The 115343-nt window shown below is 72.1% G+C and carries 98 protein-coding genes, 1 tRNA gene and 1 pseudogene (2 of these 100 cut by a window edge); 59 read left to right on the top strand and 41 right to left on the bottom strand.

The window, feature by feature from the left end; all coding sequences use genetic code 11:
* The 5 genes in view from ACXR8F_RS05055 to ACXR8F_RS05035 are tightly spaced (at most 4 nt apart) and all read right to left on the bottom strand, a layout consistent with a single transcriptional unit that may run on beyond the window.
* A protein-coding gene (locus ACXR8F_RS05055) for a peptidoglycan D,D-transpeptidase FtsI family protein (protein WP_045188945.1) crosses the window boundary here: on the bottom strand, positions 1–1239 show its 5' portion. 222 nt of this gene lie to the left of the window's left edge; 1239 of the gene's 1461 nt are visible here — the first part of the coding sequence; its start codon is at positions 1237–1239; its stop codon lies off the left edge, out of view.
* Complete coding sequence (locus ACXR8F_RS05050; RefSeq protein WP_045188943.1) at positions 1236–2633, bottom strand: FtsW/RodA/SpoVE family cell cycle protein; 1398 nt, start codon at positions 2631–2633, stop codon at positions 1236–1238. The genes ACXR8F_RS05055 and ACXR8F_RS05050 overlap by 4 nt, the downstream gene beginning before the upstream one ends.
* Entirely contained in the window at positions 2630–4045 is a 1416-nt protein-coding gene (locus ACXR8F_RS05045; RefSeq protein ID WP_045188940.1) for a PP2C family protein-serine/threonine phosphatase, read from the bottom strand. The genes ACXR8F_RS05050 and ACXR8F_RS05045 overlap by 4 nt, the downstream gene beginning before the upstream one ends.
* 4 nt (positions 4046–4049) lie before the next feature.
* Positions 4050–4631: an FHA domain-containing protein FhaB/FipA gene (locus ACXR8F_RS05040; RefSeq protein WP_458799013.1), complete on the bottom strand. Its 582-nt coding sequence runs from the start codon at positions 4629–4631 to the stop codon at positions 4050–4052.
* Between the two features lie 3 nt (positions 4632–4634).
* The gene (locus tag ACXR8F_RS05035; RefSeq protein WP_458799012.1) at positions 4635–5414 is read right to left on the bottom strand and encodes an FhaA domain-containing protein; all 780 of its coding nucleotides are present in this window, start codon (positions 5412–5414) and stop codon (positions 4635–4637) included.
* Positions 5415–5667: 253 nt separating this feature from the next.
* Between ACXR8F_RS05035 and ACXR8F_RS05030 the strand changes: the two genes are divergently transcribed.
* The 6 genes from ACXR8F_RS05030 to ACXR8F_RS05005 all read left to right on the top strand — a co-directional run bounded on the left by ACXR8F_RS05030 (position 5668) and on the right by ACXR8F_RS05005 (position 11366).
* Complete coding sequence (locus ACXR8F_RS05030) at positions 5668–7266, top strand: MinD/ParA family ATP-binding protein (RefSeq protein ID WP_458799011.1); 1599 nt, start codon at positions 5668–5670, stop codon at positions 7264–7266.
* Between the two features lie 43 nt (positions 7267–7309).
* Positions 7310–8128: an NAD-dependent epimerase/dehydratase family protein gene (locus tag ACXR8F_RS05025; protein WP_458799010.1), complete on the top strand. Its 819-nt coding sequence runs from the start codon at positions 7310–7312 to the stop codon at positions 8126–8128.
* Positions 8129–8214: 86 nt separating this feature from the next.
* Positions 8215–8297: transfer RNA gene (locus tag ACXR8F_RS05020), tRNA-Leu, on the top strand.
* A 446-nt stretch (positions 8298–8743) separates the two neighbouring features.
* Positions 8744–9166 (top strand): hypothetical protein, encoded by a 423-nt coding sequence (locus ACXR8F_RS05015; protein WP_458799009.1) that lies wholly within the window; start codon positions 8744–8746, stop codon positions 9164–9166.
* Positions 9167–9591: 425 nt separating this feature from the next.
* Positions 9592–10677, top strand: a complete 1086-nt coding sequence (locus ACXR8F_RS05010; protein WP_458799008.1) for a serine/threonine-protein kinase — start codon at positions 9592–9594, stop codon at positions 10675–10677.
* A gap of 26 nt (positions 10678–10703) precedes the next feature.
* Positions 10704–11366: an LON peptidase substrate-binding domain-containing protein gene (locus ACXR8F_RS05005; protein WP_045188931.1), complete on the top strand. Its 663-nt coding sequence runs from the start codon at positions 10704–10706 to the stop codon at positions 11364–11366.
* A 68-nt stretch (positions 11367–11434) separates the two neighbouring features.
* Here ACXR8F_RS05005 and ACXR8F_RS05000 read toward each other — a convergent pair whose 3' ends face one another.
* Positions 11435–12142 (bottom strand): M50 family metallopeptidase, encoded by a 708-nt coding sequence (locus tag ACXR8F_RS05000; protein ID WP_458799007.1) that lies wholly within the window; start codon positions 12140–12142, stop codon positions 11435–11437.
* A gap of 285 nt (positions 12143–12427) precedes the next feature.
* Here ACXR8F_RS05000 and ACXR8F_RS04995 point away from each other — a divergent pair, with 285 nt between their 5' ends.
* On the top strand, positions 12428–13174 hold the full coding sequence (locus ACXR8F_RS04995) for a matrixin family metalloprotease (RefSeq protein WP_458799006.1): 747 nt from the start codon (positions 12428–12430) through the stop codon (positions 13172–13174).
* 14 nt (positions 13175–13188) lie between these two features.
* Here the strand turns inward: ACXR8F_RS04995 and ACXR8F_RS04990 are convergent, their stop codons facing one another.
* The gene (locus ACXR8F_RS04990; protein ID WP_458799005.1) at positions 13189–14133 is read right to left on the bottom strand and encodes a 2-dehydropantoate 2-reductase; all 945 of its coding nucleotides are present in this window, start codon (positions 14131–14133) and stop codon (positions 13189–13191) included.
* Between the two features lie 134 nt (positions 14134–14267).
* On the opposite strand from ACXR8F_RS04990, the gene ACXR8F_RS04985 reads away from it, so the two are divergent.
* Genes ACXR8F_RS04985 through ACXR8F_RS04975 form a run of 3 tightly spaced genes read left to right on the top strand, consistent with a single transcriptional unit; the run spans position 14268 to position 18342 of the window.
* Positions 14268–16916, top strand: coding sequence for a molybdopterin-dependent oxidoreductase (locus ACXR8F_RS04985; RefSeq protein WP_458799004.1), 2649 nt, complete (start codon positions 14268–14270; stop codon positions 16914–16916).
* Positions 16913–17851, top strand: a complete 939-nt coding sequence (locus ACXR8F_RS04980; protein WP_458799003.1) for an FAD binding domain-containing protein — start codon at positions 16913–16915, stop codon at positions 17849–17851. The genes ACXR8F_RS04985 and ACXR8F_RS04980 overlap by 4 nt, the downstream gene beginning before the upstream one ends.
* An 11-nt stretch (positions 17852–17862) precedes the next feature.
* On the top strand, positions 17863–18342 hold the full coding sequence (locus tag ACXR8F_RS04975; RefSeq protein ID WP_458799002.1) for a metallophosphoesterase family protein: 480 nt from the start codon (positions 17863–17865) through the stop codon (positions 18340–18342).
* 294 nt (positions 18343–18636) lie between these two features.
* Here ACXR8F_RS04975 and ACXR8F_RS04970 read toward each other — a convergent pair whose 3' ends face one another.
* Positions 18637–19134 (bottom strand): DUF427 domain-containing protein, encoded by a 498-nt coding sequence (locus ACXR8F_RS04970; protein ID WP_458799001.1) that lies wholly within the window; start codon positions 19132–19134, stop codon positions 18637–18639.
* On the bottom strand, positions 19131–20381 hold the full coding sequence (locus tag ACXR8F_RS04965) for a cysteine desulfurase-like protein (protein ID WP_458799000.1): 1251 nt from the start codon (positions 20379–20381) through the stop codon (positions 19131–19133). The genes ACXR8F_RS04970 and ACXR8F_RS04965 overlap by 4 nt, the downstream gene beginning before the upstream one ends.
* A gap of 138 nt (positions 20382–20519) precedes the next feature.
* Between ACXR8F_RS04965 and ACXR8F_RS04960 the strand changes: the two genes are divergently transcribed.
* Both ACXR8F_RS04960 and ACXR8F_RS04955 read left to right on the top strand, forming a co-directional pair.
* The gene (locus tag ACXR8F_RS04960; protein WP_458798999.1) at positions 20520–22268 is read left to right on the top strand and encodes an NAD(P)/FAD-dependent oxidoreductase; all 1749 of its coding nucleotides are present in this window, start codon (positions 20520–20522) and stop codon (positions 22266–22268) included.
* The gene (locus tag ACXR8F_RS04955; RefSeq protein WP_458798998.1) at positions 22261–23700 is read left to right on the top strand and encodes an adenylate/guanylate cyclase domain-containing protein; all 1440 of its coding nucleotides are present in this window, start codon (positions 22261–22263) and stop codon (positions 23698–23700) included. Before ACXR8F_RS04960 ends, ACXR8F_RS04955 begins: the two co-directional genes overlap by 8 nt.
* A 15-nt stretch (positions 23701–23715) precedes the next feature.
* Here ACXR8F_RS04955 and ACXR8F_RS04950 read toward each other — a convergent pair whose 3' ends face one another.
* A complete protein-coding gene (locus tag ACXR8F_RS04950) occupies positions 23716–26019 on the bottom strand; it encodes a multicopper oxidase domain-containing protein (RefSeq protein ID WP_458798997.1) in 2304 nt (767 codons plus the stop codon).
* The gene (locus tag ACXR8F_RS04945) at positions 26019–26585 is read right to left on the bottom strand and encodes a DUF4352 domain-containing protein (RefSeq protein ID WP_458798996.1); all 567 of its coding nucleotides are present in this window, start codon (positions 26583–26585) and stop codon (positions 26019–26021) included. Before ACXR8F_RS04945 ends, ACXR8F_RS04950 begins: the two co-directional genes overlap by 1 nt.
* A gap of 185 nt (positions 26586–26770) precedes the next feature.
* Here ACXR8F_RS04945 and ACXR8F_RS04940 point away from each other — a divergent pair, with 185 nt between their 5' ends.
* Positions 26771–29287, top strand: a complete 2517-nt coding sequence (locus ACXR8F_RS04940) for an MGH1-like glycoside hydrolase domain-containing protein (RefSeq protein WP_458798995.1) — start codon at positions 26771–26773, stop codon at positions 29285–29287.
* A gap of 101 nt (positions 29288–29388) precedes the next feature.
* Here the strand turns inward: ACXR8F_RS04940 and ACXR8F_RS04935 are convergent, their stop codons facing one another.
* Complete coding sequence (locus tag ACXR8F_RS04935) at positions 29389–30804, bottom strand: FAD-binding oxidoreductase (RefSeq protein ID WP_458798994.1); 1416 nt, start codon at positions 30802–30804, stop codon at positions 29389–29391.
* Positions 30805–31008: 204 nt separating this feature from the next.
* Between ACXR8F_RS04935 and ACXR8F_RS04930 the strand changes: the two genes are divergently transcribed.
* From ACXR8F_RS04930 to ACXR8F_RS04910, 5 genes are all read left to right on the top strand, one after another.
* Positions 31009–31533 carry a mycothiol transferase gene (locus ACXR8F_RS04930; RefSeq protein WP_458798993.1) on the top strand — a complete coding sequence of 175 codons (525 nt, stop codon included), beginning with the start codon at positions 31009–31011 and terminating at the stop codon, positions 31531–31533.
* A 181-nt stretch (positions 31534–31714) separates the two neighbouring features.
* Positions 31715–32587: a lysostaphin resistance A-like protein gene (locus tag ACXR8F_RS04925; protein WP_458798992.1), complete on the top strand. Its 873-nt coding sequence runs from the start codon at positions 31715–31717 to the stop codon at positions 32585–32587.
* Between the two features lie 15 nt (positions 32588–32602).
* Positions 32603–32986 carry a YciI family protein gene (locus ACXR8F_RS04920; protein ID WP_458798991.1) on the top strand — a complete coding sequence of 128 codons (384 nt, stop codon included), beginning with the start codon at positions 32603–32605 and terminating at the stop codon, positions 32984–32986.
* A 38-nt stretch (positions 32987–33024) separates the two neighbouring features.
* On the top strand, positions 33025–33765 hold the full coding sequence (locus tag ACXR8F_RS04915; protein WP_458798990.1) for a lipase family protein: 741 nt from the start codon (positions 33025–33027) through the stop codon (positions 33763–33765).
* 52 nt (positions 33766–33817) lie between these two features.
* On the top strand, positions 33818–34327 hold the full coding sequence (locus tag ACXR8F_RS04910; protein WP_045188898.1) for a GNAT family N-acetyltransferase: 510 nt from the start codon (positions 33818–33820) through the stop codon (positions 34325–34327).
* Here ACXR8F_RS04910 and ACXR8F_RS04905 read toward each other — a convergent pair.
* Positions 34300–35121: a hypothetical protein gene (locus tag ACXR8F_RS04905; RefSeq protein WP_458798989.1), complete on the bottom strand. Its 822-nt coding sequence runs from the start codon at positions 35119–35121 to the stop codon at positions 34300–34302. The genes ACXR8F_RS04910 and ACXR8F_RS04905 overlap by 28 nt on opposite strands.
* A 192-nt stretch (positions 35122–35313) precedes the next feature.
* On the opposite strand from ACXR8F_RS04905, the gene ACXR8F_RS04900 reads away from it, so the two are divergent.
* Entirely contained in the window at positions 35314–35655 is a 342-nt protein-coding gene (locus ACXR8F_RS04900) for an MmcQ/YjbR family DNA-binding protein (protein WP_045188893.1), read from the top strand.
* Positions 35656–35685: 30 nt separating this feature from the next.
* On the opposite strand, the gene ACXR8F_RS04895 is transcribed toward ACXR8F_RS04900, so the two are convergent.
* From ACXR8F_RS04895 to ACXR8F_RS04875, 5 genes are all read right to left on the bottom strand, one after another.
* Positions 35686–36162, bottom strand: a complete 477-nt coding sequence (locus ACXR8F_RS04895; RefSeq protein ID WP_458798988.1) for a VOC family protein — start codon at positions 36160–36162, stop codon at positions 35686–35688.
* A gap of 52 nt (positions 36163–36214) precedes the next feature.
* The gene (locus ACXR8F_RS04890) at positions 36215–37705 is read right to left on the bottom strand and encodes a hypothetical protein (RefSeq protein WP_458798987.1); all 1491 of its coding nucleotides are present in this window, start codon (positions 37703–37705) and stop codon (positions 36215–36217) included.
* A gap of 304 nt (positions 37706–38009) precedes the next feature.
* On the bottom strand, positions 38010–38471 hold the full coding sequence (locus tag ACXR8F_RS04885) for a phage tail protein (protein WP_458798986.1): 462 nt from the start codon (positions 38469–38471) through the stop codon (positions 38010–38012).
* 90 nt (positions 38472–38561) lie between these two features.
* A complete protein-coding gene (locus ACXR8F_RS04880) occupies positions 38562–39923 on the bottom strand; it encodes a hypothetical protein (RefSeq protein WP_458798985.1) in 1362 nt (453 codons plus the stop codon).
* 179 nt (positions 39924–40102) lie between these two features.
* Positions 40103–41608, bottom strand: a complete 1506-nt coding sequence (locus ACXR8F_RS04875; RefSeq protein ID WP_458798984.1) for a hypothetical protein — start codon at positions 41606–41608, stop codon at positions 40103–40105.
* Positions 41609–41766: 158 nt separating this feature from the next.
* Here ACXR8F_RS04875 and ACXR8F_RS04870 point away from each other — a divergent pair, with 158 nt between their 5' ends.
* Positions 41767–42432 (top strand): Type 1 glutamine amidotransferase-like domain-containing protein, encoded by a 666-nt coding sequence (locus ACXR8F_RS04870; RefSeq protein WP_045188873.1) that lies wholly within the window; start codon positions 41767–41769, stop codon positions 42430–42432.
* Between the two features lie 47 nt (positions 42433–42479).
* The gene (locus tag ACXR8F_RS04865) at positions 42480–42914 is read left to right on the top strand and encodes a VOC family protein (protein WP_045188871.1); all 435 of its coding nucleotides are present in this window, start codon (positions 42480–42482) and stop codon (positions 42912–42914) included.
* An 18-nt stretch (positions 42915–42932) separates the two neighbouring features.
* Here the strand turns inward: ACXR8F_RS04865 and ACXR8F_RS04860 are convergent, their stop codons facing one another.
* Both ACXR8F_RS04860 and ACXR8F_RS04855 read right to left on the bottom strand, forming a co-directional pair.
* A complete protein-coding gene (locus tag ACXR8F_RS04860; RefSeq protein WP_458798983.1) occupies positions 42933–43739 on the bottom strand; it encodes a hypothetical protein in 807 nt (268 codons plus the stop codon).
* Between the two features lie 104 nt (positions 43740–43843).
* Positions 43844–44353 (bottom strand): hypothetical protein, encoded by a 510-nt coding sequence (locus tag ACXR8F_RS04855; protein ID WP_458798982.1) that lies wholly within the window; start codon positions 44351–44353, stop codon positions 43844–43846.
* Positions 44354–44486: 133 nt separating this feature from the next.
* On the opposite strand from ACXR8F_RS04855, the gene ACXR8F_RS04850 reads away from it, so the two are divergent.
* Entirely contained in the window at positions 44487–45272 is a 786-nt protein-coding gene (locus ACXR8F_RS04850; protein WP_458798981.1) for a lysostaphin resistance A-like protein, read from the top strand.
* A gap of 115 nt (positions 45273–45387) precedes the next feature.
* Positions 45388–46542 (top strand): hypothetical protein, encoded by a 1155-nt coding sequence (locus tag ACXR8F_RS04845; protein ID WP_458798980.1) that lies wholly within the window; start codon positions 45388–45390, stop codon positions 46540–46542.
* Between the two features lie 25 nt (positions 46543–46567).
* On the opposite strand, the gene ACXR8F_RS04840 is transcribed toward ACXR8F_RS04845, so the two are convergent.
* Entirely contained in the window at positions 46568–47593 is a 1026-nt protein-coding gene (locus tag ACXR8F_RS04840) for a molybdopterin-dependent oxidoreductase (RefSeq protein ID WP_458798979.1), read from the bottom strand.
* A 38-nt stretch (positions 47594–47631) separates the two neighbouring features.
* On the bottom strand, positions 47632–48585 hold the full coding sequence (gene arr / locus ACXR8F_RS04835) for an NAD(+)--rifampin ADP-ribosyltransferase (RefSeq protein WP_458798978.1): 954 nt from the start codon (positions 48583–48585) through the stop codon (positions 47632–47634).
* Between the two features lie 172 nt (positions 48586–48757).
* Between arr and ACXR8F_RS04830 the strand changes: the two genes are divergently transcribed.
* The 3 genes from ACXR8F_RS04830 to ACXR8F_RS04820 all read left to right on the top strand — a co-directional run bounded on the left by ACXR8F_RS04830 (position 48758) and on the right by ACXR8F_RS04820 (position 50274).
* Positions 48758–49153, top strand: coding sequence for a hypothetical protein (locus tag ACXR8F_RS04830; protein WP_045188860.1), 396 nt, complete (start codon positions 48758–48760; stop codon positions 49151–49153).
* Positions 49154–49363: 210 nt separating this feature from the next.
* On the top strand, positions 49364–49576 hold the full coding sequence (locus tag ACXR8F_RS04825) for a hypothetical protein (protein ID WP_045188857.1): 213 nt from the start codon (positions 49364–49366) through the stop codon (positions 49574–49576).
* 323 nt (positions 49577–49899) lie between these two features.
* Positions 49900–50274: a YciI family protein gene (locus ACXR8F_RS04820; protein WP_458798977.1), complete on the top strand. Its 375-nt coding sequence runs from the start codon at positions 49900–49902 to the stop codon at positions 50272–50274.
* 116 nt (positions 50275–50390) lie between these two features.
* Here the strand turns inward: ACXR8F_RS04820 and ACXR8F_RS04815 are convergent, their stop codons facing one another.
* From ACXR8F_RS04815 to ACXR8F_RS04805, 3 genes are read right to left on the bottom strand one after another with little or no spacing between them, the layout of a single operon-like run.
* Positions 50391–52721, bottom strand: coding sequence for a beta-galactosidase (locus ACXR8F_RS04815; RefSeq protein WP_458798976.1), 2331 nt, complete (start codon positions 52719–52721; stop codon positions 50391–50393).
* A complete protein-coding gene (locus tag ACXR8F_RS04810) occupies positions 52718–54913 on the bottom strand; it encodes a glycoside hydrolase family 3 N-terminal domain-containing protein (protein WP_458798975.1) in 2196 nt (731 codons plus the stop codon). Before ACXR8F_RS04810 ends, ACXR8F_RS04815 begins: the two co-directional genes overlap by 4 nt.
* 1 nt (position 54914) lies before the next feature.
* Positions 54915–58370 (bottom strand): GH36-type glycosyl hydrolase domain-containing protein, encoded by a 3456-nt coding sequence (locus tag ACXR8F_RS04805; RefSeq protein ID WP_458798974.1) that lies wholly within the window; start codon positions 58368–58370, stop codon positions 54915–54917.
* Between the two features lie 232 nt (positions 58371–58602).
* On the opposite strand from ACXR8F_RS04805, the gene ACXR8F_RS04800 reads away from it, so the two are divergent.
* From ACXR8F_RS04800 to ACXR8F_RS04755, 10 genes are all read left to right on the top strand, one after another.
* Positions 58603–60261 (top strand): ABC transporter substrate-binding protein, encoded by a 1659-nt coding sequence (locus ACXR8F_RS04800; protein ID WP_458798973.1) that lies wholly within the window; start codon positions 58603–58605, stop codon positions 60259–60261.
* Between the two features lie 92 nt (positions 60262–60353).
* The gene (locus ACXR8F_RS04795) at positions 60354–61343 is read left to right on the top strand and encodes an ABC transporter permease (RefSeq protein WP_458798972.1); all 990 of its coding nucleotides are present in this window, start codon (positions 60354–60356) and stop codon (positions 61341–61343) included.
* Positions 61340–62272: an ABC transporter permease gene (locus tag ACXR8F_RS04790; protein ID WP_458798971.1), complete on the top strand. Its 933-nt coding sequence runs from the start codon at positions 61340–61342 to the stop codon at positions 62270–62272. The genes ACXR8F_RS04795 and ACXR8F_RS04790 overlap by 4 nt, the downstream gene beginning before the upstream one ends.
* Positions 62269–64122 (top strand): ABC transporter ATP-binding protein, encoded by a 1854-nt coding sequence (locus tag ACXR8F_RS04785; protein WP_458798970.1) that lies wholly within the window; start codon positions 62269–62271, stop codon positions 64120–64122. The genes ACXR8F_RS04790 and ACXR8F_RS04785 overlap by 4 nt, the downstream gene beginning before the upstream one ends.
* Before the next feature lie 232 nt (positions 64123–64354).
* Positions 64355–65398: a LacI family DNA-binding transcriptional regulator gene (locus ACXR8F_RS04780; RefSeq protein ID WP_045188849.1), complete on the top strand. Its 1044-nt coding sequence runs from the start codon at positions 64355–64357 to the stop codon at positions 65396–65398.
* Positions 65399–65522: 124 nt separating this feature from the next.
* Positions 65523–66812, top strand: a complete 1290-nt coding sequence (locus tag ACXR8F_RS04775) for a glucoamylase family protein (protein ID WP_458798969.1) — start codon at positions 65523–65525, stop codon at positions 66810–66812.
* Positions 66813–66873: 61 nt separating this feature from the next.
* Positions 66874–67350 (top strand): hypothetical protein, encoded by a 477-nt coding sequence (locus tag ACXR8F_RS04770; protein WP_045188846.1) that lies wholly within the window; start codon positions 66874–66876, stop codon positions 67348–67350.
* Positions 67351–67559: 209 nt separating this feature from the next.
* Positions 67560–68891: an ABC transporter substrate-binding protein gene (locus tag ACXR8F_RS04765; protein ID WP_458798968.1), complete on the top strand. Its 1332-nt coding sequence runs from the start codon at positions 67560–67562 to the stop codon at positions 68889–68891.
* A gap of 128 nt (positions 68892–69019) precedes the next feature.
* Positions 69020–69883, top strand: coding sequence for a carbohydrate ABC transporter permease (locus tag ACXR8F_RS04760; RefSeq protein ID WP_458798967.1), 864 nt, complete (start codon positions 69020–69022; stop codon positions 69881–69883).
* Positions 69884–70735 (top strand): carbohydrate ABC transporter permease, encoded by an 852-nt coding sequence (locus tag ACXR8F_RS04755; protein WP_458798966.1) that lies wholly within the window; start codon positions 69884–69886, stop codon positions 70733–70735. It begins immediately after the preceding gene.
* A gap of 123 nt (positions 70736–70858) precedes the next feature.
* Here the strand turns inward: ACXR8F_RS04755 and ACXR8F_RS04750 are convergent, their stop codons facing one another.
* From ACXR8F_RS04750 to ACXR8F_RS04740, 3 genes are all read right to left on the bottom strand, one after another.
* The gene (locus ACXR8F_RS04750) at positions 70859–71290 is read right to left on the bottom strand and encodes a hypothetical protein (RefSeq protein ID WP_458798965.1); all 432 of its coding nucleotides are present in this window, start codon (positions 71288–71290) and stop codon (positions 70859–70861) included.
* A 49-nt stretch (positions 71291–71339) separates the two neighbouring features.
* Complete coding sequence (locus tag ACXR8F_RS04745; protein WP_458798964.1) at positions 71340–72461, bottom strand: carbohydrate kinase family protein; 1122 nt, start codon at positions 72459–72461, stop codon at positions 71340–71342.
* 78 nt (positions 72462–72539) lie between these two features.
* Complete coding sequence (locus ACXR8F_RS04740) at positions 72540–72926, bottom strand: ArsR/SmtB family transcription factor (protein WP_458798963.1); 387 nt, start codon at positions 72924–72926, stop codon at positions 72540–72542.
* Between the two features lie 53 nt (positions 72927–72979).
* Here ACXR8F_RS04740 and ACXR8F_RS04735 point away from each other — a divergent pair.
* The 5 genes and pseudogenes from ACXR8F_RS04735 to ACXR8F_RS04715 all read left to right on the top strand — a co-directional run.
* Positions 72980–73543 (top strand): annotated as a pseudogene (locus ACXR8F_RS04735) (cation diffusion facilitator family transporter); the annotation flags it as partial.
* A gap of 10 nt (positions 73544–73553) precedes the next feature.
* Positions 73554–74015: a cation diffusion facilitator family transporter gene (locus ACXR8F_RS04730; RefSeq protein WP_458798962.1), complete on the top strand. Its 462-nt coding sequence runs from the start codon at positions 73554–73556 to the stop codon at positions 74013–74015.
* 64 nt (positions 74016–74079) lie between these two features.
* Positions 74080–75450 (top strand): 6-phospho-beta-glucosidase, encoded by a 1371-nt coding sequence (locus ACXR8F_RS04725; RefSeq protein WP_458798961.1) that lies wholly within the window; start codon positions 74080–74082, stop codon positions 75448–75450.
* Positions 75451–75504: 54 nt separating this feature from the next.
* Entirely contained in the window at positions 75505–76263 is a 759-nt protein-coding gene (locus ACXR8F_RS04720) for a LamB/YcsF family protein (protein ID WP_458798960.1), read from the top strand.
* Positions 76264–76297: 34 nt separating this feature from the next.
* Positions 76298–77905, top strand: coding sequence for a 5-oxoprolinase subunit B/C family protein (locus tag ACXR8F_RS04715; protein WP_458798959.1), 1608 nt, complete (start codon positions 76298–76300; stop codon positions 77903–77905).
* 49 nt (positions 77906–77954) lie between these two features.
* On the opposite strand, the gene ACXR8F_RS04710 is transcribed toward ACXR8F_RS04715, so the two are convergent.
* Positions 77955–79073 carry a sensor histidine kinase gene (locus ACXR8F_RS04710; RefSeq protein ID WP_458798958.1) on the bottom strand — a complete coding sequence of 373 codons (1119 nt, stop codon included), beginning with the start codon at positions 79071–79073 and terminating at the stop codon, positions 77955–77957.
* Entirely contained in the window at positions 79073–79744 is a 672-nt protein-coding gene (locus tag ACXR8F_RS04705) for a response regulator transcription factor (protein ID WP_045188815.1), read from the bottom strand. Before ACXR8F_RS04705 ends, ACXR8F_RS04710 begins: the two co-directional genes overlap by 1 nt.
* A gap of 320 nt (positions 79745–80064) precedes the next feature.
* Here ACXR8F_RS04705 and ACXR8F_RS04700 point away from each other — a divergent pair, with 320 nt between their 5' ends.
* The 12 genes from ACXR8F_RS04700 (at position 80065) to cobA (ending at position 101416) form a co-directional block, all read left to right on the top strand.
* Positions 80065–85566, top strand: a complete 5502-nt coding sequence (locus ACXR8F_RS04700; protein WP_458798957.1) for a hypothetical protein — start codon at positions 80065–80067, stop codon at positions 85564–85566.
* Between the two features lie 203 nt (positions 85567–85769).
* Complete coding sequence (locus tag ACXR8F_RS04695; RefSeq protein ID WP_458798956.1) at positions 85770–87107, top strand: multicopper oxidase domain-containing protein; 1338 nt, start codon at positions 85770–85772, stop codon at positions 87105–87107.
* A 20-nt stretch (positions 87108–87127) separates the two neighbouring features.
* Positions 87128–88480, top strand: coding sequence for a multicopper oxidase domain-containing protein (locus ACXR8F_RS04690; RefSeq protein ID WP_458798955.1), 1353 nt, complete (start codon positions 87128–87130; stop codon positions 88478–88480).
* 11 nt (positions 88481–88491) lie between these two features.
* Complete coding sequence (locus tag ACXR8F_RS04685; RefSeq protein WP_458798954.1) at positions 88492–91668, top strand: multicopper oxidase domain-containing protein; 3177 nt, start codon at positions 88492–88494, stop codon at positions 91666–91668.
* 67 nt (positions 91669–91735) lie between these two features.
* Positions 91736–92236, top strand: a complete 501-nt coding sequence (locus tag ACXR8F_RS04680) for a hypothetical protein (RefSeq protein WP_458798953.1) — start codon at positions 91736–91738, stop codon at positions 92234–92236.
* Positions 92236–94125 (top strand): copper resistance CopC family protein, encoded by a 1890-nt coding sequence (locus ACXR8F_RS04675; protein ID WP_458798952.1) that lies wholly within the window; start codon positions 92236–92238, stop codon positions 94123–94125. The genes ACXR8F_RS04680 and ACXR8F_RS04675 overlap by 1 nt, the downstream gene beginning before the upstream one ends.
* A 56-nt stretch (positions 94126–94181) precedes the next feature.
* Positions 94182–95231: a lytic transglycosylase domain-containing protein gene (locus ACXR8F_RS04670; protein WP_458798951.1), complete on the top strand. Its 1050-nt coding sequence runs from the start codon at positions 94182–94184 to the stop codon at positions 95229–95231.
* 167 nt (positions 95232–95398) lie between these two features.
* Positions 95399–97123: a nitrite/sulfite reductase gene (locus ACXR8F_RS04665; protein ID WP_458798950.1), complete on the top strand. Its 1725-nt coding sequence runs from the start codon at positions 95399–95401 to the stop codon at positions 97121–97123.
* Positions 97120–97869, top strand: coding sequence for a phosphoadenylyl-sulfate reductase (locus ACXR8F_RS04660; protein WP_458798949.1), 750 nt, complete (start codon positions 97120–97122; stop codon positions 97867–97869). Before ACXR8F_RS04665 ends, ACXR8F_RS04660 begins: the two co-directional genes overlap by 4 nt.
* Positions 97866–98807, top strand: coding sequence for a sulfate adenylyltransferase subunit CysD (gene cysD / locus ACXR8F_RS04655; RefSeq protein ID WP_045188802.1), 942 nt, complete (start codon positions 97866–97868; stop codon positions 98805–98807). Before ACXR8F_RS04660 ends, cysD begins: the two co-directional genes overlap by 4 nt.
* Complete coding sequence (locus ACXR8F_RS04650) at positions 98808–100199, top strand: sulfate adenylyltransferase subunit 1 (RefSeq protein WP_458798948.1); 1392 nt, start codon at positions 98808–98810, stop codon at positions 100197–100199.
* Complete coding sequence (gene cobA, locus ACXR8F_RS04645; RefSeq protein ID WP_458798947.1) at positions 100187–101416, top strand: uroporphyrinogen-III C-methyltransferase; 1230 nt, start codon at positions 100187–100189, stop codon at positions 101414–101416. Before ACXR8F_RS04650 ends, cobA begins: the two co-directional genes overlap by 13 nt.
* 44 nt (positions 101417–101460) lie before the next feature.
* Here cobA and ACXR8F_RS04640 read toward each other — a convergent pair whose 3' ends face one another.
* The 11 genes from ACXR8F_RS04640 to ACXR8F_RS04590 all read right to left on the bottom strand — a co-directional run bounded on the left by ACXR8F_RS04640 (position 101461) and on the right by ACXR8F_RS04590 (position 110400).
* Positions 101461–102024, bottom strand: a complete 564-nt coding sequence (locus ACXR8F_RS04640) for a hypothetical protein (RefSeq protein ID WP_045188797.1) — start codon at positions 102022–102024, stop codon at positions 101461–101463.
* 28 nt (positions 102025–102052) lie between these two features.
* Entirely contained in the window at positions 102053–102994 is a 942-nt protein-coding gene (locus tag ACXR8F_RS04635; protein ID WP_458798946.1) for a phosphotransferase enzyme family protein, read from the bottom strand.
* 26 nt (positions 102995–103020) lie between these two features.
* Entirely contained in the window at positions 103021–103608 is a 588-nt protein-coding gene (locus ACXR8F_RS04630) for a hypothetical protein (RefSeq protein WP_458798945.1), read from the bottom strand.
* A gap of 42 nt (positions 103609–103650) precedes the next feature.
* Complete coding sequence (locus ACXR8F_RS04625; protein ID WP_458798944.1) at positions 103651–104670, bottom strand: hypothetical protein; 1020 nt, start codon at positions 104668–104670, stop codon at positions 103651–103653.
* Positions 104671–104766: 96 nt separating this feature from the next.
* Positions 104767–105420, bottom strand: coding sequence for a vWA domain-containing protein (locus ACXR8F_RS04620; RefSeq protein ID WP_045188786.1), 654 nt, complete (start codon positions 105418–105420; stop codon positions 104767–104769).
* Positions 105421–105432: 12 nt separating this feature from the next.
* Positions 105433–105861: a hypothetical protein gene (locus ACXR8F_RS04615; RefSeq protein ID WP_458798943.1), complete on the bottom strand. Its 429-nt coding sequence runs from the start codon at positions 105859–105861 to the stop codon at positions 105433–105435.
* 242 nt (positions 105862–106103) lie between these two features.
* Positions 106104–106928, bottom strand: a complete 825-nt coding sequence (locus ACXR8F_RS04610; protein WP_458798942.1) for an anti-sigma factor — start codon at positions 106926–106928, stop codon at positions 106104–106106.
* Positions 106925–107536, bottom strand: a complete 612-nt coding sequence (gene sigK / locus ACXR8F_RS04605; protein WP_458798941.1) for an ECF RNA polymerase sigma factor SigK — start codon at positions 107534–107536, stop codon at positions 106925–106927. Before sigK ends, ACXR8F_RS04610 begins: the two co-directional genes overlap by 4 nt.
* 46 nt (positions 107537–107582) lie before the next feature.
* Positions 107583–108257, bottom strand: a complete 675-nt coding sequence (locus ACXR8F_RS04600; protein ID WP_458798940.1) for a fasciclin domain-containing protein — start codon at positions 108255–108257, stop codon at positions 107583–107585.
* A gap of 112 nt (positions 108258–108369) precedes the next feature.
* Positions 108370–109893 carry a molybdopterin-dependent oxidoreductase gene (locus ACXR8F_RS04595; RefSeq protein WP_458798939.1) on the bottom strand — a complete coding sequence of 508 codons (1524 nt, stop codon included), beginning with the start codon at positions 109891–109893 and terminating at the stop codon, positions 108370–108372.
* Positions 109894–109959: 66 nt separating this feature from the next.
* On the bottom strand, positions 109960–110400 hold the full coding sequence (locus ACXR8F_RS04590; protein WP_045188778.1) for an SRPBCC family protein: 441 nt from the start codon (positions 110398–110400) through the stop codon (positions 109960–109962).
* Between the two features lie 152 nt (positions 110401–110552).
* On the opposite strand from ACXR8F_RS04590, the gene ACXR8F_RS04585 reads away from it, so the two are divergent.
* The 6 genes from ACXR8F_RS04585 to ACXR8F_RS04560 all read left to right on the top strand — a co-directional run.
* Complete coding sequence (locus ACXR8F_RS04585; RefSeq protein WP_458798938.1) at positions 110553–111599, top strand: ABC transporter ATP-binding protein; 1047 nt, start codon at positions 110553–110555, stop codon at positions 111597–111599.
* On the top strand, positions 111596–112342 hold the full coding sequence (locus tag ACXR8F_RS04580) for an ABC transporter permease (protein ID WP_045188777.1): 747 nt from the start codon (positions 111596–111598) through the stop codon (positions 112340–112342). The genes ACXR8F_RS04585 and ACXR8F_RS04580 overlap by 4 nt, the downstream gene beginning before the upstream one ends.
* A 5-nt stretch (positions 112343–112347) precedes the next feature.
* Positions 112348–113448 carry a sensor histidine kinase gene (locus ACXR8F_RS04575; protein ID WP_458798937.1) on the top strand — a complete coding sequence of 367 codons (1101 nt, stop codon included), beginning with the start codon at positions 112348–112350 and terminating at the stop codon, positions 113446–113448.
* Complete coding sequence (locus ACXR8F_RS04570; protein ID WP_045188776.1) at positions 113445–114059, top strand: response regulator transcription factor; 615 nt, start codon at positions 113445–113447, stop codon at positions 114057–114059. Before ACXR8F_RS04575 ends, ACXR8F_RS04570 begins: the two co-directional genes overlap by 4 nt.
* Before the next feature lie 178 nt (positions 114060–114237).
* Positions 114238–114756, top strand: a complete 519-nt coding sequence (locus ACXR8F_RS04565; protein WP_458798936.1) for a SigE family RNA polymerase sigma factor — start codon at positions 114238–114240, stop codon at positions 114754–114756.
* Positions 114753–115343: the 5' portion of a hypothetical protein gene (locus ACXR8F_RS04560; protein WP_458798935.1), read on the top strand. 543 nt of this gene lie beyond the right edge of the window; the window shows 591 of its 1134 coding nt (coding positions 1–591); the start codon lies at positions 114753–114755; the stop codon falls past the right edge of the window. Before ACXR8F_RS04565 ends, ACXR8F_RS04560 begins: the two co-directional genes overlap by 4 nt.

Here is a 115343-nt window from a genome sequence, read left to right as displayed (position 1 = left end):
GGCGCGGGCGCCGCTGCCGTTCTGCACCACCGAGACCATCATCTTGGTCAGCGTCGACGCGGTCTGCTCGGACACGGCCTGCGACAGCTCGACGGGGTCGGGCGTCGACTCGATGATGTCGAGGTTGGCGCTGCGCACCGAGTCGATGAGATAGGGCGTCATGACGCGGCCGCCGTTGGCGATGCCGGCCGCCACCATCGCCATCTGCAGCGGGGTGGTGCGCACCTCGAACTGGCCGATCGCGCTCTGCGCGGCCTGCGGCGCGTTGAGGTCGGCGGGGACCGAGCTGGTCGCGACGCGCATCGGCACCTGCAGCGAGTCGCCGAAGCCGAACTTGGCGGCCTGGGCCCGCAGCTTCTCGCCGCCCAGCTCGAGGCCGAGCGAGCCGAACGCGGTGTTGCACGAGATCTCGAGCGCGTGGATCAGCGTCGTCTTGTCGTTCGGACCGCACGCGCGGCCGTTCTCGTTGGGCAGCGGGGTCTTCGTCAGCGGCAGGTCGAGCTCGGGCGGCCCCGGCACCGAGGAGTTCTCGTCGGTGACGACGCCGTTCTCGAGCGCCGCCGCGGCGGTGACGACCTTGAACGTCGAGCCGGGGGGGTAGACGCCGCTGATGGCCCGGTTGAGGTACGCCTTGTCCTTGTCGGTCGAGAGCGTCTGCCACGCCTTCGCCGCCTTGGACAGGTCGTGGCTCGAGAGCGGGTTGGGGTCGTAGGTGGGGTGGCTGACCATCGCGAGGATCGCGCCGGTCTTCGGGTCGAGCGCCACGACCGCGCCCTTGTTGTCGCCGAGGGCCTTGTCGGCCGCCGCCTGCGCCTTCGGGTCGATCGTCAGCTCGATGGTGGCGCCGGAGGTCTTGCGCCCGGTGATGAGGTCGGTGACGCGGCGCACGAAGAGGGTGTCGGCGTCGCCGGAGAGGAGGTCGTCGGACGCGTGCTCGAGACCGTAGGGGGCGCCGACGGCATACGAGTAGAAGCCGGTCAGCTGGGCGTAGAGGTCGCCCTGCGAGTAGGTGCGCAGGAAGCGGTACTGGTCCTCGACCGGCACCGACTTCGCGATGGCCTGGCCCCCGGCGATGATCGAGCCGCGCTCGCGCGAGTAGCTGTCGAGCAGGGTGCGCTTGTTGGTCGCCATGGCGTTCAGCGACTTGGCCTGCGTGAACTGCACGATCGTCGAGGCGACGAGCAGCGCCGTGAAGAGGCAGGCGATGACGACGGACAGGCGGCGGATCGGGGTGTTCACGGCAGCTTCACCACCTGGGTGGCCTCGGCCGGCGACGGGTCGTCGACCGCGACGCCCACCGGCATCTCGGGCATCGGGCGACGCGCCTGGTCGGAGATGCGCAGCAGCAGCGCCATGATCACCCAGTTCGCGAGGAGCGACGAGCCACCCAGCGACATGAAGGGCGTCGTGAGACCGGTCAGCGGGATCACCCGGGTGACGCCGCCGATGACGATGAACAGCTGGAAGGCGACCGAGAAGGAGAGGCCGATCGCGAGGAGCTTGCCGAAGCCGTCACGCACGCCGAGAGCCGTGCGGATGCCGCGCTCGCAGAAGAGCAGGTAGAGCACGATGATCGCGACGGCGCCGAAGAGGCCGAGCTCCTCGCCGAGCGCCGGGAAGATGAAGTCGCTCTCGGCGAAGGACGTGAGGTAGGGCCGGCCGGCGCCCAGACCCGTGCCCGTGAGTCCGCCCGAGGCCATCCCCCACAGCCCGTTGGCCAGCTGGTTGGACCGCTCGAGGTTGTCCTGCGAGAACGGGTCGAGCCACAGGTCGACGCGCTTCTGGAAGTGCGTGAAGGCCGACAGCGCGAAGGCGACCGCCGCGGCGAAGAGCAGCAGCCCGATGGCGATCCACGACACCCTCTCGGTCGCGACGTAGAGCATCGCGACGAAGAGGCCGAAGAAGAGCAGTGCCGAACCGAGGTCCTTCTGGAAGACCAGGATGAGCAGCGCGAGCACCCACGCCACGAGGATCGGGCCGAGGTCGCGACCGCGGGGGAAGGTGAAGCCGAGCACCTTCTTGCCCGCGAGCGAGAGCACGTCGCGCGTCTGCACGAGGTAGCCGGCGAAGAAGACGGCCAGCGCGATCTTCGCGAACTCGCCCGGCTGGAAGTTGAGCGGCCCGATGGAGATCCAGATCTGCGACCCGTTGATGGTGCGCCCCAGACCGGGCAGCAGCGGCATCAGCAGCAGCACGAAGCCGGCCGCCATCGTCACGTAGGTGTAGCGGCGGAGCAGCCGGTGGTCGCGCAGCAGGAACAGCACGCCGACGGCGAGGGCCACCGCGAGCGTCGTCCAGATGATCTGGCGGTACGCGTCGCCGTCGCTGCCGAGCTTGCCGCGAGCGAGGTCGAGCCGGTGGATCATGACGAGCCCGAGACCGTTGAGCACGGTGGTGATCGGCAGGAGCACCGGGTCGGCGTACGCGGCCTTCCAGCGCAGCACGAGGTGCACGGCGAGGACGAGCACCATGAAGCCGCCGGCGACCGGGATGATGTTGGCCGGCACGGTGCCGTTGCGGTTGAGGTCGGTGGTGACCCACGCCAGCAGCACGATGCCCACCGCGAGCAGCAGCAGGACGAGCTCGGCGCCGCGGCGGGTGCGCGGGGTGAGCGGCTCGACGGTCGTCGTCACGCGCCCACCCCCGAGAACGCGGCAGCGACGGCCGGCGGCGTCGAGACGGACGGGTTAGGCGTCGCCGGCACGGGCGACGTGGGTGCGGGGGTCGTCGGCGTGGCCGGGGTGGTGGGCAGCGGCGTGGTCGGCGTCGGGGCCGGGCTCGTGCCACAGGGGGTGCCGGCCGCTGCGATCTGCTGGCAGCGCTGGGCCTCGGTGCGCAGGGCGGCGACCTTGAGCTCGGCGTCGGCGAGGTCGCGCGCCGTGATCGTGTTGCCGACGGAGCCCTGCACGTCGGTGGGCAGGTCGGACACGAGCACGTCGGACTGCGACTGCACGTGCGAGAGGCGGATCGGGCCGAGGTCCTGCGAGACCCCCTGGAAGATCGCGACGTGGCCGGCGTCGGCGGCGACGTAGTACTGCTTCTGCGACCAGGCCCACGCGGCATACCCGCCCCCGGCGAGCACGGCGAGCACGAGCACGAGGCCGATGGTGCGGCGCACGACCTTGGATCGCTTCGACCGGGACTTGTCCTCGGCCAGCTCGAGGCCGTCGTCGTCGGGGTGCGGCCGTCCGGTGGCCTCACGCGAGAGGGCCGCCGCCTTCTCGGCCGGGCTCGTCGGGATGGCACGCGTCTTGTTGCGCATGCGCTTGCCCGCGGCGCCGACGACCTGCGGCACGGTGGTCGGCAGGTCGTCGCCGTCGGCGTCGACCACCTCGGCGACGATCACGGTGACGTTGTCGCGGGTGCTCGCCTTGAGCGCGACCTCGATGCAGCGGTCGGCCGCCTCGTCGGGCGTACGCGCCTCGCGGAGGATCTCCTCGATGACGTCGGCGCCGACGAAGTCGGACAGCCCGTCGGAGCACATGAGGAAGCGGTCGCCGATCTTCGCCTCGCGCAGGGACGTGTCGGGCTCGTCGTCGGGCTGGCCGGTCATGACGCGGGTCACGACCGAGCGCTGCGGGTGGTGGCCGGCCTCGTCCTTGCTGATGCGACCCTCGTCGATGAGCTGCTGGACGAACGAGTGGTCCTTGGTGATCTGCGAGAACGTGTCGCCGCGCAGCATGAAGGCGCGGGAGTCGCCGATGTGCGCCATGGCGAGCTTGTTGCCGGTGCGCAGCATGACGATCGTCGTGCTGCCCATGCCGGCGAGGTCGGTGTTCTCGCGCATCGCCTTGGTCAGCTTCGCGTTGGCCGAGTGCAGCGCCTCCTCGAGCAGCGGGATCGCCTGGTCGGCGGTCACGTCCTCCTCGTCGAGCGGCGCGAGCTCGCCGACGATCATCGAGCTGGCGACGTCGCCCGCGGCGTGCCCACCCATGCCGTCCGCGAGGACGAGCAGGTTGGGGCCGGCATACCCGGAGTCCTCGTTGCGGGACTTGGGTCCCAGCCCGAGGTCTGAGCGCGCGGCGTAGCGCAGGGCGATGGCCATCGGGTCAGCCTCGCAGTTCGAGGACGGTCTTGCCGATCCGCAGGCTGGTGCCCACCTCCACGGGACGGGTGCCGGTCAGGCGGTCGCGTCCGATGAAGGTGCCGTTGGTGGAACCGAGGTCCTCGACGACCCAGCCGTCGCGCCCCGAGGGGTCGGGATAGATGCGGCAGTGCCGGCCGGACGCGTAGTCGTCGTCGAGCACGAGCGCGCACTCGGGGTTGCGTCCGATGAGGATGCCACCGCTGCGCAGCGGCAGCGACGTGCCGGTGAGCGGGCCCTCGGTGACGACGAGGGTCGTCGCGGGCCCCTTGGAGCGGCCGCGGCCACGCCAGCCCGACCCGCCGGCCGGCTCGGTCGACGGTGCGGGGGCGGCGACACCGGCGCCCGCGGCGGCCGGCGCCGCGGCACGTGCCGGGGGGCGCTGACGGCTCTGCTGCTCGGCCTCCTTGCGCGCCTTGCGTCGACCGCGACGGCTGACGGCAGTGCCGTAGATGTCGGTCCGGAGCACGCCCACGACGCTGAAGATGAAGATCCACAGCAGCGCGAGCAGACCCAGCCGCAGCAGGGTCAGGGTGAGTTCACTCATGCGTCACCGGCGCCCGGCTCGGAAGGTGGCGGACGTGCGCCCGATCGTGAGGCGGTCGCCGTCCTGGAGTCGCTGCGTCGAGATGCGCTCGCCGTTGACGAAGGTGCCGTTGGTCGAGTTGAGGTCGCGGATCGAGGTGACCAGGTGCGGTCCGTCGGTCGTCACCCGGATCTCGCTGTGCCGGCGCGACACCCCGGGGTCGTCGATGACGATGTCGGCGGTCTCGTCGCGACCGATGGTCGTGAGGCTGCCGAGCAGCGGGTAGCGGTCGCCGCCGATGTCGAGCCACGGGCGCGCCGACGGGTTGGACCGCGGCGTCGGCCGGTGGGCCGGCGCCTCGTCGATGACAGTGCCGTCGGAGGTGTGCGGGCGGGGCGCAGCGCCCGCAGACGCGGCGGGCTCACGGCCGACCTGCTTCGCGGTCGCGGGACGCACCCGGAAGACGCCGGTCTCGAGGCCCTCGCCCTCGACGAGCTGCACCTCGAGCGGGCCTCCGGGCTGGTAGCCCTGCGAGTCGGCGTGCTCCTGCGCCGCGGCGACGAGGTCGTCGGACAGGTCGTCCTCGTAGTCACCGAGCCGCTCGTAGTCGGTCTGGCTCAGCTCGATCGTGTAGAGGTTGGGCACCATGGCGCGGCCGTGGCCGAGCAGGGCCGCCCGGTCGTCCATGGCACGGCGGATCGCCGAGGCGATCTCGACGGGCTGGACCTCGGACTTGAAGGCCTTGGCGAAGGCACCGTGGACAGCCTTGGCGAGACCGTGCTCGACACGGTTGATGATTCCCACGCCGTCTCCTCCTTCAGGTGAGCGCTCCGGCCGGGCGCTTCATCGTAACCGGGTAAGCCCCTCCTGCCCCCAACCGACGGGCCCGCACGGCCCGTCGGGAGTCCGTTCCAGAGTCCATCTCGAGCCCTTCACGAGCCCTTCGCGCCGCGCCGCGCCGCTGGTCGGCAGGTTTGATGTGTGACGGAAGCATGGGACGATCTCACGGGGTCCCGCGGCGGGTCCCCGCACGTGGAAGGCCAGCAAGGAGCGCTCGATGAGCAAGGACGAGACCGGAACCACCGAGGGTCAGGGCATCCCCGGCTTCTCTGCCAACAACTCCATCCCGGGTGGCTTCACCCTTCCGATCCCCACCGCAGGTGCGGACGACCACGAGGACGAGACCCCGGCCGACCCGTGGAGCTCGACGTGGGAGGACACGTCGTGGCAACCGGGTGACACCGGTCAGCAGCCGGCCGTCGGCGGCCCCGACACGGCTGAGGTCGCCTCGACGAACAGCTGGACCGACTCCTACGAGTACGGCGGCGAGTACGGCAGCGACCACACCTCGACCGAGTCCGCCAACGGCCACGACCACAACGGCTCGTCCACGTCCGCCTGGGACTGGCAGCCGTCCGACCCGGGCACGAGCGAGACCGGCCAGAGCACCGACCACTGGTCGACCCTCCAGCACAACGCCGACACCGCCGCCGCGTCGCAGGAGGAGTACTCCGGCTGGACGCCCGCCGGGTCCGGCGCCCCCACCCCCACGAGCTCCACGAGCGACACCGCCGCCGCGTCGTCCGCCCACTACGGCACCGACCACAGCGCAGCCCAGCAGGCGTATGCCGCCCGGCCGGCCGTCGACCCCGACGTGGCCGCCGCAGCGGCCGAGGGCTACACGAGCGCCGACACGGCATACGACCTCACCCCCGCCGCCCGCGAGGGCAACTCCGACCGCCCGAGCGCCGAGGACCTCATCACGGCCCGCTCGAAGGGTGAGCGTCAGAAGGTCAAGGCCAACTCGGGCCTGCGCAAGGCCTTCGGCCTCGGCCCCAGCACCAAGGAGCTGCTCGAGCGCGACCGCATCGACCGCATCGCCCGGCCGCTCAACGGCCGCAAGACGATCATGGTCATCAACACCAAGGGCGGCGGCGGCAAGACGCTCGTCACCCTGATGCTCGCGAGCTACCTCGGCCGCTACCGCTCGGGCTCGGTGCTCGCGTGGGACAACAACGAGACCGAGGGCACGCTCGGCATGCGTGCGCCGTCGCAGAGCCACCACCGCACCGTCGTCGACCTGCTCGGCGCCCTGCCGACGATCGCCAACGACCCCAACGCCGGCACGTCCGAGCTCGAGCACTGGGTGCGCGAGCAGCGGGGTCTGTCGTTCGACGTCCTGGCCTCCGCCGACGACGACGAGGCGATGCGCATCATCGGCGAGCAGGAGTTCGAGGACCTCCACACGCAGCTGTCGCGCTTCTACCGGATGATCGTCGTCGACACCGGCAACAACCGCCTCTCGCCGAACTGGCTGGCGGCCGCGGCCCGCGCCGACATGCTCGTCTTCGCGACGTCCCTCAAGGACGACACCTCGGTCGTCGCGGCGAAGAACCTCGACGCGCTCGTGGCGATGGGCCGGGGCGACCTCGTGCGCAACGCCGTCTGCGTCATCTCGCACACCTCGGCCAAGGGCAACGACATCGGCGCCGGCGTGCACACGCGCGAGCACTTCGAGCAGTGGGTGCGCGCGGTCGTCGACATCCCCTACGACCCGATGCTCGCGCCGGGCCTGCACCTCGACCCGCTGAAGATCAACAAGAAGACGCACGACGCGTGCATGGAGATGGCCGCCGTCGTCGTCGACGGCCTCTGACCTCCTCGGCCGACCAGCCGTCCCGAGCGGGTATGCCGTCCGCGTGGCCCTTCTCGCGCTGACCGGGGCGGCCGGGCGCATCGCGACGGCCGTCCGGCCGCGGCTGCGCGCTGCCGGACACCGGCTCGTGCTCTGCGAGGCTGCGGGCGTACCGGTGCCAGACGTCGACATGGCGGTCGAGCGCGTCGTCTCGTGCGACCTGCGTGACATCGGCGCCCAGGCCGAGGCGTTCGCCGGCGCCGACCTCGTCGTGCACCTCGGCGCCTTCTCCGACGAGCAGTCGTGGGCCGACCTGCTCGCGGTCAACGTCGACGGCACGCGCGCGGTGTGCGAGGCCGTGCGTCTCGCCGGGGTGCCACGCCTGCTGCTCGCCAGCTCGGTGCACGCGGCCGGCTTCGTGCCCGTCGACTCGCCGGCGCTGCGCGACGGGATGCCGCTCCCGGCGCCCGACACGTACTACGGCGTGACCAAGGCGACCCTCGAGGCGCTCGGCGCCCTGTATGCCGCCCGGTTCGGCATCACCGTCGTGAGCGCTCGCATCATGACCTTCGCCGACGCCGCGCACGGGCAGCCGTCGCGGTGCTGCTGGCTCTCGCCCGACGACATGACCCGCCTGGTGCTCGCCGTGCTCACGACCGACGCGACCGGCCACCGCGTCGTCTGGGGTGTCTCTCGCAACACGCACCGGCTCGTCGACCTCTCGCAGGGGCTGGCGATCGGCTTCGACCCGCAGGACGACGCCGAGGCGTACGCCCGAGGGGCCGCGGCAGACGGCACCGGGCCCGAGTCTCGATCGGGCCTGCTCGGCGGGGGTTTCACGCAGCCCGACTACCGCCTCGGGGAGCCGCACGGGGGCCGCTGACCGGCTCGGTGGGTACGCCTGGCGGGACGTCGCGTGTCCCGGTTTGGCGATCTGGTGGGGGATGCACCACACTGTCTCCTTGTCACGCGCGAGTGGCGGAACGGCAGACGCGCTGGCTTCAGGTGCCAGTGTCCGAAAGGGCGTGGGGGTTCAAATCCCCCCTCGCGCACGCGTGAGGAAGAGGGCCCCGACCTACAAGGTCGGGGCCCTCTTCGCGTGTGGGGCCCTCTCCCTCACGCGTATGGAACAGGCGGATTTGGGAGGAGCCGGAGCGAAGCGGAGGCGACGGCTCCCCCCTCGCGCACGCGTGAAGAAGAGGGCCCCGACCTACAAGGTCGGGGCCCTTTCGCGAGTCGGGACGTTGACGACCGCAGCGCGGCGCGGCCCGCATCCTCCGCGTTGGTCGGGGTTGTCCTACGGGAAAGCCCGCGAGTTCGGCTGTGGAGCAAGCGAACCGGTATCTGCACCGTGCACCGGGGCCTCTGCCTGTCACCCGCTTCGATCACCACCGGCCGGAACCCGAAGGACCTTCCTGAGGGCGCGGCACCAGGGGGATGGGATCACGGTCAGGCGCGACCGGTGCGGGACCACTCTCCTCCCAGAAGGGAGCGCCACATGTCCAGTTCGTCCTCCATCACCACCTCGGGCCGGGGTCGCCGTTCCGCGGCCGCGCTCGGTGCCTCCGCGGTGCTCTCGCTGGCTCTCGCCGGCCCGGCGCTCGCGCAGAGCCCCATCGAGCCGGGCCCCGAGCCCGTGCCGTCGCCTCCGTCGAACTGCCTCTACATGGGCGGTGGGACGATCGGCCAGTGTCGTGATGCCCACCTCTTCCCGAAGAAGGGCGGCCCCGGCTCGGTCAACGCCGTCGAGCGCAACCTCCCGGCCGCTCCAGCCGTGCCCGCGGCGCCGAAGATCACCGTCCCGCTCGCCCAGCCGACGAACCTGCCGGTCATCGGCATCGGTGCGGCGACCGCGGCCGTGATCGCCGGTGGCGTGGCTCTCGTCGTCGCGAGCCGGCGTCGCCCGGCCCGCCCGGCCTGACCCACAGGACCGGCACCACCGGCCTGCCGCGCCTGACCGCACGACTCGCCTGAGACCGCGGGCTCCCCCACCTGCGACGACGCCTCCCCACCGGCCCGGCGGCATACGGCTCCCGTATGCCGCCGGGCCACGTCGCGTGGCCACGGTGCGGGGCCCGCACGGGCACCCGTGGGCACCCCGGGGGTGGTCGAATCGTGCGAAAAGAGGTGGGCTCGGTGGTTCGTGTGCGCGGGACAGGGGTATGTAGGCGGGAGCCGTGGCCCGGGGGGTCGGTCACGACGCAGAACGATCCCCAGACCATTCCCACGACTGGTCGACGAATGCTCGATCCAGCCGCCGGGTCCCGTACGATGACCGCTGACGAAGGCCTCTCAGATGTCACACGACGCGCACCTTCCGTCCGAAAGGCCCAGGTGCCCCCTGACATGAACCGACTCCAGGAAGGCTTCGTCCTCGGCGACCGCTACCGCCTCGAGAGCCGCATCGCCTCGGGTGGGATGGCCGACGTGTGGCGCGGCACCGACGACGTGCTCCAGCGGCACGTGGCCGTCAAGATCATGCGTCCCGACACCGACCACGAGCGCCTCTTCGCCCTGCGGTTCCGCGACGAGGCCGTGCACTCGGCGGCCCTCATGCACACGAACATCGCGACCGTCTTCGACTACGGCGAGGACGAGGGCCTCGCGTTCCTCGTCATGGAGCTCGTCGAGGGCGAGCCGCTGTCGGCGATCCTCAACAAGCGGGGGCCGCTGCCGCCGCACGAGGTGCGCTCGATCATGGGTCAGGCGGCGCTGGCGCTCGGCGTCGCGCACGAGGCCAGGGTCGTGCACCGCGACATCAAGCCGGCGAACATCATGGTCCGCGAGGACGGGCTGGTGAAGCTGACCGACTTCGGCATCGCCCGCGCGCTCGACGCGTCCGGCCACACGCAGCACGGCGAGATGCTCGGCACCCCGAACTACATCAGCCCCGAGCAGGCGCTGGGGCACGCGGCGACCGGCGCGAGCGACCTCTACGCCCTCGGTGTCGTGGCCCACGAGATGCTCGTCGGGCAGCGACCCTTCGACCGCGGCACCCCGATCGCGACAGCCCTCAGCCATGTCAACGAGCCGCCCCCGCCGCTGCCCGACACCGTGCCGGAGGACCTCCGCGACCTCATCACCGAGTGCCTCGAGAAGGACCCCGAGCAGCGCCCCGCCAATGCGGCATCCGTGGCCGTGCGCCTGGGCATGGGTGACCAGGAGCTGCGTGGCCTCGCGCTGGGCCTCGCGACCGCCATCAACGGCTCCCCCGCCGACATGATCGAGAACGTCGAGGAGCTCGCCGAGGAGGTCGCCCACAACACGGGCGCAGCGGTCGGCAGCGCCGGCGCCACGGAGGCGCCGAAGCACGACGCCCGTCCGACCGGCAGCGCGACCGATGACGACGGCCTAGAGCCGACCCGGGCGATGGCCACGCCGACGTCGACGCCCCTCCCGTCCGAGCGTGAGGACACCGCCCGCGGGGCCTGAGGGCCCACCCGCGAGTGGAGGGGCGGATGGCGACGCTGCCGATCTTCCCGCTGGCCACGGTGCTGATGCCCGGGGCGAAGCTCCCGCTGCAGATCTTCGAGCCGCGCTACGTGCAGCTGCTCCAGGACCTGCTGGGCGGCCAGGACGAGCGCCCGCCCGTCTTCGGCGTCGTCGCCATCCGGGAGGGTTTCGAGGTCGGCGACGACGCGGTCCGGGCGTTGCACCCCATCGGGTGCGGTGCGCTGCTCACCCAGGCGGCCGCCCTGGAGGGTGAGCGCTTCTTCATCGTCTCCGAGGGCACCGACCGCTTCCACCTCGACGGTGTCGACGCCACGGCCGGCACCCCGTACGCGACGGCCCGCGTCACCTGGCTGACCGAGGCGGACGGCGCCGACGGGTCGAGGCTCGAGGCGCTGGCCACCGCACTGCGCACCGAGCTCGCGGCCTTCGGCACTGCGCTGGGCAAGGAGCCCGAGCCGGCCGAGCTGCCCACCGACCCTCGCATGCTCGCGTATGCCGTGCCTGACGTCGTCAGCCTCGACGTGGCCGACCGGCAGCGCCTCCTCGAGTGCACCGACACGGCGTCGCGCCTGCGCCTGGGCCTTCAGCTGGTGCGGCGCGAGAACGAGTTCGCGGCCACGCTGGGCGCCGTGGCCCCGCCGGCGCTCCCGCCCTTCGGTCTCAACTGAGCCGTCCTGCCGTCGGGAAGTGAGCACTCGACGAGGAGGGTCTCGGTCGAGTGCTCGTTCCCGACGGGTCAGGCCAGGGTGTGGACCATCTCCGTGACGACGACCCACGTCGCCAGGCCGCACACGACCACGAACGAGCCGTTCCAGACGAGGCGGGGCAGGCGGGTCAGCGAGGCGAGGACGCCCGGGTCGCTGCCTCGGCTGCGGTCCTTGAGCACCGCGCCGAGGTGACGCCAGGCGCCCACGAGGAGCACGACGCCGAGGCCGACGAGCACCTGCGGCTGCAGGGCGTCGTCACGCCACCACCACAGCGCCGCCGAGCCGGCGATGGCCACGACCATGACGACCACCGTCAGTGCCGAGCGCACCCGCACCAGGGCGAAGAGCAGCACGGCGAGACCTGCGGTCACGAGGGGCGCGGACCAGCCTCGACCGGCCGCCCAGACCATCCCGGCACCGATCAGCGCGGGCATGGGGTAGCCGGCCCACGTCGACGCGACCCGGCCGGGGCCGCGTACGGGACCGCGCGTGACGGCGTGACCCGACATGTCGCCGCGCAGCACGAATCCGGTGAACTGCCGCCCGACCAGCACCCCGACGACCGCGTGCCCGAGCTCGTGCACGAGGGTCACCGCGAGACGGACGATCCGCCAGAGCGGCTCGACGACGATGAGCACGAGCGCGACGGCGAGCACGACGACGAGGCGGGGCGCCGCGAGCGCGACGTCGCCGGTGGCCGGCACCACCCGGTCATGGACTGCCTCGAACCAGTTCACGAGCGCCGAACCTAGCCCACGCGCTTGTGCGCGCCTGAGGTGGGCGTCCGGTGGGTACGGGACAGGCCGAGTCGTCGACCGGCCGCCGGATCTCGGGGGCGAACCGGTCTCGAGGCGACAGGACAGGTGGTTCACGGCAGCATGCTGGGCATGGTTCAGGGGTCCTTCGTCCGCGCTGCCCGGCCGCCAGGCCGCCATCGGGCGGAGGGCGGCAGGCCAGACGCCCCGCGCGGTCCGCTGGGCCCCCGCCGACCACGCCACCGGCGATGGCTCGGGTTCGCCGCCGTGGTGCTCCTCGTGGTGGCGCTGCCGGTGTGGCTGTGGCAGGCGCGGCCACTCGACTCCCGCCTCGGGCTGGGCGCCGACGCGCCGCCGGCGGGCATCGGTGCCGCGCAGGCGCCGCTGGGCGCGCCGCCGGCGTCCCCGGGCGGCCGTGGTGGCTACACCTTCATGCGGATGCAGGCCGACGGCACCGAGCCGGTCGCGTACGACCCGTGCCGTCCCATCCACTTCACGATCGCCACGGAGGGCCTGCCCGACGGTGGCGACGCGCTCGTGCGCGAGGCCGTGGCGACGATGTCGGAGGCGAGCGGCCTCCGGTTCGTCGACGACGGCTTCACCGACGAGCCGGCGACCCCGGAGCGCGACCCGTACCAGCCCGGCCGCTACGGCGACCGGTGGGCGCCCGTCTACATCTCCTTCGCGACGCCCGAGCAGGTGCCGCGCCTCGCCGGGAGCACGATCGGTCTCGGAGGCAGCACGCCGCGGGCCGCCGAGGACGGCGTCCTCGTCTACGTCTCCGGCTCGGTGTGGCTCGACCGTGACGCGATGACGGGACTGCTGCGAGCGGGTCGCCGCGACTCCGCCCGCGCGGTGGTCGAGCACGAGATCGGGCACGTCATCGGGCTCAACCACGTCTCCGACGGCTCGCAGCTGATGTCGGAGTCGGGTGGGGCCGTCGACGGGCCCGCGGACGGTGACCGCCGGGGCCTGGCGATCCTCGGACGTGGGGCCTGCCGACCCGACCTCTGAGACCGGGTCCGGCCTCAGTCGGGCAGCGCGTCGGGGTGCCGGCTCCGGAGCACCTCGAGCAGCAGCCGGTGCACCGGCACGTCGACGCCCGACTCGGCCGCGAGGCGCACGACCGCGCCGGTCCAGGCGTCGAGCTCCGACGGCCTGCCCTCGAGCAGGTCTCGCTGGAGGGACGTCGTGGCGTCGGCCGGCTGGTCGTCGACGAACGCCATCGTGCCATCGACCACCTTCTCCGGGAGTCGTATGCCGCGTGCCCGGGCCAGCGCCTCGACCTCGCGCATCGCGTCGCGGAGCAGCGCCCGCCGGTCCGGGTCCTCGCGCAGCTGGCCGAGGGTGGCTGCGAGGGCAGCGCCCAGGCCGCCGAACGGCACGACCATGAGCATCTTCGACCACAGCTCGGCCCAGATGTCATCGGGCACCGGTGACGCGGCACCCGATGCCGCCACCGCCTCGCGGAGGCGCTGCACCCGCTCGGAAGGCCGGCCCGTCGCGCCCATGTCGGGCTCCCACTCGTCGAACGCCAGCGACGCCGGGCCTCCGGCGTGGGTGATCCGTCCGGGGCCGTCGATGAAGGCGAAGATCTTGGCGATGCCGGGCAGCACCGCGCCGCGCCCGACGACGGCGGCGACCTGGTCCGGCGCCTCGACCCCGTTCTGCGTCGTCACCACCGCCGTGGTCGCACCGACCAGCGACGGCAGCGTCTCGAGCACCGGAGCCATCTGCCACGTCTTGACCGCGAGCAGCACCGCGTCGACGGTGCCCACACGCGTCGGGTCGTCCGTGGCGCTCGCCGGATGCACGGTGAAGTCCCCGGCGACGCTCGCCACCTGCAGCCCCCGGTCGCGGATCGCCTCGAGGTGAGCGCCACGCGCGACGAACGTGACGTCGTGGCCGGACGCCGCGAGACGCCCGCCGAAGTAGCCGCCGATCCCACCCGTGCCCAGCACTGCGATGCGCATGACCGCGCCTCCTCGTTCCCCGGGCACGCGTTCGGAGCCCTCGACGACATCATCGCGCCCGGTGCGGGTCGGGAGGTAGCGTCGCCACTGGACCGTCTCGAGCCCTCCGCCGGGACGCAGCCGGAGGAGGCCTCATGGAGCTCACCACCACGGTCAACGACGAGTCACGGGTCGTCGAGGTCGACGGCACGGAGGCAGCCGTCGAGGTCGTGCGCGACCGGCTGGGGCTCACCGGCACGAAGCTCGTGTGCGGCAGCGGCGTCTGCGGCGCGTGCACGATCCTCGTCGACGGGGAGCCCGTGCTCGGGTGCCTCACCCCGGCCACCCGGCTGCGCGATGCGGCCGTCACGACGGTCGAGGGCATCGCCGACGGCGACGACCTGCACCCCATGCAGCGCGCGTTCGCGCACCATGACGGACTCCAGTGCGGCTACTGCACACCGGGATTCATCGTCGACGCGGTCGCCTTCCACGACCGGTGGCGCACCGAGCACGGCACCGCTGAGCCCGACCGCGCCACCATCGCGGAAGCGCTCGCGGGGCACCTCTGTCGGTGCGGCGCCTACGAGGGGATCTTCCGCGCCGTGGCGGCAGCCTGTCGGGGCGAGCACGACGGCGCAGGCACCGTCGAGCGCGTCGACGCTCCGGCGAAGGTCACCGGCTCGGCCGTCTACACCACCGACGTCAGCCTGCCCGGGATGCTGCACGCCGCGTTCCGTCGCTCCGACGTCGCCGCGGGCATCGTCGGGCCGATCACCTTCCCGCCGGGCGTCGTCGGAGTCGACCTGCTGGCCCAGGAGGGCCCGGGCGACCGGCGCGTGCGGTGGGCCGGGCAGCCCATCGCGGTCGTCGCGGCGGAGTCGCCGGCCGAGGCGCGTCGGCTCGCCCGCGAGCTCGACGTCAGGATGACGCCACAGCCGTTCGTCGTCGATCCCGACGAGGCGGTGCGTCCCGGCGCCCCGCAGGTCTACGCGACGCGCGCCGACCGCAAGTCGGCCCCGAGCGCCGGCGAGGGCGGGTCGATGCCCGCGCCGTGGGACGGCAACCGTCACGGCCCAGCGCGTACGCCGGTGCTCGGCACCCTGGCCAAGCGGCGCATCGCGTCGGCGCGGTCGAGCAGCACCACCACGTCAGCCGGACCCGCAGCGCCTTCGGGGGTCGACGGCCCCGGTCCGGCCGGCCTCGTCGAGCTCGAGCTGCGCACCGGCGTGCAGGTGCACACCGCCTTCGAGCCGCACGCGTGCGTCGCCGACTGGAGCGACCCGCAGCACCTGCGCGTGTGGCTCAGCACCCAGGGCGTCGACGTCATGCGCGCCGAGATCGCCCGCCACTTCGGGCTCGACGCCGCCGAGGTCGAGGTCGTCGCGGAGTACGTGGGCGGTGGGTTCGGCGCCAAGCTGAGCCTCACGATGGAGGCGATCGGCGCCATCTCGCTCAGCCGCATCGCTCGGCGCCCGGTGAGGCTCGTGCTCGACCGGCACGAGGAGCTGACCGGCACGGGCAACCGGCCCGGCAGCCGCAGCAAGGTCTCGCTCCTCGTCGACGACCGGTCGCAGGCGGTCAAGGCGCTCACCGTCGACACCGAGAGCCACGCCGGCGTCGCCGTCGGCAACAGTGTCGCGGCGCTCGCGATGCTCATGTACGGCCGCACCCCCAGGCTGGCCCGCGACGTCGACGTCGTGACCAACGCACCACCGGGTGCCCCGTTCCGCGGGCCCGGCGGCCCCACGAGCGCGTGGGCGCTCGAGTCGACCGTCGACGAGCTCGCCCACCGCACCGGTCGCGACCCGATCGCGCTGCGGGCGCAGTGGGACGGCAACCAGAAACGGCAAGCCCTCTACCGCTGGGCCGGTGAGCTGCCCATCTGGCAGCAGCGGCCGGCGACCGGCAGTGGGTCGGGGCGCTTCCGGCGCGGGGTCGGTGTCGCGACGGGCAACTGGATCTACCTCGTCGACCCCGACTGCGAGGTCGTCGTCTCGGTCGACGACGGCAGGCTCGTGGCCTCGACCGCCAGCCAGGACATGGGCACCGGCAGCCGCACCGTCGTCGCCCGGGCCGTGGCAGGCGTCTTCGGCGTCGACCCCACCGAGGTCGACGTCCGCCTCGGGCGCTCGCACGCCGGCACCTCGCACGGCCCCGCGTCGGGCGGCAGCCGCACCACCGTCTCGCTGTGGTCGGCCGCGGTGGAGGCCGCGACGACCCTGCGCGACCGGGTCGGCCGCGACCTCGCCGCCGCGCCCGACGGTGCCTCCGCGTCGGCGAAACGCGGCGGGGACCGTGGCCTGCGCGCCGTCCCGATCACGATGAACGGCATCCAGATCGGGCGTGGCTTCTCGGCGGCGGTCCACGTCACCGAGGTGGAGGTCGACACCCGCACCGGCAGGACCCGGGTGCTGCGCGTGCACGGCGGCATCGCCGTCGGTCGCATCCATGCGCCGGTGCTGGCCCGCAGCCAGTGCGAGGGCTCGGTCATCCAGGGCATCGGCCTCGCGCTCTACGAGAACCAGGTGCTCGACCCGCACACCGGCCTCACCCTGACCGCCAACCTCGAGGACTACCGCATCCCGCAGCTCGGCGACACCCCCGAGATCGACATCCACTTCCACGAGGACGGCTGGGACCGCGTACCGGGCGGGGGCGTGGGCCTCGGTGAGGTGGCGACGATCAGCCCGGCCGCGTCGGTGGGCAACGCCGTCTTCAACGCCACGGGTTGGCGTCCGCTGGCCCTCCCGATCCGTCCCGACCGGGTGCTCGAGGGGCTGCGCACGGGGGTGGCTCGATGAGCGTCACGATCCTCACGGCATACGACGAGCGTCCTGACGGCACAGGCGACTTCGTCTACCGGGCTGGCGGCACCGACCTGCAGGAGCGGCTGCGCACGACGGGCGCGACGCCCCACGTCCTCGACCTCACCGGCGTCCCCGGCTTCGCCGGCATCGAGCGCGCCGACGCCGGCACCACCATCGGTGCGGGGACGACCGTCGCCACTGTCGCCCGCGAGCTCGCCCACGACTACCCGGCGCTCGCGCTGACTGCGGCCGGCCTCGCCACCCCGCAGGTGCGCGCGATGGCCACGGTCGGCGGCAACCTGCTGCAGCGCACCCGCTGCTGGTACTTCCGCCACCCGCACACGTCGTGCTTCAAGTCCGGCGGCGACAGCTGCCCGGCGCGCGACGGGCGCCACCTCTACGGCAACGTCTTCGACACGGCGCCCTGCGTCCACCCGCACCCGTCGTCCCTCGCGATGGCCCTGCTCACGTATGCCGCCACCGTCGACACGACGCAGCGTGACGGCCTGTCGGTGGGTGACGTCCTCGGCGACGGCTCCGACCCGAGACGCGACCACCTGCTCGCCGACGACGAGGTGCTGACGAGGGTGGTGCTGCCGCCTCCGGTGGCGGGTGAGCGGGCAGCGTACTTCCGGGCCATCAGCCGGTTCGAGGCGGAGTGGCCGCTCGCCGAGGCGGTCTGCAGGGTCGTGCGCGACGATGCGGGTCGGGTGACGCAGTGTGGCCTCGCCATCGGCGGTGTCGCCCCGACCCCGTTGCGGCTCAGCGCGGTCGAGGACCTCGTCGTCGGCTCGACGCTGGGCGACGACGTCGTGGACGCAGCCGCCGCTGCTGCGACGCAGGGCGCCAGCCCCCTGCCCGAGACGGGCTACAAGATCGAGCTCGTCGAGGGCGTGGTGCGTGAGGTGCTGGAGCGCGTCGCCTCGTGAGGGTGCTCGTCGTGTCGGACACGCACAGCCCGCGGCGGTGGAAGGGCTGCCCGCCCGCGCTGCTGCCCGAGCTGGAGCGGGCCGACGTCATCCTCCACGCCGGCGACGTGTGCACGCCCGACGTGCTCGACCTCCTGGCGGCCCACGCACCGGTCCACGTCGTCATGGGCAACAACGACGTGCCCGAGGTGGCCGAGTGGGGTGCGCCCGAGACGCTCGAGATCGAGCTCGATGGAGTGCGCGTCGGCATGGTCCACGACAGCGGCCAGAAGCAGGGTCGCACCGCACGGCTGCGGCGACAGTTCCCCGACGCCGACCTCGTCGTCTTCGGCCACTCGCACATCCCGCTCGACGAGACCGGGGACGGTGTGCGCATCCTCAACCCGGGCTCACCCACCGACCGTCGCCGCCAGCCGGCGGGCACCTACGCGGTGCTCGACCTGCGTGACGGCGGCCTCGTCGACGCCCACATCCACGAGCTGCCCCGCTGACGCCCACTCACCCCATCGAGTGCTCACTTCCCGACGTCGGGAAGTGAGCACTGGACGCTGATCTGACCCACTCCCCGTCGAGTGCCCAGTTCCCCACGCTGCCGGCCTGTCGAGTGCTCAGTTCCCACGCCGCCGGCCTGTCGAGTGCTCAGTTTCCGGTCGGAAAGTGGGCACTCGACGGGAGGGGAGTGAGGAGGCTCGGGCCCAGTGGTGTGGGAGAAGAGGCACTCGACCTGGAGGGTGGGTGCGCTGCGTCGGAAAGTGGGCACTCGACTGGGGGATGGGTCGGGTGCGTCACCAACCCCAGGAGCCGGGCACTCCCTTGAACGGGCCGACGACGCGGTCGGTGATCCACCCGCCGTAGAAGCCGCCTTCCTGCGGGCGCACCCGCTCGCCGTCGACGCGGCACTCGTCGACGAGGCCGGGCATGACGGCGACGTGACCCAGCAGCACGGCATACGCGGGCACGGGATCGGGGTAGTGCCAGGCGGCACGCGGCGCCCGCCGTCCACCGCCGACGACGTCGAAGTAGGAGGCCTGCCCCTTCCACTCGCAGTGCGTCTGACCCTCGACCGGCACGAGCGAGCCGTCGGCGAAGGCGTCGAGCGGCAGGTAGTACGTGGGCGGGTGGCTCGTCTCGAGCAGCCGGAGGGCGGCGCGGGTCGAGGCGACGACGTCACCGCCGAGCACCACCTCGACGAGCTCGCCGGTCGGCTCGACCGCGGGCGGGCGCGGGTAGTCCCACACGGACTCCTGACCGGGGCCGGGCGGCAACGGGACGGGCCGGCTCATCGCGCGGCCCCGCAGATCTCCTCGAGGCCGGTCGCCAGGCGGTCGACGTCCTCGGCGTTCGTGTAGGGCGCGAGACCCATCCGCAGGCCACCGGCAGCGCCGAGCCCGAGGTGGTGGCTGCACTCCCACGCGTAGAAGCTGCCCGCGGGCGCGTTGACCCCACGCTCGGCGAGCCTGACCCGAAGGTCCTGCGGGTCGTGCCCCTCGACGTTGACGAGGAGCGTGGGGGTGCGTCGCTTCGCGTTGCCGTATGCCGTCAGGCCGGGGATCGCGCGCAGCCGCGCCTCCAGCGTGGTGAGGAGGCCGTCCTCGTGCTGCTCGAGGGCGGCGAAGGACGCGACGAGCCGCTCCCGGCGGGGGGCCGCGGTGTCGGGCTGCGCCAGGTCGGCGAGGAAGTCGACGGCTGCGGCCGTCCCGGCGAGCAGCTCGTAGGGCAGGGTGCCGAGCTCGAAGCGCTCGGGAACGGCGTCGGACGACGGGACGAGCTTGGCCGGGTGCAGCGTCTCGAGCAGCGCGGGTGAGGCGGCGAGCACGCCGAGGTGGGGCCCGAGGAACTTGTAGGGCGAGCACACCCAGAAGTCGGCGCCGCTGGCAGCGAGGTCGGTGCCGATGTGGGCGGTGGCGTGGACGCCGTCGACCCAGAGGAGCGCGCCGGCGGCGTGCGCGACGTCGGCGATGGCAGGCAGGTCGGGGCGGGTGCCGATGAGGTTCGACGCCGCGGTGACGGCGACGAGCCGGGTGCGGTCGTCGACGATCGCAGCGAAGACGCTCGGGTCGAGCTCGCCCGTCTCGGTGTCGAAGTCGGCCCAGCGGACCGTCGCGCCCGTCGCCTCGGCGGCGAGCACCCACGGGCGCACGTTCGCGTCGTGGTCGAGGCGGCTGACGACGACCTCGTCGCCGGGCCCCCAGTCCTTGGCGATCGTGCGGGCGAGGTGGAAGGTCAGCTCGGTCGCCGACCGGCCGAACACCACGCCGGCCGGGTCGGCGGCCAGCAGGTCGCCCATCGCGGCCCTGGCCTCGACGACGATGCGGTCGGCGCGCCGCTCGGCTGCGGTCACGGTGCCGCGGTTGGAGATGGCCGAGGTCAGGGTCTCGACGACGGCCGTGGCCACGGAGTCGGGCACCTGGGACCCGCCGGGGCCGTCGAAGTGCGCCGCGCCCTCGCGCAGCGCGGGAAAGTGCCAGCGGATGCGATCGACGTCGTACGCCGCGGCGGCAGGTGGGGCTTCGGTGCCGGGGGGTGCCATGCGCACCATCCTCGCCCATCGCCTCGCCGCGGCCACAGGAACGGCCGTTCGCCCCCGAGCGGCGTCAGGTCGTCCTACCGTCGGAAGCGGGGTGGTCGCAGCTGTCATCGTCCTGCCCTGCAACCAGAGGGGTGCCTCGTGTCCCGTCCTCTTCTCCTCGTCGTGGACCCCGACCTCGACGCCCTGGCCCGCACCGAGGGCGAGCTCGCCCGCCGCTTCGGCGCGGACTTCCGGGTGCGCGGCGAGTCCGACAGCACCGTCGCGCTCGACCTGCTCCGGCTCGCGGCGCAGCGCGGCGACCCTGTGGCGCTCGTCCTCGCCGACCCGTGGCTGCCCGAGATCAGTGGTGCGGAGCTGCTGCGCAACGTCCGCACCCTCCACCCCGACGCCGCCCGCACGCTCCTCGTGCCCTGGCGTGCGTGGGCCGACCGGCGCACGGCCGACGAGATCCTGCGCGGCATGTCGCAGGGCGACATCAACTACTACGTGCTCGAGCCGTGGAGCTCGCCCGACGAGCTCTTCTGCCGCACCGTCTCGGAGTTCGTGCAGGTGTGGTCGCGCACCGTGGAGAACCGGCGCCGCGAGGTCGTCGTCGTGGGCGCGGCCCGGGACCCTCGCGGGCACGCAGTGCGAAGCCTGTTGACCCGCAACGGGATCCCGCACGCGTACCTCGACCGGGGCACCCCTGAGGCCGTCGCGGTGCTCCGGTCCGTCGGGGCGCCTGACCCGACGCAGACCGACGGCCCGCTCGTCATCTGGCTCGCCGCCATCGGAGGCCGGCTGCTGCTCGACCCGACCGACGTCGAGATCTGCCAGGCCTGGGGGATCGACACCGACCTCGGCGGCGACGGCCCGAACGGCGAGGACGGCATACGGGACGTCGACCTGCTCGTCGTCGGCGCCGGGCCGGCGGGTCTCGCGGCCGCCGTCTACGGCTCGTCGGAGGGGCTGTCGGTCGTCTGCGTCGAGGAGCAGGCGCTCGGCGGTCAGGCCGGCACGAGCTCGCTGATCCGCAACTACCTCGGCTTCTCGCGGGGCCTGTCCGGCGCTGAGCTCGCGCAGCGCGGCTTCCAGCAGGCATGGGTCTTCGGGGCCCGCTTCGTGCTCACCCGCCGGGTGACGGCGGTCCAGCCGGAGGCGCGGCCCGACGGGGCCGGCGTGCCCCGGTTCCGCGCGACGGTCTCTGACGTCGGCGAGGTGCGCGCGCGGGCCGTCCTGCTCGCCACGGGCGTCGCCTACCGCCGCCTCGGCGTGCCGGCCCTCGAGGCGCTGACGGGGTCGGGCGTCTACTACGGCGCCAACGTCTCCGAGGCGCACGGTCTCACCGGCGCGCACACCGTGATCGTCGGCGGCGGCAACTCGGCCGGCCAGGCGGCCCTGCACCTGCAGCGGTATGCCGCGGACGTCGCGATCGTCGTGCGCACCCCGGACCTGTCGGCGACCATGTCGCGCTATCTCGTCGACGAGATCGAGGCGTCGCCGACGATCACGGTCGTCCCGAACGCCGAGGTCGTCGACGGCAGCGGGGACGGCTGGCTGGCCGAGGTCGTCGTCGCCGACCGCACCTCCGGGGAGCGACGCACCCTCCCGGCCGACGGCCTCTTCGTCATGATCGGCGCGGAGCCGCACACGTCGTGGCTGCCCGAGTCGGTGGTGCGCGACCGGTGGGGCTTCGTGCTCACCGGCTCCGACGTGCGCGAGGCAGGGGTGTGGCCGCTCGAGCGCCCGCCGTGCGCGCACGAGACCTCACTGCCCGGCCTCTTCGCCGTCGGTGACGTCCGTTCGGGGTCGGTCAAGCGCGTCGCCTCGGCCGTCGGCGAGGGCTCGGTCGTCGTGTCGGAGGTGCACCAGTACCTCGCGTTGACGGAGGCCGAGGGGCGTGGCTGAGCACACGGCAGGGGGCCCGCGAGCACCCACCCCGACCGGCGGAACGAGCCCAGCCGCAGCAACCGGGCGGGCGCGTCGCCACCTGGCCCTCGGTGCCGTCGCCCTCGTGCTCCCACTCGTCGGACTCGGAGTGCTGCGTGCCTCGGGCGGACTCGACCACCAGTGGCAGCACGACTCGACGCACTTCTGGCTGGTGCTCGGCGCGGCCGTGCTCAGTGCGGTGACGGCATACGGGACGGGTGCCGCGGCGGTGCGGCGCGGCGACGTGCGCGTCATGTACGTGTCGCTCGCCTTCCTCGCGTCGGCCGGCTTCCTCGGCCTGCACGCCCTCGCGACACCGCACATGCTGCTCGACGCGGCGTCGGCCGGCTTCAACCTCGCCACCCCTGTCGGCATCGCGCTCGGCTCGCTCTTCGCCGTCGCGTCGGTGCGTGAGGTCGACGCCGCCCGGGCAGCTGCGGAGATGCGGCAGGCCCGGCTGCTGCGTGTGGCGCTGCTCGTCGGGATGGCGGCGTGGGGAGTCCTGTCGCTGCTGCGTCTGCCACCCTTCGGTGAGGGTCCCGGCCCGGCGTCGACCGAGCCGCCGATGGTCGCGGTGGGTGCCGTCGCGGTCGTGCTCTACGCCGTCGCGGCCGTCACCTACGTACGCTTGTGGCTCCGTCGCGGGGGGCTGCTCCCCGCCGCGATGGCGGCCTCGATGGTGCTGCTCGCCGAGGCCATGGTCGCGATCGTGGTCGCCCCGAACTGGCGCTACTCGTGGTGGGAGTGGCACGTGCTCATGCTCGTCGCCTTCGTGCTCGTCGCGTGGGGCGCGCAGCAGTCCTGGCACGAGGAGCGCTACGCCGATCTCTACACCGCAGACACGCTCGCCGGGCGGCGCGAGATGACGATCCTCTTCGCCGACCTCAAGGGCTTCACCACCTTCTCCGAGCAGCACGACGCCGCGGAGGTGACCGACATGCTCAACGCGTACTTCTCCGTCGCCATCCCGGCCGTCGTCAGGCGGCACGGCGGCACCGTCGACCGCCTCATCGGCGACGCGATCATGGCCACCTTCAACCGGCTCGGCGACCAGCCCGACCACGCCCGCCGCGCCGCGCAGGCCGGGCTGGACCTGCAGGTCGAGACGGCCCGCATCGCCGAGGCACACCCCGGGTGGCCGCGGTTCCGGGTCGGGGTCAACAGCGGCGAGGTGGTCGTCAGCGTTCTCGGCGGAGCGGGCGGGCGCACGCACACGGTCATCGGCGACGCCGTGAACGTCGCGTCGCGCATCGAGGGGCAGGCGCCGGTCGGGGGCGTCGCCGTCACGGCCGACACCCTCGCGCTGCTGCCCGGCGCGGTGGTCGAGCCCCTGGGGCCGCTCGACCTCAAGGGCAAGGGGGAGCCGGTCGAGGCGTACGTGCTGCGTGCCCTCCCCGACGACCGGACGTGAGCCGGACGGGCCAGGTCAGGCCGCGACGACGGGGATCGTCCGCGTGGCCATGAGCCTGCCCGTGACCCAGTGCGTGAACTCGACGTGGAGCAGGAAGGTGCCCTTGTAGGGCGGGTGCACGAGCAGGTCGTAGCGCTCCGCGGCGCCGAAGGCGATGGCGTCGGTGCGCAGCGGGTGACCCAGGTCGCGGACGGGCGGGCTGGGCATCCCGGGGCGGGACGTGTCGCGGAAGGCGCGGCCGTCGTGCGCGATGAGCTCGGCCATCTCGACCGGCTTGCCCGAGGTGTCGGTGAACCGGGCCCGGCTCGGGAAGTAGTTGGCGTTGAGCATCCGGAACAGGGTCGGGTGCCCGGTGCCGGGCAGGTTCGCGCGCAGCTGCGTCGGGGCGATCACATCGGTCGTCGGGCGCGGGCCGTTGAGCAGACCACCGACGACGTAGAAGAACTTCGGCTCGAAGCGGTTGAGGCCGACGTCCTCGCCGGAGAGCCCGGCGGCGTGGTCGAACGTGTGCCAGCGCGGGTCGAGGGCATACGGCACCAGCAGCGTCTCGGTGGCGATGTCGTAGAGGGGGCCGTCGATGAACGACCGGCGCGCGCCCGGCGCGAGCGGGAACGCCGGGTGGACGAGCGGGTCGACGATGAGCGGGCCGAACATGCCCATCTGCACGTGCAGCACCGTGTTGACGTGGCAGTGGTAGAAGTACAGGCCGGACGCGCCGTTGTTGGCGTCGGCCGGGACGCCGAGGTCGGGCCGCCACTGGTAGGTGTAGCTGCCGCTCACCTCGAAGGAGGTGTGGCCGACGCCGTCGTTGCGGGGATCGGGCTCCATGCCGTGGTGGTGGATCGTGTGGACGCGCTTCGACGCCTCCAACGTCACGTGCACGAGGTCGCCCTCGGTGACCCGGATGGCCGGAGCCGGGAAGTGGCGCCCCGACGTGTCGTCCTCGAAGCCCCACATCTCGTGCTGGGCGCCGTCGGGGAAGCGCAGGGCCCGGCTGAAGAACTTGCGCACGAACGTCTTCGTCGGCGTCTCGCGCAAGAGCGTGGTCGGGCTCCCCTCGTGCGACTGGCTGGACGAGAAGGCGGCCTGGCTCGGGAAGGTCTCGTGGGCGTGGGCCACCCGGGGCCCGGGCGCCGCGAGGGTCCAGTGCGCGACGAGCCCGCCGGGGTAGAGGCCACCGGCCGCGGTCTGTGACGGCTCGGCGTGGCAGTGCATCGGGTACTCCCAGTCGCCGGACCGGGCCGCCCAGGTGCGCTGCGGCACCTCGGGCGGGCGCCGCACCGGGAGCATGACCTCCTTGCGGTCCATCTGGTCCAGCTCGACGACGTCCTCCCACTGCTGGAGCACTGCGTGGCCCTCGACGTCGACCGTCCCGACGGACCGCGAGAAGTCACCACCGTTGCGGCGCAAGGTCCACACGTGGTTGCCGTGGAAGTGCATCTGGTGCACCGCGGCCCCGACGTTGACGAGGCGGATCAGCTGGCCGGTCCCGACGGTCGGGCCGGCCTGCCCGGCGTTGAAGGCACGCACGTCGAACTCCCGGGTCGAGCCCGACGGCAGCGTCTCCTCGAGCGACCGCACCGAGTCGGCCACGTCGTTGGAGACGCCGAGGGCACGGAAGCCGCTGCGGTCGTTGAGCATGAAGTAGCGCGGCACCGGCGGCGTGGCAGTCGCGTCGATGACCTGGCCCGCGCGCGCCCGGGCAGCCCACACGGGGTCGACGTCCTGGCAGAGCCAGACCCACTGGCGCTCGAACTCGGCCCGGCCGGCGGCGAGCTGCCACCGCCGGGCGGGGTCGACGACGACGAGCACCCCGTGCAGGCCGAGGATCCGCTCGACGCTGCCGCCGCCGGGGTCGTGGTAGACGTACGTGCCGGCGGCCGGTGCGGCGAAGGTCAGCGTGGCGCTGCCACCGGGGACGATGGGTCCGGTGTCGGCCACCCCGTCGATGCGCAGCCGGTGCGGCCAGGTGAGCCGGTTGTGCACCCGCAGCCGCACGGTGGACCCGACCTCCGCGACGATGGTGCGGTCGGGGAAGAAGCTGGCCCAGTACGACCGCCGGATGAGGTACTCGCCGACATTGCGCGGGTGCGGGGCGAGCGGGTCCGGCCGGCCCTCCTTGGGCAGGGCCGCGCCGAGAGGGTAGCTGCGGCTGGCGACCAGCCGGCCGTCGGCGAGGAAGACCTGCGGCCCGATGCGCAGGCTCGGCCGGGTCGCGGAGATGTCGGTCGGGGTGGCCCCGAAGCCACGCATGTAGACGAGGCTGTCGTCGACCATCCGGACGAGGCCCTCGTTGACGTAGAGGTCGAGGGTGCTCATCAGATCGACCCGCTCGCGAGCCGTCCGAGCCGCAGGGTGCGGGCCGAGAGGGCGTCGGCGAACTCGAGGGCGAGGACCAGGCCGACGGGCGGCACGAGGTAGTCGATGCGCAGGACGGCCGTCTCGCCGGCGGCCACCGCTCCGGCCTGCCGGTCGGTCGCATAGAGGCTGACGGTCATGTCGCCCCCGGCGACGCGCACTCGGAACTGTCCGGGTGACAGCTCGATCGGCGTCCGGCCGACGTTGTGCACGCTGACGTCGACCGTCAGGGCATCGGTCCACGCCCCGTGCACGGCGCTCGGCACCGGGGCCTGGCCGGCGGCGACGGACGCGCCCTCGTGGACATGTCCAGCCGCGTGGTCGGCCGGCCCGGCGAGCGAGCGGCGCGACCAGCCGAGCAGGGCGACGCTGCCGAAGGACGTCCGCTGCCCCGCCCCGACGGTCGGCGGTCCGCCTCGGCCGAGCACCAGCCCGGCTCCCAGTGCGGCCACCCCCGTGGCCCCGGCTCCCACCAGCATCCGTCGACGGGTCAGCTCCATGGCGTCCTCCTGAGCGGGGGGTGACATCCATGCTCGTCCGGCCACCTCCAAGAAATCTTGAGCCGGGAACGCATGCCGCGAACCGGGAACGGCGCTCGATTCAACCCGGACCGGTCGAGATGAGACCGGGGTTGCGAATTGCCGCATCCGGGCCTAACTTGGCCGGAACACCCGGATGTTAACGCTCACATCCACCCAAAGGACGGACGACGATGTCTCGACCACCCCGGGCCCGAACGGCCCGACGCGTCACCGCCGGAGCTCTGGCCGCCCTCGTGACGGCCACCGCCGCGGCGACGGCGACGAGCGCCACCCCCACCCTCCCGGACGCCGCCGGCGTCACCACGGCCGGCCCCACGGCATACGACCCCCCGAATCTCGCCCCGCTCAGCCGGCCCTTCGCGATGCCGGGCTTCAAGGAGCAGGAGTTCAACGGCGCCCTGTTCGTCGGCAAGGGCGAGACCCGCTTCTCGGTCTCGGTCGACCTGCTGACCAAGGACGGCAAGGTCATCAACGAGAACATGGTGCCGAGCATCTGGAAGCTCGGACCCATCGCCACCGACGGCTCGTACTACGAGATCGAGCTCTCCACGGACGACCGCGTCATCACCAAGGAGCGCCTCGGCGGACTCCAGGCGACGATCGACCACCCCGAGAGCTGGTCGGCCGCCGACGTCGCCGCAGCCAAGGCACAGCTGCCGGGCCTGCAGGCGAAGTACGACGCCATGCAGGCGGGCAAGCGCAACGTCGTCGTGAAGTACGCCCGCGTCAACGACTCCGAGCTCGTCGGCTCCGTCACCGCGCTCGACGACGACACGTCGCTCTGGATCGACGCCAGCGCCCCGTGGGCCGAGCCGAGCACGTATGCCGTGCAGGGCAGTTCGTCGCTCACCGGCACCTCGGCGGGCATCCGAGACGCGAGCCGCACGGGCCACTTCCGCGTCGACGCCGACACCCCGGCCGGCACGACCGCGTCGTGGGCGACCCTCAAGGACATGCTCGCCGGCATGGTGGGCAAGCCGGCCGCTGCCGGGCAGGGGGCGGCGGCGCTGCGCTACGACCTGGACAAGGGCCAGACCCTGACGTTCACCGCCCGGATGGGTGAGGCGCCGGTCGCGCAGTCCGCCCGCACCCGGGACCAGGCCCTCGCCCTCATCGCGAACGCCCGCGCCCACGTCGACGACACGAGCGTGCACGGCAGCGGCCCGGTCGCCCGCGCGACGACCTTCATGCGCGACGCCATGGCGCTCAACGCCAACTACGACGAGAAGTACGACCGCTCGTTCGTCATGTGGGGCCTCGGCGGAGGTGGCGACGACATCTTCAAGGGCTGGGACTCCGGCTGGGACGGCATCACCGCCAACAGCCTCGACCCGGCGCTCGCCCTCGACCACGTCCGCGACTTCTACGACCAGAACGGCGGGCCGCGCTACGACCAGCTCAACGCGGGGCCGATGCACGCGTACCTCGCTTGGCGCACCTACACGCGCACGGGCGACAAGAGCATCCTCGAGCTCGTCTACCCGTACTTCACGAGCTACATCGCCCGCATGCCGGAGTTCGACACCGACAAGGACGGCCTGCTCGAGAGCCCGTGGGCCGGCCCGCGCCAGGGCGGTCGCGGCAACCATCTCGGCCTCGACGACAGCCCGCAGTACTGGAACTTCAAGCAGGTGGTCACGAACGGCACCGACAACCGTGACAACACCGACCTGACCGACGTGGCCCTCAACTCGTACTACGGCCTCTTCGCCGACAACCTGTCGCAGATGGCGACGGCCCTCGGCAAGCCCGAGGACGCCGCGAAGTACGTCGCGCTGCACGACCAGCTGAAGAAGCGGATGAACGAGCACCTGTGGAACGCCGACCGCGGGCTCTACCTCAACCGCTACCTCGACGGCTCGTGGGAGCAGACCAACACCCCGACCGTCTTCTACCCGCTCTTCGGCGGCCTCGCGACGCCCGACCGGGCACAGGAGCTCGTCGACAAGCACCTGCTCAACCCGGCGGAGTACTGGGGCGAGTACGCCGTGCCGAGCGTGGCGCGCAACGACCCAGCCTTCTGCAACTCGGGCGCGAAGCACCCGGGCGTCACCGGCTACGAGTACTTCCAGAAGCAGGGTGAGGAGGACGCCTGCGAGGAGTGGCAGGGCGCTGTCTGGCCGCCGATGAACGCCACCGTCTACGACGGCCTCAAGCGCTACGGGTTCGACAAGCCCGCTGCCGACCTCGCGACGAAGAGCACGAACCTCTGGCTCACCACGTGGGAGGACCTCGGCTGGTTCCCGGAGTACTGGGACCCGGACCCGGGCCAGGTCATCAACAGTGCGGCGACCGACACGACGTGGCGCACGTACTCGTGGAGCAACCTCATGCCGCTCATGGGCACGCAGGAGCTCATCGCCGACGAGCCGTGGGGCGCCGTGAACGGCTTCCGGTTCGGCACCCTCGGCCTGCCGGGCACGAACGAGGTCGCCGGCATCCCGCTGCACGGGCACCGCTACGACGTGACGGCCGGCACGAACACGACGCTGCTCAAGGAGGACGGGCACCTCGTCTTCCAGGCCGTCGGTGGCCGGGTCGTCGTGCGCGACTTCGTCTACGACGGCACGTCGGCGACCTTCTCGGTCAAGGCGGAGAAGCCGACGAGGCTCTCGCTGCAGCCCCGCGGCGGCGGCAAGCCCAAGGTCGTCTCGGTCGGCGCCGGCACCACCTCCGTCACCCTCTGACGCCACTCCCACATGATCGAGAGAACAGTTCGTCACCTCCGGAGGTGACGAACTGTTCTCTCGATCGGGGTCTTGCGTGACGGAATGTTCTCTCGATTGGGTCAGGAGGTGACGCGTCCTTGCTCGAACAGACGCGGGATGCGGTGGTTCGCGACCATCCGGTCCTCGGGGTCGTAGGCCGAACGGATCCCCTTGAGCTGCAGCCACGCCGAGTCGCCGTAGCCCGTCCGAGCATCGGTCGGGTTCTCGGCGAAGTTGAGGTAGCTGCGGCCCGTCGACCACGGCTCGAGCGAGCCGGTAAGCGCGTGCGCGTCGAGCTGTCCCTGCGCCGCCATCTCGGGTGTCGCCGCGATGGCACAGGCGAACACCGCGTATGCCGCGTCGACGCTCGCGAGGGCACCGTGCTCCTCCGGAGCGCGACCGAGGGCGCCGCCGAGCTGGCGGAGCTCGGCCATGAGCAGCGACGACGTCGAGCCCGGGCCGACCTGCTCGAGGACGGTGTCGATCGCGTTGTCGGGCAGGCCGCCGACCAGCGTGCCGTCGGACACCGCGGGCGTCGGGCCCTCGGGGTCCATGTGCAGACGGGTCAGCGTGCGGGCCGGAACACGGTCGAACGTGTCGATCTCGGGCGCCAGTCCGCGCAGCAGGGCGAGGGTCGAGCGTGCCTCGGCGTCACAGCCGAGCACGGCGCCGTCGATGACGACGAGCGACCGGCCGCGCAGCGGAGCCGGGATGTCGGGCAGCGGTGGCACGTTGAGGAACCGGAACGCGGTGGTCACGGCGTCCGGTGCCTCGGGCGCCCAGTCGGCCCAGCGACGCAGCACGCGCTCGGCGTGCTCTCGGTCCCAGACGAGCATGCCGGCATACGCCGTCTCGATCGGGTAGAGGCGGAACTCGAGGGCCGTGACGACGCCGAAGTTGCCGCCACCGCCACGGAGCGCCCAGAAGAGCTCGCGGTTCTCGGTGGCGTCCGCGCGAACGTGCTCGCCGTCGGCGAGGACCAGCTCGACGGCGGTCAGGCTGTTCGCGGCGAGGCCGAGCTTGCGGGCGTACCAGCCGATGCCGCCGCCCAGGCTGTAGCCGGCGATGCCGACGTCGGGCGAGCTGCCGTGGAGGGCGGCGAGGCCGTGGTCGGCGGCCGGCTCGGTCGCGTCCATCCAGGTGGCGCCACCCTCGACGCGGGCGATGCGCCGCGTCGCGTCGATGCTCACGCCGCGCATCTGGTCGGTGCGCACGACGACGACGTCGTCGAGGCCCTGGGCCGCGAGTGGGCCGGCGTTGTGGCCGGTGCTCTGCGGCGCGACGCGCAGCCCGGCGGCGGCGGCCGCGCGGACCACGGCCTGCACGTCGGAGACGGTGCGCGGCCGGGCGACCGCGGCCGGTCGCTGGTCGACGGCGACGTTCCACGGCATGCGAGCCGCGTCGTAGCCGGCGTCGCCGGGGAGGTGGACTTCACCGTCGCAGAGCCCGGCGAGGCTGGTGGCCCGTCGGGCGGTGGGGGTGAGGATGGTCGTCATCTGCTTCTCCTGTTCGGGGTCGCCCCGGTGGTGGGCACGAGTGTTCAGAGGCTTGAAGGGGTGGCCAGATACATCGGGAGCGAAAGATCCGTTTCGTCCCAGCGAGTCTGGGCTGCAGTCGGATTCGATGTCGGCACGGCTCGGCCACAGGGACTTCTCCCGACCCGGCGGGGTCGTCGGGTGCATGCTGGGGAGGTGGACGACGTGACGACGGACCCTGCCCGCGACCTGCTGCTCGACGGCTTCGGCCGCATCCGGGACGGGGTGCCGGACGCCGTCGACGGCCTGTCCGAGGACGAGCTGCTGTGGCGGCCGGACGCCGCTGCCAACCACATCGCCTGGCTCGTCTGGCACCTCGCCCGCCAGCAGGACGACCAGGTCACCCACCTCGCCGGCGCCGACAACTCGGTGTGGCTCGGCGACGGCTGGGTCGAACGGTTCGGGCTGCCCTACCCGCGCGACGCGCACGGCTGGAGCATGAGCTCGGACGACGTCGGCCGCTTCACCGTCGCCGACCCGGGCCTCTTCGCCGCCTACCAGGAGGCGGTGCACGAGCGCACGGTCAGCTACGTGGAGGGACTCGACGCGGCGGCATACGGCAGGGTGATCGACCGGCACTGGAACCCGCCCGTCACCGTCGGCGTGCGGATCGTGTCGGTGCTCGACGACGCCGCCAAGCACCTCGGGCAGGCCGAGTACGTGCGTGGGCTCGTCGAGCGCCGCCGCTGAGGCTCGCTGGGCGCGAGGGACACAGGGCACGGCAGCACCACCCGCCACCGGAGCCACAGCGGCGTGTGACACCTGCGCACACCGGGGGCGTCCGGGCTTGCCGAGGCCCGCGGTGACCGCGTGGCGTGCAACTCCTGGCAAGCACGTCCGGAGCACAGGTTGACGTGTGACCATGGAGGGGATGACCACCTCCGTCCTGAATGTCCCAGCCGCCGTCGCGCCGCAAGACGACGGCGTCGCTGCGCGTCCGGGTCGCGCCGTGCACCGCACGCACCGGCTGACACACCGCCGGGCCGACGCACTGGCCCACGAGGCCACCCGCCGTCGCCGGCTCGCACTCATCGCGAAGGGCCGCCGTGCCCGTCTGGCCGCGACCGTGGTCGTCGTCTTCGCGCTCGCGGGCGTCAACGTCGCGAACCACGTGCTCGGCTGGGACACGATGTGGCTCGGTCCGGTCGGCGCGGTCGCGCTGCTCGCTTTCGCGCGGTGGCAGGGCCTGACGTGGCACCAGCTGGGCCTTGCCCGCCACACGCATGCCCGCGGCATCCGCTGGGGCCTCGGCGTCATCGGGGTCGTCGCGATGGTCTATCTCGCCGGCATCCTCCTGCCGTCGACGCGCACGGCGTTCCTCGACGCGCGCTACCACCTGCCGCCCGCGGGAGCCCTGTTCACGGCGTTCGTCATGATCCCCGTCGGCACGATCCTGCTCGAGGAGGTCGCCTTCCGCTCCGTGTTGTGGGGGTTCCTCTCGCGGCACGCCCGCATGTGGCAGGTGCTCGTGGCCTCCTCGGTGCTCTTCGGCTTCTGGCACGTCTTCCCCGCGATGGCGTCGGCCACCGGCAACGAGGCCATAGGCAGCGCCGTCGCGGCCCTCGGCCCCTTCGCCAAGGTCGCGGTGGTCGGCGGCACGGTCGTGTTCACCGCCCTCGGTGGTGTGCTCGCCGGTGAGCTGCGCCGCCGCAGCGGCAGCATCTTCGCCAGCGTCGGCATGCACTGGGCCACCAACTCCCTCGGCGTCCTCTTCGGCGTGCTCGCCTGGCGACTCGCGTCCTGAGCGAACCGCTGACCGATGGCCCCCGGCGCCGACGTCCCCGACGAGTTCGACGTCTACACGGTCGTCGTGCTGCGCCGTCCCGCCGAGGCGCCTGAGCTGACCGACGCCGAGCTCGACGACCTCCAGCAGAGGCACCTCGCCTACCGCGCCCACCTCGCGCGTGAAGGGCTGACCGTGGCCAACGGCCCTTACGACGCCCAGAGCGACCCCGCCTACCGGGGGATGTCCGTCTTCAGCTGCGGCCCCGAGGAGGCCGCTCGCCTCACCGACGCCGACCCGTCCGTCGTCGCGGGCCGTCTGACCTACGACGTCATGGAGTGGTGGGTGGCTGCCGGTTCGGTCGCCTTCCCGCGCGCCGGCGCGCCGGTCGGTGAGCGCCGACGGATGACCGAGGACTGACCCGGCCCGTGGCCGCGCCACCCGCAGACCCTCTCCTCGTGCTCCTGCCGAGCCCACTCCTCGGACCCTCGGTGTGGGAGCCCGTCGCCGAGCGGCTCGGCGCGGCAGGCTGGTCCGTGGCCGTATGCCGTCAGCCCGCGCCCGTGACCACGGCCGCCGACGCGCTGGCCGGCTTCCTCGACGCCGTGCCTGCCGGGCGTCCGGTGGTGCTCGTGCCCCACAGCAACGCCGGCCTCTTCGCGCCTGAGGTCGCGCGGCAGCGCGACGTCGTCGCGACGGTGTTCGTCGACGCAGCCCTCCCGCAGTGGGTGACCGCCCCCGAGATCGCGCCTCCCGGGTCGCCGGAGCGCAGCGACGGCGCGATCTCGTACACGAGGGCCGAGGCGCCGCTCGCGCCGGCCGCGTTCCTGGACTTCCTTCAGGGGCTCGCCGACCCCGACGGCGTGCTGCCGGCGTGGACGAGGTGGTGGCCGGAGGCCGACGTCGACGTGCTCTTCCCCGACCGGGCCACCCGGCGCCGGGTCGAGCAGGAGCAGCAGCGCCTGCCGCTCACGTACTTCCGCGACACCGTGACCGTGCCGGCCGGCTGGGCGGACCGGTCCAACGCGTACCTCGCCTTCGGTGACACCTATGCCGACGAGCGCCGCCTGGCCGAGCAGTGCGGCTGGCCGGTCGCGACCCTGCCGGGCCAGCACCTGCACGGGCTCGTCGCGCCGGCCGAGGTGGCCGCGGAGCTGTCGAGGCTGCTGGGCGCGCTCGGGGTCCCAGCGCCGGCGTAGCCCCGGCGACGGGCGCGGCAGGACCGCGGCGCGCCCCTGCGACACTGGCCGCATGGACGGCCTGACGATCCGCGCCGCGCGGCCCGAGGACTACGAGCGGCTCGGCGACCTCACCGCAGCGGCGTACCTCGACGACGGCCTTCTCGACTTCGGCGCGCAGGACCCCTACCTCGACGTCCTGCGCGACGTGCGGCACCGTGCCGAGCACGCCGACGTGCTCGTCGCGGTCGACGCCGACGGCACGGTGCTCGGTGGTGTCGCCTTCGTGGGCGGCCCCGGTCCCTTCGCGAACATCGCGGCCGCGGACGAGGCGGAGTTCCGCACCCTGGCGGTCGCACCCAGCGGTCGTGGCCGCGGCGTCGGGGCCGCCCTCGTGCGCGAGTGTGTCGACCGGGCCCGCGCGCTCGGGCGCGAGCGGGTCGTGCTCTCGACACAGCCGATGATGCACGCCGCGCACCGGCTCTACGAGCGGTTCGGCTTCGTGCGGGTGCCCGAGCGCGACTGGTCGCCGATCCCGGGCACCGCGCTCCTCGTCTACGCGCTCGACCTCGCCCGCGCCTGAGCCGCCGACCGCGAGCGGACGATGAGGTCGCGCACCGCCGCGACGATCGTCGGGTCGAGCTCGACGTGCGCCTCGAGGAGGTCGAGGAGCGTCTGCGCCGCGAACCAGTTGCGCTCGTAGCCGGGCACGAGGTCGGCGAGCGGCAGCAGCTCCGGGCCGAACCGCCGCTCGACACCCCGGTCGACGACGAAGACGTCCTGCGCGTCACCCGTCCCGAGCCCCAGGTGGCCGAGCACGGTGACCCAGCGGTCGACGGCATACCCCTGGATGAAACGCGTCGCCGTCAGGCGCTCGCCCCGCAGGTCGCGGTGCAGCCCGACGTAGAGGTTCGTGATCGCCTCACCGACCTGGTGCCTCATCGAGTCCGGCTGCGGCACGGGAACGTTCGGGATCTCGAGCCCGGCAGGCGCGTCCGCCCGGCTCCAGTGGAGGCGCCCCGGCGGGTAGCCGGCGGTGTCCATCTCGGCGAGGGAGAAGACCGCGTACTCGGCGAAGAGGTCACCCTCGAGGAGAGCCTTGCGGCCGGCACGGCTGTTCTCGAACGACCACACGACCGGCTGGGCGGCCTCGAGCCAGTCGATGTCGGCGAGATAGCGGTCACGCGCGGCCGCGTCGTCGACGACGACGAAGAAGTCCGCGTCGGAGTGCTCGTCGAGGCGGTGCAGGTCACGGCCGACCGAGCCGAGACCGAGCAGGGCCACGGCATCTCCGCGCTGCTCGAGCACGGCGCCCAGGCGGTCGAGGAAGGCCAGCAGGCGCTGCGGGACGGTGGGCGGGGCGGTGCTCGACGGCATACGTCGTCTCCTTGTCGGTCATGAGGTGTCTGTCATGAGGTGGAGTCGACGTTTCAGCCCGCCCGAGAGCTCGTCGGGGTCGCGACTGCCGCAGCGTATGCCGGGTGGTGGGCTCGGCGGAAGGGGTCGCTGGCTCGCATCCAGAGGCATCGGGACGGCGTGTCGCGCCGGTTGGCGTGGCAGGCTGGACGGGTGCCCGTGACCATCGAGGACGTGCGCCGAGTCGCCGAGCAGCTGCCGCGCTCCTACGAGGTGCTGGTCCGTGACCGCGTGAAGTTCCGGGTCGGCAAGATCGTGTGGCTCGCGTTCTCCGCCGACGAGACCGAGATGGGCTTCGCGTTCCCCAAGGAGGAGCGGGAGGTGCTCGTGGCGAGCGAGCCCGACGTGTTCCTCATGCCGCGCCGCTCCGACCTGCGGTTCAACTGGGTCGAGGTGCGGCTCGCAGCGCTCGACGAGGCCCGCATGCGCGAGATCGTCGTCGACGCGTGGCGCATGGTCGTGCCGAAGACCGTGGCCCTCGCGCAGGTCGACTGAGGGGCACCGGGCGCAGCCGCGACGCGGCTGTCAGCCGATCCGGTAGGCGACCGAGGTGCGGGGCCCCCGCTCCGCCGCGCCCCGCTCGATGCAGAACTCGTTGCCCTCGGGGTCCGCGAGGGTCACCCAGCCGGTGCCGTCGTCCTTGCGGTGGTCACCGGTGATGGTCGCGCCGGCCTCGAGTGCCCGCTCGACGGCCTCGTCACGGGTCCCCTCGTCGGGTGCGACATCGAGGTGCATGCGGTTCTTGGCGGTCTTGCCCTCGGGCACCGGGATGAAGAGCATGCCCGTGCCCTCGTGGGGGAACGACGGCGCGACCACGACCTCGGGGTCGTCGTCGTGGTAGACGTTCCAGCCGAGCAGGTTCGCCCAGAGCGTGCCCAGCGCGCGAGCGCCGAGCCCTCTATAGGCTCCGGATTCGTCACCGTGCTCCGCGAGCTGGATTCTGCCGGCCCGTACGCGTCTGTTCCGACCGCGGCCCGGAGGCCGGGCCGGGGCGGCTCGCACTGGCAGGCGCTCCGCCGTTCCGGGTGCCAGAGCCTGGCGGCCCGTCGACGCTTCAAAGCCAGCCGGGCGGCGGCGGGACAACGACACCGACGACGTTCGCCTCGGCGCCTACGGCCCCGAGGCGAATGACAGACCCCTCACCAAGTCGCTCGGCGATCAAGCGACACTCCACGCCGCGGCAGTAGCGCGGCAGCACACCGTCCTGCGCCTCACGGATCGCCATCCGCAGCGTGATGGCCGTGATGCTGCCGGCAGCGAGCTTGCGGTTCGTGGCGGGCTGGAAGATCACCACCGTCGGACTCACTGCGGCCGGGTCGTGACCGGTCGCGCGTGCGGCGATGGATGCATACTCGGTCCGGGTGGCCTGATGCTCGACGACGTCACTCCGCCAGGCGAGCGTGCCTCCGAAGGCGAGCGTGGCAAGCGCCAGACCGACCACCGGTTCAACCGGTAGACCGCTAGCAGACCACGGGAGTGGGAGCCGCTGCCGACCGAGAAGTAGCAGCACGACCGCCAGCAGCGCCCCGACCCAACTCCATAACTGACCCCGGCTTGGTGTCACGATGCCGGTGACGAGGGTCTGCGCGAGATCGAGGGCGAGAACGACAGCGACCCCGACGAGGAGCCTTTGAAGTCGTGGTCGGATGCGCACGTCGTGCCAGCCGAGCAGGGCTCCGAAGACGGCCACGAAGCCAGCCCACCACTGGCCCGACCAGAGCTGCGCTGCTCCGGAGGCCCAGCGCCCGAAGTTCGTCGACATCGCCTGAAGCGACGTGCCGTAGTGGGGCCGTCGCCACGATGCGAGCTGAAGGCCGAAATCACCGAACCACAGGTAGTTCAGGGTGCAGGCGATCACGACGCCCAGAGCGAAGGCCGTGACCCACGCGCCCACGACCACCATCACCTTGCGCCACGAGTCGCCCTTCAACGCCGTCACGGCAAGAAGGACCATCAAGGCGCCGACGGGTGGGTACGTCAAGACCGACGCCGCTTCGACAACCACGAGCCACCCGAGCAGCCAGCCCAGATGCTGACGTGCCGCGACCCAGGGCAGAGTCCACACTGCGGCGGCGGCAACGAGTACCGACGGGGTGAGGGTGCCCGGCCAGTAGAGCAGCTCGACCCAGACAGCAGAAACGAAGAGCGCCACACCGATCAAGATGTCGACGACCAGCCGCGGACGAAGGCCCGCCGCGTGCAGGACGCGCCACGTCCCCGCGACGAAGAGCCCGTACCCGAGCGCGTAAGTGACGGATGCGGACGTGGGGGTGCCGTGCTGGCCGACGGCGGCCCACCAGGCGGTGTTGAGCCAGCGACCTTCTGTGAAGCCGTGCGACAGTACCGATCCGACGCCGGGTGATTGGGCAGGCAGGAGGAACGGCCAGTCGTCGGAACGGATGAACGGGGTGACCACTTGGGCGATGCCATCGCTGACGAGCATCGCGACCGCGATGACAAGTGGGACGACGAGGTGGCGCCCGACTCGCGAGGCCAGACGACCCCGCTGCTGGGCCTTGGTGTCGGCGAGGGTCTGCGTCGTCATGGCGATGGCTGGATAACTACGAAGGATGGGCGTCGGCGGGTGACCGGCCCCGTACTCTCGACAATAGGCACAACGGGGCGACCCGAGACCCTCTATGGGCTAACCGACATCCGTCTGACCGTCTGATCACGGCGGGCTTGGGAGCGTGATCCGGTTGAAGTCAGTCCTCCCGACTCCGCTGTCGTGGCTTCGCTTGCGCGCTCTGCCTGTGAATCGCGCGGGTGCCACGGTCGTAGGGCCAGACGGTCGCGAAACCGCTGAGTCGCGTGAACGGGCACAAACGGCAGTCGAGACTTTCGCGCAGCTAGTGCTCACCCTTGATGACGAAGTAGGAGCCGCGGATCGTGCCGGCCAGCTTCGACTTCTGCCGCGCGAACTTGAAGTCTTCGAGCTCGTCGGGCACCTCCATCCCGTCGGACAGCTTGAAACCTACGGCCCGCTTGCCCCCTCCCGCCAAGGTGTAGAGCACGTTGACCGACAGGCCCGACTCGTAGAAGACGTAGGACCAGCGCACGCCGTCGACCTCGAACTGGCTGGCCTCGAGCGCCGGTGAGGCGATGACAATGCCGCGCTCCTCCTCGAGGACCCTCGCCACGTATGCGACGACGTCCTTCGCATGGTCGGCGGGCTCGACGCTGAACGTGTGGGAGTACTTGTTCTTGAAGTAGCGGGCCTCGTTGGCCCTCAGCCCTGCCAACGCATCGGCCACCGGCGATGATTCCAGCCCAACCCTAGAGACGTTCGTGAAGTCGACGTCGTACGCCATGACCACCTCCTGCTGGCCGCAGGCACCTTGGCGCAAGGCTAGCGTCGCGCGGGCCGGGCTCTCCAGGAGCAGCGTCGAACCCAGGGCGGGTCACAGCCAGGCAGGTGGTGCGGGCACGACGACGGCAACCACGGACTTCAGACGGACGACCGGTCCTTGGCCGGGCTGCGCTGACCTTGCTGAGATCTCCCGGCACTCTGCGGGGCGGCACCACCGCGGCACCTGCCCTAGCTCTGTGCGGATCATCATACGGAGCATCCCGGCCATCGTCTGTCCGGCGACAGTGGAGCGAAGACGCGGGTCCTGGTAGACGACTACCCGAGGGTGGGTGCCGTCCGGTTGCGGCAGGGTGGCTTCGCTCACGATCGCGGCATACTGCCGGCGCGTCTCCTGGTGCTGACCGACGTCGCTTCGCCACGTGAGCACCCCGACGACAGTGACGATGACCAGACACCCGACGCCGACACGGGTCCAAAGCCCGGTCCCCCGGAGCAGCAGCACCGCCGGGAGTACCAGCGCCATCCAGAGCCAGAGCTCGCCGCGGACGCCGGTCACCACGCCGGTGAGAAGTGTCTGACCGGCCCCGAGCCCGGCCACGACGGCGAGGCCGGCGCAGAGCCGCCACACGAGGGGACGCACCCGCTGGTTGAGCACGCCTGCGATCACGGCGACGGCTGCCGCGAGTGTGGCTACCGGTGCTTCGCGCAAGAGCCCGATCAGCGCTCGTGCCGCACGGCCGCCGTTGACGCGAAGGTCTTGGAGATCCCGCAACGGGTTGGGGTGGCGCCAGCTGGCGATCTGCAGCCCGAAGTGGTCGAACGCGATCCAGTTCAGGAGGTAGATGACGGCGACACCAACCGCATAGCTGGCGACGTAGCCGAGGGCCAACAGCAACAGCTGTCGCCACGGCGCCCTGCCGAGGTGCACGACGGCTGCGATGAAGAGCACTGCGGCTACAGGCGGGTAGCTCAGAACCGACAGGACGGTGACCGCGACAAGCCACACCGCTAGACGACGTCGGCTTTTCGCCGCGAGCGGGAGCAACCACACACCCACGGCGGCGATGATCACCGACGGGGCCAACGTCCCCGGCCAGTACAGCAGGCGCACCCAGGTCACCGAGGCGAACAAGGCGAGCCCGACCATCGCCTGCACCGGCCAGGGCGCCCTTTCGTCGGCGCGCCACAACAGCCGCCACAGCCCCGCGACGAAGGCGGAGTAGGCCGTGACGTATGTGACGGACGCCGCGAAGGGTGTCGTGTGCTGCCCGATGGTGAGCCATGCGACGTAGTTCAGCCAACGGCCTTCTCGCAGGTTCTTTTGGTAGTTGTCGATGGTCCCCGGGGTGTCGACTGGCAGGATGTAGGGCCAGTCATCGTTGCGCAGGAGCGGCCACAACGCTTGGACCAGGGCGTCGGTCAGGGCCAGAGCGACGACGAGAACGCCGGTCATGAGGAGCCAGCGAGGCGGTCGGCGTCGCCGGGCCGACTCGCGCGACTCGATCGTCGAGGTGCGAACCTGTGCCGTCATGGTCCGATCTGCCCCCAAGAGTCCGACGGTCAATCACTCGACGATAACCGCGGACCCGCGACAGACGGGTCAGGCGCCCGGAGAACGTTTCAGGTGCACGCTCAACCCCGATGCTCCTTGACCCATTCGGGCGGCGGAGGCATCACGATTCCCAGGACGTGGCTCAGTGCCGCAGGGCTCTCGATACGGACAACCCAGCGGTCAGCTGGCCGCCCCGCGAGCACGGTGCACTCGTCGCCACGGCACCAGCGGGGCTGCACTCCGCCGGCCTCCTGGCGCACGGCCATGAACATCGTGCTGGCCATGAGCCGACCGTCGCGGGTGCGCTTGTAGGTCGGGTCCTGATAGACGACGATGCGCGCGGCCGGTTCTCCCGCCTCGGGCGCGGTGGCCTGCTCCGCGATGGCGGCGTACTGCACGCGTGTCTCCTGGTGGGCGCCGATGTCGGCCCGCCACGCCAGCACCCCGACGACGGCGAGGACGGCCAGCAGCACGGCAGGTACGCGCTCGGCGGGCGACACGCGTACGGCCCGGGGCTCCGTGCGGCCGCGGCGGAGGAGGAGGAAGGCGACCGGCAGGACCGCGACGAGCCACGTCCACAGCTGCCCACGCGCCTCGGTGACGGCGCCCGTCACGACCGTCTGCCCGGCGTCGACGCCGCACGCGACGACGAACGCTGCGAGCAGCCGCAGCAGTCGTGGGCGCACGCGGTGGTCGCGGATGCCCACGGCGAAGGCGACGAGGCCGACGAGGGCGACCCACCACTGGGCGCGCCACAGGTCGCGGGCCGAGTCGAGCCACCGGTCCACGTTGTCGTAGAGGGAGTCGAGGGAGTTGAGCGGGTTGGCCTGGCGCCAGGAGGCCAGCTCGATGCCGAAGTGCTGGTTGAAGATCCAGTTGAGCGTGTAGGCGACGAGGATGCCGCTGCCGAAGGCGACGACCCAGCCGGCGACCACGGCCAGCACCCGACACCACGGGGCGTCGCGCAGGTGGACCACGGCGAAGACGAGCAGCACGACGCCGATCGGCGGGTAGGACAGCACGGCCGCGACGCCGCTGAGCAGCAACCAGAGCGCCATCCGCACGCGGGTGCGGGACGCCCACGGCAGCAGCCACGTCGCCGTGGCGCCGACGAGGACCGACGGCGTCAGGGCGCCCGGCCAGTAGAGCAGCTGCACCCACACGCACGACGCGTAGAGCGCGATGCCGAGGAGGACGTCGACGACGGGCGCGGGACGCACCCCGGCCCGGCGGAGCACCCGCCACATGCCGGCCACGAGCAGCGCGTAGCCGAGGGCGTACGTCAGGGCGGCGGTCGTCGGGGTGCCGTGCTGGCCGACGAGCCACCACCAGCCGGTGTTGAGCCAGCGCCCCTCGCTGATGTTGTAGTAGCGGGGCGGGGCCACGTTCGGCTGGTTGTCGGGCAGCAGGAAGGTCCAGTCGTCCTGCCGGATGAACGGCGTCACCGCCTGGACGACACCCTGGGTCACGAGGAAGGCGAACGCGATGACGACCGGGACGAGCAGCCTGCGCCGCGGGACGGAGCTGACCGAGGGCAGCAGGCGGGCCCGCCGGTGCGCGGGTGGTGCGAGCGTCTGCGTCGTCATGGGCGGGCCTGCGTGTCGTGAGGGTCAGGAGCGATGGAGCTGCGGCGGGCCGCCGGCCCGCAGGGTCCATTGGACCCTAGGTACCCGTCAGACGTCGAAACGGCACCGTCGGCCGGTAGGTTGACAGCGTCCACATCCTCGCTCCGCACGGAGGCACGGTGAAGCTCCTTCTCACGTCCGCAGGCGTCAGGAACCCGAGCATCGAGGCCGCCCTCGTGGGTCTCCTCGGCAAGCCGATCGCCGAGTCGACGGCGCTCTGCATCCCCACGGCCCAGTACGCCCACCCGTGGGTCGGCCCGGGCGAGAAGCCGTGGCAGTTCATCACCGGCCGGTCGGACGGGATGGTCGGGCTCGGGTGGAAGTCCATGGGTGTGCTCGAGCTGACCGCGCTGCCGAGCATCGACAAGGACCTGTGGGTGCCCAAGGTGCGTGAGGCCGACGCCCTCCTCGCAGCCGGCGGCGACGTGCTCTACCTGGCCCACTGGATGCGCGAGTCCGGCCTGGCCGACCTGCTGCCGACGCTCGACACCGTCTGGGTGGGGCTCAGCGCCGGCAGCATGGTGCTCACGCCACGGGTCGGCGAGGACTTCGTGCAGTGGCGCCCCGCGACGGGTGGGGACGAGACGCTAGGGCTCGTCGACTTCGCGATCTGCCCGCACGTCAACGGCGACGACCAGCCCGGCAACACCATGGCCGAGGCGCAGGAGTGGGCCGCGGGCATCGAGGGGCCCGCGTATGCCGTGGACGACGAGACCGCGTTCGTCGTCGTCGACGGCCGGGTGGACGTCGTGTCGGAAGGGCAGTGGACCCTGCTGCACGAGTAGCCGAAAGCCGCTGCGACGAGCAGCGACTCGCGTCCTAGGGTGGGCGCATGGCGACCGTCAGGCAGTTCCAGGTCACGTTCGACTGTGCCGACCCGGAGCGGGTCGCACGCTTCTGGTGCGAGGTGCTGGGCTACGTCGTCCCGCCGCCCCCGCCGGGCTTCGGGTCCTGGGAGGAGTTCGACAGCTCTCTCCCGGAGGAGAGCCAGGGCGGCGCGTACGCGTGCGTCGACCCGGAGGGTGTCGGCCCGCGGCTGTTCTTCCAGCGCGTGCCCGAGGGCAAGGTCGTCAAGAACCGTGTGCACCTCGACGTACGCGTCGGCACCGGTCTGCGCGGCGACGAGCGTGTCGCGGTGCTCGAGGCGGAGTGCGCGCGGCTGGAGGCGCTCGGCGCCTCCCGGCAGCGGTTGCTGCTCGCCGACGGGATCAACGAGTCGTGCCTGGTGATGCAGGACGTCGAGGGCAACGAGTTCTGCCTCGACTGACCACGCCTGAGCGGGGGCTCAGGCGTGACCGCTGAGCTGGCCGAGCCGGTCGGCCAGCGCGTCGACCATGGCACCGGCCTGCTTGGCCGGGAGGGCGGACTTGCGGTCGCCGCCCTGGCTCGACACGGGCAGCACGTCGATCGACAGCTTCGCGCCGCCGGCGAGGGCACGCAGGGCGTCGACCTTGTCGCCGAAGGGCGTGCCGCTTCCGGGTGAGTAGTAGTGCACGACCTCGTCGACCTCGTCGGGGTAGAGGTCGGTCTTCGTCACGGCGATGACGAGCCAGATCGGCTTGTGCCGGCGCACGGCCATCGAGGCGATCCGGTGCGAGGTGATCGCCCAGTCCTCGAGCTCGGCGGCGAGCTGCTCCTCGCGGCTCGCCATGCCCTCGCCCGTCGTGCCCGCCGCCCGTCGCGGTGTCGCGTAGCCGTTGGCGACGACGTGGATCACGCCGTCGACCGGCTCGTCGTGGAAGACCTCGTCGAGAGCCCCGAGCCGGGTCGCCGCGTTGTCGCCCGGCACGACGAGGAAGCGGAAGCCATGCAGCCGCGGCGAGCGGCGGGTCCGGCGCTCCATGACGGCCGACCCGACCTGCGGCACGCCGTCGGCGGAGGTGCGCCGGGTGAGCCGGTCGACGAGCTGGCTCTTGCCCACCCCGGTCATCCCCGTGACCGCCACCATCGGGAAGCGGTGCCGGAAGAGGTGGCTCACCCGCTCGGGCGCCGACGCGAGAGCCGTGAGCACGCCGCCGGCGAGCGTCGCCCCCAGAGCGGTGCGACTGGAGGTCGGCAGGATCTCCCGGATGCGGGACGGACTGTGAGACACGGAGCCTCCTCGACGAGCGATCAGGTGCCGGACGGCCCCTAGAGCCTACGTTCCGTCCGTCGGTCGTGGTGCGCCGCCGTCGATCGAGTCAGCCAGAGTCGGGGCTACCGGACGGAGGAGGCGCGAGGAGCCTTGGCGCAGGGGACCGCCCTCGTGACGCCCTTGACGTCCGTGTGCGCGAGGTAGACACGGTTGACCCCCTCCACCTCGGCTGCGACGCGGCACGCAGGGTCGAAGCCCCTGATCGAGCGCACCGGCGTGCCGACCGGGATGAACGCCGCGTCGCCGTCGACCGATGGCCCGGGGGGCCCGTCGAAGTGCAGCTCGCTGAGCCGGCACTCGACGAGGCCGACCGTCGGGCCGAGCTGCTCCGTCGGCACCGGCGGCAACGGGCCATCAAGCCCGGCGTAGTACTGGATGCCCTTCAGCTGCACGAAGTCGACCCAGTCGATGATGGCCGCCGTGTCTGCTGTGGTGGGTGTGGACCTGCAGGCCGACACGGGCTGCCGGTCGACGGACGTCGCGGAGACCGCCCCGGATCCGCTGGGGCTCGTGCACCCGCCCGCGACGAGGACGGCGGCGACGGCCACGACGGCGATGTCTGTTCGCTTCACCAGAACCTCCTGTTGTGAGGACACCCACAGACCCTGAACCGTTGCGGCGCTGCTCAGGACCGAGTTCAGGGCCATCCCCGATGCGGCCCCGACCGCCGTGGGAGCACGCTGCTGGGCGAGCCAGGAGGTCTCGATGTCCCTCTCCCACACAGAGTCCGCAGTCCTACCCCTTGATGCCGAACGGACACCACCCCAGTACGCGTTGCGGCAGATCCTGGGGGTGTGGGCGGCGGCGGCGCTGCCCATGGCGGCGCTGGCCTGGCTGGTGGCTCCCGCCCTGGCCGGGAGGCTGGACGGACCGGCCGCGTGGCCGCAGGCGCTCATCGCCTGCCTCACGGCCGGGCTCGTCTGGCAGGGGGTGCTCGTGCTCGTGCTCGTCCGACGCGAGACGGGCACGCTCCGCCGGCGAGCGGTCGCGGACGCCCTGTGGCTGCGACGACCTCACAGCCCGCGTACGGGCCGGGTCGGCGGGCGCGTCTGGTGGGTGCTCGTGCCCGCGGTGCTCGTGGTCGGGCTCGAGCAGGTGCTGCCCAAGATCCATGCCCCGGCCGGGCGCGACCTCGGCGAGTTCCTCCGGTCGACCACGGGGCACGAGTTCCTCTCGGGCAACTGGCCGTGGTTCGTGGTGGTGGTCGTCATGGCGCTCTTCAACACCGTGCTGGGCGAGGAGCTGCTCTTCCGCGGCCTGCTGCTGCCGCGCATGCGTGGCGTCTTCGGCCGCGGCGACTGGCTCGCGAACGGGGTGCTCTTCGCCATCTACCACCTGCACCTGCCGTGGGTGATCCCGACGGCGCTGCTCGACTCCGTCGCGCTGGCGCTGCCGTCCCGCCGCTACCGCAGCGCGTGGCTCGGGATCATCGTGCACAGCGTCCAGTCGGTCCTCATCGTCGGGGCGACGTTGGCGCTCGTGCTGCGCTGAGACAACCGAGTCGGGTGCCACGGGCCCAGCGCTGTCCACGTTTCGGTATCTTGCTCGCCGTCGGGCCGTGCGGCCCGGGCCCGGCAGCCGGGCACGGTCCGAAGAGAGCAGCAGCGTGGACGACGGCCCCGTTCTCCCCGTCACGCCGAGTCAGGTGGGTGCCTTCGGCCTCTTCGTCGCGGGGGTGGTCGTCCTCGTGTTCGGCCTGTATGCCGTCGGGTCGGGGCGCCTCTACAGCGGGGACACGTGGCCCGACTTCCTGACGATGTTCGCCGCGTCGGCCCTCGTCACCCGTGCCTTCGTCGTCGCCGCGGCGCGCGGCGGAGACGGCGAGTGGTCATGGCAGCGGCTCAGGCCTCGCGCCTTCGCCGGGTGCGCCCTCGCTCTCGTCCTGCTCGTCGTCCTTTCGGTCGTCGTCCCCGTCGAGACCGGCGTCTGGCCGGTCGGGGACTCGGCCCACGGCTTCTCGATGTTCCTCTTCGCGGAGTCGGTCGTCGTAGCGGTGGCGTGCGCCGTCAAGGCGCCGGGACGTGAAGGGGTGACGCCCCTGAGCCGGCATCTCGCAGCGGACGCCCGGTACCGGCCGGGCGTCCGCATCGCCCTTCGCCGCTGGCGGCTGCTCTCGCGCGACTCCCACGTCGAGGTCGACGCGACCGGGGTGACGCTCGTGGTGCCTCGGGTCTTCGGCGGCCGCCGCGCCTGGTTCGTCCCGATGGGCTCGGTCGGCGTGCTGCTCGAGCCGGCCCTCGCCGAGGGTGGGTGGGAAGACGGGGAGGAGTGGGTGACGCGCGACGGGTTCCGCACGCCGTACCTCAGCACGACCTCACCCTGGGCCGACCCCAACCTCGTCCTTCTCTTCACGGTGCCGCAGCCGATCCCGCCTGTCCGGTGGACGGCTGCACGCGGCCTCGACATCTCCCCGTTCGCGACCCGGAGGGCGGAAGGCTTCTTGGTCGACGGCGTCGAGCTGCGCGCCGTGGACCCCGGCGCAGCCCGCGAGGCGCTACTGGCCCATGGCGCCCACGGCATCGCCGATGCCCACGCGTTCGTCGAGCGACACCGTGACGTCGTGCGCGACCCCGACGAGGTGCGCGCCACGGTGGCACGAACCCGCCGCACGGCAGTCCTCTTCGGGCTCGCGGGCGGCGCGGGCATGATCTCCTCCGTCGCGTACCTCGCCACCGGCGACAACCGCTTCTGGCTCTCTTCGTTCGTGGTGCTGGGTCTGGGCTTCGTCCTCGAGTGGGTGTCGCGACACCGCGGACGCTGAGCAGGTCGCCCCCCGACGAGGTCGCTCATTGGAGGGGGAAGGGCGACTGCGCCCACGAGGGATGGTCGTCGACGCTGATGCGGTCGACCCACTTGACCCACCAGAAGCCGCGGCGGCCGGGCGCGACGAGACGCACCGGCCCGCCGTGCCCGGGCGAGAGCGGCACGCCGCCGGCGTGGGTGGCGAGGATCAGGCCTGCCGCATCCTCGGTGGGCAGGCGCCGGGTGTAGCCGGTCACCGAGTGCACGACGACCGATCCCCCGGCGAGGGGGCCGAGCAGCACGTCGAGCGGCACTCCGCGCCACGTCTGCTCGGACCACCAGCCGCCGGTGCAGTCGAGCACGGCCGCCCGTGTCGTCGTCGCCGCCGTCAGCAGCTCGGCGTGGGACACCTGCCGCTCGGGCCGGCCGGTTCGCTCGATGCGCAGCACGTAGGCCGCGGGGTCGAGCACGGGCACGTCGTCGGTGAACCACTGCGTGACCGGCATCGCAGACGGGTCGCCGGATCCCATCTCGTACGAGCCCGTCTCGCGGCGGCGCGCACCCGGCAGCCCGGCCACCGACGTCAGCGACGACAGGGCGGCGTACGCCAGTGCGGCCGTTCCGCCGAGAGCCAACGTTCTCAGCGCTGTCCGCCGCGAGAGGTCACCCCTGCGGACGCGTTGGGGTCGACGCAGGACGTGCGCCACCGCGAGCAGGACCGCGGCCACCGCGGACGCCACGTGCACGGCGAGGGCGCTCACGCCGCCGACCTCGAGGGGTCCGAGGGTCGAGTGGACGACCCCGGCGACGATGCTGAGCGCCAGCAGGAGCGTGAACGTCACGGCGACGGTGTGCGGCCGGCGCCGGCGGAGGCCGCGCCGCACGAGCGCGCTCTTCCACGGCGCCAGCACGAGGATGCCGAGGGCCAGGACACCGTGGAGCACCGCGACCGCTCTCGCGCCGGACGCGGCGCCGACCGCGAACGCCAGCCAGCCGGTCACGAACGCACCCGTCAGCAGCACCAGGAGTGCGAGATTGGTCCGCCGGCCGGGCCGGGACGTTGCGACCATCCACCCAGTGTGGCCGCAACGGCGACGGCAGGGGCCGGTCAGTCGTCCATGGCCTCGATGCCGAGTTCGGCCAGCTCGCCCATGCGGCTGCGGATGTGCGCGACGACCGCGGGTGACGGCGGCTCCCAGCCCGTGATCTCCTCGACGACCCGCAGCGCCTCGGTGGTGCGGTAGGACCGGGTGGGGTTGCCGGGGAAGCGCTTGTCGGTGACATTCGGGTCGTCCTCGAGGGTGCCGAGCGGCTCGACCCGGTAGACCCGTGGCGGCCCGTCACCGCGCGCGAGCTCGGCGGCCAGCGGCGCTCCTTCGCGGGTCGCCGTCACGTAGATGTGCTTCGACTGGCGCCTTGAGCCGTAGTTGGACCGCCACCCCGGTGTGAGCAGGTCGCCCGGGCGAACGTCGGCCCTCGTGCCGTGGAAGAACGGCCCGGGGTCGTCGACGACGCGCTTGGCCGGCGGCGGATCGCGGAGCAGGCTGTCGAGCCGTGCCATGAGGACCGCCACGCGGGTGCGTCCCTCGGGCGCGCGTGGGTAGCGCGAGAGGACGTCGAGCACGACCGGGTCGGCGCGCGTGGCAGCCGCCGTGACGACGTACTCGGCGACGACGGGGTCGTCGCCGCGGGCGAGCTCGGCCGCCCGTGCGGCGTGCGCGGCCGCGCCGAGGATGTGGCGGACCTGGGTCGCCTTGGCCAGGGGGTGCAGGTATGCCGCGGCGGCCGCGTCGCCGGCGGCGCTCGCCGCGTGCCGGGCGGGCTCCGAGGCAGCCTCCTTCGCGGCGCGGTGCGCGTCGGTGGCGGCGGTGCGCTGGAGGTTCGAACGCGCAGCCCCGTCGGCGAACGCTCGCGCCGCCCGGAGCGCGGCCTCGGGCCGCGGGTCGTCGGGCTCGTCGCGCTGGAAGAGCACGAGCACCGGCTCGGCGCACGCGACGGCATACGCGGCGACGGCCCGCAGCTCGTCCATCGACAGCTCGAGGTCGGCGGTGCTCGTCTGCATCATCCCAATCTGGCACAGTTCGTCCCGCCGCTCCCCGGAACTGCGTCTCGCGGGAGCCGGCAGTTTTCGTGGTTCTAGCACCAACGTCCCATTGCGTCTGGTATGGGCCCGCCGGAACGCTGGGTATGTCCTTGGGGCGGGAGGGCACCCGGTTCGTTTCTCGAGGAGAGTCATGAAGAAGTTCGCGGCCATCGGAATGTCCACCATCGCAGCAGTCGTGCTCGGCGCCGGCCTCGCCTCGGCCAGTGGGGGCGGCGGCACGTCGTCCGGGACGTGGCCCACGTCCATGCCGCTGCCGACCAGCCCGGGCCGGATCGTCTCGCAGAGCTCGACGACGGCCACCGTGCGTTCGACCGACCCCGTCGCCACCGTCCAGGGCAAGCTCGACAGCCTGTATGCCGCCAAGGGCTGCACCCGCAAGCTCGCCGTGAACCGCCCGCGTGACTACCTCTGCCGCAACGCGGCCACGGGCAAGACCGACGAGGTCTACTTCACCTTCGCCGCGCTCGACCCGACGGCGACCGACCCGTCGCGCTCTCAGACGAACGCCTTCTACGTCAAGGGCTGAAGGCCGGCGTGAACTGAGCCCACGGCGGGTGGGGTGCGTCGGTGACCGGGCACCCGACGGGGCCCGTCTTCGTCGAGTGCCCAGTTCCCGACGCGCCTCTCGGCTCGCCGCGGCTGAGAAAGTCGGTCCCGGCTGCATCCAGAACCGGCACGAAGGCGGAAGAAGGGGGCAGTGGGTGCACCGGGCACCCACCCACCGAAGGGATGACACATGAAGCGCCTCCTCGCTGCAGGTTCCATCGCCGCTCTCGCCTCGCTCGGCCTCGCCGCAAGCGCCCAGGCAGCATCCGCTGACGCCGCGTGCTTCGGACAGGTGCACAAGACCGTCAACAGCGGTGTCCTCGGCGTCGACAACGTCGGCCAGCTCGTCAAGTCCGCCGGTGGCGGCCAGGCCAAGAACGCCCTCGCCCGGACGTTCTGCTAGCCCGACCCTCCAGCGTCACGACGTCGGCGGCGGCCGGGACCTCGTGGTCCGGGCCGCCGCCCGCTGCTGTCAGGGGGCCGGTTGCCGGACCCTCTGAGCGGGCGCGGAGCGCGGTCGCTCAGAGGGTCGTCGTGCCCGACGTGCGCGTTCGCCGCTGGGGCGTGCCTCGACGCGGGCCAGCGGCCAAGCGGTCGTGTGTGGCTCGTCGTCGACCTGTCCGGCGCGGCTCGCGAAGATTCTCGGACGACAATGTCGAAGAGCTGCCGAGCGGTTCGACGCAGTGGTGACAGGCAGCAACCAGCAGCAACCAGAAGGAGATGCAGATGCCGCGTTTCATGGGCTTCGTGAGGATGGAAGAGGGCATCGGAGCGCCCCCGCAGTCGCTCTTCGACGCGATGGACGTCCACATCGGCGAGCGTGCCGCCAAGGGCGTGTTCCTCGACGGCGGGGGCCTCTACGGCACGGAGAATGCCGTGAACTTCGTCGTCGACAACGGCACGGTGACTCGAGTCGACGGGCCGTACGCGGAGAGCAAGGAGATCGTCGGCGGCTGGGCGATCATGGAGTACGGCTCGCTCGAGGAGGCCGTCGCCGACCAACGTGAGTTCGCCGAGCTGCACGCGAAGCACTGGCCGGAGGTCAAGGTCGTCGCGACGCTGCGCCAGATCTCCGACGGGCCGGACGCACCCGGCGAGTGAGGTCTCGGTCTGCGCCGGCACCGGGAAGCGGCCGAGCCGGCGCAGACCTCACACCGCGCCGACTCCGACCAGCGACCTCTGCCTGGAGCACGAGGCCCGACCGTCTCGTCGTGTCTCTACGGGCGGAGTAGGTGCTCGCCTCCCGGCAACCCCATGTGAGCGCCGCTCACGACAACTGTGGTGCCGCCGTCTTCGTCGAGGCCCGGACGGAAGTGGATCGTGCCGTCGGGGTCGACGCCGGCGATCTCGGCCGAGGCCCAGTCGAGCCGGCGGCCGGCCACCTCGAGCCCGAGCGGCAGGATGTGACCCGAGCGGGCCGGCACGAGCAGCGTCGACCCGGCGGAGATCGGGGTGCTGTCCAGGGCGACCGTCACCGTAGCCGGTGCGCCCGAGGTGTTGATGACGTGCAGGGCACGCTGCCCGTCGTCGGTGCTCGTCGTCGTCGCGAACACGCCGGGCCACTGCGTCTCGAGCCGCAGGCCCGGGCTGACGCCGAGGCTCGAGAGGGCCCGGTCGAAGAGCACGTCGTCCGACGGCACCTGCGCGGCGAGCACGATCGCCCGGCCCTCGCCGAGCGGCACGTCGACCCCGCAGACCGCGCCGTAGACGTCGGTCAGCACGACGTCGCCACGCTCGTGCGTGAGGTGCTGCACCCACCCGGCGCGCATCTCGGGCCACGGCTCGGCCCAGCCGTGCGCGACGAGCGACGGGTAGTAGTGGCCGGTGTCGCGAACGACCTCGCCGGGCGTGATGCCGAGCGCCTCGGCGAGGAGGGTGCACGGCGTGCCGTCGAGGTCGCGGTCGGGCACCTTGCCGAGCAGCACGACGTTGCCGCCGGACGAGAGGTGCCCGACCAGGCGCTCCTGCACGACCCGCGAGAGGTGGCGGCCGGTCCCGACGAGCACCGTCGATCCGAGTACGGGGTCCCTCCGCTCGAGATGCACTGCGCCGTAACGGAACCCACCGAGCAGGAGCGAGCGGGCGAGAGCCTTGCGTTCACCCGCGCCCCGGTGGGACGTGAGGTCGTCGACGACCTCGGTCATCGTCTCCGAGCCCGGGTGGTGGTACTCGGTCATGTACGCGTCGAGCACGAGTCCCAGCGACACGTCGTCGTGGTCCTCGTCCATCCGCGCCAGCCACGGCTCGTTCGCCTTGACGGCCCGCACGGTGCGCGCCGTCGCCTCGTACGCGTAGCCGCGCTGGCCTTCGGGGCCGACGGGCGCTGCCGTGCCGTGCCGCTCACCGGTAAAGGAGATGCGGTCGTTGCCGTCGTCGACCTGCTCGTCGAGCGGCGGGTTGATGCCGCCGGCGAAGAGGTAGTAGTTGACGAGCCGGTTGCCCTGGGCGAGGCAGAGGCGTGTCTTGAGGTCGGCCGTCGACGGGTCGTACTGCATCTCCGCGCCCGCGCCGTAGTCGCCCGAGCCGGCCTCGAACTCGAGGGAGGTCAGCGGCTGGTCCCCGTCGTGCACGGCCGCCATGTAGGCGTTGATGACGTAGAGGTCGGTCATCGTGTTGAGGGTGGCCTCGCCGAGGTAGTGGTCCGACCCCGACACCATGCCCGGGATGCCGGAGTAGGTGTCGACGAGCTGGCTGATGCCGATCGGGAACGGTGCGCCGTTGCCACCCTCCGTGCCGTGGATGTTGACGAAGAACGGCACCCCGCCGACGCCGCGCTCCTCGCACATCCGCCGCAGCGTCGCGACGTAGTCGCCGAACCGCCGCCGCATGAACAGGCCCAGGTCGAGGCGCAGCGCCCCGGCCCACTCCTCCTTGGGGGAGCGCACGGCGTGCGCCCAGCCGTCGTCACCCGGCGCGACGGCATACGGGAGCGTGTCGCCGTGCCGCTCGCGCACGAACTCGCCGAACGCCTCGACGAGCCCGTCGGTGAGGTCGGGCGAGTTCGTCACCCAGGCGAGCATGCCCACCTCGTTGTCGAGCTGCACGCCGATGATCGGGCCGCCGGCGGGCTGCAGGCGCGGCGCCAGCACCGGCATGATCGCGTCGAACCAGCGCCCGCTCTCGCCGAGGAACGCGGGGGCCAGGTAGTCGATCGTGCGCGAGGTCACCGGGGTGCCGTCCCACCCGACCGGGACGACCTCCGGGTGGTCGCGGTAGATGCGGAACGGGATGCCCTCGTTCTTCAGCTCGGCCATGATGAACGGCCCCGGTCGCGCGATGAAGCGCAGGCCCTTCTCGGCCGCGAGGTCGATGAACGCGCCGATGTCGCGCCCGGGTCGCGTCTCGCCCGTGACGTCGATCGTGCCGTCGGGCAGCTCGTGGAAGATCCAGGGGATGTAGGACGCGACGGTGTCGCAGCCGGCCTCGACGAGCAGGTCGAGGCGCTGGCCCCACTCGGCACGGGCGACGCGGAAGTAGTGCACCTCCCCCGCCATGACGACGACGGGCTCGCCGTCGATGCGGATCTGGCGCTGGACGGTCTCGATCATGAGGAGGCCTTCGGGGAGGTGATGGTGACGGAGACGGGCTGGAGGCGGGCCGCGTCGGGCCCGGTGAGCAGGACGATCTCGCCCTCGTCGACGCGCGTCGTGAGGTCGCGGCCTGCGTAGGCGAATCGCGAGGCCTGCACGTCGAAGGTGACCTCGCGTGCCTGGCCGGGCTCGAGGTCGACGAGCGCCCAGTCGGTCAGCTCGACGAGCGGGCGCGTCACCTGGGCGACGGGGTCGCGGAAGTAGAGCTGGACGACCTCGCGGCAGGGCCGCTCGCCCGTGTTGGTCACGGTGACGGCGAGGGTCACGGAGCTGTCGGCCGTCATCGTCGACGACGAGAGGGCGGGCATGCCGTAGTCGACGCTCGTGTAGGACAGGCCGAAGCCGAAGGGCAGCCGCGGGTAGGTGAGGGCGTCGATGTAGCGGCCCTCCCGGTGGTCGACGTCGGCGCGGATGAGCCGCCCCGTCGGCCGCTGGTGCGTGCTCGTCGGGATGTGGCCCGTCGAGAGCGGGAAGGTCATCGGCAGGCGGCCGTGCGGCTCGACGTCGCCGAGCAGCACGTCGACGAGGGCCGACCCCGCCTCGGTGCCGGGGTGCCACACGACGAGCACCGCGTCGGCGAGGTCGAGCAGCTCGGTGAGGTCGAGCGGCCGGCCGGTGTAGACGACGGCGACGAGCGGCTTGCCGAACGCGGCGACCGCGCGGACGAGCTCGAGCTGGCCGGGCGGCAGGCCGATGTCGACGACGGACTGGGCCTCGCCGGAACGGGACCGGTGCTCGCCGAGGAGCAGCACCGACGTGTCGGCGGCCCGCGCCTGCATCAGGGTGACGTCGGGGAAGCGGCCGTCGGCCACGGTGACCCGGTCGCCGAGGCGCTCGCGGAGGGCGGCCTCGGGCGTGACGACCTCCTCGCCGCGGCCGTCGAGGACCCACGTGCCGAGCAGCGCGTCGCCGTCGTCGACGAACGGCCCCGAGAGCAGCACCTTCCCGGCCCCGTCGCCGAGTGGCAGGACGCCGTCGTTCTTGACGAGCACGTGCGCGGCCTGCGCTGCGCGGCGGGCGATGGCCCGGGTCTCGGGCGTGGGCGCGTTCGACGCACCGGGCCGGGCGGCATACGGGCGCTCGAAGAGCCCGAGGCGGAACTTGAGCCGCAGCACGCGGCGCACCGCGTCGTCGACGAGCGCGAGGTCGACCTCGCCGGACTCGACGAGCTCCTCGAGGTGCTCGAGGTAGGCGCCGCTCACCATGTCGAGGTCGACGCCCGCGTGGATCGCGAGGGCCGCGGCCTCCCGCTTGTCGGCCGCGACACCCTGGAAGACGATCTGGCCGATGCCGTTCCAGTCGGCGACGACGACGCCGTCGAAGCCCCACTCGTCCTTGAGCACGCCGCGGACCAGGTGCTCGTGGGCGTGCATCGGGATGCCGTCGACGTCGTTGAAGGCGGCCATGACGGTGAGGACGCCGGCGTCGACGGCAGCCTTGAACGGGCGCAGGTGCAGGTTGCGCAGGGTGTTCTCGCCGACGCTGACCGTGTCGTAGTCACGGCCGCCGGCAGCGAGGCCGTAGCCGGCGAAGTGCTTGGCGCACGCGGCGATCCGGTCGGCGCTGCTCGGGTCGTCGCCCTGGAAGCCGCGGACGATCGAGGCGGCCAGTCGGCCCGAGAGGACCGGTGTCTCCCCGAGAGACTCGGCGACCCGGCCCCACCGCGGCTCCTCCGAGAGGTCGACCATCGGCGTGAAGGTCCACGCGACACCGTCGACGGCGGCCTCGCGGGCCGCGATCTCGCCGATCTGCTCGGCCGTGTCGGGGTCGAAGGACGCGGCGATGCCGAGCGGGATCGGTGCCACGGTGCGGTGACCGTGGATGACGTCGCGGCCGAAGAGCAGCGGGATGCCGAGGCGGCTGCCCTCGACGGCGTGGCGCTGGGCGGCGTCGATGTTGCCGACGAGCACGCCCTCGTCGCGCTCGTTGCCGGCGGTGGCGCCCGACGCGTAGAGGCTCGAGCTGATCCGGCCCGCCGCGATCTCGGCGGCGTCGTCGTCGGGGTGGATGTTGGCGACCTGGTGGGTCTGACCGACCTTCTCGGCGAGCGTCATCTGCGCCATGAGCAGGTCGACGCGCTCCTCGACGGGCAGCGTGGGATCGAGCCACGGCCGCTCCTGGGGGCGCGGCGTGGCGGTGCGGTCGGTCATGTCAGTGGGTCTCCACGGAGATCTCGAGAGTGGTCGGCTGGTGGGTGCGGGTGTCGGTGGGCGTCTCGGTGGGCATCTCGGTGGGCTCGCCGAGCAGGTCGGCGAGCCGGACGGCCACCCCGGCGCGGCGGTACGGGTTGCTGAGCGGGCGCAGGTCGAGCTCACGGCCTCCGACGGTGACACGCCGCACGCCGTGCCCCTCGGGCCCGAGCACGTAGCGGACCGCAAGATCGCGCCCGGCGACGGGCAGGTGTGCGGCGAGCTCTCGCCTGCCGTCGTCACCACCGGGCGGCAGCACCGGGTCGATCTCGACGTCGTCGCCGCGCTGCCGGATGCCGAGCAGCACCTCGGTGACGAGCCGCAGCACGAGCCCGGGGCCCGACGAGTAGACGCGCCAGCCGCCCTCGAGGGGCACGTCGCCGGCCATGAGGGCGGCATACCGCTCCGAGGCGTCGTAGCGGTCGGTGAACGCACCGTCGGAGGAGGAGTAGTAGCAGGTCGTCTGGCGCGGGCGAGCCTGCGGGACGAGCGACTCCAGGCCGACCGGGCTCGCCTTGGCCAGCGCCGTGAGCAGCGCGTCGCCGTCACCGACGCGGGCCAGGGCCTCGGCGTAGCGCAGGTGCGCGTGCATGTACATGAGGCCGATCTCGCGGCCCCAGAAGGTGCTCGCCTCAGCGCGCTGGAACACCGTCATCGGGCCGCCGACGTAGCTGACCGGGCGGTCGAAGAGGCGCGCGCCGTCGGGGCCGAGCAGGTGCTCCTCGATGAGGTCGAGGTGGTGGCGGGCCTGTTCGGGCGTGAGCAGGTCGGCGCCGATGGCGTGGATCCACGGCAGCACGCCGTAGCGCAGGCCGGTGCGCTCGTCGGTGGGGTGCACGAGCGGCTCGAGCCGCCCGTCGTCGTGGTGCAGCAGGTAGCCGGGGAGCACCGGGTCGGAGGCGAGCTGGTTGAGCAGGGCGTCGTGGGTGCGCTCGGCGAGCTCGTCCGCGTCGGCCGCGAGGGCCACCGAACCGCCGGTCGCGCCGACAGCGTGAAGGCCCTCGGCGAGGGTGCGCAGCGCCTGGGTCTGGAGCACGGCGGTCCACGTCGACACGAGGTTCGCCGCGAGGTGCGGGTCGGCGGGCTGGAGCGAGTCGTTCCAGTCGCCGTGCCCGTATGCCGGCAGCGGGCTCCCGGGGACGGTGCACTCCGCGATGCGCGCGACCGCACGTCGCAGGTGCTCCGCCACCGGAGCGGCCGGCTCGAGCGCGTCGTCGCCGACGAACGCGACGGGCTCGTCGAGCAGGGAGGCGTCGCCCGTGGTGCGCAGGTAGTCGCCGGCCGCGAGGACGGGCCAGAAGACGACGTCGCCGTGCGAGTCCTGCTGGCCCGACTCGGGCAGCGGCGGCAGGAACTCGAAGGCCTGCGGCCAGTCGCCGCGGGCGTTCTGCGCGCGGAAGACCCGCAGCAGCACGTCGCGCACCGACTCCTGGCGACCGAGGGCGGTCAGCAGGCCGACCGGACCCTGGCACACGTCGCGCGTGCCCCAGGCGCCGCCCGAGAACTGCTCGAGCCCTCGGGGCGAGAGGTAGTGGACGAAGGCGTTGTGGGTGAACCAGGGCAGCGCCGCTGACAGGTGCGCGGCCCGGGTGTCGTCGTCGCCGAGGCCGGTGCCGTCGAGCGAGACGGCGTGGCCGGCGCGGTCCCAGAACGCTTGCCCGAGCTGCTCGCCCGCGGGGGTGATCTCGCCCTCGGGCGCCTCACCGGCCTCGGGGGCAGACTCGACCGTGACCTGCACGTGGGGGGCGGGGTCGAAGAGCACGGTGACCCAGCCCCGGCCACGAGCCTCGCCGTCGGACTGCAGGCGGGCGTCACCGATCTCGGCGTCGCCGGCGCCGGTCCACGACACCCGCCACGGACGGGGGTCGCCGGCCGTCGTGACGTCGAGGTGCTCGCTCGACACGTCGACCGCCGGGGCGTCCGACAGGTCGTCGGCGACCTGCACGGCCAGGAGCACGCGGCGCGGTGCCGCGCCGTCCTGCCCCACCGTGAGCGTGAGGGCGTGCTGGTGGGTCGGTGCGCTCGAGGTCACGGTGACGAGCGGGCCCGACGTGGCGGCGTACCACCACGTGCAGTGGTCGAGCCCGGTGAACCACGCGCTCGGGGTCTCGAGGAGCGACCAGGCGCCCTCGGCGTCCTCCACGAAGAGTCGTATGCCGTGCGCGCGCTGGAGGCCGAGGTAGGTGCGGCGGCCCGTCACGACGGCGTTGCGACCGACGTGCCCACGCGTCACCTGGGAGTGGAAGGTGCCGGACATCCAGACCGTCGAGGCGAGCGATCGCGAGTCAGGGGTGAAGGCGTCGCCGGTGCGGAGCAGGTGGCCGTGCGGGCGGAGCACGGCGAGCTCCTTGGCGGGTAGGACGAGCTGGCCACCGCGCACGGTCCAGGCGAGCTCGGTGCCGTCGTCGGCGGTCTCGACGTGCTGTCGATCCGTGAGCAGGCCTGCGGCGTGGAGCTGCTCACGACTCAGAGGCTGGGACGCGAAGGATGGGCTCGTCGACCAGAGCGTGGCCGGGACCGAGGCGCCGTCGCCGTCCCGGCCGTGGGCGCCGTCGCCCGCCGGCGCCCACGGGGTCTGGGTGGCCGCGACCGCGATCTCGGCCCAGCGCGCATCGTCGTCGGAGGTCGCCTCGGGGTGGTCGTCGAGGGCGACGCCCCAGAAGCCGGTGTGGTGCGAGTCGGCCGGTGCGATCGTGGCGGGGGCGTCCTGCAGCGCGATGAGCGAGTGCTCGTGCTGCAGGCGGGTGCTCGGCAGGTCTGCCGCGTCGAGACCGGACCAGACGACACCGCGCTCGGTGCGCGTGACGAGCTGGAGGGCGTCGGTCGCCCAGCCGGTGCCGGTGCCCGTCGTGCCGACCATCAGCCACGGCACGCGCTCGCCCGGCATGTTCTGCCGCACCGCGACGGCGGTGCCGTGACCCGCGGTGGCGACCGGCGTGATGTCGAGGTACTGGCTGACGTAGTACTCGTTGATGCGCACGTTGCCCAGGGGTGCGAGAGCAGGGTCGTGGGTGAGCACGACGTCGGCCGTGACCGGCTCGCCGGTCGTGTTCGTCAACTCGACCTGCCAGTGCCACGTGGCCGGCGCCGTCGCGTCGGTGCCGAGCCGGAAGACGAGCCGGTAGCGCAGGCCCTCGTGCCGCCCGGTGACGACGACGCCGTCGTCCGTGGGCGTGACGACGGAGCCGCTGCCGGGGCCCAGGAGGGGCTTCTGGGCGATGCCGTCCGGACGGTGCACCCGCAGGTGCACGTTGGCGAGACCCGCCTCGGCGACGGTGGCCGGGTGCCGCAGCAGGCTCGTGCCGAAGGCCTCGAGCCGGCGCAGGGCACCGTTGTCGAGGATCTCGGCGAAGAGGCCCGCAGGTCCCGTCACGGTGTGGACCCGGGGGCTGGTCAGGACAGCGTTGTCGTCAAGCACCATTCATTCCTACCAGCGGCCTTCTTTGGAGGACAGGCTGAATCCCCTTGAAAACAAATGAAAGTCAGACCACGCACGACGAACCCCATGAAAGTAGTTACATGCCTCCAGAGCGTTGACAGCAGTGATCAGAGCGCCCCTAACCTGACGGAAATCCGCCCCTCACGAACCCATGACGAACGACTGACGGAGCTCTGCAATGACGCTGACTCGCACGAAACCCACACTGATGGTGACCGGTCTGACCGCCGCTGCCCTGGCCCTGACCGGGTGCGCCGGCAGCGCGAAGCAGAAGGAGAGCGAGGGCGCGGCCAGCAGCGGTGGCGGCGGCATGATCGCCCAGCTGACCTTCCCGTCCGACGCGGACGCGACCGTCGGCGGCCTGGTCAACTACAACCCCAACTCGCCCAAGCCGCTCACCTCGAACTGGCTCTACGAGCCGCTCATCGTGCGCAACAACCTCACGTGCGAGGAGACGCCCTGGCTCGCGACGAAGTCGACGTGGGAGGGCGCCACGAAGCTCACCCTCGACATCCGTGACGGCGTCAAGTGGAGCGACGGCAAGCCCTTCACCGCCAAGGACGTCGCCTTCACGTTCAACCTCGGCAAGCAGTACCCGGCCATCGACAAGGCCGGCGTCTGGAACGACACCTTCGGCGCACCCGCGAAGTCGGTGACCGCCGAGGGCAACAAGGTCGTCTTCGAGTTCACCGGCAACGCCGCCCCGAAGTACGACGGCATCATCTCCACCAAGATCCTCCCCGAGCACTACTACGGGACCGTCGGCGACCCGTCGAAGTACGTCGACAAGAGCCCGGTCTTCACCGGCCCGTTCAAGGTCGGCAGCTACAACGGCCGACGCCTCGTGCTCGAGCGCCGCCCGGACTACTGGCAGGCCGACAAGATCAAGGTTCAGAAGCTCGTCCTCGAGGGCACCTACGACGCCTCGCAGGCGGCGCTCAAGCTGCGCTCGGGCCAGCTCGACGCGTACTGGGGCGAGATCCCCAACCCGCAGAAGACGTTCGTCGACGCCGACCCGAAGAACAACCACTTCTACTACGCCCCGAACGGCTCGACCGTGCTGACGGGCAACGACCAGAAGGCGCCGTTCAACGACGAGAAGTTCCGCGAGGCCATCAGCTACGCGATGGACAAGCAGGCCATGTCGACGAAGGCGACCTACGGCATCATGAAGCCGTCGAGCCAGACCGGCCTCAAGCTGCCGTCGATGGACAACCTCCTCCCGGAGAAGTACGCCGGCAAGGACACCGTCATCCCGTTCGACGTCGCGAAGGCGAACCAGCTGCTCGACGCGGCGGGCTACAAGAAGGGCCCCGACGGCAAGCGCACCAACCCCGACGGCTCGCCGCTCGCCGTGAACTTCTCGGTCCAGGCCGGGTTCATCGACTACCAGGCCATTGCCGACGTCGTCGCCCAGGGCATGAACGCCGCGGGCGTCAACACCAAGGTCACCGCGTCCGCACCCGACTCGGTGGACGGGCAGAAGAAGAGCGGCGACTTCCAGCTCATGCTCGAGTACCTGCACGGCGGGTGCGAGCTGGCGAAGAACATCGGCGCCAAGCTCTCGAGCAAGCAGTTCCCCAAGCCCGCGGAGGTGCTGCCGAACGTCGGCCGCTTCAGCGACCCGGCCGTCGACGAGTCGGTCAAGAACCTGTCGGAGTCGACGGACGAGGCCAACCAGAAGAAGTACCTCGGTGAGCTCGTCGAGACGATGATGACGAAGTTCCCGGTGACCCCGCTCATCTACGCCCCGGCGCGCATCATCTACCGCACCGACAAGGCGGTCGGCTGGCCGAGCGAGGAGAACCCGTACGCCAACCCGTCGGACGACCGGCTCCTCGTCATGACGCGGCTCAGCGCGCCCAACTGATCCGGACCCCGCACACCCGTCGGGGTGGGCTCGCGTGAACCCGCGTGAGGCCACCCCGACGGGGCGCGGCGTGACACGAAGGTGAGGTTGGCATGAAGTACTTCGCACGGAAGTTCGGCTTCTTCGTCGCGACCCTCTGGGCCGTGGTGACCCTGAACTTCCTCATCCCCCGTCTCCAGCCGGGCGACCCGGCCGAGATCATCGTCAAGAAGCTGGCGGGCAAGGACGCCGCGCTCGACCCGGCGCAGGTGCGCGCGATGCGCGCCATGCTCGGGGCGCCCGACGGGTCGCTGCTCCAGCAGTACGCGACGTACCTCGGCGAGCTGGTCCGCGGCAACTTCGGCCTGTCCTACAGCTACTACCCCTTCAAGGTGACCGAGGTGATCGGGCAGGCCTTCTGGTGGACGGTCGTCCTCGTGACGGTCACCCAGGTGCTGTCGTTCGCGGTCGGAATCGTGCTCGGGGCGTATGCCGCGTGGCGTCGCAACTCGCGCTTCGACTCCGTCGTGACCCTGGGATCGACCTTCCTCGGCACGCTCCAGCCGTTCTGGATCGCCCTGCTGCTGCTCTACGTGTTCGGCTACACGCTCGGCTGGTTCCCGACGTCGGGCGGCTACGAGGAGTCCACTCCCGGCTTCAACTTCGCGTTCATCCAAGAGGCCGTGTCGCACTCGTTCCTGCCGGCGCTGGCGCTGCTCATCGTGACGCCCATCGGCTGGATCCTCGGCATGCGCAACACGATGATCATGAACCTCGGCGAGGACTACATCCGGCTCGCAAAGGCCAAGGGCCTGCCCGACCGGGTCGTCGCGCTCAAGTACGCAGCACGAAACGCCCTGCTGCCCAGCGTGACCGGCTTCGCGCTCGCCCTGGGCGGCGTGCTCGGCGGCGCGATCCTCGTCGAGCAGGCGTTCGACTACCCGGGCCTGGGGCGGCTCATGGGCGAGGCCGTCGAGAACAAGGACTACCCGCTGCTGCAGACCCTCATGCTGCTCACGACCGTCGGGGTGCTCATCGCGAACCTCGTCGCCGACCTGCTCTACGGAGTGCTCGACCCGCGTGCGAGGAGGGCGGAGTCATGACCACCACACCGCTGAACGACGTGATGGCAGAGGGTGACCCGGCCCAGACGTCCAACGTCGAGCAGGTGCCCGACGTCGAGCGTCCCGACCGCTGGTGGCAGGTGGTGTGGAGCAGCAGGAAGGCGCGCATCGGCATCGTCATCGTCGCCGCCTACGTGCTCGTCGCCGTCTTCGCGCCGCTCATCGCACCGCACGACCCGCTCGACTCCTCGTTCACGCCGCTGGCCGGCGCGAGCGGCGAGAACTGGCTCGGCACGACCACCGACGGTCGCGACATCGCCTCACAGCTCATCTACGGATCACGGATCTCGTTGCTGGTCGGCCTCTTCGGCGGGCTGCTCGCCACGATGATCGCCCTCGTCATCGGCATGATCTCGGGCTACGCCGAGGGCACCATCGTCGACGACATCCTCTCGTTCATCACGAACGTCGCGCTCGTCATCCCGACGCTGCCGCTCATCATCACGCTCGTGGCGTACTCCGAGGTGCGTGGCGTCTGGCTCATCGTCGGCGTCATCGCGATCACCTCGTGGGCGGGCGGCGCCAGGGCGAAGCGCGCGCAGATCATCACGCTGCGCAACCGCGACTTCGTGACGGCGGCGAAGTTCTCGGGCGAGGGCACGATGCGCATCGTCTTCCGCGAGATCATGCCCAACATGAGCTCGCTCGTCGCGGCGGCCTTCGTCGGCTCGGCCACGGGGGCGATCGGCGCCGAGGCCGGCCTCGCCGTGCTCGGCCTCGGTGACTCGCAGAGCGTGTCGTGGGGCACGATGCTCTACCAGGCCAACGCCCAGGGCGCGATCACGCAGGGACTGTGGCTGTGGGTCTTCGTGCCCGGCCTCGTCCTCGCCATCCTCATGACCGGCATGGCCTTCATCAACTTCGGTGTCGACCTGCTGAGCAACCCGCACCTCAGGGAGGACGCATGAGCCTGCTCGACGTGAAGAACCTCTCGGTCCGCTACGAACCGAAGGCCCACCGGCCGCTCGACGCCGTCCAGGACGTCAGCTTCTCCATCGAGCCGGGCGAGTTCGTCGGACTCATCGGCGAGTCCGGCTCGGGCAAGACGACGCTCGGCACGGCGCTGCTGCGGCTGCTCCAGCGGCCCGGCCGCATCAGCGGCGGCAGCATCACCTTCGACGGCACCGACATCACGGACCTGTCGGAGGACGAGCTGCGCGACCTGCGCTGGCGCGACATCTCGACGGTGTTCCAGAGCAGCATGAACGCCCTCAATCCCGTCACGCGGGTCGAGGCGCAGTTCCGCGACGTCATCGAACAGCACTCGAACCTGCGCGGGCACAAGGTCACCGAACGCATCAAGCAGCTCTTCGACATGGTGATCATCGACCACAAGTTCATCTCCGCGTTCCCGCACGAGCTGTCGGGCGGCATGCGCCAGCGCGTCAACCTCGCGCTCGCCCTGGCCCTCGAGCCGAAGTTCATCCTGCTCGACGAGCCGACGACGGGTCTCGACGTGGTCGTGCAGCACTCGATCCTCGAGAACGTGCGCCGGCTGCAGGCCGAGCAGGGCTTCGCCGTGCTCTTCATCAGCCACGACATCGGCACCGTGCTCGACCTGTCCGACCGCATCCTCGTGATGTACGCCGGTCGCATCGTCGAGGAGCAGCCGGCCGGTGCGCTCCTGGCCCAGCCCCTCCACCCGTACTCCAAGGGGCTGCTCGGCTCGTACGGTGACCCGCGCGCCGAGACCGTGCGGATCACCTACGTGCCCGGTCGACCTCCGGACCTCAGCCTGCCGATCGTGGGCTGCAGCTTCGCGCCGCGCTGCCCCGAACGGGTCGCCCGGTGCGCCGAGGTCGACCCACCGATCGTGCCGCTCGGCGCCGGACGGGCCGCCTGCATCGTCGCCGAGGCCCAGCAGCGTGAAGGAGGGTCGGGCGAGCACGGCGAGCCCAGGCGCACCTTCGAGGGGCCGCAGTTCGTCAAGACGGCAGAGGAGTCGACCCAGGCCCTGCGCGGCGACGTCGTGCTCTCCGTGGAGAACGTGTCGAAGGTCTTCACCCGACGTCGCGGGCTCGCGGTCCAGCGCACCGAGGCGGTCACCGACGCGAGCTTCGTGCTGCGCAAGGGCGAGGTGACGGCCCTCGTCGGCCAGAGCGGCAGCGGCAAGTCGACGCTGGCGCGGATGATCACCGGCGTCGACAGCCCGACGAGCGGGCGCATCGTCTTCCACGGCCCGAAGGGCGACCAGGAGGTGTCGGGGTTCCGGGGCCGCTCGCTGCGCGACTACCGCAGCGACGTGCAGATGGTCTTCCAGGACCCCTACAGCTCGATCAACCCGGCGAAGCGCATCGGCTACATCCTCGCCAGGCCGCTCGCGAACTACCACGGGCTGCGCGGCGACGCCTTGCGCGAGCGGGTCAAGGAGCTGCTCGAGACGGTCGCGCTCACCCCGAGCGAGCGGTTCGTCAACCGCTACGGCTACGAGCTGTCGGGCGGCCAGCGCCAGCGCGTCGTCATCGCCAAGGCGCTCGCCGTCGAGCCGGAGATCATCGTCGCCGACGAGCCGATCTCGAGCCTCGACGTCTCGATCCGCGCCGAGATCCTCGAGCTGCTCAACGACCTCGTGCAGAGCAAGGACGTCGGCATCCTCTACATCACGCACGACCTGCTGAGCGCGCGCATGCTCGCCGACGAGGTCATCGTGCTCAACAACGGCAAGGTCGTCGAGCAGGGCCAGACCCTCAAGGTCATCCGCGACCCGAGCGACGCCTACACCCGCAAGCTCATCGATGCGATCCCCAACCCGTTCTGAGGCGCCCCCACCGACGGCGCGTCGCGGTGGACCGGCAGGGAGCGCCGGCCCACCGCGACGTGGCCACCCGCGTGACGGCGCCTGCGCTCGCCGGCCCGGCCCGGCGGCATACGGCCCCGGTGCCCGAGCGGCGCGTCGCAGGGCGCGCGTGGCCACGGTGCGAGACTCTCGACGCCCGGGTTGTGGAGCGTCGTGGCGGCGTGCACAGTTGACCCCGAGCGAGGGAGCGTGGGTGTCGACGGAGCACGATGACCGCCCGGTCACCATCTACACGGTGGCCGAGCGCGCCGGTGTGTCCATCGCCACCGTTTCGCGGGTGCTCAGCGGCTCCACGCCGGCCTCGGCGAAGACGCGCCAGCGGGTGCTCCGGGCCGTCGAGGACCTCGAGTACGTGCCGCTGCGGGCCGGCCGGCCCGTCGACGTGCCCACCCACGAGACGCACGGGCTCGTGCTGCCCGGGCTGGCGGGGCCGTACTACTCGGAGCTGCTGTCGGGCTTCGAGTCGACGGCGGCGCGCGACGGGCAGTCCGTGGTCGTCGTCGTGTGCGACGCGTCCAAGGACGCCGAGGCGTCGGTGCGCAAGATCCTCGGTCGCATCGACGGCATCGTCGTCGCCAACGACACCATCAGCGAGTCGCTGATCCGCCAGATCGTCAAGACCACCCCGACCGTGCTCGTCGCTCGTGAGGCCGTCGAGGGCTGCGACTCGGTGCAGGTCGAGAACTTCATCAGCTCGGCCGAGCTGACCCGCCACCTGCTCGACCACGGGCGCACCCGCCTCGTCTTCGTCGGCGACCCCGACGACTCGCACGACATCTCGGAGCGCTACCGCGGCTTCCAGCACGCCCTGGCGCGCAAGCGCGGGGTGGAGGCCGTCGACCCGATCCGGGTGAGGTACGAGGAGGCGTCGGGCAAGAGCGTCGTCGAGCAGCTGCTCGCGGCCGAGGCGTCAGGTGCCACGTTCGACGGGCTCGTCTGCGCCAACGACGAGCTCGCCCTCGCGACGATGGTGATGCTCGCGCGTGAGGGTCGCCGCGTGCCCGACGACGTGGCCGTGGTCGGCTTCGACGACATCATGACGTCGCGCTACCTGGCCCCCGGCCTCACCACCGTGCAGCAGCCGATGCGCGAGCTGGGGCGGTGGGCGGCGATCCGGCTGCACGAGCGCATCGGCGGCCGCAGGTTCGACGTGCAGCCACAGGTGCTGCCCACCCGGCTCGTCGTGCGTGGCTCGTGCGGCTGCGACTGGGACCCCACGTCCGTCGCCGGAGCCTGACCCCCGCCTTCTCCATCGAGTGCTCAGTTCCCGACGCCGGAAAGTGAGCACTCGACGGGAGGGAGCGCTCACATTCCGGTCGAGTGCTCAGTTTCCGACGTCCCCGAACCCCCGAGGAATCTCTGTGCCCGACCTTGACCTGTTGCGCCGCTGGGCCGCCGACACGTGGCACTCGTTCGAGGCGATGACCGACCCCGACTCGGGCCTGCCGACCGACTCGATCGCAGGATCGCTCGACCCCGGCACCCGCAGCGGCTACACCTCACCGACGAACGTCGGCGGCCTGCTGTGGTGCACCGTCGGCGCCCGCGACCTCGGCCTGGTCGCCGCCGACGTATGCCGTGAGGGCCTCGGCCGCACGCTCGCCACCCTCGCGCGGATGGAGGTCCACGACGAGAGCGGCATGTTCTACAACTGGTACGACGACCGCACCGGAGCCCTCCTGCACCGGATGCCCGACGGCGGCACGATCAAGCCCTTCCTGTCGAGCGTCGACAACGGCTGGCTCGCCGCCGGCCTAATGGTCGCCGCGGCCGCCGAGCCGGAAGTGGCCGCCGAAGCCCGGGCAGTGCTCCACCGGATGGACTTCGCGGTCTTCCACGACGCGGCCGCAGGTGGGGAGGGCCCCGGCGGCCGCCTGAGCGGCGGGTTCTGGGACGTCAACCCCGGCGAGCAGACGCGGCACGCATCGTTCGTCGAGGGCAGGGCGCCGGTCTTCCACACCCGCCACAACTACGACCTGCTCGACTCCGAGCCGCGCATCGCCAGCTACGTCGGCATCGCGCACGGGCAGCTGCCCCCCGAGCACTACGCCTCGCTCGACACCCCCGTCCGTCACTATCGGGGGCGCGACGTCGTGCCGACCTTCGGTGGGTCGATGTTCGAGGCGCTGATGCCGGCGATCTTCGTCCCCGAGGCGGTGTGGGCGCCCGACACGTGGGGCGTCAACGAGGCGCGCACCGTGGCGCTCCAACGGGAGTACGCGATGGACGAGAAGGGCTACGGCTACTGGGGATTCAGTCCCTCGGCGTGCCCCGGTGAGGGCTACTCCGTCTTCGGGGTGCCCCCGATCGCGTGGGAGGCCGACGGCTACCCGAGCGAGCGCGACGGCGAGGTCGTCGTGACGCCGCACGCCTCGGCGATGGCCCTCATGGTCGAGCCCGACGCGGCGGCCGACAACCTGGCGCGCATCGAGGACGAGCTCGGCGCGTACGGCCCCGGCGGCTTCGTCGACAGCGTCGACACGCGTACGGGACGCCACGCCGGTCGCCACCTCTCCCTCGACCAGTCGATGGTGCTCGGGGCGCTCGCCAACGTGCTCGCCGACGACTGCGTGCGTCGCTGGTTCTGCACCCCGGAGGTCGAGGCGGTGCTGCGTCCCGTCGTCGCCGGCCGCCGTATGCCGCTGGGCTGATCCGGCTTCCGGGCGGTCGTACGCTTGAGGTGGCCGCCCGCGGACGAGAGGTGGTGGCGACGTGTCGCAGTGGTTCGAGGGCTGGTCCGAGGCCGACGTCGTCACGCTGCGGTTCGGGCCCGTGTGGGTGCTGAGCGCGCTCACGGGCCGCACCGTCTTCGACGACGACGAGCGCGGCGCCTTCTGGGACGCCGTCACCGACGCGGCTCTGCGGAGCACCGGCGCCGGTCGCGCCGTGTTCGAGACGGCCGCCTCCGAGCGACGCTGGCTCTTCGACGAGTTCGCCCTCGACGGTCGGCCGGTCGTGTCGGGGTTGCTGGCCGTCACCCGCCTGCTCGAGCGCCTCTCGGCCGAGGCCCGCGACGACGTGCGGCTCGGCATCGTGCGCGTCGGGGCAGCCGTGGCGCTCGCCCGCGGACCCTTCGGCCGGCGCATGACGACCGAGGACGAGCAGACCCTCGTCCTCGTCGACGAGCTGCTGCGCACGTCGAAGGAGACGGCCGAGGACAACCCCATGAACTCCCCCGCCGCCATCTGACCGCCCCCTCCCGGATCGAGAGAACGCTTCGTCACGGTCGCGGGCGAACCACGCCTTCTCTCGATCGGGAGCCGGGGAGGGTCTGCGCGGGCGAACGTGCAGGAACCGGGCATACGATCGCACGGTGGGCGCGGTCGAGAAGACTGGCTGGACGTCCGCCGTCATGACCGGTCGCCCGCGTCGTCGGGCAGGAAGGACGCAGGGGAACCATGTCTGACCAGAACCTCGACCCCACGATCCGCCAGGCTCTCGGATCGTCCCTGACCCGTCGGTCGCTCTTCGCGCTCGGCGGAGCCGCTGCCGTGACGGGCGCGCTCGCCGCGTGCGGCAGCAACACCGGCCGCGAGCCCGCGGCGACGGGCGGCGGCGCGACCGGAGGCGGCGGCAGCGGCGTCACGCTCAACCAGTGGTACCACCAGTACGGCGAGGCCGGCACGCAGCAGGCCGTCGAGAAGTACGCCGCGGCCTACAAGGACGCGACCGTCAAGGTCAGCTGGAAGCCCGGCGACTACGACCAGTCGACCGCCGCCTCGCTGCTGACCGACGCCGGGCCCGACGTCTTCGAGTACGGCAACGGCCCGACGATCGACATGATCAAGGGCAAGCAGGTCGTCGACCTCACCGACCTCCTGGGAGACGCCAAGGACGACTTCAACCCGAGCATCCTCAAGCGGATGACCTACGAGGGCAAGACGTACGCCATCCCGCAGGTCGTCGACATGCAGCTGCTCGTCTACCGCAAGTCGATGCTCGACAAAGCCGGTGTCACCCCGCCCCAGACCATCGACGAGCTCATCGCCGCCGCGAAGAAGCTGACCCAGGGCAACGTCAAGGGCCTCTTCCTCGGCAACGACGGCGGCGCCGGCCTCATGGGCGGGCCCATGCTGTGGTCGGCCGGCCTCGACTACCTCGCCGAGGACAACACGTTCGGCTTCGACGACCCCCGCGCCGGTCAGGCTCTGGGCAAGCTGCGCGAGATGTGGGACGCCAAGGTGCTCCTGCTCGGCGCACCCAAGGACTGGTTCGACGCGTCGGCCCTCACGGCCGGCCTCACCGCGATGCAGTTCACCGGCCTGTGGACCTTCCCCGACATCAAGAAGGGCCTCGGCGACGACTTCGGCGTCATGGCGTGGCCCGCCCTCGACGGCTCGGGCAAGGCGTCGGTGCCGGTCGGCGCCTACGGCTCGTGCGTCAGCGCGAAGAGCAAGGACGTCGAGGCCGCCAAGAAGTTCGTCAAGTACCTCTGGGTCGACCAGACCCAGGACCAGCTCGACTTCGCCACCGCCTACGGCTTCCACATCCCCGCTCGCACGAGCCTCATCGGCCAGGCCACGACCCTCAAGGACGGCCAGGCCGCCGAGGCCGCCAAGCTCGCCACCGACGTCGGCCACGCGCAGAGCCCGATCCTGTGGACGCCCAAGTGCAACACCGCCTTCGGCGACGCGATGAACCGCATCGTCAAGGAGGGCGCCGACCCGATGGGCGAGATCGCGAAGGTCAAGGCCGTCGCCGAGCCCGAGCTCAAGCGGGTGCTCGCCTGACGGCCGAGGCCGGCCGCCCGGCATACGACCGGGCGCCGTCGGAGCGCGAGCCGGGGCGCCTCAGCGCGCCCCGGCCCTCGCTCGGCCGGCGGCTGCGGGGGCGCCAGGACGTCAACCTCTGGTTCTGGGTGTTCGTGGGGCCGTTCGTCATCGGTCTCGTCGTGTTCGTCTACGTGCCGATCGTCTGGTCGATCTACCTGTCGTTCTTCAACGCGTACAACACCGTGACGCCGACCGAGTTCGTCGGTGCGGGCAACTACCTGGACATGCTGCGCGACCCGGCCTTCCGCAGCAGCCTGCTCACCTTCGTCGCGTTCGCCGTGTTCATCGTGCCGACCACGTTCGTGATCTCGCTCGGCGCCGCGCTGCTCGTCGCGCGCACCCGCGTCATGCAGTCCTTCTTCCGGTCGGTGTTCTTCCTGCCGACCGCGTGCTCCTATGTCGTCGCCGCGCTGATCTGGAAGATGTCGATCTTCAGCGGCATCCGCTCGGGCCTCGCCAACGCGGTGCTCGGCTGGTTCGGCATCGACTCGGTGCCGTGGCTCAGCCTCGCCGACCCACCGTGGTACTGGCTCGTCATCGTCACGGCCCGGCTCTGGCTGCAGGTGGGCTTCTACATGATCCTCTTCCTCGCCGGCATCCAGCGGATCAGCCCGACCCTCTACGAGGCGGCCGCGATCGACGGCGCCGAGGGCTGGAAGGTCTTCCGCCACATCACGTTCCCCCAGCTGCGGGCGACGTCGACGGCGGTGCTCCTGCTGCTGCTCGTCAACGCGTTCCAGGCGTTCGACGAGTTCTACAACATCCTGTCCACGTTCGGCACCTACCCGCCGTACGCGCGACCACCGCTCGTCTACCTCTACTACACGGCGCTCGGCTCGGGTCAGGACTTCGGCCACGGCTCGGCCGGCGCGGTCATCCTCACCCTCATCATCGCGATCGTGGCGGTGGTGCAGGGCCGCGTGCTCCGGCTCGGCGACAGGGGCGAGTAGATGGCGATCGTCCGCAGCCGCAAGCAGTCCCGCCTCGTCGGCTGGGCGCGCTACAGCGCCCTCGTCGTGGCGGCGCTGCTCTTCCTCGTCCCGTTCTACCTGCTCGTGCGCAGCGCCTTCATGCGCGAGCAGGACCTCGGCTCGCCCGACTTCCACTGGCTGCCGCCGGTCTGGGAGACCTCGAACCTCACCGGGCTCTTCGACAACCCCGCGATCCCGATGGCGCGCAGCCTGCTCAACTCCGGGCTCATCGCCGTGGCGCAGACCGTCGGGGTGCTCGTCATCTCGGGCCTGGCCGGCTACGGCCTCGCGCGCATCCCGTACCGCTGGTCCAACACCGTCTTCTACTCGATCGTCGCGACGTTGCTCATCCCGGCCGCGGTGACGTTCGTGCCGAGCTTCGTGCTCGTGTCGACCCTCGGCTGGATCTCGACCCTGCGCGGCCTCATCATCCCGGGACTCTTCCAGGCGCTCGCGACGTTCCTCTTCCGGCAGTTCTTCCTCGGCTTCCCCAGGGAGATCGAGGAGGCGGCGTTCATCGACGGCCTCGGCTACTGGGGCACGTTCTGGAGGATCGTCGTGCCGAACTCGCTCGGTTTCGTCGCCGCCATCGGCACCATCACCTTCATCGGCACGTGGAACGCCTTCCTCTGGCCGCTCGTCATCGGCCGCGACCAGGAGTCGTGGACCGTGCAGATCGCACTGTCGACGTTCCTCACGGCGCAGTCGGTGCAGGTGAGCCAGCTCTTCATGGCGGCGCTCGTCGCGATCTTCCCGCTGCTGCTGATGTTCCTCTTCCTGCAGCGCTGGATCGTCGAGGGCGTCGAGCGCAGCGGCATCGCCGGCGACTGAGGGCGTATGCCGGGTGGCCCGCGGCGCGGCCACGACCGTTGCGCGGTGGATCACCGGCGTCCGGTGCCGGCGATCCACCGCACTGTCGCAGCCGACCCTCTCGTCGGGTGGCTCGGCCCGCGGTCAGCGGGTGCGGCGGAGGTGGTCCGGTGCCGGCATACGGCGGACGTCGACGCTCCAGAAGCGGATGACGAACGCATACGCCGGCCCGAGCGTCACCCGGTGCTCGAACCCGCCGCCCTCGGCAGGGACGACCTCGGACCCCACGACCTCGGCCGCGACCTCGACGGCGCGGTCGAGGTGGTGCCGGTTCGTGTGCAGCACGACCGCCCCGACGTAGGTCAGCGCGGCCAGCTCGTGCCCGCGATCGGCATCGCCGGCGAGCAGGGTCCACGTGAACGAGTCGCTCGCGATCGACCAGTCCTGCACCTGGGCCCCCAACAGGTCGACCGCCAGCAGGTCGCGGATGTCGTCGGGCAGCTCGTCCGGCACCTCGTCCGGCACCTCGTCTGGCACCTCGTCTGGCACCTCGTCTGGCACCTCGGTGTCGCTCACCCGCCCCATCCTGCCGCGCCGCCCGTGGCCGGCGCGCCCGTGGGTGCTCTCAGTCGAGCGTTTGCACGTCGGCGCGCTTGGCGATGGTGGCCGTGGCCCGGCGGCAGGCCATGACCGGGACGCGCGGCACGATCTCGTCGAGGAACGCGAACCGTCGGCGCAGCGAGCGGTGGTACGCGTCGCCGCTCGTGTCGCTGACGAGCGCGGTCCACCAGTCGGCGAGGTCGCCCCAGCCGGGTGCGGCGAGCGAGCCGCCGTACTGCTGGAGCGCGAGGCCGGCGCACAGGCTCGCGAACGTCATCCGCTGCTCGAGCGGCCACTCGGCGAGCGTGCCCACGAGCAGGGCCGCGCCGAAGACGTCGCCGGCGCCGGTCGGGTCGACCTCGTGCACGCGCAGCGACGGCACCCGCACCTCCTCGCCCGTGCGCGCGTCGATGCCGAGGGCTCCGTCCGACCCGTCGGTGACGATCGCGACGGGCACCCGGTCGGCGAGCGCGTAGACGGCCTCGACGGGCGAGTTCGTGCCGGTGTAGGCCATCGCCTCGACGGCGTTGGGCATGAAGACGTCGCACCGGGCGAGCCGCTCGAGCACGTGCGGCGACCACTGCTCCTTGGGGTCCCAGCCGACGTCGGCGAAGACGAGCGAGCCGTTCTCGCGGGCCCGGTCGACCCACGTCGGACCGCTGCCGCCGAAGGCCTCGTCCTCGGCGAGGTCGACCATGACGGCCCGCGAGCGGGGCGGGGAGCCGATGAGCTCGCTCGCCGGCACGGGCGACGGGTGTCCGTGCGAGACCATGCTGCGGTCACGGTCGACCGACATCGAGACCGTCACGGGGCTGTGCCAGTCGGCGAAGCGGCGGCTGCGGGCGAGGTCGATGCCCTCCTGCTCCTCGAGCGTGCGCCAGCAGAAGTCGCCGTAGTCGTCGTCGCTGAACGCCGCGGCCAGGCCGGTGCGCAGACCCAGCCGGCGCGTCGCGACGGCGAGGTTCGCGATGCCACCGGGGCACGAGGCGAGGCCCTCCGCCCACACCTCGGTGCCCGGCTTCGGCGCGCTCGGCATCCCGGCGAAGATCATGTCGAGGAAGACGGTTCCCCACACGAACACGTCGAGCGGCGGGTCGTCGTCGGTGCGACGCGACGCCAGCGGGTCGAACGACTGTCGATGGGCCACGCGCCCATGATCCCCCACCTGCGCCCGAGACTCACCGGGTTTGCCTGCTGCCATTGCGTATGCCGCCCGGCTTGCCCGTCAGTGCCGCTTCGTCCCGCTCGTGAGGCGGGGGAACCGGTGCTCGTGGTCGCCCTCGGGGCCGAGGTCTGCGACGGCGTGGTCGGCGTGCGACAGGGCCTCGGCGAGCAGCGCGCGCACGTGGGTGTCGGCGGCGGTGTAGTAGACGAAGGTGCCCTCGCGCCGACCGTGCACGAGTCCCGCCAGCCGGAGCTTGGCGAGGTGCTGGCTCACCGACGTGGGGCTGACCGAGGCGAGCTCGGCCAGGCAGCTGACCGACGACTCGCCCTGGAGCAGAGCCCAGAGCAGCTTGATGCGGGTGGGGTCGGAGAGCAGCCGGAAGGTCTCGGCCGCGAGGTGGGCCTGCTCGTCCGCCGGCATGGAGAGGTCGGGCCTGGCATCGTGCACGCTACGACCCTACTGCCTGCATACCTTCGCAACCATGCAGATAAGGTGGGGACATGCAAGCCGAGCACGAGCCTCACCACCATCACGAGCACCCGGTCCACGCTCATCCGGTACACGATCACCAGCACGACCACGGGCACCCACACGGCGGCGCCGTGCTCGCCCGGTTCCGGCACGCCTTCACGCCGCACTCCCACGACGCCACGGACTCCATCGACGCCGCCCTGGAGTCGAGCGCGCGTGGCGTCCGGGCCGTCAAGGTCAGCCTCGTGGGCCTCGGGCTCACCGCAGCGCTGCAGCTGGCCGTCGTCGCCGTCTCGGGCTCGGTCGCGCTGCTGGCCGACACGATCCACAACTTCTCGGACGCGCTGACCGCCGTGCCCCTGTGGATCGCCTTCGTCCTCGGTCGCCGCGCTGCGACCCGCCGGTACACGTACGGCTACGGCCGCGCGGAGGACCTCGCCGGGCTCTTCGTCGTCGCCATGATCGCGCTGTCGGCCGTGGTGGCAGGGTGGGAGGCGATCCGTCGTCTCGCCGACCCCGCACCCGTGCAGAACCTCGGCTGGGTGGCCCTGGCGGGCGTGGTCGGCTTCATCGGCAACGAGCTCGTCGCCGGCTTCCGCATCCGTGAGGGACGCGCGATCGGGTCGGCGGCCCTCGTCGCGGACGGCCACCACGGCCGGCACCGACGGGCTCACGTCCCTCGCGGTCGTCCTCGGCGCAGGTGGGGTCGCGATCGGGTGGGACTGGGCCGACCCGGTGGTCGGGCTGGTCATCACCGTCGCGATCGTGCTCGTGCTGCGCACTGCGGCCCGCGACGTCTTCCGGCGGCTGATGGACGGCGTCGATCCGGTGCTCGTGGAGCAGGCCGAGCAGGTGCTCGCCGCCGACCCGGCCGTGCTGTCGGTGCGTCGCGTGCGCATGCGGTGGATCGGTCACGAGATGCATGCGGACGCCGAGCTCGACGTGCCGTCGCGTCTGTCCCTCGCCGATGCCCACGCCGTCGCCCACCGTGCGGAGCAGGAGCTCGTGCGCGTGGTGCCCCGACTCAGGGCGGCCGTCGTGCACGCCTACCCCGGCCACGACTGAGGCATCGCGCGCCAGAGCAGGGCACGGCTGGTGAGGGTTGGTACGGTCCGAGGGTGGTGAGGCCATGAAGCTGGTGATCCTCGGCGGGGGTGGGTTCCGCGTGCCGCTCGTGCACGGTGCGCTGCTGCGTGACACCGCCGAGCGCCGCGTCACCGAGGTGGTCCTGCACGACACCGACTCCTCGCGACTCGACGTCATGCGCCACGTCCTCGCCGCCCAGGCCCGGCAGCACCTCGCCGCACACCCCGAGTCGCTGCCCCCGCCGGCGCTCTCGGCCACGACCGACCTCGACACGGCGCTCGCCGGCGCCGACTTCGTCTTCTCGGCGCTGCGGGTCGGTGGTCTCGCGGGCCGCACCGCCGACGAACGGATCGCGCTCGCCCTGGGGCTGCTCGGCCAGGAGACCACCGGGCCCGGCGGCGTCGGCTACGGCCTGCGCACCGTTCCCGTCGCGCTCGACGTCGCCCGACGCGTACGCCGCCTCGCCCCCGACGCATGGGTCATCAACTTCACCAACCCCGCCGGTCTCGTCACGCAGGCGATGCAGTCGGTCCTCGACGGCCGGGTCGTCGGCATCTGCGACTCGCCGCTCGGTCTCGCCAAGCGGGCCGCAGGTGCCCTCGGGCACGACCTCGCCGACCTCGAGATCGACTACGCAGGACTCAACCACCTCGGCTGGCTCACCGGGCTGCGACGCGACGGATGTGACCTGCTGCCAAGCCTGCTCGCCGACGAGGGGGCGCTTGCCGCCATCGAGGAGGGGCACCTCTTCGGCGCCGAGTGGCTGCGCGACCTCGGCTCGCTGCCCAACGAGTACCTCTTCTACTACTACTTCACGCGCGACGCGATCGCCCAGATCGCCGGGGCCGCACAGACGCGTGGCGAGTACCTCGTCGCGCAGCAGGCCGAGTTCTACACCGCCGTGGCACGCTCGCCGGAGCAGGCGTGGGAGCGCTGGGACGCCGTGCGCCGCGAACGCAACGCGACCTACATGCAGGAGACCCGCGAGAACGGCGACGGCGACAGCCACGAGCGGTCCGAGGCGGACGTCGAGGGCGGCGGCTACGAAGGGGTCGCCCTCGCGCTCATGGCCGCGATCGCCCGTGACGAGCCGGCCCGGCTCATCCTCAACGTGCGCAACGGCGGTGCTGTCGCCGGGCTGCCCGACGACGCCGTCGTCGAGGTGCCGTGCACGATCGACGCCGCCGGCCCGGTGCCCGTCCGCGTGAGTCCGCTACCCGGTCACGCCCTCGGGCTCGTGCAGCAGGTGAAGGCAGTCGACGAAATCGTCATCGCCGCGGCGGCCGAGCAGTCGAGATCGCTTGCGGTCAAGGCCTTTGCGCTCCATCCACTCGTCGACTCGGTGACGGTCGCGCGCGAGCTGCTCGGGGCCTACGCGAGGCGGCTGCCGGACCACTACGCCGGCCTGCGCTAGACGCGTCCGGCGGGGCGGTGGCCCGATCGCCCTCCGTCCCGGCAGGATCGAGGCATGCACCTCGACCTCAACGCCGACGTGGGCGAGTCCTTCGGGGCGTGGACCCTCGGTGACGACGCGGCCGTCCTCGACGTCGTCACGAGCGCCAACGTCGCGTGCGGCTTCCATGCCGGAGACCCCCTCACGCTGGGCAGGACGTGCGCGTATGCCGCCGAGCGGGGTGTCGTCGTCGGCGCGCAGGTGGGCTATCACGACCTTGCCGGCTTCGGGCGACGCTTCGTCGACGTGCCGGCCGATGCCCTCGCCGCCGACGTCATCTACCAGCTCGGTGCGCTCTCGGCCATGGCGCACGTGGCCGGCACGAGGGTCGCCTACGTGAAGCCGCACGGGGCGCTCTACAACGCGATCGTGCACCACGAGGCCCAGGCGCAGGCGGTCGTCGACGCCGTGGTCGCCGTGGACACGTCCCTGCCCATCCTCGGGCTCCCTGGCAGCGTCGTGCTCGAGCGCGCCACGGCCGCCGGGCTGCGCGCCGTCAGCGAGGCCTTCGCGGACCGGGCCTACACGCCGGACGGACGGCTCGTGCCGCGCACGGAGGCCGGCGCCGTGCTGCACGACCCTGCCGAGGTGGCGGCGCGCGTCGTCCGGCTCGCCCGGGAGGGCGTGGTCACCGCCGTCGACGGCACGGACGTCGAGGTGCGGGCCGAGTCGGTGTGCATCCACGGCGACACCCCCGGCGCGGTCGAGATGGCGCGCGCGGTGCGTCGCGAGCTCGAGGCGGCCGGCTTCGAGATCCGCCCGTTCGCAGGCTGATCCGGGCCCGGTGATGGAGGCGCGGCTGCTCCCGATGGGTGCTTCGGCACTTCTCGTCGAGGTGGCCGACACGAACGCTGCCCTCACCCTGCGCGCCCGGCTCGCGCCCCTGGTCGGTGAGCTCGTCGAGCACCTCGTCGTCGGCGCGCGCACGGTGCTCGTCGTGCTGGGGGACGCCGGACGGCGCGACGAGGTCGGGCGGGCCTGCCTGGAGCTGGCCGCCGACGTCGACGCCGTCGCGAAGCCGGACGAGACCGAGCCCGTCGAGATCGCGGTCCGCTACGACGGCGCGGACCTCGACGAGGTCGCGCGGCTGACCGGGCTCTCGCGGGCCGAGGTGGTCGAGGCGCACACCGGCACCCCCTGGCGCGTCGGCTTCGGCGGTTTCGCGCCGGGTTTCGCCTACCTCGTCGGCGGGGACCCGCGGCTGCGGGTGCCCCGCCGGGCCGACCCACGCACCCGGGTGCCGGCCGGATCCGTCGCCCTCGCAGGGGAGTTCAGCGGCATCTATCCTCAGGACTCACCTGGAGGGTGGCAGCTGCTCGGCACCACGGACGCCATCCTCTGGGACGCCGAGCGGGAACCACCCGCCCTGCTCGCGCCCGGGATGGCGGTGCGGTTCGTCGACGTCGACGTCGACGGCGACCCGGCCCGGGCAGCGCGAGACGAGATGTCGCCGGCCTCCGGACACCGCGGGCCCGCCGCTGCCACGACCGTCACGGCCCGGTCTCGTCGCGGGACCGACACGCAGCGCGGTCTCGAGGTGCTCGCGACCGGGCCGCTCACCCTGGTCGAGGACCTCGGCAGACCCGGTCTCGCCGACGTGGGCGTGGGGCGTTCAGGCGTAGCCGACCCGGCGGCATACCGGCTCGGGCTGCGGCTGGTGGGGCACCTCCTCGACCGGGACGACGAGCGCTGGCCCGCGCCGGCCTCCCTCGAGGTGACTCTCGGGGGACTCGCCGTGCGGGCGCACGGTGACCTGGTGGTGGCGCTCACCGGGGCTCCGTGCCCCGCCGACGTCGACGGCCGGCCGGTGGCGCACGCCTCTCCCGTGGCACTCGCCGACGGGCAGGCGCTCACCCTCGGCACCCCGAGCGCCGGGCTGCGCACCTGGCTCGCCGTGCGCGGTGGCATCGCGGTGCCCCCCGTCCTCGGATCGCGGTCGAGCGACACCCTGTCGGGGCTCGGGCCCGCGGCGCCGGCCGTCGGCGACGTGCTGCGCGTGGGCGCTGCCCCACGCACGTTCCCGGTGGTCGAGGTCGCGCCGCACGAACCGCCGAGCGACGGGCTCGTGGTGCTCGACGTCGACCCCGGGCCGAGGGCCGACTGGTGCGACCTCGCGGACCTCGAGGCAGAGGTTCGCACTGTGTCTGATCGCAGCAACCGCGTGGGAATCCGTCTGGAAGGCAAGGGGATTCGGCGCCACGCGGCATACGCGGACAGCGAGCTCCCGAGCGAGGGTCTGGTCGTCGGGGCCGTGCAGGTGCCCGCCGGCGGCGAGCCCGTGGTCTTCCTCGCCGACCACCCGGTCACGGGTGGCTACCCCGTCGTCGCCGTCCTCACCCCGCAGGCGGTCGCCCGGGCGGCGCAGCTGCGACCCGGCCAGCCCGTGCGTCTGCGGTGGCGGCGTCCCGAGCCCTGACGCTCCGTAGGAAACTGAGCACTCGACGAAGAGAGGTCCGGTCGAGTCCTCAGCTGACGGCGCGGGAGCGCCAGCCGCCGCGTGTGCCGGTGACTGCCGGGCTCGCCTCCGCGGTGGCGCCGAGCACGCCCGCAGCCGGTGCCAGCAGCCCCTCGGGCCGCATCGGCAGGATCATCGCGACGTCGGCGCCACCCCACTGCGAGACGCCCAGCTGCACCCAGCCGCCGCGGCGGGTGGCCACGTCGCGCACGAGCGAGAGCCCGAGACCCGTCTGCGACAGGTCGTCGCGCACGCCGTCCATGGTCAGGTCGGGCCAGTGCGCCGACGCCGAACGCAGCACGTCGCTGCTGAAGCCACGACCCGAGTCGGCGACCCCGACGGCCACCGCGTCCTTCATCGGTCGTGCGTACAGGACCACGGTGTCGTCGTCGGCATCGGTGTAGCGCAAAGCGTTCTCGATCATCGTGTCGAGGCAGGCGCGCAGCCGCTCGCTCGAGCAGGTCAGCACCTCCGAGGTGGGCTCAACCCGCCAGCGCCGGGTGGCCACGGCCGACCAGCGCTCGGCGGTCTGGCCCAGCAGGTTGCCGAGGTGCACGTCCGTCACCTCGAGGTCGCCGCCGAGGCGCATGCTCCGCACCAGCCGCTCGCAGACCCGGGTGAGGCGCGCCAGCTCCTCGTCGACGACCTGGAGGTCCTCCAGGTCGTTGGTCGATCGCGGGCGCTCGAGCATCATCTCGAGGTAGCCGCGGGCGATGGTGAGCGGCGAACGCATCTCGTGCGACGTGCGGAGCGTCAGCAGCTCGCGCATCGTCGACTCGGCCCGCTCGCGGGCGGCACTCGCGGTGAGGTCGGCGAGAGCCTGCTGGCGCCGGCGCACGTGCCAGATCATGAGGGCCATGAGCAGCAGCATCAGCGGGATCTCGGCGGTCTCCTGCCAGTCGAGCACCTCGGTGGCTGCGCGGTAGACGATGATCGCCCCCGTCACCACGGTGAAGACCCCGAGGCCGACCCAGGTGGCCAGGCGGCTCCACTGTTCGAGGCCGAAGCAGAGCGCGAAGGCGGCCCAGGCGATGTGGTAGGGCACGGTCTCGCTGCCGGGGACGGCGATCATGACGAACGAGCAGATCGCTGCGACGACGCTCCACGTCACGACAATCCGGTGGCGCATCACGGCTCCTCGTAGAGCCCGTAGCCGACGCCGCGCAGGGTCTCGACGGGGATGTCCTGGCCGAGCTTGCTCCGCAGTCGTCCCACGCACACCTCGACGACGTTGCTGCCGGGGTCGAAGTCGAGGTGCCACACGTCGTGGAGCAGCTCCTCGCGCCGGCACACCTGGCCCTTGCGGCGCATGAGGTGCGCGAGCAGGCTGAACTCCCGCTCCGTGAGGGACGCGCTGACGTCGCGGAACGTGGCACGCCGCCGGCCGAGGTCGAGGCGTATGCCGCCCGCGTCGAGGAAGCGGTCGTCGGGCTCGGTCCGCGTGGCGCCGACGTTGCGGCGCACGCGCGCGAGCAGCTCGGTGAGGCTGAACGGCTTGGCGACGACGTCGACGGCCCCGCGGTCGAGCGCCTCGACGCGGGTGCCGACGTCGGTCACGCCGGACAGCACGATGACGGGTGTCGTGTCGTGCCGTTCGTGGATCGACTCCAGCACCGTCAGGCCGCTGGCCCCCGGCATGACGAGGTCGAGCACGACGAGGTCGACGTGCGTCGTCGCGAGCCGGTCGATGGCGGCGCGAGCCGTCGCAGCCGTGATCACCGAGTGCCCCTCGGACGTCAGCGACCGCGTCAGCAGCCCCCGCACGCGTTCTTCGTCGTCGACGACCATGACCTTGGCCATGTGCGGCTCCCTTCCCCCAGATCCCCGAGCCTGCCGACCAGTAGAGCAGGACGGGAACACCGCGGGAAGCGATGCCCGAGAAGTCCCTTTCGAGACGGTGATGAGAGGGGGCGAACCGGGGCAGTCCGGGGCGGCAACCTGACAGGTTCATGACAGGAGCCTCAAGAGGACCTGACGCCAGTGTGAGCCGTCGTGCACCGCTCCCGTGACAGTTCGCTGAGCGGTGCGCCGATCCCGCCGCGACACCGGAAGCGTCGGTGCGACGGTCGCGGGACGACGGGCTCGCACGGGGCCCGCTCGGTCCTCAGATGGGGGTTGCCGTGATCTCACCCAAGACGTCCAGGCGCTCGTTCTCGCTCATCGCCGGCCTCACCGCGATGGCTGTCTCAGGCGTCGCGCAGCTGGGCGGGCCGCTCGCTGCGTCCGCCGTCGCCGCGCCGGTGCCGGCCGTCGCGCCCGTGGCGGCAGCCGCCGTCACCCCCGCGGTGACGACGGTGGCCGACTGCCCGACCGGCAGCGTGGCCGGCAAGGGCTGCATCTCCATGACGGTCAAGAGCGCGCGCAGCGTCAACACCGCTCCGACCTTCGTGCAGAAGGGCGAAGCGGTCACCAGCTACAGGTGGATGATCAACGAGGACAGCACGGGCAACCCCGGCACCGACGCGAGTCCCCTTCTCGACCAGTGCCTCCCGTCCCGGGCCCCCGGCGGCAGCACCAAGCCGTCGTCGACGAACCCCGGTGACCCCACCGAGCCGTACGCCGACACCTGCCCCTGGCCGTCGGTGCGCACCACCTCCGGGTTCGCGAAGATCGTCGCCCAGGGCGATGAGAGCGACCTGTCCGCCGGGACGAAGCTGCAGGGCCTCGCGCCCGGCAAGTACCTCGTCTCCGTGACGGCGGACGGCTACAAGATCGACGGCGCGCACTTCACCGTTGTCGACGGCCGCGAGTCGGCCGTGGCCGTCGAGATGCAGCCGCTGCCGCTGCCGCTGGCGACGATCAAGATCCAGGTCTTCGACGACAGCGTCCCCGCCGACGGCACCTACGAGGCCGACGCCGAGCGGGGCCTGGCCGGCTTCACCGGCAACCTCACCGACGTGTTCGGCCCGGTGACCGTCGACTACTACGGCAACGCCCTGTGCACGGTCTACCTCCACGACGCCGCCGGGCGCGTGCGCTTCGACACCGCCGGCAAGCCGCTCGTCGACACCACCCGCTCGACCGGCAAGTGCACCAGCGACGCCGCCGGCGTCATCACGATCCCCAACCTCGGCCCGAACCGCTACGGCGCCACCGTCTCGCCGCCCGCCGGCCAGTCCGGCTGGGTGCAGACGACGACCCTCGAGGGCGGCCACGACCACGACATCTGGGTGCAGGAGGGCGACACCGGCCTCGACACCGAGTTCCTCAAGGGCGCTGAGCCCGTGCCCGCCACGCAGTTCGGCTTCGTGCGCGTCAAGGCGCTGCCCGCGTCGACGGCCACCGGTGAGGTGAAGGGCGTCGTCGTGGCAGGACTGCCGTACATCGGCGGCCAGAACGGCCAGGTCGTGCCCGAGACCGGTTGGGCCGGAGCGAAGTCCGCCGGGCCGATCCCCTCGCCGTGGGTCGCCCTCAGCGACCTCGACGGTGGCGACGCCGTGGTCTACGCCGGTCGCGGCGCGGCCAACGGCACCTTCGACATCAAGAACGTCCCCGACGGCACCTACCAGCTGACGCTGTGGGACGACGCCCAGGACTACATCCTGTGGAGCTTCAACGTCGAGGTCTCCGGCGGCGAGCTCGTCGACGTCGGCAACAAGATGCTGGTCGGCTGGTTCACCCACGTGCGCGGCACCGTGTTCGTCGACGACAACGGCAACGGCAAGCGCGACCCCGGCGAGCAGCCGGTGCCCGGCTTCACCCTGACCGTCCGCGAGCGCGACAACTCGCTCATGGACCAGTACACCAACCTCACCAACACCGGCGACGACGGCGCGTACGACATCAAGGAGGGATACCCGCTCGGCAAGTGGCTCGTCCTCGAGGCCTTCAACACCCGCTACCGGACGACCGGCGTCACCTACCAGGCCGACAACGAGGACAGCGAGACCACGATCCTCGGCGCCCTCGTCGACATCAACTTCCTGCCGATCATCGGCCTGTCGGGCCGCATCGACTGGGGCGTCGAGCCGTATGCCGTCAACGAGAACGGTGGCATCGCGGCGACGGTCTCCTACGACGTCACCCGCAACGAGCTCGACCCGGCCGACGCGGTCAGCGAGGACTACCAGCCCGGCATCCCCGACGTGAACGTGCACGTCTTCGAGTCGGTCGCCTGCACGGCGACGACCGCGGAGGAGAAGGCGAACTCGTGCCGCCAGGGCAAGGCCATCGTGCCGCTGTCGGTGCCGAACCCCGCCTACGCGAGCGACCCGAGCCAGCCGGCGACCATCAAGAACCCCGACCCGGAGCGCGGCGCGCTGAAGAAGGGCCCGGAGGTCCAGCCGGCCTACACGAGCGAGGAGTGGGCCCCGCCGCGGGGCTGCACCGCCCGCCAGTGGGACGGCACCGAGCTGACCGACCAGCTGGCCCTGCCCGAGTCCGGGACCGACGCGAACAACCTCTGCGTCGAGGCGCCGATGATGGGCGTCCAGGTGGGCGCGTCCGACAGCACCCCGGGTGCGGCCGGCCAGACCGTCAACGGCAACTACGGCTTCGGTGACCTGCCGGCCGGCGACTACATCACCACGGTCGAGGTGCCGAACGACCCGGTCGACGGCAAGCCGATGTACCAGGTGACGCGCGAGGAGGACGTCAACGTCTTCGACGGCGACAGCTACCTGATGCAGGAGAACTTCCCGCCGACCACGACCGAGGCCGCCGCCGGCGACCCGGGCACGGGCAACGACCCGCTGCCGCCGACGCAGCCCCCGTCGCAGGGTGCCGGCATCATCTCCTCCTGCGCCGGCGCGTTCCACACCGTGCGCGTCTCCAACCCGGCCTTCCTCGACGGCGGCGGCAGCCCCTTCGAGGGCCAGGACCGCCCGCTCTGCGACGCGAAGCTCGTCACCGTGCGCAGCGGACAGACCGTGGCGCCCAACTTCAACCTCTTCACCCCCGTCCCGATCCCGACGCACTTCTGGGGTCTGACGATCAACGACCTGGGGCTCTCGCTCGACAAGCGCAGCGCCAACTACGGGGAGGCGCAGGGCCTGCCCCACGTGCCCGTCGGCCTCTACGACTGGAGCGGACGCCTCGTCGACACGACGCACACCGACTTCAACGGCTTCTACGAGGCGCTCGAGCCCTCCACCGGCACGTACAACTGCCCGGTGCCGGCGGGCCCCTGCCCCAACATGTACCGGTTCACCGGCAACGACCCGGGCGCACCGGGTGACCCCAACCCCGACTACGACCCGGCCTACCGCACCATCAGCACGAACTTCCAGGGCTGGCCCGGTCTCTTCACGGTCACCGACACGGCGCCGACCCAGGCCGCCGCGACGGTGCTCGCACCGGGGACCACCGCGTCGAACCCGGCACGCTGCAACCTCGGGACGACCGACCCGCAGCTGCTCGCCGTCGACCACCCGTACGTTCGTCCCACCAGCGCCACCCCCGCCACCGGCCGCTCCGTCACCGTCAAGGGAACCGGCTTCGGGGCGACCCGCGGCACCGTCACCCTGACGAACAGCGCGGGGCAGAAGCTGCCGGCGCTCCCGTCGAGCGCCTACGGGACGTGGTCCGACACGAGCGTCACCTTCATGGTGCCCGACCTCACGCCCGGAACCACGACGCCCAGCTCGCGAGGCGCGCTCAAGGTCTCGATCACGAACGCCACCTCCAAGCGCTCGACCTACAACGGCATCACCATCTGGAACCTCGGTGCCGTCCCGACCGCCGCTCCGGGCTCGAACCCCTCGACGGCCGTCAACCCGAACGTCGCCGAGGTCGGACCTGGCAAGCAGTACCCGACCGTCCAGAAGGCGCTCGAGGCAGCGGCACCCACCTCGGCCCGGAAGTACTGGCTCGTCGTCGTGTGGCCCGGCGCCACCTCGTCGCTCAACCCGCGCGGCGAGTACAACGAGAACCTCCTCGTGCACCACCGCGTCGCGATCCAGGGCGTCGGCCCCGGCGGCTTCACCACCAACGCCGACGGCTCCACCACGTGGGTTCCCGGCTCGATCATCGACGGCTCCGGGTTCAGCCCCGACCTTCCGGCAGGACTGGCCTGGATCACCCTGCTGGGCTCGCTGACCTACAGCGGTGAGCTCGACGTGCCCGACGCCGCGACGATCACCGTGCTCGACGACCCGCGGGCACCCGTGTCCGACACGGCATACCCCGTGGCCATCGACGGACTGCAGGTGACCGGCGGCTCGCAGGCCGACTTCCCCGGCAACGTCAACGTCCTCACCGGCCGGGTCACGACGCCCTACGGCGCGAGCGGGGCCCTCGTCACCCAGGGCGGCGGCATCTACCTGCACAACAACAACCGCAGCGTCCGCATCACCGACAACCTCGTCGTCGGCAACAGCGGCAGCTACGGCGGCGGCATCCGGGTGGGCACGCCCTACACCGGCGACAACCGCAACTACGACACCGTCATCGCCGACAACCAGGTGCTCAACAACGGCGGCACGAACCTCGCCGGCGGCATCGGGCTCTTCACCGGCAGCGACGGCTACAAGATCCAGCACAACGCCATCTGCGGCAACTTCTCCGCGGAGTACGGCGGCGCCCTGACGGCCTTCGGCTACATGTCGAACCCGACCGGCAGCAACGGCGGCACCATCGCCGGCAACACCATCTGGTTCAACAGCTCCTACGACGAGGGTGGCGCGGTCATGGTCGCCGGCGAGCTGCCCGCGACGCCGACCGGGCTCAGCCCCGGCACGGGCGCGGTCACGATCGACGGCAACGTCATCGACGCCAACCTCGCGAGCGACGACGGCGGCGGCATCCGACTGCTCCAGGTGGCCGGCACCCACGTCACGAAGACGGACCCGCAGACGATCACGATCAGCAACAACACGATCAGCAACAACGTCTCGGCCCACGAGGGTGGCGGCATCGCCCTCGACGACGCGCCCTTCGTCACCATCGTCGACAACACCGTGGTCGGCAACATGACGACGGCCACGGCGGTCACCTCCGACGGGCAGCCGGCTCCCGCCGGCCTCTCGACCGGGCCCAACAGCGACCCGCTCATGGCCCGGCTGAACAGCAGCGGTCTCTCCGGCTTCGCGCTCGTCAAGGTCAACGGACAGTCGACGTTCAGCAACCCGGCCCTGCTCGACAACGTCTTCAACGACAACCGGGCCGGCACGTTCATCGGCGGCTACGTCTACGGGATCGGGGGCACGCTGCCCGACGGCACCGCCAACTCGACGGACCAGTGGGACATGGCGGTCGTCGGCGGTGCACCCGCAGACCGGCTCCACCCCGTGTCGAGCGTGCTCCAGACGGTGACCGGCACCGACGGCGGGCAGAACGTGACGTTCACCGACACGGTCGGCTTCGTCGACCCGACGCCCGAGCTGACCGTGACGGTGCTCGCGGCCCGCACCTTCCCGGCCTTCCGCGAGGCGGCCATCGTGACGGCCCTGCTGCCGCCCCGGCTCCGCGCGGACTACCACCTCGCCGGGACGAGCTCGGCGGCATACGGCCGGGGCGCGGCGAGCACGACGGTGAACTACGGCAGCCAGACCGTCTTCGGGATCACCTCCCAGTGGAACGTCGTGGTCAACGCGGCCTCGCCCGACATCGACGGGCAGCCTCGGCCCACGGTGACCAGCACGGGATCGCGGTACGACGCGGGGTCGGACCAGTTCGCCCCCTGATGGACCCCCAGACCCCGGGGCGCCTCCTCCCTGGCCTGACTCCCCCTCAAGGCCTCCCCCGGCGCCCCGGGGTCCTGGGACCCGCCACCCGCGCACCCCTCGACCCTCGGACCCCCGCAGCCAGCCGCACCTCGCCACCACGGCACGACCACCACGGACCGCACACCCCGGCCACGACGCCGGACCGACCACAGGAGCTCGACATGAACGACGACCCACGCTCCGTCCCCGACGACCGCGCCGACGACCGCGCCGACGACCGGGCCGACGACCGGGCCGACGACCGCCCGACCCGAGGCGGGCTCGGCCGACGCGCCGTGATGCTCGGTGGTGCCGGCGCCATCGGCAGCGTCTTCCTCGGCACCCGCCTCAGCTTCGGGCAGCCCACCCAGCGACCGACCGTCGTGCGACCGGCCGCCACCGGCAACGTGAAGTCGGTGCACCTCGTCGGCACCGACGGCTGGGTGAGCATGCCCGCCGGCTCTCCGCCCGACCTGCCGTTCTTCCCCGACTCGCTCGCGCCGGACGGCTTCGACACCTACGTCTTCGGGTTCCGCGACGTGACGCAGATGTCGACGGCCGCGGAGGTGGCCGCCGTGCGCGGCAAGGCCCAGGTCAGCGCCCCGATGCTCGCCTTCGACGAGGGCGACGAGGTGACGATCACCCTGTCGAACCTCGGCCTGCTCATGCGGCCGGACCTCTTCGACGGGCACACCCTGCACTGGCACGGCTTCGTCAACGCCATCCCGCTCTTCGACGGCGTGCCGGAGCTCTCGCTCGCCGTCCCGATCGGGCGTGACCTCTCGTACCACTACCGGCCGCACGACGCCGGCACGTACATGTACCACTGCCACTTCGAGGACGTGGAGCACGTGCAGATGGGCATGACGGGGATGGTGTTCATCCGTCCCGCGCAGAACCGGACGCCGGTCAACGGCGACCCGATCGGCACGAAGTACGCGTACAACGACGGCGACGGCAGCACCCGCTACGACCGCGAGTTCGCGTTCATGGTGACCGAGCTGTGGTCGGCCGCGCACTACCGCGACGCCCACATCCAGGTCAGCGACTGGACCGACTACGCGCCCAGCTTCTGGCTGCTCAACGGTCGCGGCTACCCCGACACGATCGCCCCGCCCGGCGACCCGAGGACCACGGCCGCGGGTCGCCTTCAGTACCAGCCGATCTCGTCGCTCATCACGTGCAACGTGAACGAGACGGTGCTGCTGCGGCTGTCGAACCTCGGCTACCAGAACCACGCCTTCACGCTCGACAACGTCGACATGCAGGTGGTGGCCAAGGACGCGGCGCTGCTGCGGGGACGCGACGGCACGACGAACTACCAGGTCACCAACACCGTCGACATCGGCCCCGGCGAGAGCCGTGACGTGCTGGTGACCCCGCGCAAGACGGGCGAGTACCTGCTCTACGACCGCAACTACGCGTACCTGGGCAACGGTGGCGGGCCGGGCTGGGGCGGCATGATGACCGTCCTCCGCGTCGGCGAGACGTACCCGTCCCAGACCGAGCCCAACACCTGATGAGCCGACGGAGGACGACCATGCGACTCAACCGACCACGACGTCACGACATCGTCGGCACCCTGCGACGCGGCCGAGCGACCGGAGCCAGACGGCGGACCACCGTCCTCGGTGCCGTCTTCGCCGTCGTCGCCGCGGTGGCCTTCGGCTCCAACGCGGGAGCCCAGGCCGCCACGTCGGAGGGGCTGCTGTGCGAGCAGAACGCGCAGCAGACCTTCTCCCTCACCGCCCGCTCCGGCTACATCTCGACGCCGGACGGCAACTCCATCTACATGTGGGGCTACGGGATGAGCGCGGGCGGCTTCCAGCTGCCCGGCCCGGTCCTCTGCGTCACGTCCGGCCGCACCGTCACCGTCATCCTGCACAACGACCTGCCCGAGGCGACCTCGATGCTCTTCCCGGGGCAGTCGGCGGTCAAGGCGAACGGCAACCCGGCCCAGCCGCAGTTCGACTCGGGCGGGTCGCTGACCTCCATGGTCCAGCCAGCCTCTGCCGCAGGCGGATCCGTGACCTACACGTTCACGGCCGGATCGCCCGGGACCTACCTCTACTCGAGCGGGACCGACGTCACGAAGCAGCAGCAGATGGGTCTCTACGGCACGCTCGTCGTGCGACCGGCGACCGCCTCGGCACAGGTCAACGACCGGGCCGACTCGGCGTTCAGCCCGCAGCACGAGTACGTCTACCTCCTCTCGGAGGTCGACCCGGACGTGCACCTGGCCGTCGAGCGCAACCAGCCCGTGGACTGGTCGGCGTACAACGCGCGCTATTACCTCATCAACGGCCGCAGCATGCCCGACACCCTGGCGCCGAACAACGCCTCGTGGCTGCCGAGCCAGCCGTACGGCGCCCTCGTGCACATCAAGCCCTACGACGCGGTGACGAACCCGCTGCCCGCGGTCATCCGCTACGTCAACGCGGGCCGGGTCAACTACCCGTTCCACCCGCACGGCAGCGACGAGCGGGTCGTCAACCAGGACGGCCGCGCGCTCCAGGGCACGGATCCGACTGCGCCGCAGGACCTCTCGTACCTCAAGTACGACATCGACGTCATGCCCGGCCAGACCGTCGACGCGCTGATGGACTGGCGCGACGTCGAGCACTGGGACCCCACGACGAACCCGATCCCGACCGAGATCCCGGTCATCACCGACCAGCTCCTCGTCGGGGCCGACACGTGGTTCAGCGAGAGCCCCTACCTCGGCCAGAAGGGCACCTTCCCGTCGAACATCACGGTCAACAACGAGTGCGGCGAGTACTACCACGTGGCCCACAGTCACGCGCTCCAGCAGGCCACCAACTACGGAGCAGCCTTCGGCGGCATGATGACGGTCTTCCGCATCGACCCGCCCGCCGGCTGCCCGACGAGCTGAGGACGGTTCCGATGACCTCTCGACCAGTCAGCATGCGGCGCCGGCTCGGCGTCGCGGTGGCCGCGACCGCGCTCGCGACCGTCCCCTTCGCGGGATCCGCTCTCGCCCAACCGATTCCGTATGCCGTCACGCCGGCCCGTGCGACCGCTGCACCTGTCGCCGTGGCGCCGTCGGTCGCTGCCGCCGCCCCCGCGGGCAAGCTCACGCCGTCGACACCGGGCTGCACCGTCACCCCGGCGGCCGCACCCGACCCCGAGATCGTCCGCTGCGACCTGTGGGCCAAAGCCGGCACGAACCAGGTTCTGGGACAACCGATCCCGATCTGGGGCTACGCCACTTCGGCGACGGGGCCGGCGACCGCACCGGGGCCGGTGATCGTGGCCCGGCAGGGTGACCGCGTCGAGGTGACCTTGCACAACGGTCTCGACCAGGCGACGTCGCTCGCGCTGCCCGGACAGCGGGCAGCCGACTTCACCGAGGGTCTGCCCGGCGCCGCGGAGGACGCGGGTGTCGCTCCAGGCGGCACGGCCCGCTACTCCTTCACCGCCTCACGCGCCGGCACGTTCCTCTACGAGGCGGGCCACACCGCGGGCGGGCCCCGGCAGCTGGCCATGGGCCTGTCCGGTGCGCTCGTCGTGCTCGGCGACGGCACGGCCTACGGCCACGCCTACGACGACGAGGCGGTGCTCGTGCTCAGCGAGATCGACCCCGCCCTCAACGCGCACCCGACGACGTTCGACATGCGCGACTACCACCCGGCGTACCGGCTCATCAACGGCAAGCCGTTCCCGTCGAGCGACCCCGTGCCGACCGACCAGGGTCACACCGTGCTGCTGCACTACGTCAACGTGGGCTCCGAGCTGCACTCCATGAGCACCCTCGGCGCCGGCCAGACGGTGCTGTCGCACGACGGCCACGCCCTCACCTTCCCCGAGCCGTCCGTCGTGGTGCCCGTCGACCCGGGCGTCACCGTCGACGCTCTCGTGACGGTGCCGTCGGGTCCCGAGTCGAAGGTCGCGGTCTTCGAGTCCGCCGCGCGGCTCGACAACGCCGGCCAGACTGCGGGCCCCGACTCTCCGCAGGTGGCCTTCGGCGGCATGATGACCTTCCTCGACACCAACGCTGCGCCCCCCACCCTGGACGCGGTGGGACCGGTGTCGACGGCCATCAAAGCGACGCCGAACCCCTCGGACGGCACCAGCGCGGTCACCGTCACGGCGACGGTGAGCGACGCGACAACCGGCAACCACCTCGTCAAGGGTGCGGAGTTCGTCGTCGACGACGCGACGTCCGTTGGTCCTGGCTTCGGAGCGGCCATGCAGGCGGCAACGGGCGCCTTCCCGGCGGGAACCATCGACGTCACGGGGACCATCCCTGCCGTCGCCACCGCGGCCGACTGTGCCCTGCCGACGCCGCCGCTCGACCTGCACTGCCTCACCTCGACCAAGCACACGATCTTCGTGCGGGGCCTGGACTCCGCGGACAACTGGGGCGTCGTGGGGTCGGTCGTCCTCAACCTCGCCAAGGCGGGTCCGCAGACGGTGGCCGCCGCGGTCAGCCCGAAGCCGGCCAGCGGCGCAGGCAACGTCACGGTCAGCGCGACCGGTGACGACACCGCCGCCGGCGGCACCATCACCGGGGCCGAGTTCTTCATCGGCGCCGTCGGGGCCAACGGCTCCGGCACGGCGATGTCGCTCAACAGGTCGGCCACGAAGGTCGCCGAGACCGGCACCATCCCGGCCGCGACGGTCCGTGGCCTCGGTGAGGGCACGACGCAGGTGTGGGTGCACAGCCGCAACTCCCAGAACATCTGGGGACCGGCCGTGCCCGTCGACCTCGTCGTCGACCTGAGCGCACCGGGCGTCAACGCCTCGACCGTCGGGCCCAACCCGACGAACGGCATCGTCGGCTCGAAGTCCTACCCCGGCTACCTCGTCATCTCCGCCGACTTGGAGGACCGCGACGCCGGCAACGGGCTGCAGAGCAACGTCGTGGCGGCCGAGGCCTTCATCGACCCGGCGACGACGACACCGACGGGTGGCACGGGCCTCACGCTCATCGCGGTCGACGGCAAGCTCGACTCGCCGACCGAGCAGGTCTACGGGCTCATCCCGCTCACCCAGGTGCGGGCCATGGCCGCAGGTGAGCACCGCGTCTACGTGCGCGGCAAGGACGCGGCCGGCAACTGGGGCAGCCTCACGGCGAACAACGCCCTGGTGCGCCTGCTCATCGACAAGACGGCGCCGGTCCTCGGCACGCTGACCGGCACGCCCAACCCGACCGCCGGCGCAGCGACGCTCACCCTGTCGGCGACCGCCACCGAGGTCCCGCCCGGCTCCTACGTCGGTCCGCGCTTCCAGGCGGCCGAGTACTGGACGGGCACGACCGACCCCGGCGCCGGCAAGGGCACCCGGGTGCAGCTGACCGACGCCAACGGCATCGTGTCGGCAGACATCCCGATCGCCGGCATGCTGCCCGGCGCCGTGCAGTTCAACCTGCGCGTGCAGGACGCCGCCGGAAGCTGGAGCAACGTGACCTCGACCGTCGTCCAGGTGACCCGCGCGAACGCGATCTTCAGCGACACGTTCGACAGCGGCAACCTGTCGGCCTGGACGAGCGTCACCAACGCCGCTCGGGCCGTGGCCAGCCTCGCTGCCGGCAACCCCGCCGGCAGCTATGGCCTCGCGGTCACGCTGCCGGGTGGCGGGTCCAACGCGCCGGCGTACGTCACCGACAACAGCCCGGTCGACGAGACGACCTACCACGCGCAGTTCTCCTTCAACCCGAACACCCTGCTGACCGGCACGGCCTGGGTGACGGTGTTCGAGGGGCGCACGGCCACGGGGCAGGCGTTCGCGGTGCAGTTCCAGCGCAACGGCACCAACGGGCCACGACTGCTGCGGGTCGTCATGAACCGCAACCTGCTCGGCAACACGACGGGCGCGTCGTACGCCGTCGCGGCCGGCGCGCACACGGTGCGCGTCGACTGGGCCCAGGGCACCGGAGGGTCGCTGCGCTTCGTCGTCGACAGCTCCGTGCGCTACACGCTCTCGGGCAACAACACCGGCACCGCGATGCAGGTCCAGTCGGCCCGCCTCGGCATCACCGCCGGCACCACCACCGCGTCGACCATGGCGGTCACGGCCTGGTTCGACTCGTTCGTCTCGACCCGGGTCAGCATCCCCTGACCCGGTCCCACCTCGTGCCGGGGCCACCTGCCCGTGGCCCCGGCCGGCACCTCGGAGGGCAGTCCGAATGAACACCACCACCCACGTCCCGACACCCGACGAGGCTCCGGCGAAGGAGCCTCGCCCACCCTGGCTGCGCGTCGCCATCGCGGTCGCAGCCGTGCTCCTCGTCGCCGTCCTGGGCGTCGTCGCCGGCCGGCCGGTCCGCGGCGACGACCCGCGGGCGCGACCGTTCCCGCAGTCCACACAGATGGAGACCGCGCTCGGCGTGCGGTTCTCGCGAGTGGCCGTCGTCGGCGACGGTGGCCTCGTCACCGTCAGCTACGTCGTGCTCGACGTCGACAAGGCCACCCGGTTCCTCGGTGACACCAAGCACCCGCCGACGCTGCGCAGCGAGGCGCGGTCGGCCTCCACGACGCGGGTCTCGATGATGCGGCAGGGCCACATCAACCGGGCCGGCGCCACCTACTACTTCGTCTACCAGAACACGGGGGGCGCGCTGCGCAGCGGCGAGGAGATGACGATCGAGTCCTCCGGCCTCCGTCTCGAGCACGTCCCGGTGCTGTGATGAGCTCCCCGCTCCGGTATGCCGTGGGGCTCGCTCTCGCCCTGGCCGCCGCCTTCGCGCTCGTCGTCGGCGGCGCCGCCCCGCCGGCGTCGGCGCACGCGTACCTCTCGTCGAGCACGCCGTCCGACGGCTCCAGCCTCGGGCAGGCCCCGCGCTCGGTCGAGTTGCACTTCACCGAGCACGTCGTGCTCGAGTCGACCGAGGTCGTCGTCACCGACACCCAGGGGCGCCGTCTCCAGGCCACCACGCTGACGCTCGTCGGCGAGGACGAGGACCGGGAGTCGCCGTCCACGGTGGTGGCAGCGCTGCCGCCGCTCGGCATCGGCGCCTACCACGTCACGTGGCGCACGCTCTCGGCCGACGACCTCCACGAGTCCGGCGGCGTCCTCGCCTTCGGTGTCCAGAGCGCCGTCCGGGCCGCCGGTCCGAGCGAGGCCAGTCCCGACCTGCTCGAGCTGGCCGGCCGGTGGGCCGTCCTCGCGGCGCTCGCCGCCGGGCTCGGTGCGGTGGTCGTCGGCCGGCTCCTGCTGCGGGGCGGGCAGCCCGGAGCCCTCGCTCCCGGCCTGCCCGCGGTCCTGCGGCTGCGGCGGCTGGCCCGTCGAGCGCTCTGGGTGGGCGCTGCGGCCGCCCTGCTCCTGCTCATGGCGGACGTCGTGCGGTTCGGCGGCCAAGCCGTCACGAGCACGTATGCCGTGCGGTGGGGAGCCCGCGAGCTGGCCCTCATGGTCGCTGCGCTGGTCCTCGTGCCCTCGCGCTCATCGGCGCGCCCGGCGTCCGGGCGCAGAGATGCCGCCGCCGTCTCAGCCCTGGCGGCCGCCGGGCTTGCCACGGTGCTCGTCGGCCACGCCGGGCTGCGGGGTGGGACCACCTGGGTGCTGGCCTCGACGGCCCACCTGCTGGCCTCCCTGCTGTGGCTCGGCGCGGTGGGCGCCCTCACGCTCGTGTCGGTGCGGGCCCGCGGCCTCGGTCTCTCGCGCGGGGAGGTCGCGTCACTCCTGCGCCGCTTCGCCGTGCCGGCCACGAGTTCCGTCGTGGTCGTCGTGGTGTCGGGCGTCTACCTCGCGAGCGACGTCATCGTGTCCGTCGACGCCGGCCTCGTGACGACGTACGGCCGCATCTTCGTCGCCAAGCTCGTCGCAGCCGCCGTCGTCGGTCTCATCGCGCTGGGCACGGCGCGAGCGGTCCGAGCGGGCTCGGCCGCCCGCGTACCTCGGCTGCGGCGTGAGGCGGTGGGCCTCACCGTCGTCGTGGCCCTCGGCGGCCTGCTGGCCACGGGGCAGCCCGCGACCGCGCCACAGCTGGTGACGCGCGACGAGCCGAGCGTCGTCGACAGCCGTGCGGTGGCCGACCTGCAGCAGACGGTCGCGTTGCGCCCCAACCGTCCCGGAGCCAGCGTCGCCATGGTCGACGTCTTCGACACCCGACGGCCCTCGCCCGGACCTGTCACCGGGGTGACGGTCTCTCTCCGGTATGCCGCGGCCGCCGACACCGACGCCGAGGTTGCACGGCCCGCCTCCGACCCGGTGGCGGCGCAGCAGGTCACCGGGTCGCGGTGGGCGGCGGGCATCGAGCTCCCCGCCGACGGAGCCGTCGACCTCGACGTGGCGGTGCACCGGCGCGGTCTGGACGACGTGCGCAGCACGATCCGGTGGGTCGTCGCGCCCAGCACGCCGGTCGAGACCGTCGTGTCGCGAGCCCCCATCGCGGGCCCGCTCGCGTGGACCGCGCTTGTGCTCGCCGTTCTCGCCGTCCTCGGCGGACTGGCCGCCGCGGCCCTGCTCCGGTCGCGGCTATCGTCGCGCCGCGCGCGGGCGGCCGGTGGGGTGGTCGCTGCGGCCGCAGACAAATCGGATACGCAGGCGCCCGAGCGTCTTTCGCGTTCTACTTGAGAAGAGTCGACGCGGGTCCGAGGGGGTCGGGCCCGCAGCAGCAGGGAGCAGTGGGGATGCGTCAGCGGATGGAGCGCCTGCTCGCGGCGGGGGTGGCCGCGGCCTTTGGTTGCGCCGTGCTCACCGCCACCCCGGCTCGTGCCGCCGACGACGGTTCGACCGGTGCCACGCCCTCCCCGACCGTGCAGCCGAGCCTCGGCTTCGGGTCGCCGCTCGCGTCCACCACCCCCACCTCGAGCCCGTCGGCACCATCCGGCTCGCCCGGCGGTGCGGGCGGTGTGGGTGGTACGGAGGGCACGGGCGGCACCCCGGCGCGCACCGCCGACCCCTTGCCCTCCCTCGGCGGACTCGGCGGGGTGCTCGTCACGCCGCTGTTCGAGCGCCTCCTGCTCGCTGCCGGCTCGGTCGTGACCGCCCAGCAGGCCAAGCCGGCCGGCCCGGGCGACCCCCAGGCGGACGTCGGCGCGGCACCCGACCCGGCGACGCTCCAGCCCGGCGGCGGCACCAGCGCCACGGCCTCGACCTGGCAGCCGAGAGCCGACATCCGGGTGCCGACGGCCGTGGCGGTCCCGCCGAAGGGTTCCGCCAATGGACCCCTGAGCAAGGAGCAGATCATCTGGTCGGCCTACACGGCCGCCGCGGCGAGGAAGAGCTCGTGCCGCATCCCGGTCATGCTGCTCGCCGCCATCGGCGAGGTCGAGTCGTCCTCGCTCCGTGGCCGCCGGCTCGACGCGTCGCACGACGCGGTGCCTCCCGTCCGGGGGCCGGCCCTCACGGGCGGCAACTACGCCGCCATCCGCGACAGCGACGGCGGACGCTTCGACGGCGACCCCGTCTGGGACCGGGCCGTGGGTCCCATGCAGTTCATCCCGGCCACCTGGCGGATCTGGGGTGCGGACGGCAACGGCGACGGCATACGCGACCCGCAGAACATCGAGGACGCGGCGCTCGCGGCGGCCGGCTACCTCTGCGCCGGCGGGCGCGACCTGTCGCGGGCCGCCGACCTGCGGGCGGCCGTCCTGTCCTACAACCACTCGCAGCGCTATCTCTCGACCGTGGTCGGCATCGTCCGCGCCGTGACCTCCGGGGCCCTCGCCGGCCCCTGAGCGCACCCCCTTCCCCCACCCCACTCTCATCGAGAAAGCAATCTGTCCGGACGGATTGCCTTCTCGACGGGCGGGGGTGGGTGGGCAACTCCCACCCATCCGGTGGGGATGGATCGGATACCGGACCCGTTTGGGTCAAGATAATGAACGGTTATACATTCGATCACATGACCGTCACCGACTCCTCGCCCGGGACCGTGCCCGCGCGCCCCGGCACCCGGCCGCCCCGCGCCGGCCGCTCGAACGGCCAGTGGAAGGTCGACGGCACCGAGCCCCTCAACGCCAACGAGGTGTGGAAGCAGGAGGAGGGTGGCCTCAGCGTCCGCGAGCGCATCGAGCAGGTCTACTCCAAGGAGGGCTTCGCCTCGATCCCGCCGCAGGACCTCTCCGGCCGGTTCCGCTGGTGGGGGCTCTACACGCAACGCAAACCCGGCATCGACGGCGGCCGCACCGCCCAGCTCGACGACACCGAGCTGTCCGACGAGTACTTCATGCTCCGCGTACGCCTCGACGGCGGCGCGCTGAACCTCGCCCAGCTGCGCACCCTCGCCGAGATCGGCCAGGAGTTCGCCCGCGGCACGGCAGACATCAGCGACCGGCAGAACATCCAGTACCACTGGATCCGCGTCGAGGACGTGCCGGAGATCTGGCGCCGTCTCGAGGCGGTCGGCCTGCAGACCACCGAGGCCTGCGGCGACACGCCCCGCGTCATCCTCGGCAGCCCGCTGGCGGGCATCGCGAAGGACGAGATCCTCGACCCGACGCCGGTCATCGACGAGATCCTCGACCGCTACATCGGGGACCCCGAGCTCGCGAACCTGCCGCGCAAGTTCAAGTCGGCGATCACCGGCCACCCGAGCCTCGACGTCGTGCACGAGATCAACGACGTCTCGCTCGTCGGGGTCGTGCACCCCGAGCTCGGCGCCGGCTACGACCTCTGGGTCGGCGGCGGCCTCTCGACGAGCCCGCGCCTCGCCGAACGGGTCGGCGTCTTCGTGCGGCCCGAGGAGGCGGCCGAGGTCTGGCACGGCGTCATCCGGATCTTCCGCGACTACGGCTACCGCCGCCTGCGCAACAAGGCCCGCCTCAAGTTCCTCCTCGCCGAGTGGGGTCCCGAGAAGTTCCGCCAGGTGCTGCAGGACGAGTACCTCGAGCGGGCCCTCCCCGACGGCCCGGCCCCGGCCCGCCCGACGGGTCCCGGCGACCACGTCGGCGTGCACGAGCAGAAGGACGGCCGCTTCTACGTCGGCGCCGCCCCGACGGTCGGACGCATCAGCGGTGACGTGCTGACCGGCCTCGTCGAGCTCCTCGAGCAGGTCGGCTCGGACCGGCTGCGCCTCACGCCGCACCAGAAGCTCGTCGTCCTCGACGTCCCCGCCGAGCACGTCGACACGCTGACCGCCGGCCTCGAGGAGCTCGGCCTGAGCGTGGCGCCGAGCCCGTTCCGCCGCAACACGATGGCCTGCACCGGCATCGAGTTCTGCAAGCTCGCCATCGTCGAGACGAAGGCGACGGCGGCCACGGCCATCGCCGAGCTGGAGCGGCGCCTCGCCGACGTCACCGACCAGCTCGACACCCCGATCAGCCTCAACGTCAACGGCTGCCCCAACTCGTGCGCCCGCATCCAGGTCGCCGACATCGGCCTCAAGGGCCAGCTCGTCACCATCGACGGCGAGCAGGTGCCCGGCTTCCAGGTGCACCTCGGCGGCGGCCTCGCCTCGGTCGACCGCGACGAGGCCGGCCTCGGACGCACCGTCCGCGGCCTCAAGGTGACGGCCGACGACCTGCCCGACTACGTCGAGCGCGTCGTGCGGACCTTCCTCGACCAGCGCGAGACCGGCGAGACGTTCTCCGCCTGGTCCGCCCGAGCAGACGAAGGAGCTCTCCAGTGACCGCTGTCCCCCTTACCACGCCGAAGGTGCCGCGCAAGCGCCGCTCGGAGGCCGAGCTCAAGGCGATCGTCGACGACTTCGACGCCACCCTCGGCGCCGACCCCGAGCACGAGCCGACCGCCGACGAGATCGCCGCGTGGGCCGCCTTCCACTTCGACGGCTCGCTCGCCGTGGCGTGCTCGATGGCGGATGCCGTTCTGCCGCATGTGGTCTCGCGCTTCGCGCCGGGCGTGGACGTGCTGTTCCTCGAGACCGGCTACCACTTCTCCGACACGATCGTCACGCGCGACATCGTGGCCGAGGACCTGCCGATCAACCTCGTCAACGTCATGCCCGAGCTGACCGTGGCCGAGCAGGACGAGAAGTACGGTGCCCGCCTCTACGAGCGCGACCCGGCCCTCTGCTGCCAGATGCGCAAGGTCGAGCCGCTCGCCCGCACCCTGCCGCTCTACGAGGCCTGGGTCACCGGAGTGCGCCGCGAGGAGAGCCCCACGCGCACCGACACGCCGCTCGTGAGCTGGGACGAGAAGAACGGGCTGGTCAAGATCAACCCGCTGGCCGCGTGGACCTTCGACGAGCTCCTGGCGTATGCCGCCGACAACCAGGTCGAGGTCAACTCCCTTCTCTCCGACGGCTACCCGTCGATCGGCTGCGAGCCGTGCACCCGCCGGGTCGAGCCCGGCGAGGACCCCCGCGCCGGCCGCTGGGCCGGCTTCACCAAGACCGAGTGCGGACTCCACACATGACGACGACCGTGACGAACACCCCGAGCGCTGAGGCCCGGACCGACCGGCGGCTGAGCCAGCTCGACGCGCTCGAGGCCGAGGCGATCCTCGTCATCCGCGAGATGGCCGGCGAGCTCGAGCGACCGGCGCTGCTCTTCAGCGGCGGCAAGGACTCCGTCGTCATGCTCCACCTGGCGACGAAGGCGTTCTGGCCGGCGCCGATCCCGTTCCCGGTGCTGCACGTCGACACCGGCCACAACTTCCCTGAGGTATTGGCCTACCGCGACGAGACCGTCGAGCGGCTCGGGCTGCGCCTCGTCGTCGCGAGCGTGCAGGACTACATCGACGACGGCCGGCTGCGTGAGCGCGCCGACGGCACCCGCAACCCGCTGCAGACGATGCCACTGCTCGACGCCATCAACGACAACCGCTTCGACGGCGTCTTCGGTGGTGGCCGGCGCGACGAGGAGAAGGCGCGCGCCAAGGAGCGCATCGTCTCCCTCCGTGACGAGTTCGGCCAGTGGGACCCGAAGAACCAGCGCCCCGAGCTGTGGAACCTCTTCAACCCGCGCCACCGCCCGGGCGAGCACGTGCGCGTCTTCCCGATCAGCAACTGGACCGAGGTCGACATCTGGCGCTACATCGAGCGCGAGGACATCCCGCTCGCGCCGCTCTACTACGCCCACGAGCGCGAGGTCTTCCGCCGCGACGGCATGTGGCTCGCGGTCGGCCCCTACAGCCAGCCGCGTGACGACGAGCCCGTCGAGAGGCGCCTCGTGCGCTACCGCACCGTCGGTGACATGTCGTGCACCGGCGCCGTCGAGTCACCGGCCCGCACCAACGCCGACATCGTGCTCGAGGTGGCCGCGTCGACCCTGACCGAGCGCGGCGCCACGCGCGCCGACGACCGCATCTCGGAGGCCGCCATGGAGGACCGCAAGAAGGAGGGCTACTTCTAAATGGCCACCACGACCCAGGAAAGCGAGGTCGCGGCCGTTGCGGCCCTCGACCCGGCCGCCGTCGCCGGTGCCGGTCGCGGCACGCTGCTACGCCTCGCGACCGCCGGCTCCGTCGACGACGGCAAGTCGACCCTCGTCGGACGGCTGCTCCACGACACGAAGTCGGTGCTCTCGGACCAGCTCGCCGCCGTGGAGCGCGTGTCGCGCGACCGCGGGCTCACCGCCGCCGACCTGGCGCTGCTCACCGACGGCCTGCGCGCCGAGCGCGAGCAGGGCATCACGATCGACGTCGCCTACCGCTACTTCGCGACGGCGAACCGGTCGTTCGTGCTCGCCGACTGCCCCGGCCACGTGCAGTACACGCGCAACACGGTCACGGGCAGCTCGACCGCCGACGTCGTCGTGCTCCTCGTCGACGCGCGCAAGGGCGTGCTCGAGCAGACCCGCCGCCACCTCGCCGTCACCGCGCTGCTGCGGGTGCCGCACGTCGTCGTCGCCGTGAACAAGATCGACCTCGTCGACTTCTCGCAGGAGGTCTACGACCGCGTCGAGTCCGAGGTGCAGGCGGTGGCCCGCGAGCTCGGTGTCGTCGACGCCATCGCCATCCCCGTCAGCGCCCTCGACGGTGACAACGTCGCCGAGCGCTCCACGCGTACGCCCTGGTATGCCGGCCCGAGCCTGCTCGAGCTGCTCGAGGCGCTGCCGCCGTCCGACGACCCCGCGAACGAGTCGTTCCGCCTGCCGGTGCAGCTCGTCATCCGCCCGCAGGGCGCGGCGCGCGACCCGCAGTTCCGCGACTACCGCGGGTATGCCGGCCAGGTCGCCTCGGGTGTCGTGCGCGTCGGCGACGAGGTGGTGGCGCTCCCGTCGGGCCGTCGCACGACCGTCACGGGCATCGACCTCGGCGGGGCGAGCCTGAAGGAGGCGTTCGCGCCGCAGTCGGTGACGCTGCGCCTCGCGGACGAGATCGACATCTCGCGCGGCGACGTCATCGCCGCCGCGACCGACGCCCCCGAGCCGACGCAGGACATCAAGGCCGTCGTCTGCTGGCTCGGCGACGCGCCACTGCGCCCCGGCCAGCGACTCCTGCTCAAGCACGGGTCACGCACCGTCCAGACCGCCGTCCGCACGCTCGACGGGGCCCTCGACCTCGACGACCTGCACGCTGTGCCGTCGGAGTCGTTGTCGCTCAACGACATCGGACTCGTCACGCTGCGCCTGGCGTCAGCCGTGCCGGTCGAGAACTACTCGACGTCGCGCCGCGGCGGGTCCTTCCTGCTCATCGACGCCCACGACGGCCGCACGGTCGCCGCGGGCATGGTCGGTGCCACGTTGCCGACCGCCGCCGACGCCCCGTCGCAGCCCGAGGGTGACGAGGAATGGGAGATCTGAAGTCGGCGCTGCCGGTCGTCCTCGACCTGACCGGCCGCCTCGTCGTCGCCGTCGGGGGCGGGCCGGTCTCGGCACGCCGTGTGCGGGCCTTCCTCGACGAGGGAGCCGTCGTGCGGGTCGTCGCGCCGTGGCTGTGCGAGGACTTGCACGACCTCGCTGCCGCCGGACGTGTCGAGTGGCTCGAGCGCGACTACTCGGGATTCGCCGACCTGGACGGGGCCTGGCTCGCCCACACCGCCACGGGCGAGGCGTCCGTCGACCGTGAGGTCGCCGCCGACGCGGAGTCCCGGCGCATCTGGTGCGTCGACGCGACCGACGCCGCCGGGACGACCGCGAGCGTCGCGGCCCGAGCCGACGTCACGACGCCGGACGGCCGGGTCACCGTCTCCGCGTATGCCGCCGGCGACCCGGGCCTGGCCGTGACCGTCCGCGACGGGGTGGAGCGCGCCCTCGTGTCGGGCGCCCTCGACCTGCGCCGCACCCGCACCCACGGGCGCCGCGGCTGGGTCGCCCTCGTCGGTGGCGGACCCGGCGTCGACGGTCTGCTCACGACCCGCGGCCACGAGCTGCTGGCCTCGGCCGACGTCGTCGTCGTCGACCGGCTCGCGCCGCGCGCCGTCGTCGACCGCCTTCCCGCCTCGGTGCGCGTCATCGACGTCGGCAAGACCCCCGGCAACCACCCCGTGCCGCAGTCGCGCATCAACGACATCCTCGTCGAGGAGGCTCAGCGCGGCCTCGGCGTCGTGCGCCTCAAGGGCGGCGACCCCTACGTGCTCGGCCGCGGCGGCGAGGAGCGCGAGGCCTGCGAGGCACACGGCATACCCGTCGAGGTCGTGCCCGGCGTGACGAGCGCCGTCTCGGTGCCCGCGGCGGCCGGCATCCCCGTGACGCACCGCGGTGTCGCGCGCGGCTTCACCGTCGTCACCGGCCACGAGGACATCCCGGCGCTGCCGACCGGAGGCGACCACACGCTCGTGCTGCTCATGGGCGTCACCCAGCTCGCGCGCACGACGGAGCTGCTCGTCGCGCACGGCCGCTCGGCGGACTGCCCGGTGGCCGTCGTGGAGCGCGGCTTCGCCCCCGACCAGCGCACGACCGTCGGCACCGTCGCGACCATCGCCGACCTCGCCCGGTCACGCGGAGTGCGTGCCCCGGCGGTCGTGGTCGTCGGCGACGTCGTCCGCCTCAGCCCCCACTGGCCCACCGACCCCCGGTGACGACACGTTCTCTCGATCGAGAACCCGATCGAGAGAACGCTCGGTCACGCGGCGGGGGTCAGGGCGGCGGCCTGGGCCTCGAGGATCTCGGCGAGCTGGGGCCAGCGAACGGCACCCGACCGGCCACCGAGTGCGGCGACGACGACGGTGCTGCCGACGACGCACCACGCGGTGAGGGTGCGCGAGTGCTCCCCGTCGAGGACGAACGGCTGCTCGGCCGCCTGCACGTGACTGGCGCCCACCACCTCGGGCGGCGACACGGTGCGCAGCTCGCCGACGTCCGACAGGCCCTTGCTCCTCGGCATCGTGCGGGGCAGGGCGCGCAGCTCGTCGAGGCCGGCCCGGGCATCCTCTGGCGTGGCGAACGGGATGACCTGGATGAACAGGTCGGCGCGGCCGACCTCCTGGTACGCCCGCACGCTTGTCACCGACCGCGCGGCCCGGGCCCGCGTGATCGCGTCACTGGTGCTGCCGCTCGCACCGGTGCGGTAGGTCCGCTGCCCGCGCGCCGCCCACGGTCCGCCGGGAAGGTCGTTCGCCGTGAGGCATGCGTTGCGGGACCCGATGGACCTCACCTGCGCCAGCACGAGGCGCCCGAAGCTCGTCACGCGGTCACGATATGCCGACGCGCGGCCGCTACGTGACGGCGGCGAGGATGCGGTCGATGCGGGGGAGCGTCACGGGGTCGTCGGGGATCTCGAGGAACCACTGCGCGAGGCGCTCCCGCTCGGCCTCCTTGGTCGCGCCGACCCAGCGCGAGCAGGCGAGCTGCCCGATGTGGGCCTGCTCCGCGACGAGCATCGTGAAGTGGCCGCGGCGGGTGACGTGGCCGGGGCCGCCGGCGTCGCGGTATGCCGTGTTGAGCCGACGCGCCCGCGACGGGTCGTCGTCGCCGAACTCGAAGAGCACCATCGCGAGCTCCTGGCTGGGGTCGGCCGGGCCCATGTTCTCGTAGTCGATGACGCAGACGCGGCCGTCGGCCGACGCGAGCACGTTGTCGGCCCACAGGTCGCGGTGGCAGGTGATCGGCGACTCGTGCGGCTCCATGACCGCCTCGACGGCGACGAGCTCGTCGACGAGCGCCCCGAGCTGTCCGGCGAACGGGGCGTCCTCGTCGACGAGGCGCTGGTGCAGCTCCCGCCAGCTCGCCTCGCCGAACCCGGCCGCGAACCAGTTGTCGACCGTGGCGTCGGTGGGCGCGCCGGCCCGGTGCAGCGCCGCGAGGGTGTGGCCGACGGCTGCCGGGTCCAGCTGTCGTGACCGGGACCGCAGGTCGACCCACTCGAAGACGCGCACCGCGGTGTCGGCGACGACGGTCGCGACCTCGTCCCGCCGGGTGCGCACGAGCCGCGGCGTGAAGACGCCTTCGGCCAGGGCGGCATCGACGAAGTCGGCGTCCCGGGAGACGTCGGCGAGGTCGGGGGTCGCGAACCACTCCTTCACGGCATGGGTCCCCGCCGAGGTGTCGAGCCGCCAGACCTGGCCGAGCTGACCCCGCGCGACCGGCCCGGTCAGTCGGGCCGGCCCGGGGAGGGCGTAGGCGTCTGCGACCGCGTCGGCCGCCGAGGGGGTGAGCACCGCAGGGTCCGCTCAGCAGTGCCGGCTCACGGCAGCAGCCGCCAGACGGTGACGGCGACCGTGAGCACCGCGAGGCCGAGGGCGGCCCAGCCGAGCGGGGTCCTGCCCGTCCGGCCGCGTCCGAGGAGCAGCAGGAGCGCCGCCAGCACCGACAGCACCGCGGCGGACACGGTCTCCTCGGGCCCGGCGTCGATGGTGCGGATGACGAGGGTGTCGTCGAAGCCCACGCGGGCGATGCGACCCATGAGCCGCACGACGAAGAAGAGCCACCACCCGACCGTGATCCAGAACAGGGCCGACCCGACCTGGCCGATGAGGGGGTCGACCGGCCGGTCGCTGCCGGCCGAGCCGGCCTCGGGTGCCACGGCCCCGGCGGGCGGCGGCCACCAGCTCGGCTGAGCGGCATACGGGCTCGGCTGGCCGGCATACGGGCTCGGGGCGCTCGTCGGCGCACTCGTCGGGGCAGGTGGGACGACGGGCGCGGAGCCCGCCGTCGGGAGGGCGCGGGTCGGCTCGGCGACGGGCAGCGCCTGCGTGGGGAGAGGCACGACGAACTGCTCGTCGGGGCTCCCCGACGCCGGTGCGGGCCCGGACGGGCCGGGGGCGTCGCTCATGGCGACAACGTACCCGTGGTCCGGGCCGTTGGCCCGTATCCGTCAGCCTCCCTTCTTGCGACCGCTGAGGAACATCAGGAAGTCGAACCACATGGGCCCGCCGAGGGCCATGGCGCCGACCGTCACGGCGAGCCCGAGCACGTGGGACACGGGGTTGGCTCCGCCCGTCCAGCTGCTGGACCACCGGTCTGACCAGCCCTCGGAGAAGGGGATGACGACGCCGAGCGTGGCCATCTTGTCGAGCTTCTGCAGACCGCAGTTCAGGGTCTTCTCGACGGGGTCGGTGACGGTGGTCTGGCACCCTGCCGTGATGTCGGCGGACGTGAGGTCACCCACCGTCGCGGTGACGACCTGCCGCACCGCGGCGTCGGTTCGAAGGCCGTCGGCGATCCGCAGCGTGTCGAGGTTGCAGAGGACGGCGACGATCAGCCCGATCACGGCCAGGACGTACTTGATGTTCTTCCGGTAGGTCTCGGTCAGCCTGACCATCTGCGCGTCGAACCATTTCGAGAGCTCGTCCGTGATCTTGTCGACGTCGTCGCCGAGCTGCGCGGCACGCGTGGCGAGGAACTGCCCGATCGGGGAGTCTCCGTAGGCCGCGGCCAAGGACACCAGTCGCGCCTGGACGGTGCCGCCGGTGCCCTTGATGGTCGCGAGCTCGAGGATGGCCGAGGCGAAGACGGCGCCCGGCACGTTGGTGACCTTGGTGCGGCCGCCCGTCACGTAGTCGAGCCCCTTGACCGAGGGTGCCCCGGCAAAGTCCGCGAGGCGTTGGCCCGACGAGTAGCCGGCGGCGGTCACGCCGGGCGCCGGCGCATTGAGCGCCTCGGGTCTGGGGTCGAACTGCGCCCCCGGCACCAGGCTCTGGAAGATTCTCGGAGCGCCTAGCGTGCGCGCGCTCTCGTCATCGTCCTTCAACAGGCGGGCCAGTGCCGCCCACAACATCTTCGACCGTGTGTTCATGAGCCGGGTCAGGCCCTCGGCCACCCCGCTGACGAGCGTGGCGCTGACGTAGTAGACCAAGGCCAACCCGATGGCGACCTCGAGAATCACACTTTGCATGTCGAGTCCCCTGCCTGCTCACGGCGTTCACTGACCCAACTCAGATTCCTCTCATCGGGCACCAACCGCAGCAAAACAGGGCAATCGACCCCGCCGTCACTCCTGTGCGGCGGCGCGCTGCTCGTCGTCGAAGGCGATGAGCGAGGCGGCCTCGTGCATCGGGACGCCGGCGGCGACCGCGGAGCGGGTGCGACCGATGTTGCGCGACGTCGCGGCCATCGCCGCGGCGACCCGTCCCCGGCTGTAGGTCATCGAGTTCGTCGCTGCGACACCGATGCTCGAGCCGACCTCGATGGCGTCCTGGTCGGCGCCCATGTAGAGGAACTGCCACCCGTAGTCCTTCGTCTGGCGCTCGATCATGGCCTTGACCTGCGGGTGCGTGAGCTCGCGCGACGCGTTCTCGTGGCCGTCGGTCATGATGCCGACGATGACGACGCCGGGCCGCTCGTGCTCGGGCAGCGCGGCGAGCCGGTGGCCGGCCTCGCCGACCAGTCGGCCGATGGAGTCGAGCAGGGCGGTGCTGCCGCGCGGGGCGAGCTGCAGCGGGGGCACGTCGGCGACGGGCCGGTCGCGGTAGACCTCCTCGTACTGGTCGTCGAACTGGGCGAGGGTGACGCGGCACTGGCCGGACTGCGACCGCTGCTCCTCGATGAAGGCGTTGAAGCCGCCCTCGGTGTCGTCCTTGATCGACTGCATGGAGCCGCTGCGGTCGAGCAGGAAGTAGAGGTGGGTGAGGTTCGGGTCGGTCATGGTGGTCCCCTCTCAGGTGGTGCGGCGCGCGCGGAAGCGCATCGGTTTCGGTTGGTCGGGCGAGTCGGCCGCGACGCGGTGCCGCCCCTCCTCGAGGTCGTAGCGGGCGCGCTCGACGCCGGCCGCCGTTACGCGACCGGAGTCCGAGCCGTATGCCGCGAGCAGCCGCGTGCGTGCGAGGCGCGGGCCGACGGCGTTCTCCGACAGGCCCGCCAGCGCGCCGGCCGTGCGGATGGTGCCGCCCTCCGAGACCAGCACGGCGGCCATGGCCTCGTCGATGGCGGTGGTGACGTGCTCCTGGGCGATGCGCAGGAGCGGCAGCGCGGCGCTGGGAACCTCGGCGTCAGCGCCCGCGAGGGCCGAGGAGGCGGCGTCGATCGCCGCCCGGATGGTCTCGCTCGAGGCCGCCGGTGCAGGGTTCTGCGGGTGCTCGTTGCTCATGCCCACCACGATGCCGCATTAACTGCGGCGACGCAATAGCATCGCAGCCGCCAGAAGTTCGTGGCGTGCCTCCGATGAGTCCGGCGGGGCGGACTTCGCGTGGCGCCGGGGCGTCCCGAGGGCGTACGCGTGGGGCGGGCGTGCGCAGGGACGCCCGGGTCGGGCGGCCACGGGCTGCAGGCGGGGAAGCCGAGAAGGAGCGCGTGACCGCCCGACGGACGGGCGACCGGTTGTGACGGTGGTTAGGCGAAGGAGAAGAGGGCGATCGGGTCGGAGGTGGGCTGGCCCGAGCCGCCGGGGGGCTCGACGGTGATGCCGGCCCCGGTGGCCTTGCTCGCGTCTCCCTCGAGCACGACGACCTGGTCGGGCCCGGCCGGCATGACGCCGGCCGAGGCCATGTGCCCGGTCGGGTCCTGCAGCCACAGCTGGTAGACCTTGCCGTTCGGTGGCTGGGCCATCCTGGAGGTGACGATGACCGCCTTGTGGAGCGACTCGGAGCGCCACACCGTTGCCGACGAGCCGTCGGGGAAGCGCTTGGCCGTGCTGGTCCTGTCGCCCGCGGCCAGCACCTGGTCGGCGATCGCCCTGGACGGGTCGGTGTTGACCTGACGCCACACCGTGAAGCCGCCGATGGCGAGCACCGCCACCGTGGCAGCAGCCACGACGAGACGCCATCCGCGGGCGAGCCCGCGGGTGCTGCGGGTGCGACGTCGCTCGCCGAGCTCGTCATCGCGCGGGCCGGCAGCCGTCGGCTCCGCCCCGGTGGCTGCGGTCGGCTGGGGTGCCGGCGTGGGCGCGGCGACGTCGTCGACCGGCTCCTCACGCGGCACGGTGAGCGGCGGCAGGGGGCGGATGTTCGCGATGTCCGCGAGGATCTTCGCACGAAGGGAAGCCGGAGGGGTGGCCTCGGTCAGCACCGACAGCTCCGTTGCCGCCGCGACGAGGCTCTCGACCTCGGCCTGGCACGCGGAACAGTCGGCGAGGTGGCGCTCGAACCGGGCCCTCTCGACGGTGTCGAGGGCATCCACGGCATAGGCACCGGAGAGCGCGTGGATGTCGTCGCTCACAGTGTCACCCCCAGTGTGTCTCGTAGTCTGATGAGTCCATCTCTGATGCGGGTCTTGGCCGTCCCGAGCGGCAGGTCGAGCATCGACGCGACCTCGGTGTGCGTGTAGCCCCCGAGGTAGGCCAGCTCGAGGGCCTGTCGCTGGGCCTGGGTCAGCGTCCCCAGGGCCCGATGAACCCGCTCCGCATCCAGCCGTTCGACGACGGCCTCCGACGTGGAGTCGTGGGTGACGTCCTGCGTGCTGGCGCCATAACCTTCGTCGCGGTGGCGGGCGGCCTCCGCCGACCGGACCCGGTCGACGGCCTTGCGGTGGGCGATCGTGAGCATCCACGAGAGGGCAGCGCCCTTGGTCGGGTCGAAGCGTGCGCTGTGCCGCCAGATCTCGAGGAAGACCTCCTGGGTCACTTCCTCGGACTGGGCGGGATCGCGCACGACCCGACGAACGAGGCCGAAGAGCCGGGAGGAAACCGCGTCGTAGAGGTCTGCGAACGCCGTCTCATCTCCGGTCGCCGACCGGCGGAGCAGGTGCTCCAGCTGGACTGGGCGGGCGGCCCCTTCCGGCGAGTCATCGCCGGAAGGGACCACCGAGAACCGTGACATGGGGTCCATTGTGTCGCCCGTCGTCGTGGTGTGCGTCAGCCTGGTCGTAAGACGATCAGGGCATCAGGACGCCGTCGATGATGTAGACCGTGGCGTTGGCCGTCGGGACGTTGCCGCAGATGACCTTGGCGTCCATCTTGCCCACGGTGAAGTCCTCACCGGAGCCCTTGACCGTGATCGTGGTGCCGGCGAGGGTCTTGTGGTCGCCCGCGAGCTTGTCCGGGGCGATCTTTCCGGCCACGACGTGGTTCGTGAGGATCTTGGTGAGGGTCGGCTTGTCGGCCAGGACCTTCTTGAGGTCGGCCGCGGGGATCTTGGCGAACGCGTCGTTGACGGGCGCGAAGACGGTGATCTCGGGCGCCGAGTTGAGGGTGTCGACGAGGCCGGCGGTCTTGACGGCGGTGACGAGCGTCGAGAGCAGCGGGTTGTTGCCCGCGGCCGTCGCGACCGGGTCGGTCGCCATGCCGTTGAACGAGCCCTTGCCGTCCTTCGGCACGGCGGCGCAGCCCGCGCCGAAGACGGCCGACGACGCGTCCATCGAGTCGGACGAGCTCATCGTCTCGGACGGCGTCGGCGTCATGGCGTCGGAGGTGGCCGACGAGCTCGCGGCGGGCGTGCTGCCGGCACCGGCGGATGCGGTGTTGTCGGTGGAGCTGCCACAGGCGGCGAGGCTGAGCGGCAGGGCGATGGCGAGGGCGACGAGCCCGGTACGCGTCTTCATGGTCTTCATCTCGATAGCTCCTGGTGTGTGTGGTGGTGCACAGTCAGAGGGGGTTCGCTGCTGTCGCAGCTTTGGATTGGTTGTGGGACAAGCTTTTTCGCGGCGGGTGCTGAGGGTGCACTCAGGTGACGGTCACCACGACCTCCTGGATGCCGCTCGAGCCACTGGGGAAGGGCGTCGCGCGCTCGCTGATCTGGGCTCGCCCCGCGAGGTCTGTGGCGCGGACCGAGATGCGGTGCAGGCCGGGCTTCGCGTCCCACGGCAGGAACCACTGCCGCCAGTAGTCGATGCCGACGTCTGGACCGAGTCTCGTTGACTGCCAATCACCGTCGTCGATCTTGACCTCGACCTTGCCGACGCCGCGATGCTGCGCCCAGGCGACACCACCGACGGCTGTGCGGCCTGCAGGGATCGTCGAGAGCGGCGCCGGCGTGTCGATGCGGGCGCTCGTCTTGATCGGTGCGTCCGTCGCCCACTGGCGTTGGGTCCAGTACGCCTGGTCGGCGGCATACGTGGTGAGCGTGAGCTTCGTGAGCCACTTCGTGGCGCCGACGAAGCCGTAGAGGCCCGGGGTGATGAGGCGTGCGGGGAACCCGTGGGTGTCACTGAGCTGCGCGCCGTTCATGCCGATGGCCACCATGGCGTCGCGGCCGTCGCGGACGACCGACAGCGGGGTGCCGATGGTGAAGCCGTCGACGGCGGTGCTGAGCAGCTGGTCCGGGGCGCCCGTGACCCCGGCGCGGTCGAGCACGTCGGTGAGCCGCACCCCCAGCCAGCGGGCGGCGCCGATGTAGCCGCCGCCGACCTCGTTGGAGACGCACGTCATGGTGATGTCGCGCTCGATGAGCGGCATCGCGGACAGCTCGGCGAAGGTCATCGTGACGGGGCGCTCGACCATGCCGTCGACCTCCAGCGTCCACGTGTCCACGTCCACCTGGGGCACCACGAGGTTGGTGTCGACCCGGTAGAACTTGTCGGTCGGGGTGCGCAGGGGCGCGATGCCCTTGACCGTCGACTCGAGCCCCTTCGGCAACGGCTTGGCAGGGTCCTGGGCGCGCGGGAGGGCAAGCTGCTTCGCCCGCTGCGCGCCGGCGCGCAGCTGGCCGCCGGCGACGGCGAGGGTGGAGAGGACGGCGACACCGAGCGCGCCACCGAGGAACCCGCGCCTGCCGGTGCCGACGGCGCGAGGGATCGCGGCCGCCCGGTCCTCGCCCCCGGCGGCCCGCCGGGCGAGCCCGGCCAGCCACACCAGCACCGCGACACCGGCGGCCATGGCGGCGAGCGACGGCACGACGTCGCGCACGGCGGCCGCCGGTCGGAGCAGGGCGGACGCGCCGGCGAGACCGGTGAGCAGCACGATGAGACCCACGGCGAACGGCATCCTGCGGCGGCTGAGCAGCCCGGCGACGGCGGCGAGAGCCAGCGTCCCGGCCAGCACCGATCCCTGCAGCACCGCCTTGTCGGCGGTGCCGAAGCGCGCGATCGCCCACTCCTTGACGGGTGTCGGGGTGAGGTCGATGACGGTCGAACCGATCGCGAGGACCGGTGACGCGGCAGGCGACACGAACGCCGCGACGAGGTGGCCGGCGGCGATGCCCGCCATGGCGGCGAGGATCCCGCACAGGGCGAGGCGTAGACGTGTCATGCTCCGTGGTTCGGAGCAGTCGGCCCGGCCGGATGGCCGACGGCCCGGCCGCGCGGGGCGCGGTGCTCAGCCGCGGAGCAGGCGACGGATGGTCGTCCCGTACGCGAGCCGTGCGACGAGCGCGACGACGGGGTCGAGCGCCGCGGGCAGCGGGCGCACGCGGATGACCTGATCCCACTCGACCCGTGAGCCCCGCCCGGTGGGCACGACGGCGAGGTCGATCTGCCCGCGAACGACGTTGCCCTCCTTGCGGATCCGCGCAGTCCCGGCACTTTCGAGGGCAGGCGGACTGATCTGGTCCACCACCATGCGGTCGTCGAAGCCGACGGGCCCGACGGCCGTGCGGGCCACGAAACGTGACCCGGCTCGCAGCCCGTCAGCCGTCAGCACCTCACCGCGCAGGGTGGTCAGCGGGATGGCGCGGGTGTGCGCCCGCAGGTCGAGCAGGCGCCGCCACGCCTCGTCAGCGGGCAGCTCGGTCTCGACCACGACGGTGAAGTGCGCCATGGGCCACAGTCTCACCTACTGCGCGGCGGTCGAGGCAGGGCTCGCGGCCCGGCAGGGTCACCCGTTCAGCCAGGGGCGCCATGACACCTGTCACGGGCAGGCCGTGACCGTTGCCCCTGACGGTGGCCGCCGTGGCTTGGGAGAGTGGCACCGTGACCACATCGACCACAGCGACCGCCCCGGCCATCGAGCTGCGCCGTCTGGTGAAGACCTTTCCGCCGCAGCGTGGCTCGCACGACACCGAGGTGCGGGCCGTCGACGCGATCGACCTGCGCATCGAGCCGGGCGAGGTCGTCGCGTTCCTCGGCCCCAACGGCGCTGGCAAGACGACGACCCTGGACATGGTGCTCGGCCTGACCGAGCCCACGAGCGGCACGGTCGAGGTCTTCGGGCGCCGCCCACGCGAGGCCGTCGTCTCGGGCGCGGTGTCCGCCGTGCTGCAGACCGGCGGGCTGCTGCGCGACCTCACCGTCCGCGAGACGGTCCGCATGATCGCGTCGACATATGCCGTTCACTCGCCCGTCGACGAGGTCATCGACCGCGCCGGGCTGGCGACGCTCGCCGACCGCCGGGTCTCGAAGTGTTCGGGCGGCGAGCAGCAGCGGCTGCGTTTCGCGCTCGCGCTGCTGCCCGACCCGCGCCTGCTCGTCCTCGACGAACCGACCGCCGGTATGGACGTCACGGCCCGCCGCGACTTCTGGGACACGATGCACGCCGACGCCAGCGCCGGCCGCACCGTCGTCTTCGCCACGCACTACCTCGAGGAGGCCGATGCCTTCGCCGACCGCATCGTCCTGGTCGCGGGTGGTCGCATCGTCGCCGACGGCACGACCGCCGAGATCCGGTCGCGAGCCAGCGGGCGCACGGTGTCGGCGACGCTGCCCGAGCAGTCCCGCTCGCGCGCGGTCGCCGTGCTCAGGGGGACCGACGGCGTGCGCGGCATCGAGGAGCGCGGCGCCCGGGTGCTCGTCTCCGCGACCGACTCCGACGCGGTGGCCCGGCTCCTGCTCGGCGAGCTGGGCGGCACCGACCTCGAGATCGTCACCGCCGGGCTCGAGCAGGCCTTCATGGCCCTGACCGGCGACGGGCGCGACCGCACCACCGACGGCGAGGGCGCCGCCGACAGCGGCCACGCCGCCCGACTCGATGCCCGGCTCGATGCCAGACACGACCACCACGACGAGGAGCTCGTCCGATGAACGCGACCTTCACCCTGCTCGAGATGCGCCGGATCACGCGCGACTGGGCCGGCATGTTCTTCACCGCCGTGCTGCCGGCGTTCTTCTACCTGATCTTCGGCTCGACGGTCGACGCGAAGAGCGCCGACATCGGCAACGGCAACGTCGCGATGTACGTGATGATCAGCATGGCGGCATACGGCGCCGTCACGGCCACGACGAGCATCGGCGGCAACGCCGCGGTCGAGCGCGTGCAGGGCTGGGGACGCCAGCTCGGCCTCACGCCGCTGGCCGACAGCTCGTACATCGCCATGAAGGCGCTCATCGCGATGACCGTCGCGGCCGTGCCGATCCTGCTCACCTACGTGCTCGGCGCCATCACCGGCGCCAAGGGGTCGGCGGCCGCGTGGGCCCTCAGCGCCGCGCTCGTGCTCCTCGGGTCGTCGGTCTTCGCGCTCTACGGCCTGCTCATCGGCACGGCGTTCCGCTCGGAGGCGGCCGTCGGCGCGGCCGCCGGCACGCTCGTGATCTTCGCCTTCCTCGGCAACCTCTTCATCCCGCTCTCGGGCGCGCTGCTGTCGTTCGCCAAGCTCACCCCCCTCTACGGGTATGCCGCCCTGGCGCGCTACCCGCTCACCGAAGGGTTCCTGCCCGACGGGTCGCGTGACCCGCTCTGGCTGCCGGTCGCGAACGTCGTCGGGTGGGCGCTCGTCTTCGGGGTGCTGGCGACGGTGCTCGTGCGGCGCGGGCGGGAGCGCCAGTGACGGCCGTGGATCCCCTCGCCGCCGGCCCGACGGTGGACAATCCGTGGGAGCGCTGGTCGTGGGTCGTCCAGGGTGTCTGGCTCGTCTTCCTCGTCTTCCCGGTGCTCGCCGTCGTCAACACCGGCCGCCCGGGCTGGCAGGTCGTCGTCGGCCTCGCGCTCATCGCCGTCTTCGGTCTCGTCTACGCCCTCGGCGCGCAGCACCTGCAGCGGCTCGAGCGCGACTGCCGGCCACGGACGCGTCGGGGCGTGGCCTACCTGACCGTCCTCGTCGCCTGCACGGTCGCGATGGCGGCACTCATCGGGGTCGGCAGCCTCAGCTTCCTGCCGTTCGTCGTGTCGTTCGGCATGTTCGCCCTGCCGGTCGTGTGGGCCATGGCGCAGGGGGTCGTCGGCGTGGTCGTCGCGGCCCTCGCGGCCGTGTTCGTCGCCCCCGGGGAGGACACGTGGGTCGTCGCGATCATCGTCTTCGCCGTCGGGTCGATGACGGCGGTCATCCGCCTCATGAGCGAGCGGGGCGAGCAGTACCAGGCGATGTCGCGCGAGCTGGCCCTCGTCGCCGAACGTGAGCGCGTGGCCCGCGACGTGCACGACGTGCTCGGCCACTCCCTCACCGTCGTCACGGTCAAGGCCGAGCTGGCGGAGCGGCTCGTCGACCTCGACCCGGAGCGCGCCAAGGCCGAGCTCGCCGAGATCCAGGCCCTGAGCCGCCAGGCGCTCGCCGAGATCCGCGAGACCGTGGGCGGCCTGCGCCAGGCGCGGCTCGACAACGAGCTCGCCTCGGCCAGAACGGCGCTCGCGGGTGCAGGCATCGAGGCCCACGTGCCCGACGACCCGGCGGCCGTCGACCCGCGGCACCGCACGGTGCTGGCGTGGGTGCTGCGCGAGGCGACGACGAACGTCGTGCGGCACAGCGACGCCGACGCGTGCTGGGTCGAGCTCGACAGCGACCGCCTGACGGTGCGCGACGACGGCCGCGGGCTCGGCGGGCGACCCGAGGGCAACGGCATACGCGGGCTGCGTGAGAGGGTCGAGGCCGCGGGAGGGCGCCTCTCGCTCGAGACCGGCCGCGAAGGCCACGGAACCGTGCTGGAGGTGCGGCTGTGAGCGAGACGGTCAAGGTGCTGCTCGCCGACGACCAGGCCCTCGTGCGGGGCGCGCTCGCGGCGCTGCTGGCGCTCGAGCCCGACCTCGAGGTCGTCGCCGAGGTCGGCCGCGGCGACGAGGTCGTCGACGCGGCGCGGCGTTCCGGCGCGCAGGTGTGCCTGCTCGACATCGAGATGCCCGGCATCGACGGCATCGCGGCCGCTGCGGCTGTGCGCGACGAGCTGCCGGGCGTGCGCACCCTCGTGGTGACGACCTTCGGGCGCCCCGGCTACCTGCGCCGCGCCCTCGAGGCGGGGGCCTCCGGCTTCGTCGTCAAGGACACCCCGGCGCGGCAGCTCGCCGAGGCCGTGCGCCGGGTGCACGCGGGGCTGAGGGTCGTCGACCCCTCGCTGGCCACCGAGTCGCTCGTCGACGGTGCGAACCCGCTCACCGAGCGCGAGCGCGAGGTGCTCCGGGTGGCGCTGCGCGGCGGCACCGTAGCCGCCATCGCCGGCCAGGTGCACCTGTCTGCGGGCACCGTGCGCAACCACCTGTCCGCCGCCATCGGCAAGACCGGCACGTCCACCCGCGCCGAGGCCGCCCGGGTCGCCCAGGAGCGCGGCTGGCTCTGACGCACCCCTCGCCAGCACGCCTCGCCAGCACGCCTCGTCGACTCTCCCGGTCTGCAGGGTGTCTCTGGTGGATGCTGAAGGTGCAGCCCACTGCTCGCACGACTGAACCCGCGCGTCGTCTCACGGCGTTCAGGGTGTGGAGGTTTCCCACGGTCAGCGCGTCGTAAGGGAGGGCGAGATGCGACCGAGCGACGAGGACCAGTTCACCGACTTCGTGCGTGCACACAGCGCCACGCTGTTCCGCACCGCGTACCTGATGACGGGTGACTACCAGCGAGCAGAGGACCTCCTGCAGACGACGTTGGTGCGCGTCTACCAGCGGTGGCCCCGGGTGCAGGAGATGCACCGTCCCGTGGGCTATGCGCGCAAGGTGCTCGTGAGCCAGTCGAGCTCGTGGTGGCGCCGGCGTTCGTCGCACGAGTCGCCCGGGCTGAGGACCGACGAGCCGGACGGGGTCGACGTGGTGCGTGACCTCGACGAGCACGAACGCGTCTGGGCCGCCGTCCTCAGCCTGCCGCCGCGGCAGCGCGCCGTGATGGTCCTGCGCTACTACGAGGACCTGACCGAGGCCGAGATCGCCGCCACGCTCGACATGGCGCCGGGCACGGTCAAGAGCCACGCCCACGCCGCCTCCCACCGGCTCGCCGAGATGTTGGCAGAGCCGGTCACCCCGCGAGCCGAGGAGGCGACGTCATGACGCTCGACGAACGTCTCTCTCGGGCCGCTCACGAGCTGGCCGACCGGGTCGCTGCGCCGGAGGTCGACGTCGCGGCGGTGAAGCGCACGGTTCGCCGGAACCGTCGCAGGACGGCCGCAGGTGTGGTGGTGGCGGCCGTGCTGGCGGCCACGGTCCTGGGCATCGTCCTCGTCTCCCGGGGCACGGACCGGCCGGTGCCGGCCCCGCGCCCACCGACTCTGGGGGCCGGGCCGGTCTGGTACGACTCGGCCGGGCTGCACCGCGGCGACGTCGTCGTGACCACGCCGGTCCCGCTGGTCAACGCGGAGGGCGGGGGCGTTCTCGCGCTGGTGCGCGAGGGCGCCGTCTACCTCGACCCGGCTCGCCAGGACGTCTGGTACCACGCGTGGAACGGCGTGCCGCGGGTCATCGGTCGCTCCCCGACGGGGCCCGCAGGCGACCCGGACAGCGGCTTCGCCGCCTGGTTCGACCCCGACGGCACGCTCATGGTCTACGACACGCTCGAGGGGCGCGAGATCGGCCAGTTCACGGGACTGGATGCGGTGAGGGACTTCGCCGGGCGCGAGCACGTCGACGGGGGCAACGGG

The sequence above is a fragment of the Terrabacter sp. AAH1 genome (assembly GCF_054456855.1).
The sequence above is the reverse complement of the archived record's forward strand: the minus strand, read 5'-3'. Positions and strand labels throughout refer to the sequence as shown.

What these genes read in the sequence shown, in the direction of transcription:
- ACXR8F_RS05045 (WP_045188940.1), bottom strand. Translation starts at nt 4,045, where the DNA reads ATGGCCATCGCCCTGCGCTACGCCGCGCGCTCAGACCTCGGGCTGGGA.
- ACXR8F_RS05040 (WP_458799013.1), bottom strand. Translation starts at nt 4,631, where the DNA reads ATGAGTGAACTCACCCTGACCCTGCTGCGGCTGGGTCTGCTCGCGCTG.
- ACXR8F_RS05030 (WP_458799011.1), top strand. Translation starts at nt 5,668, where the DNA reads ATGAGCAAGGACGAGACCGGAACCACCGAGGGTCAGGGCATCCCCGGC.
- ACXR8F_RS05015 (WP_458799009.1), top strand. Translation starts at nt 8,744, where the DNA reads ATGTCCAGTTCGTCCTCCATCACCACCTCGGGCCGGGGTCGCCGTTCC.
- ACXR8F_RS05010 (WP_458799008.1), top strand. Translation starts at nt 9,592, where the DNA reads ATGAACCGACTCCAGGAAGGCTTCGTCCTCGGCGACCGCTACCGCCTC.
- ACXR8F_RS05005 (WP_045188931.1), top strand. Translation starts at nt 10,704, where the DNA reads ATGGCGACGCTGCCGATCTTCCCGCTGGCCACGGTGCTGATGCCCGGG.
- ACXR8F_RS04990 (WP_458799005.1), bottom strand. Translation starts at nt 14,133, where the DNA reads ATGCGCATCGCAGTGCTGGGCACGGGTGGGATCGGCGGCTACTTCGGC.
- ACXR8F_RS04985 (WP_458799004.1), top strand. Translation starts at nt 14,268, where the DNA reads ATGGAGCTCACCACCACGGTCAACGACGAGTCACGGGTCGTCGAGGTC.
- ACXR8F_RS04980 (WP_458799003.1), top strand. Translation starts at nt 16,913, where the DNA reads ATGAGCGTCACGATCCTCACGGCATACGACGAGCGTCCTGACGGCACA.
- ACXR8F_RS04970 (WP_458799001.1), bottom strand. Translation starts at nt 19,134, where the DNA reads ATGAGCCGGCCCGTCCCGTTGCCGCCCGGCCCCGGTCAGGAGTCCGTG.
- ACXR8F_RS04965 (WP_458799000.1), bottom strand. Translation starts at nt 20,381, where the DNA reads ATGGCACCCCCCGGCACCGAAGCCCCACCTGCCGCCGCGGCGTACGAC.
- ACXR8F_RS04950 (WP_458798997.1), bottom strand. Translation starts at nt 26,019, where the DNA reads ATGAGCACCCTCGACCTCTACGTCAACGAGGGCCTCGTCCGGATGGTC.
- ACXR8F_RS04945 (WP_458798996.1), bottom strand. Translation starts at nt 26,585, where the DNA reads ATGTCACCCCCCGCTCAGGAGGACGCCATGGAGCTGACCCGTCGACGG.
- ACXR8F_RS04940 (WP_458798995.1), top strand. Translation starts at nt 26,771, where the DNA reads ATGTCTCGACCACCCCGGGCCCGAACGGCCCGACGCGTCACCGCCGGA.
- ACXR8F_RS04935 (WP_458798994.1), bottom strand. Translation starts at nt 30,804, where the DNA reads ATGACGACCATCCTCACCCCCACCGCCCGACGGGCCACCAGCCTCGCC.
- ACXR8F_RS04925 (WP_458798992.1), top strand. Translation starts at nt 31,715, where the DNA reads ATGACCACCTCCGTCCTGAATGTCCCAGCCGCCGTCGCGCCGCAAGAC.
- ACXR8F_RS04920 (WP_458798991.1), top strand. Translation starts at nt 32,603, where the DNA reads ATGGCCCCCGGCGCCGACGTCCCCGACGAGTTCGACGTCTACACGGTC.
- ACXR8F_RS04910 (WP_045188898.1), top strand. Translation starts at nt 33,818, where the DNA reads ATGGACGGCCTGACGATCCGCGCCGCGCGGCCCGAGGACTACGAGCGG.
- ACXR8F_RS04905 (WP_458798989.1), bottom strand. Translation starts at nt 35,121, where the DNA reads ATGCCGTCGAGCACCGCCCCGCCCACCGTCCCGCAGCGCCTGCTGGCC.
- ACXR8F_RS04890 (WP_458798987.1), bottom strand. Translation starts at nt 37,705, where the DNA reads ATGACGACGCAGACCCTCGCCGACACCAAGGCCCAGCAGCGGGGTCGT.
- ACXR8F_RS04885 (WP_458798986.1), bottom strand. Translation starts at nt 38,471, where the DNA reads ATGGCGTACGACGTCGACTTCACGAACGTCTCTAGGGTTGGGCTGGAA.
- ACXR8F_RS04880 (WP_458798985.1), bottom strand. Translation starts at nt 39,923, where the DNA reads ATGACCGGCGTTCTCGTCGTCGCTCTGGCCCTGACCGACGCCCTGGTC.
- ACXR8F_RS04875 (WP_458798984.1), bottom strand. Translation starts at nt 41,608, where the DNA reads ATGACGACGCAGACGCTCGCACCACCCGCGCACCGGCGGGCCCGCCTG.
- ACXR8F_RS04865 (WP_045188871.1), top strand. Translation starts at nt 42,480, where the DNA reads ATGGCGACCGTCAGGCAGTTCCAGGTCACGTTCGACTGTGCCGACCCG.
- ACXR8F_RS04850 (WP_458798981.1), top strand. Translation starts at nt 44,487, where the DNA reads ATGTCCCTCTCCCACACAGAGTCCGCAGTCCTACCCCTTGATGCCGAA.
- ACXR8F_RS04840 (WP_458798979.1), bottom strand. Translation starts at nt 47,593, where the DNA reads ATGGTCGCAACGTCCCGGCCCGGCCGGCGGACCAATCTCGCACTCCTG.
- arr (WP_458798978.1), bottom strand. Translation starts at nt 48,585, where the DNA reads ATGCAGACGAGCACCGCCGACCTCGAGCTGTCGATGGACGAGCTGCGG.
- ACXR8F_RS04830 (WP_045188860.1), top strand. Translation starts at nt 48,758, where the DNA reads ATGAAGAAGTTCGCGGCCATCGGAATGTCCACCATCGCAGCAGTCGTG.
- ACXR8F_RS04825 (WP_045188857.1), top strand. Translation starts at nt 49,364, where the DNA reads ATGAAGCGCCTCCTCGCTGCAGGTTCCATCGCCGCTCTCGCCTCGCTC.
- ACXR8F_RS04820 (WP_458798977.1), top strand. Translation starts at nt 49,900, where the DNA reads ATGCCGCGTTTCATGGGCTTCGTGAGGATGGAAGAGGGCATCGGAGCG.
- ACXR8F_RS04815 (WP_458798976.1), bottom strand. Translation starts at nt 52,721, where the DNA reads ATGATCGAGACCGTCCAGCGCCAGATCCGCATCGACGGCGAGCCCGTC.
- ACXR8F_RS04810 (WP_458798975.1), bottom strand. Translation starts at nt 54,913, where the DNA reads ATGACCGACCGCACCGCCACGCCGCGCCCCCAGGAGCGGCCGTGGCTC.
- ACXR8F_RS04795 (WP_458798972.1), top strand. Translation starts at nt 60,354, where the DNA reads ATGAAGTACTTCGCACGGAAGTTCGGCTTCTTCGTCGCGACCCTCTGG.
- ACXR8F_RS04790 (WP_458798971.1), top strand. Translation starts at nt 61,340, where the DNA reads ATGACCACCACACCGCTGAACGACGTGATGGCAGAGGGTGACCCGGCC.
- ACXR8F_RS04785 (WP_458798970.1), top strand. Translation starts at nt 62,269, where the DNA reads ATGAGCCTGCTCGACGTGAAGAACCTCTCGGTCCGCTACGAACCGAAG.
- ACXR8F_RS04765 (WP_458798968.1), top strand. Translation starts at nt 67,560, where the DNA reads ATGTCTGACCAGAACCTCGACCCCACGATCCGCCAGGCTCTCGGATCG.
- ACXR8F_RS04755 (WP_458798966.1), top strand. Translation starts at nt 69,884, where the DNA reads ATGGCGATCGTCCGCAGCCGCAAGCAGTCCCGCCTCGTCGGCTGGGCG.
- ACXR8F_RS04725 (WP_458798961.1), top strand. Translation starts at nt 74,080, where the DNA reads ATGAAGCTGGTGATCCTCGGCGGGGGTGGGTTCCGCGTGCCGCTCGTG.
- ACXR8F_RS04720 (WP_458798960.1), top strand. Translation starts at nt 75,505, where the DNA reads ATGCACCTCGACCTCAACGCCGACGTGGGCGAGTCCTTCGGGGCGTGG.
- ACXR8F_RS04715 (WP_458798959.1), top strand. Translation starts at nt 76,298, where the DNA reads ATGGGTGCTTCGGCACTTCTCGTCGAGGTGGCCGACACGAACGCTGCC.
- ACXR8F_RS04710 (WP_458798958.1), bottom strand. Translation starts at nt 79,073, where the DNA reads ATGCGCCACCGGATTGTCGTGACGTGGAGCGTCGTCGCAGCGATCTGC.
- ACXR8F_RS04705 (WP_045188815.1), bottom strand. Translation starts at nt 79,744, where the DNA reads ATGGCCAAGGTCATGGTCGTCGACGACGAAGAACGCGTGCGGGGGCTG.
- ACXR8F_RS04695 (WP_458798956.1), top strand. Translation starts at nt 85,770, where the DNA reads ATGAACGACGACCCACGCTCCGTCCCCGACGACCGCGCCGACGACCGC.
- ACXR8F_RS04690 (WP_458798955.1), top strand. Translation starts at nt 87,128, where the DNA reads ATGCGACTCAACCGACCACGACGTCACGACATCGTCGGCACCCTGCGA.
- ACXR8F_RS04685 (WP_458798954.1), top strand. Translation starts at nt 88,492, where the DNA reads ATGACCTCTCGACCAGTCAGCATGCGGCGCCGGCTCGGCGTCGCGGTG.
- ACXR8F_RS04680 (WP_458798953.1), top strand. Translation starts at nt 91,736, where the DNA reads ATGAACACCACCACCCACGTCCCGACACCCGACGAGGCTCCGGCGAAG.
- ACXR8F_RS04675 (WP_458798952.1), top strand. Translation starts at nt 92,236, where the DNA reads ATGAGCTCCCCGCTCCGGTATGCCGTGGGGCTCGCTCTCGCCCTGGCC.
- ACXR8F_RS04670 (WP_458798951.1), top strand. Translation starts at nt 94,182, where the DNA reads ATGCGTCAGCGGATGGAGCGCCTGCTCGCGGCGGGGGTGGCCGCGGCC.
- ACXR8F_RS04665 (WP_458798950.1), top strand. Translation starts at nt 95,399, where the DNA reads ATGACCGTCACCGACTCCTCGCCCGGGACCGTGCCCGCGCGCCCCGGC.
- cysD (WP_045188802.1), top strand. Translation starts at nt 97,866, where the DNA reads ATGACGACGACCGTGACGAACACCCCGAGCGCTGAGGCCCGGACCGAC.
- ACXR8F_RS04650 (WP_458798948.1), top strand. Translation starts at nt 98,808, where the DNA reads ATGGCCACCACGACCCAGGAAAGCGAGGTCGCGGCCGTTGCGGCCCTC.
- cobA (WP_458798947.1), top strand. Translation starts at nt 100,187, where the DNA reads ATGGGAGATCTGAAGTCGGCGCTGCCGGTCGTCCTCGACCTGACCGGC.
- ACXR8F_RS04630 (WP_458798945.1), bottom strand. Translation starts at nt 103,608, where the DNA reads ATGAGCGACGCCCCCGGCCCGTCCGGGCCCGCACCGGCGTCGGGGAGC.
- ACXR8F_RS04625 (WP_458798944.1), bottom strand. Translation starts at nt 104,670, where the DNA reads ATGCAAAGTGTGATTCTCGAGGTCGCCATCGGGTTGGCCTTGGTCTAC.
- ACXR8F_RS04620 (WP_045188786.1), bottom strand. Translation starts at nt 105,420, where the DNA reads ATGACCGACCCGAACCTCACCCACCTCTACTTCCTGCTCGACCGCAGC.
- ACXR8F_RS04615 (WP_458798943.1), bottom strand. Translation starts at nt 105,861, where the DNA reads ATGAGCAACGAGCACCCGCAGAACCCTGCACCGGCGGCCTCGAGCGAG.
- sigK (WP_458798941.1), bottom strand. Translation starts at nt 107,536, where the DNA reads ATGGACCCCATGTCACGGTTCTCGGTGGTCCCTTCCGGCGATGACTCG.
- ACXR8F_RS04600 (WP_458798940.1), bottom strand. Translation starts at nt 108,257, where the DNA reads ATGAAGACCATGAAGACGCGTACCGGGCTCGTCGCCCTCGCCATCGCC.
- ACXR8F_RS04595 (WP_458798939.1), bottom strand. Translation starts at nt 109,893, where the DNA reads ATGACACGTCTACGCCTCGCCCTGTGCGGGATCCTCGCCGCCATGGCG.
- ACXR8F_RS04590 (WP_045188778.1), bottom strand. Translation starts at nt 110,400, where the DNA reads ATGGCGCACTTCACCGTCGTGGTCGAGACCGAGCTGCCCGCTGACGAG.
- ACXR8F_RS04580 (WP_045188777.1), top strand. Translation starts at nt 111,596, where the DNA reads ATGAACGCGACCTTCACCCTGCTCGAGATGCGCCGGATCACGCGCGAC.
- ACXR8F_RS04565 (WP_458798936.1), top strand. Translation starts at nt 114,238, where the DNA reads ATGCGACCGAGCGACGAGGACCAGTTCACCGACTTCGTGCGTGCACAC.